The following is a 115343-nucleotide window of genomic DNA, read 5'->3' on the forward strand; positions in this document are numbered from 1 at the left end:
GCTGCTGCTCGCCATCCGAAGGATGAATCAAAGAGGCGAGGCGGAGCCGCGCAGCGGCGGAGCGCACCAGACGCCGCTCCCGGCCACACGGACAGGCACCGCCCACCGCAGCCGGCCTGACCCATCGGACACGCCCTAGGCGGGCCGACGGCCGTGGTTGGACTTGCCCTTGCGGATACGCCACTTCCGCTTGCGCGTCTTCTTCGACATACCGTCGGTGCTTAACCGAGAACCCCGGATACGTCGAGAGGTCGCGCGCGACACGTCCATGCGAGGGTACGCGGTTCAGCCACGGCCGATCGGGGCGAGTACCGCGTCCGTCAGCTTCGCCAAGTCGCCCGGGGCCAGCTCGACTTCGAGGCCGCGGCGGCCCGCCGAGACGTGGATCGTGTCGTACGCCGACGCCGAGTCGTCCAGGACCGTCGGGAGCTTCTTGCGCTGCCCGAGCGGGGAGATGCCGCCGCGCACATAGCCGGTGGTGCGCTCCGCGGCCGCGGGGTCGGCCATCGTGGCGCGCTTGCCGCCGACCGCCGCCGCGAGGGCCTTCAGGTCCAGGGTGCCCGCGACCGGGACGATGGCGACGGTGAGCGCGCCGTCCACCTCGGCGACCAGCGTCTTGAAGATGCGGTCCGGCGACACCCCCATGGCCTCGGCGGCCTCCTCGCCGTACGAGGGATGCGCGGGGTCGTGCTCGTACTGGTGGACCGTGAACGGGATGTCCGCGGCGGTGAGGGCGACGGTCGCCGGGGTGCCGCCGGACTGTTGCTGCTTCCCGGACTTCCCGGACTTCCCGGACTTCGCTGAGCTCTTCGCCTTCTTCGCCATCTGCTCGGTGCCGTGCCCTTCGGTGCTCGTCAGTTCTGGCTGGTGGGCCCGCGCGTCAGGTCGATCGCGGGCAACGACGGCAGATTACGGATGACCGCGGTCTCCGTGCGAAGGAGTTTCAGCTCGTCGCGCAGCCGGGACGCGGTGTCGGGGGCCTGAAGCAGACGCTGCTTGGTCGGGGTGTCCAGGACGGCGGCCGCGGCCACCAGGTACGACACGACGGACGGCTCGTCGGGCAGTTCGGCGCCGGTGGACAGGGAGCGCTCGCGGGCCCCGGCGAGCCGCTTCTGGTAGTCCCGGAACGCGCGCAGGACGCCCGCGGCGAGGGTGCCCGCGCCCTCGCCCGGGTCCTCCGGCAACTCTTCCAACTCGGCCGTCAGGTAAGGGCCGGAGGCGTCGACGGAGAGCAGTCGGACCCGGGTCGTACCGGTGGCCAGAACCTCGAAGCTGCCGTCCTCGCGCTCCCGTACGGTGGCCGCGTCCGCGATGCAGCCGACCTTGTGGAACGCCTTGATCGGGTCGTCCCCGAAGCCGGCCGCCGGGCCGCGCTCGGGCACCGCCGTCTGGTCGGGAAGGCCGGGCGCGGTCGGGGCGACCTCGTGGCCGTCGCGGATGGCGACGACGGCGAAGCGGCGCGGCTCCTCGGAGTCCTCGGGCACGGCCTTGACGAGGTCGTGCATCATCGCGCGGTAGCGCTCCTCGAAGACGTTCAGCGGGAGCACGAGGCCCGGGAACAGGACGGTGTTGAGCGGGAAGAGCGGAAGCCGGGTGGTCACGTCTTGAAGCTTACGGATCCGGATCCGCGCCGTCGGCCTGGGTACCGGAACTGGGGGCTGCGCCCCAGACCCCCTTCGCCCTGAACGGGCTCGTGCTCAATCGCCGGACGGGCTCTATTCAGTTCCGCGACAGCAGCCGCGACGCCCCCGCCGCCACCGTCGTGGCCAGAATCCACCCCAGCAGCGTCAGCGCCGCCGACAGCCACTGCCAGTGGTCCTCGACGCGCCAGTAGCCGTCCTGCCCCAGGTTGATCACCGGGACCAGGAGGTCGAGGGCGAAGAGCGAGGGGTTCCACTCCGGGCCCTCGCCGGGCTTGATGGCCGGGGGGTGGTAGCGCGAGAACGCCACCGCGCCAAGCGCCCAGAGCACCGCCATCCACACCGCGGCCCGGCCCGGCCGGTACCCGTAGGCGACCGTCCAGTCCTGGGCGTACCCCCAGAGCTTTCCGGCCAGCGGCAGGGTCTCGCGGCGGCGGCGCTGCTTGGCGAGGAGCACCTCGCGGGCGTCGGCGTCCTCGCCGCTGTTGCGCAGTACGGTGGCGAGTTTCTCGTACGGTTCCGGGCTGTACTCGGGGGTCGCGGCCGCCAGCCACTCCAGGCGGCGGGTGAGTGGGAAGCTGCCGCGCGGGACGAGGTTCTCGTACGTGAAGCCGCCGACCCGGAAGGCGCCCGGGCCCGGCCAACTCGTCGACTTGTCGACCAGGTTGACGATCCGGGCGCCGGACAGGACTATCACGCCGCGCTCCGGACGGTCGCCGAGGAAGCGGAGCTCGGGCGTCTGGATGCGGCGCATCGAGATCTCCTGCTCGCTCTCCAGGACTAAGCGGGCCTGCTCGAGGTCGACCGCGTCCCCGAACCGCCCGTCGTCCAGGCGGATCCCGCCGTGGCACTCGAAGCGCTGCACCCGCACGCCCCGCGCCGGGGTCGTGCCCGCCTGGTAGCCGCTGCCGCCGACCGCGGCGGGCGTCAGATACAGGGTGCGCTCCACGGTCAGCTGCGGGGCGTTGAGCGCCTTGCTGCCGTACGGGTTGGTGAGCCGGCTGCCGCGCAGGCTGAGCGACACGCCGACCTGGGCGCCGCGCAGGCTGAGCTCGCCGTGCGCCTCCACCATCTCGGCCTGGAGGTCCTGGCCGACGGAGAGGCCGTCGGCGACGATCGCGCGGCCAAGCCGGTCGCGGTGCACCACGGTCTGGTTGAGCAGCAGGTCGGTGCCGATCTGCGCGTCCGTGAGCCGGATCCCGCGGTGCACCCGGCAGCGGGCCAGATGCAGATCGCCCTCGGTGTGCAGGCGGGCCGCCTCGAACCGCGGAATGGAGCAGTCCACCAGGCGCAGAGTGGTGAAGTGGCTCTCCGGGAGCAGGATTTCCTTCTCGAAGCGGCAGTTGTGCAGTTCGACGTACGGCTCCACCTGGCCGCCCGCGACGTCGAGGGTCCCGGTGATCTGCACCCCGACGAGCTTGATCGAGGAGACCCGGCCGGGCAGCGCGGGCGGCCCGGCCAGCATCAGGAGGCTCACCAGGCGGGCCCGCACGCTGCGCTCCGGGCCCCACGGGAGGCCGCCGTGCGGGTCGTCCACCTCGGCGTCGCCGCTGGACAGGTCGTACCTGGTGCCGTTCTGGAACGCCTGCCACATGCCCATCTCGGCCGCCGTGAGGTCGTCCGGCATGTCCGTGTCCTGAGCGTCCGACACTCGCGCTCTTCCTCCCCGTAGTCCCCGTAGTCCCCGAAGCCCCCGTGGTCCCCGAAGTCCCCGTGATTCCCCAACACCCCGTACGCGCCGTGGTCCCCGTAATCCCGTACCGGCTGGTACATCTGTTCATGCCCGCTGTGTGACGGGCTGAACGCTAGTGGTGAATGGGATCTTCCGGGTCTTGTATCAGCCAGTGAGCAGCCAGTGATCAGGGGCTTGTATCAGCGATTGATACAGGCGTCCGGGGTGCGATGTCCGTCTGAGAGAATTGGTTCCGTGATCTCCCGAATCGATCTGCGCGGCGACGCCCTTCCTGAGGGCTCAGCCCTGCGCGACCTGCTGCCCCGAGCCGAGTTCGACGTTGCGGCCGCCCTGGACAAGGTGCGTCCCATCTGCGAGGACGTGCATCATCGTGGCGACGCGGCGCTGATCGAGTACGCGAAGAAGTTCGACGGTGTGGAGCTCGAGCGGGTCCGGGTGCCCGCCGAGGCGCTCGATCGCGCCCTTGCCGAGCTCGACCCGGACGTACGGGCCGCCCTCGAAGAGTCGATCAAGCGGGCCCGCGCCGTCCACCGCGAGCAGCGCCGCGCCCCGCACACCACCCAGGTCGTGCCCGGCGGCACCGTGACCGAGAAGTGGGTGCCGGTCGAGCGCGTCGGCCTGTACGCGCCGGGCGGCCGGTCCGTATACCCCTCGTCCGTGGTCATGAACGTGGTCCCCGCGCAGGAGGCCGGGGTCGGCTCGGTGGCGCTCGCCTCGCCGCCGCAGCGTGAGTTCGATGGTCTGCCGCACCCGACGATCCTCGCGGCCTGCGCCCTGCTCGGCGTCGACGAGGTGTACGCGGCCGGGGGCGCCCAGGCCGTGGCGATGTTCGCGTACGGCACCGAGTCCTGCGCCCCGGCGAACATGGTCACCGGGCCCGGGAACATCTGGGTCGCCGCCGCCAAGCGGTACTTCACCGGCAAGATCGGCATCGACACCGAGGCCGGGCCGACCGAGATCGCGGTGCTCGCCGACGACACCGCCGACGCCGCGCACGTCGCCTCCGACCTGATCAGCCAGGCCGAGCACGACCCCATGGCCGCGGCCGTCCTGGTCACCGACTCCGTGGTGCTCGCCGACGCGGTCGCCAAGGAGCTGGAGCCGCAGGTCGCCGCGACCAAGCACATCGAGGACCGGATCAAGCCCGCCCTCGCGGGCAAGCAGTCCGCGATCGTCCTGGTCGACGGCCTGGACGAGGGCCTCAGGGTCGTCGACGCGTACGGCGCCGAGCACCTGGAGATCCAGACCGCCGACGCCGCCGCGGTCGCGGAGCGGGTCAAGAACGCGGGCGCGATCTTCGTCGGCCCGTGGGCGCCGGTCTCGCTCGGGGACTACTGCGCGGGCTCCAACCACGTGCTGCCCACCGGCGGCTGCGCCTGCCACTCCTCGGGCCTGTCCGTGCAGTCCTTCCTGCGCGGCATCCACATCGTCGACTACACCCGCGACGCGCTCGCGGAGGTCGCCCACCACGTGGTGACCCTCGCCGAGGCCGAGGACCTGCCCGCGCACGGGGCGGCGATCAAGGCACGGTTCGAGTGGAAGGTGCCGCAGAGCAAGTGACCCGGATTGATGACCTTCCCGTCCGCGACGAACTGCGCGGCAAGTCCCCGTACGGCGCGCCGCAGCTCGACGTGCCCGTGCGCCTGAACACCAACGAGAACCCGTACCCGCTGCCCGAACCGCTGGTCGAGCGGATCGCGGAGCGGGTCCGCGAGGCGGCCCGCGGCCTGAACCGCTACCCGGACCGGGACGCGATCGAGCTCCGCACCGAGCTGGCCCGCTACCTCACCCGCACCGGCAAGTACGAGCTCGGCGTCGAGAACGTCTGGGCGGCCAACGGCTCCAACGAAATCCTCCAGCAGCTGCTTCAGACCTTCGGCGGACCCGGCCGCAGTGCGATCGGCTTCGAGCCCTCGTACTCGATGCACGCGCTGATCTCCCGCGGCACCGGCACCGGCTGGATCTCCGGCCCGCGGCACGAGGACTTCTCCCTCGACGTGCCCGCGGCCGAGAAGGCGATCGCCGAGCACCGCCCGGACGTCGTCTTCATCACCACGCCGAACAACCCGACCGGCACCGCCGTACCGCCCGAGACGGTGCTTGCCCTGTACGAGGCCGCGCAGGCCGCCAAGCCGTCCCTGGTGGTCGTCGACGAGGCGTACATCGAGTTCAGCCACGGCGACTCGCTGCTCCCGCTGCTCGAGGGCCGTCCGCATCTCGTCATCTCGCGCACCATGTCCAAGGCGTTCGGCGCCGCGGGCCTGCGCCTCGGCTATCTGGCCGCCGACCCGGCGGTGGTGGACGCGGTGCAGCTCGTCCGGCTTCCGTACCACCTGTCGGCCGTCACGCAGGCCACCGCACTGGCCGCGCTCGAGCACACCGACACCCTGCTCGGCTACGTTGATCAGCTCAAGCAGGAGCGGGACCGTCTGGTCACCGAGTTGCGCGCGATCGGCTACGAGGTCACCGAGTCGGACGCGAACTTCGTACAGTTCGGCCGGTTCGAGGGCGAGGGCGGCGCGCACGCCGTCTGGCAGAAGATCCTCGACCGGGGTGTCCTGGTCCGGGACAACGGCGTACCGGGCTGGCTGCGGGTGACCGCGGGCACGCCCGCCGAGAACGACGCGTTCCTCGATGCGGTACGCGAACTCAAGAAGGAAACGGAACAGGAGCAGAGCGCATGAGTCGCGTCGGCCGCGTAGAGCGCACCACCAAGGAGACCTCGGTCCTCGTCGAGATCGACCTCGACGGCACCGGCAAGGTCGACGTGTCGACGGGTGTGGGCTTCTACGACCACATGCTCGACCAGCTCGGCCGCCACGGCCTCTTCGACCTCACCGTCAAGACCGAGGGCGACCTGCACATCGACTCGCACCACACCATCGAGGACACCGCCCTCGCGCTCGGCGCCGCCTTCAAGCAGGCCCTCGGCGACAAGGTGGGCATCTACCGCTTCGGTAACTGCACGGTCCCGCTGGACGAGTCGCTGGCCCAGGTGACCGTCGACCTCTCCGGGCGCCCGTACCTCGTGCACACCGAGCCGGAGAACATGGCGCCGATGATCGGCGAGTACGACACCACCATGACCCGGCACATCTTCGAGTCGTTCGTCGCCCAGGCCCAGGTCGCCATGCACATCCACGTGCCGTACGGCCGCAACGCCCACCACATCGTGGAGTGCCAGTTCAAGGCGCTCGCCCGGGCGCTGCGCTACGCCTCCGAGCGGGACCCGCGCGCGGCCGGGATCCTCCCCTCCACGAAGGGCGCGCTGTAGCCATGACCGGCCTGTCCGCACTGCTGATCTTCGTCGGGCTCTTCCTGCTCGGCGGGGTCTACTCCTTCGTCAAACAGAAGCAGTCCAAGAGCCTGATCACCCTGCTCTCCATCGGTGCCGCAATGTGCCTCGTCGCGGGCGTTCTCCGTCTGGAGGTGTGGAATTGACCTCCGCAGCACCTAAGAAGGTCGTCGTCTTCGACTACGGCTTCGGCAACGTACGCTCCGCCGAGCGCGCCCTCGCCCGCGCGGGCGCCGACGTCGAGATCACCCGGGACTACGACAAGGCCATGAACGCCGACGGGCTGCTCGTGCCCGGCGTCGGCGCCTTCGCCGCCTGCATCAAGGGCCTGAAGGAGGCGCGCGGCGACTGGGTCGTGGAGCGCCGCCTGGCCGGTGGGCGGCCCGTGATGGGCATCTGCGTCGGCATGCAGATCCTGTTCTCGCGCGGCATCGAGCACGGCGTCGAGGCCGAGGGCCTGGACGAGTGGCCCGGCACCGTCGGGCCCCTCAAGGCCGACGTGGTGCCGCACATGGGCTGGAACACCGTCGACGCCCCGCCCGCCTCGGAGCTCTTCAAGGGCCTGGACGCGGACGCGCGCTACTACTTCGTGCACTCGTACGCCGTCCACGACTGGACCTTGCAGGCCACGAACCCGGCGATGCGCGCCCCGATCGTCACCTGGACCACGCACGGCGCCCCGTTCGTCGCCGCCGTCGAGAACGGCGCGCTGTGGGCCACCCAGTTCCACCCCGAGAAGTCGGGAGACGTCGGCGCCCAGCTCCTGACCAACTGGATCAACACCTTCTGACCACCCGCTGACCACCCTCGAGAAATGGCTGCGAACCCGCACATGCCCGCGAACAAGCTCGAACTCCTGCCCGCCGTCGACGTCCGCGACGGCCAGGCGGTCCGCCTGGTGCACGGCGAGTCCGGCACCGAGACCTCCTACGGCTCCCCCCTCGAGGCGGCCCTGGCCTGGCAGCGCTCCGGCGCCGAGTGGCTCCATCTCGTGGACCTGGACGCGGCGTTCGGCACCGGCGACAACCGTGAGCTGATCGCCGAGGTGGCGGAGCGCATGGCAGAACTGCACATCAAGGTGGAGCTCTCCGGCGGCATCCGCGACGACGCCTCGCTCGCCGCCGCCCTCGCCACCGGCTGCACCCGCGTCAACCTCGGCACCGCCGCCCTGGAGACCCCCGAGTGGGTCGCCAAGGTCATCGCCGAGCACGGCGACAAGATCGCGGTCGGCCTCGACGTCCGCGGCACGACGCTGCGCGGCCGCGGCTGGACCCGGGACGGCGGCGACCTCTACGAGACCCTGGACCGCCTCAACAAGGAGGGCTGCGCGCGGTACGTCGTCACGGACATCGCCAAGGACGGCACCCTCCAGGGCCCCAACCTGGAGCTCCTGAAGAACGTCTGCGCGGCCACCGACCGGCCCGTCGTCGCCTCCGGCGGCGTCTCGTCCCTGGACGACCTGCGGGCCATCGCCGAGCTCGTACCGCTCGGCGTCGAGGGCTCGATCGTCGGCAAGGCCCTCTACGCGAAGGCGTTCACGCTGGAAGAGGCGCTGGCGGCGGTGTCGTCATGACATCCGTACGGCGGGTGCAGAGCGGCAGCCCCTGGGAGGAGGCCTTCGGCTTCGCGCGCGCCGTCGCGGTGGGCGACCGCGTCGTGGTCGGCGGGACCACGTCGTTCCGGGACAGCGTCCTGTACGGCGAGGGAGACCCGTACCAGCAGACGCGCGTCGCCTTCACCAACGCCCTCCAAGCGATCGCGGAGTTCGGCCTCGGCGCCGACTCCGTGATCCGCACCCGCATGTACCTGACCCATGCACGGGACGTCGACGAGGCGGGCCGCGCCCACAAGGAACTCTTCGACGCGGTACGCCCCGTGACCACGCTGGCCGTCGTCAGCGGCTTCGTCGACCCGCGCATCCTGGTCGAAGTGGAACTGGAAGCACACAGAGGAGCCGTGGAGTCATGACCCTGGCAGTCCGAGTCATCCCCTGCCTGGACGTCGACAACGGCCGGGTCGTCAAGGGCGTCAACTTCCAGAACCTGCGGGACGCGGGCGACCCCGTCGAGATGGCCAAGGTGTACGACACCGAGGGCGCCGACGAGCTGACGTTCCTGGACATCACCGCCTCGTCGGGCAACCGCGAGACGACGTACGACGTGGTGCGCCGCACCGCCGAGCAGGTCTTCATCCCGCTGACGGTCGGCGGCGGCGTCCGTACCGCCGAGGACGTGGACAAGCTGCTTCGCGCGGGCGCGGACAAGGTCGGCGTGAACACGGCGGCGATCGCCCGCCCCGAGCTGATCCGCGAGATCGCCGAGCGCTTCGGGCGGCAGGTGCTCGTCCTGTCGGTGGACGCGCGCCGGACAGCGAGCGGCTCCTTCGAAGTCACCACGCACGGCGGCCGCAAGTCCGCGGGCATCGACGCGGTCGAATGGGCGCACCAGGCCGCCGAGTTGGGCGCCGGAGAGATCCTGCTCAACTCGATGGACGCCGACGGCACCAAGGACGGCTACGACATCGAGATGATCGAGGCGGTACGCAAGCACGTCACCGTCCCCGTCATCGCCTCCGGCGGCGCCGGCCGCCTGGAGCACTTCCCGTCGGCCATCGCGGCGGGCGCGGACGCGGTGCTCGCGGCCTCGGTGTTCCACTTCGGGGATCTGCGGATCGGCGAAGTCAAGAACACGCTGCGCACCGCGGGCCACCCGGTGCGCTGACGCGCAAGGTCCCACGGCACGCCCCTGTCACGCTTCGTACCGTCGGCTCGGGTGCCGCCCCTGAGAGCTGCGCCCCCAGACCCCGCTTCGTCGCGCTGAACGCGCTCGTCCTCAAACGCCGGACGGGCTGATTATTGCCCCCGGGCACGGCCCCGTGCGCTGACGACGCACGGGGCGCCGTCCGAACGGCTACGCGCCGCCCTCGACCTCCGCGACGAGCCGGGCCGTCACCGGCACCTCGATGCCGTGCCGGGCGGCCGCCCGCAGCACCGAGCCGCCGATGGCATCCGCCTCCAGGGGCCGCCCTGCCGCCCCCTTCTCGGCGGCTCGCTGCATCGAGGACTTCGTCCCGTACGGCATCCGCTCCATGAACCGGAGCAGCGCCTCGGTGTCGACGGCCGCACCGACCGCCGTGGCCACGGCGTCGAACTCCTCGATGACGGCGAGCATTTCGTCCCGCCGCTCGGTGCGCACCTGCCCCACGGTGATGCCGTACCGGGTGCTCAGGAGCGCCATCGGCAGCAGGATCGACAGCTTGCCCCAGAGCATCGCGGTCTCGTCGTCCCGGACGGTGACCTCGAGGCCCGCCCCGCCGAGGACGTCGGCGAGCGCCGCCACGCGCGCGGGCGGCGCGGTCCGGCTGCCCACCTCGACGAGGGCGAACGGTGTGGTGTGCGCGATGACGCCGGGCGCGGTCCGGGTGGACTCGGCCCGGATGGTGCCGGGCACGACCTGCTCGGCCGGGTAGCGCTTGCGCAGGACGTCGACATGCTCGAAGCCGTTGAGCAGCGGCAGCACAAGTCCCTTGCCCAGGACGGCCGGTGGCACCCGGTCGAGCGCCGCCTCCAGGTCGGTCTCCTTGGGCGAGACGAGCACGGCGTCCACGGGCTCGCGCAGCTCGGTGTCGGCGGTCACGCGCACGTCGAACTCGCCGAACTGTTCACTGCGTACGGTCAGGCCCCGCTCATTGAGCACGGCGGCGGTCTCCTCGCGCGCGAGACAGATCACCCGGTGTCCGGCGCGCGCGAGCAGCCCGCCGACGAGCCCGCCGATACCACCGGGGCCGAGCACGGCCACGGTCCAAGTCGCGGAAGCAGAAGTCGTGTTCATGGACGGAGCGTGCCAGACGGCGTCGAGCCGATCACCTCTGTGGTTGGAATGTGAGACGGCTGTCCGGGATGCGGGACAATGCCAGACTGTGGGGATGCGCGATTTCTGCTGCAAAGGCGGCGTAGGGGCCGGGCCGAAGCCGAGTGAGGTCGCGAGGTGCGCATGCACTGCTCGATGATTGTGGCCGCCTCGTGCGGACCTCGGGGTGGTTGCGGCACGAGGAGCAGGCAGCACAAGCGCTGGTGGCGCCCGTCGGCGCAGACCGTGAGCATCCGCGACGAGGACTTCAGCGGCGAACCCGGCCGGGCCGCCGCGCACACCTCCGTGACCCGGCTCTTCTTCGAGCAGCGCGCCGACCTCTACCGCCGCTACCTCGACGAGCAGCGCGCCTGGTCGGCCGAGTGGCGCACCGCCGCGATCGACTCCGAGTACCTGCCGCGGCTCACCGCCGCCGAACTGGCCGAGCTGCCCCGCGAGTTGGAAACGCTCCTGAAGAAGTACGACGCCATCGGGCGGGCCGCCGAAGAAGCGGGCGACACCGAGGGCCGGGAGAACGTGGCGGTGCACATCTACGGCTTCCCGTTCCGGTCATGAGCACCGAGGCCCGGATACCCGGGACGGGTGCGCCCGCCCCCGCCGAGCGGCCCGCCCACCGCGACGGCAACGTACTGCGCTGGCTCGGCGCCTACACCGCGACGGCCATCGGCGACGCCGTCTACTTCGTGGCCCTCGCCTGGGCCGCCACCCGGAGCGGCGACCCCGGGCAGGCCGGTCTCGTGCTCGCCGTGGGCGCGGTGCCGCGCGCGGTGCTCATGCTGGTCGGGGGAGTGGTCGCCGACCGGTTCGGACCGCGCCGGGTCGTCATCGGCTCGGACGCCGCGCGCTGCCTGGTGATCCTCGCGGTCGCCGCCGTCCTGGCCGTGGCCACACCGGGGCTGTGGCTGCTGCTGCCGCTCGCGCTCGTCTTCGGCACGGTCGACGCGCTGTTCCTGCCCGCCGTCGGCGCCCTGCCGCCCCGGCTCACCACCCCCGGCCAACTCGCCCGGGTCCAGGGCATGCGCGGCCTCGCCGCCCGCATCGCCCTGATCGGCGGCGCCCCGCTGGGTGGCGCGGCGGTCACGGTCGGGGGATCGGCGGCGGCGTTCGGCGTGGCGGGGGTGCTGTTCGCGGTGTCTCTCGGGCTGCTGCTCGCGGTACGACTGGGGCCGGTGGCGGGCGGGCCGGTGGCGAGTGGGGCTGGCGCTGCGGGGGCCTGTGATCCCGATGGGGCGGGCGCGGCGGGCGCCGGTGATCCAAAGCCTGGCCCCACAGACTCCGACGATCCCCGGCCCGGCCTGGCGGAATCCGGCGATCCCGAACCCGGCCCCCTGCGCCAACTCCTCGACGGCCTCCGCTACATCCGTCGGCACCGGCTCCTCGCGCCGCTGCTCCTGGCGACCGCCGTCGGTGAGATCGGGTTCTCCGGGCCCGCGAATATCGGGCTCGTGCTGCTCGCCGACGAGCGGGGCTGGGGCGCCTCCGGGATGTCCCTGGTCATCGCCGGGTTCGGGGTCGGCGCGGGCGGCGCGTCGCTGCTGCTCGCGGTGCGCGGTCGGCTGCCGCGCGCCGGGGCCGTGCTCTGCGTCGCGCTCGTGGCCGGGGCCGTGCTGCTCGCCGCGCTCGCCTTCGCGCCGTCCGTGCCGGTCGCGGCGCTCGCCGGGTGCGGCATCGGGCTGTTCGTCGGCCTGAACGGTGCGCTCTGTGCCGCGCTCATCCAGACCTCCGCCGCGCCCGCCCTGATCGGCCGGGTCACCTCCGTCTCGACCCTGTTCACGATGGGCGTCGCGCCGCTCTGCTACCCGGTCGTGGGCGGCGCCATCGGACTCTGGGGCAGCGGCCCGGTCTTCGTCGCCGGGGCAGCGCTCTCCGCCGGTGGCGGCGTGTTCGGGCTCTGCGTCACCGCGCTGCGGCGCGCCCAACTCCCGTAAGAAACACGCTCAACTCCCGTAAGACAAGGGCAAGTTGACGCCTGCGGGGACCTGGTGGCGTACCACTGAATGGCTCGAATGACCCTGTGGAGGAAGATCGGTCGCGGGTAGCGTCCAGAGGTATCCGCCCCATTCGCCTGGGATCGACCGTTCCACGGGGGAAACATGCCGACCGAACCCGCCGTCGACCTGCTCCACCTCAGCCCGGACTTCACTCGGAACCCGTACCCCGTCTACGCCGCCCTGCGCGAGCGCGGCCCGGTGCACCGCGCCCGCACCCCCGACGGCATGGAGCGCTGGCTCGTCGTCGGACACGAGGCCTGCCGGGCCGCCCTCACCGACCCGCGCATCACCCGCGACATCCGCAAGGCCCAGGTCGACCCCAACGACCTCGGCACGTCCCCGGACAGCCCCACCCTCACCCACATGCTGCTGCGCGAGCCACCCGACCACACCCGGCTACGCCGCCTGGTGGCCCGCGAGTTCAGCCCCCGCAGGATCGCCGCGCTCGCCCCGCGCATCCAGGAGGTCACCGACGGACTGCTCGACGCCATGCTCGCCGACGGCGGCGGCGACCGCACGGCCGACCTGATCGAGGCGCTCGCCTTCCCGCTGCCGATGACCGTCATCTGCGAGCTGCTCGGCGTGCCCGAACTCGACCGCGACTCCTTCCGTACGTGGTCGAACGCGGCCGTCTCCTCCGAGAAGGCCGCCGAGCGCGCCCCCGCCTTCAACGCCATCGGCCACTACCTCGACGAACTGATCCGCACCCGCCGCAAGACCCCCGGCGCCCACGACGACCTGCTCAGCGCCCTGATCCACACCGTGGACGAGGGCGGCGACCGGCTCACCGGGGACGAGCTGATCGGCATGTCCCTGCTGCTGCTCATCGCGGGCCACGAGACCACGGTCAACCTCATCGGCAACGGCGTACGCGCCCTGTTCGCCCACCCCGACCAGCTGGACCTGCTCCGCGCCGACCCCGACGGCCTGCTCGACGGCGCCATCGAGGAGATGCTGCGCTTCGACGGTCCGGTGGAGACCGCGACGCCGCGCTGGACCACGGAACCCGTGGAACTCGACGGCACCGTCATCCCGGAAGGCGCCGTCGTCCTGGTCGCCCTCGCCGACGCCGACCGCACCCCCGCACGCTTCCCGGACCCGGACCGCTTCGACATCCGCCGGGACGCACGCGGCCACATCGCCTTCGGCCACGGCCTGCACTACTGTCTCGGCGCACCCCTCGCCCGCCTGGAGGGCCGCATCGCCATCGGCACCCTCCTGCGGCGGTGCCCGAACCTCGCACCGGCCACGGAGGAGTCCGAACTCGCCTGGATCACGGGCATGTTGATGCGGGGGACGAGGAGCCTGCCGGTGCGGTGGTGACCGAGTAGCCCACCGGGGCCCAGGTCATAGCCCACCGGGGCCCAGGTCAGAGCCCCAACTGCTTGGCGCCGTGCAGCCGCTCGATCGCGTCCTTGTCGCCCTCCACGTCCACCCGGGCCTGGTCCTGCCGCCCGAACGCGAACATGGTCAGCTCGCCCGGCTCACCCGTGACCGTCACCACCGGCGTGCCCCGGTGCCCCACCGCCGTCTGGCCGTCCGGGCGGCGCAGGACCAGACCCACCGGCGCGCTGCGGCACAGGAGCCGGGACGCCTTCTCCAGGCGGTTCCACAGGGCGTCCGCGAAGACCGGGTCCAGGGTGCGCGGGCTCCAGCCCTCCTGCGCCCGGCGTACGTCCTCGGTGTGCACGAAGAACTCCACCGCGTTCGCCGCCTCGTCCACCGGCTTCAGGGCGTACGGCGAGAACCGCGGCGGGCCCGTACGGATCAGCTGGATCAGCTCCTCGTACGGCTTCGCGGCGAACTCGGCCTGCACCCGCTCGAGCCGGTCGGCGAGCGCCTTGATCAGGATGCCGCCCGCGGCGTCCGGTCGTCGCTCCCGCACCACCACATGGGCGGCCAGGTCGCGGGTGTTCCAGCCCTCGCACAGAGTGGGGGCGTCCGGGCCCGCGGCCTCCAACAGGTCGGCGAGGAGCAGCCGTTCACGCTTCGCATGGGTCGACATGGTGCAAGGCTAATCCCGCGGCGCGTGGTCCGCCCAGTGGACGGTCCCGGGGAGGGCTCTGCGTACCCGGCACAATGGGCCCCATGAGCAGCAGCAATCTCGATCCCGCCATCGCCCGGCGGCTCAAGCGCAGTGCCGACGGGCTCCTTCCGGCCATCGCCCAGCAGTACGACACCGGCGAGGTGCTCATGCTCGGCTGGATGGACGACGAGGCGCTGCATCGCACGCTCACCACCGGCCGCTGCACCTACTGGTCCCGCAGTCGCCAGGAGTACTGGGTCAAGGGTGACACCTCGGGCCACTTCCAGCACGTCAAGTCCGTCGCCCTCGATTGCGACGCCGACACCGTCCTCGTCAAGGTCGACCAGGTCGGCGCCGCCTGCCACACCGGAGCCCGCACCTGCTTCGACGCCGACGTGCTCCCCGTCACTCAGTAGGGTCGGCCGCATGGACCTCGAGACGTTCCGCAAGCTCGCCGCCGACCGCCGCGTCATCCCCGTCAGCCGGAAACTCCTGGCCGACGGCGACACCCCCGTGGGCCTCTACCGCAAGCTCGCCAAGGAGCGCCCCGGTACCTTCCTGCTCGAGTCGGCGGAGAACGGCCGGTCCTGGTCGCGTTACTCCTTCATCGGCGTACGCAGCGACGCCACCCTCACCGAACGCGACGGCCAGGTGCACTGGCTGGGCACCCCGCCCGTCGGCGTACCCACCGACGGCGACCCGCTGAAGGCCCTGCGCGCCACCGTCGAGGCCCTGCACACCCCGCGCGACCTGCACGACGGCATGCCGCCCTTCACCGGCGGCATGGTCGGCTACCTCGGCTACGACATCGTGCGCAGGCTCGAAAAGATCGGGCCCGGCGACCGCGACGATCTGCGGCTGCCCGAGCTGACCATGCTGCTCACCAGCGACCTGGCGGTCCTTGACCACTGGGACGGCTCGGTCCAGCTCATCGCCAACGCCATCAACCACAACGACCTCGACACCGGCGTCGACGAGGCGTACGCGGACGCGGTGGCCCGGCTCGACGCCATGGCCGCCGACCTCGCCGAGCCCGTCGCGCAGACCCCGGTCGCGCTGCCGGAATCCGCGCTGCCGGAGTTCACGGCGCTGTGGGGCGGCGCGGACTACCAGGACGCCGTCGAGGACATCAAGGAACGCATCCGGGCCGGTGAGGCCTTCCAGGTGGTGCCCTCGCAGCGGTTCGAAACCCCTTGTACGGCAAGCCCGTTGGACGTCTACCGGGTGCTTCGGGCCACCAATCCGTCGCCGTACATGTACCTGTTCCGGTTCCCCTCCGGGGACGGCGCGGCGTTCGACGTGGTCGGCTCGTCCCCCGAGGCCCTCGTCAAGGTCGAGGACGGCCGCGCCATGGTGCACCCCATCGCGGGCACCCGGCCGCGCGGCGCGACCCCGCAGGAGGACCAGGCCCTCGCCGACGAACTGCTCGCCGACCCCAAGGAGCGCGCCGAGCACCTGATGCTCGTCGACCTCGGCCGCAACGACCTGGGCCGGGTCTGCACCCCCGGCACCGTCGAGGTCGTCGACTTCATGTCGATCGAGAAGTACTCGCACGTCATGCACATCGTCTCGACCGTCACCGGACAGGTCGCCGAGGGCCGCACCGCCTTCGACGTGCTCACCGCCTGCTTCCCCGCCGGCACCCTCTCCGGCGCTCCCAAGCCGCGCGCCATGCAGATCATCGACGAGCTCGAGCCCTCCCGGCGCGGCGTCTACGGCGGCTGCGTCGGCTACCTCGACTTCGCCGGCGACTCGGACACGGCCATCGCCATCCGTACCGCCCTGCTCCGTGACGGCACCGCCTATGTCCAGGCGGGCGCGGGCGTCGTGGCCGACTCCGACCCGGTCGCCGAGGACACCGAGTGCCGGAACAAGGCGGCCGCCGTACTGCGCGCCGTACACAGCGCCAACCGCCTGCACGCGCCCGTAAGGGACGAGTCGTGAACCGCTTGAACGCACCCGCGGACCGTGAGGGATAGTGGAGGGCGTGACTTCCGCAGCCGTACCCAAGGCCCAAGCCGAAGCCGCCCGCGCGACCACGACGCAGGGCGGTAGCGGCCGCCGCAGCCTCGCGGCCGCCCTGCTGCTCGGCGCACTCGGCGCCACCGTCGCGCTGCTCGCCTCCATGCAGATCTGGTCCGAGGGCGAGGCCGCCACGGCCGGTGGCGCCCTCACCCAGGCCGCCAAGGGCAGCGACGTCACCGGCGCTCCCGCCGCCCTCGCCATAGTCGGTCTCGCCGCCCTCGTCGCGGTCTTCGCGGTACGCCGCACGGGCCGCGTCGTCGTCTCGGCCCTGCTCACCCTGAGCGGCGCGGGGATCGTGGCGGCCGCACTCCTCGGCGCCGAGGACACCGCGGCCCTCGACGAGAAGGCGGCCACGGCCACCGGCAACGCGACCGCCACCATCGACGCCGTCCACCACACCGCCTGGCCCTACGTCGCGGCCGTCGGCGGCCTGCTGCTCCTCGCGGCGGGTCTGCTCGCGCTGCGCTTCGGGGCGCGGTGGCCCGCGATGTCCGGCAAGTACGAGCGCAGCCCGCGCCGCACCGCCCGCGCCACGGCCACGTCCACCACGGACACAGCCCGTCCCGAGGACTTGTGGAAGGCCCTGGACCGGGGCGAGGACCCCACGGGTTAGGGCATCGCCCGAGGTCCGTCCGGGGGGCCTCGGGGGCATTTACGGCGGCCCCATACAATGGGCTTGAGCGTTCGATCGTCACACGAGGAGCAAGCCATGGCGCAAGGCCACGGACACACCCCGGCCGCTTGGACCGGGGTCATCATCGCCATCATCGGCTTCTGCGTCTCCGGCGCCTTCATGGTGATGAGCCAGCCGCTCGGCTTCTGGGCCGGCATGGTCATCGTCGCCCTCGGTGGCGTCGTCGGTGCCGCCATGCGGGCCGCGGGCCTCGGCCAGCCGAAGGCCTCAGCCCAGCTGGCGCCCTCGGAGAGCTGACCCGAGCGCTGCTTTCGTACCCGGCCGAGGGGCGGGACCGACATCCGGTCCCGCCCCTCGCGCATGCGCGGCGGCATTGCCCCGTACGCCCCCGCCCACGGGCGCCGCCCACGGCCGCGAGGCAGAATGCGGGGGTGACCGCTGAACCCACCGTCGACGCGCACGGGCCGCAGCCGACCGCCCCCGTCCCGTACGCCGCTGTACCCGCCGTACCGGCCGTACCCGCCGCCGTACTGCCACCCCCGGCGACCCGCGGCGGTGCCCTCAAGCGGCTGCTCGTCCCCGCCGGGGTGCTCGGCGCGGTCGTCGGCGCCTTCGCCTACGTCGGCTCGGTCGACCCGAACGAACCCGGTCACTACCCCGTCTGCCCGTTCCTCCAGCTGACCGGCGTGCTCTGCCCCGGCTGCGGCGGCCTGCGCAGCGCCCACGCCTTCGTGCACGGCGACTTTCTGACCGCGCTTCAGGCCAACGCCGTCGCCGTGGCCGGATATCTGCTCTTCGCCGTCGGCTGGGTCGTGTGGGCGTACGCGGCGGCGCGCGGTCGGCAGCTGCGGCTGCGGCTCCCCTCGGCGTACGCCTGGGGCATCGGCGGACTGCTGCTCGTCTTCACCGTCGTACGCAATCTGCCCTTCGGGGCGGCTTGGCTGAGCCCTTGACGGGCCACGCCAGGCACCGGGACCGGACGAAAAAAGTCCAGGTAGTGGGACCCGCGTCAACCGGATGCGAGGGCTTCGCTCCCGGCCGGATACCATCGCAGTGCTCAGACTGCCGTCAGGGAAGGACCCGCTCGCGTGAGTGTGCTCGACGAGATCATCGAAGGCGTGCGTGAGGACCTCGCCGAGCGGCAGGCGCGCGTCAGCCTCGACGAGCTCAAGGAGCGCGCCGCGAAGGCCCCCCAGGCCAAGGACGGCGTGGCCGCGCTGCGCGGCGAAGGCGTCAAGGTGATCTGCGAGGTCAAGCGGTCCAGCCCGTCCAAGGGCGCGCTCGCCGCGATCGCCGACCCGGCCGGACTCGCCGCCGACTACGAGGCGGGCGGCGCCGCCGTCATCTCGGTCCTGACCGAAGAGCGCCGCTTCGGCGGCTCGCTGGCCGACCTGGAGGCCGTCCGCGCCCGGGTCGACATCCCCATCCTGCGCAAGGACTTCATCGTCACCGCGTACCAGCTGTGGGAGGCCCGGGCGTACGGCGCCGACCTCGTGCTGCTCATCGTGGCCGCCCTCGACCAGGAGGCCCTCGTCTCGCTCGTGGAGCGCGCCGAGTCCATCGGGCTCACGCCGCTCGTCGAGGCGCACGACGAGGAGGAGGTCGAGCGGGCGGTGGCCGCGGGCGCGAAGATCATCGGAATCAACGCACGCGACCTGAAGACCCTGAAGGTCGACCGCACGACCTTCACCCGCGTCGCCCCGGAGGTCCCGGCCGGGATCATCAAGATCGCCGAGTCGGGGGTGCGCGGGCCGCACGACCTGATCGCGTACGCCAATGATGGTGCCGATGCCGTGCTGGTGGGCGAGTCCCTGGTGACCGGCAAGGACCCGAAGCAGGCCGTGGTCGACCTGGTGGCCGCCGGGGAGCACCCCGCGCTGCGGCACGGGCGGGGCTGAGGGGTTCTGACGTCATGCCGCTGATCGCCCGCCTCGGACCCGGTTGCCGACCACGCGGCTGCCGTGCGCCTGCGCGGCGTGTGCACGGGCGGCGGGTGCGGTATGTCATCGGCTCGGAGCCGGGTCAGGTGAACGGGATGCGATGGCGTCGGGGTGCGGTCGGCGCGTGCGGCTGAGGCCGGTTCTTTTTCTTCCCCAGCCCCGCCCCTTCCCGTAATTGAGGGCTCCGCCCCAGACCCCCGCTCCTCAAGCGCCGGAGGGGCTACTAATAGCCCGTCCGGCGTTTGAGGACGAGCGCCTTCAGCGCGATACGGGGTCCGGGGCGGAGCCCCGAAGCTCCGCAGGATTTCGGGAAGGGGCGGGGCGGGGAACAACTCGCCGTCGCACCGCACCGCCACCGCGTTACCGTGACCACCATCCAACGGACATCCGGGGCGTACGCCCCAGCACAGGAGCATGTCGCACATGTCCAGCCAGTTCTTCATCCCTGACCCGGAGGGTCAAGTCCCCAGCGCCGCGGGCTACTTCGGTGCGTTCGGCGGCAAGTTCATCCCGGAGGCCCTCGTCGCCGCCGTGGACGAGGTCGCCGTCGAGTACGACAAGGCCAAGCAGGATCCCGAGTTCGCCGCCGAGCTCGACGATCTGCTGGTCAACTACACGGGGCGGCCCAGCGCGCTCACCGAGGTGCCGCGGTTCGCCGAACACGCGGGCGGCGCGCGGGTGTTCCTCAAGCGCGAGGACCTCAACCACACCGGCTCCCACAAGATCAACAACGTGCTCGGGCAGGCCCTGCTCACCAAGCGCATGGGCAAGACCCGGGTGATCGCCGAGACCGGCGCGGGCCAGCACGGCGTCGCCACCGCCACCGCCTGCGCCCTCTTCGGCCTCGACTGCACCATCTACATGGGCGAGATCGACACCCAGCGCCAGGCGCTCAACGTCGCCCGCATGCGGATGCTCGGCGCCGAGGTCATCGCCGTGAAGTCGGGCAGCCGGACCCTGAAGGACGCCATCAACGAGGCGTTCCGCGACTGGGTCGCCAACGTCGAGCACACCCACTACCTCTTCGGCACCGTCGCCGGACCGCACCCGTTCCCCGCGATGGTGCGCGACTTCCACCGCGTCATCGGCGTCGAGGCGCGGCGGCAGCTCCTGGAGCGGGCCGGGCGGCTGCCCGACGCCGCGGTCGCCTGCGTGGGCGGCGGGTCCAACGCCATCGGCCTCTTCCACGCCTTCATCCCGGACGCGGACGTGCGTCTGATCGGCTGCGAGCCCGCGGGCCACGGCATCGAGTCCGGTGAGCACGCGGCCACCCTGACGGCCGGTGAGCCGGGCATCCTGCACGGTTCGCGGTCGTACGTCCTCCAGGACGAGGAGGGCCAGATCACCGAGCCGTACTCCATCTCGGCCGGGCTCGACTACCCGGGCATCGGGCCCGAGCACGCGTACCTGAAGGACAGCGGCCGCGGCGAGTACCGCGCCGTCACCGACGACGCGGCGATGCAGGCGCTCCGCCTGCTCTCCCGCACCGAGGGCATCATCCCGGCCATCGAGAGCGCCCACGCGCTCGCCGGGGCCCTGGAGGTCGGCAAGGAGCTCGGCAAGGACGGACTGCTCGTCGTCAACCTGTCCGGACGCGGCGACAAGGACATGGACACGGCCGCCCGGTACTTCGGCCTGTACGACACCGATGCCGACGCCGAGGTCGCGGCCGACGCCGCCGACATCGCCGAGATCGAGGGGGACGCCAAGTGAGCGGGACCGCATCCATGGGTGGCAGGGGGTCGCTCCTGAGCGACGCGCTCGCCACCGCCAAGGCCGAGGGCCGGGCCGCGCTGGTCGCGTACCTGCCCGCCGGGTTCCCGAGCGTCGACGGCGGCATCGAGGCCGTCAAGGCGGTCTTCGACTCCGGAGCCGACATCGTGGAGGTCGGGCTTCCGCACAGCGACCCGGTGCTCGACGGGCCGGTCATCCAGACCGCGGACGACATCGCCCTGCGCGGCGGCGTGAAGATCGCGGACGTACTGCGCACGGTGCGTGAGGCGCACGTCGCCACGGGCAAGCCGGTGCTCGTCATGACGTACTGGAACCCCATCGACCGCTATGGCGTGGAGCGGTTCACGGCGGAGCTCGCCGAGGCCGGTGGCGCGGGCTGCATCCTGCCGGACCTGCCCGTCGAGGAGTCCGGCCTGTGGCGGGAGCACGCCGCCAAGCACGGCCTGGCGACGGTCTTCGTGGTGGCGCCGAGCAGCAAGGACGCCCGGCTCGCCACCATCACCGAGGCCGGTACCGGATTTGTGTACGCCGCCTCGCTGATGGGCGTCACGGGCACCCGCGAGTCCGTGGGCGCCCAGGCCGAGGACCTCGTACGGCGAACCAGGGCGACCACCGAGCTCCCGGTGTGCGTGGGCCTCGGCGTCTCCAACGCCGACCAGGCCGCCGAGGTGGCCTCCTTCGCGGACGGCGTGATCGTCGGTTCGGCCTTCGTGAAGGCGATGCTCGACGCCGAGGACGAGGCGGCCGGGCTTGCGGCGGTACGGAGCCTGACGGCCGAGCTGGCGGAGGGCGTGCGGCGGGGCGCGGCGGGCAAGAAGTAGCCCGTCCGGCGCTCGCGGACGCGCTCCTGCCGGTCATCCCGCTGCCGCGTCCCTCGTACGGGTGGACCTGGGCCGGGGAGGCACGCTGGTGCCTCCCCGGTTCGTTTGGCGGGATGTGAGCGAGAACAACCGTGAGGGAAAGCGCGCCGCCCGGGACCGGCTGGCCGTCGAGCGCGAGCGGCAGAAGGCGCGGGAGCGGCGCCGCCGCACCTTGATCGTGGCCGCGGCCGTGGTCGGCGTCCTCGGCCTGGCCGCCATCGCCGGCGTGATCGCCGCCAACACCGGCGGCGACGGCAAGAAGGAGAGCGCGGGCCCGGTCGTGACGCCGAAGGGGGCGGACGGCAAGGACGGCCCGGCCATCACCGTCGGCCAGGCCGACGCCAAGTCCACCCTGGCCATCTGGGAGGACTTCCGCTGCCCGGCCTGCGCCCAGTTCGAGAAGGCGTACCGGCAGACCATCCACGAGCTGACCGACAAGGGCCAGCTCAAGGTCGAGTACCACCTCGCCACGCTGATCGACAAGAACTTCGGCGGCAGCGGCTCCCTGCGTGCCGCCAACGCCGCGGCCTGCTCCCAGGACGCCGGCAAGTTCACGCCGTACCACGACGTGCTGTTCCAGAACCAGCCGCCGGAGGCCGAAGACGCCTTCGGGGAGAACAGCAGGCTCATCGAGCTCGCCGGAAAGGTCGAGGGTCTCGACACCCCCGAGTTCAAGAAGTGCGTCGAGGACGGCACGCACGACAGCTGGGTGAGCAAGTCCAATGAGGCCTTCGAGAAGGGCGGCTTCCGGGGCACCCCGACCGTGCACCTCAACGGCAAGGACATCTTCGGCGACCAGCAGAACCCGCTGACGCCCGCGAAGCTGAAGCAGATGGTGGAGGCGGCCGCGCGGTAGCGGTGACGGGGCGGTCCGGGGTGCTGCGGTTCCTCGGTTCCCCGGGCCGGGCGGGGCCCGTTATCCAGCCGTTAGGGCGGGCGGATTGCCGTGCTTCCGGCCCGGCACGGTAGCGTCGACCTCGCCATGGAACTCCTTGCCTATATCCCCAGCCCGGCCAAGGGTGAGATCGACCCCTTCGGCATTCCTCTGCGCGGCTACGCGTTCTGCATCATCATCGGCGTCTTCGTGGCCGTCTGGCTCGGCGGGCGCCGCTGGGTCGCGCGCGGCGGCCGGGTCGGCACCGTTGCCGACATCGCCGTATGGGCGGTGCCCTTCGGCCTCGTCGGCGGGCGGCTCTACCACGTCATCACGGACAACGAGCTGTACTTCGGCGAGGGCCGCGACTGGGTCGACGCCTTCAAGATCTGGGAGGGCGGCCTCGGCATCTGGGGCGCGATCGCGCTCGGCGCGCTCGGCGCCTGGATCGGCTGCCGCCGCCGCGGCATCCCGCTGCCCGCGTACGCCGACGCGGTCGCGCCCGGCCTCGCCCTCGCGCAGGCGATCGGGCGCTGGGGCAACTGGTTCAACCAGGAGCTGTACGGGCGGGCGACGGATCTGCCGTGGGCCCTGGAGATCACGCGCTCCGACGGCGGGCGGGTGCCGGGCACGTACCACCCGACCTTCCTGTACGAGTCGCTGTGGTGCATCGGCGTCGCGGTGCTTGTGATCTGGGCCGACCGCCGCTTCAAGCTCGGGCACGGGCGGGCGTTCGCGCTGTACGTCGCCGCGTACTGCGCGGGGCGCGGCTGGATCGAGTACATGCGGGTGGACGAGGTCCAGCTGAACAACGTGCTCGGGCTGCGCTTCAACGTGTGGGTCTCGATCGCGGTGTTCCTGGTGGCTGTGGCCTACATGGTGATCTCGGGCCGGTCGCGGCCGGGGCGCGAGGGTGTCGTCGAGCCGGAACCCTCCGGGGGGTCCGGGGACGGGACCACGAAGGACTCCTCCGAGGATGACTCTTCTGAGGCTGACCGCTCCGAAGCCGATCGCTCTGAGGATGACTCCTCTGACTCGTCGTCCGACTCCTCCGAGTCTTCGGGGTCGGCCAAGAAGATCTGACGCAGGGCACGCCCGTCCTCAAACGCCGGACGGGCTATCGGTCGCACGGGTCGCCAAGGCCAAGGTGCGGTTGGCCGCTGCCACGACCGCCGGGTCGATGAAGCGGCCGTCGGGGAGGGCCTGGGCGCCCCCGGTCGTGTCCGCCGCCTTGACGATCTCCTCCGCTGCTTCGATTTCCGCCGCGCTCGGCAGATACGCGTGCTCGATCACCGGCAGTTGGCGGGGGTGGATCGCCGTTCGGCCCAGGAAGCCCAGGGCACGGCCGTGGGCGCAGGAGGCGGCCAGGCCCTCCAGGTCGGTGATGTCCGGGTAGACGGATTGGGGCGGGGGCGGCAGGCCCGCTGCCCGGGCTGCGCAGATCACGCGGGAGCGGGACCAGTCGAGGCCCGTGTCGCTCGTTACGCCCAGGTCGGCCCTCAGGTCCGCCTCGCCCAGGGCGATCCAGTGCAGCGCGGGGTGCGCGGTGGCGATGGCGTAGGCGTGCTCGATGGCAAGGGCGGATTCCAGGAGGGCGCAGAGCGGGGGCGGGGTCGGGGTGTTCGCCGCCAGGGTGGTGACCGCATCAGCGCTCGTGATCTTCGGAAGGCGTAGGCCCGCCAGGCCCGGTAGGGCTGTGAGGGCGCGGAGGTCGGCCGCCGCGGCCGCCGCGTACGGGCCGTCCAGGGCGTTGACGCGGACGTGTACCGGCACCGGCTGGTGGGCCTCGGTGAGGAGTTCGGCGGTGGCGGTGCGGGCGTACTCCTTGCGATCCGGGGCGACCGCGTCCTCCAGGTCCACGATCACCGCGTCCGCGCCCGCCCTGAGCGCCTTGGCGACCGTCTCGGGGCGGTCCCCAGGGGCGTACAGCCACGTCAGTGGGGGTGGCTGCGGCGAGGTCCGCGGGGGTGTGCCGCTCATGCCGCTCCCGCCTGTCGCAGCAATCTGATCTCCGCCTCCGTCAGGCCGAGTTCGGTCAGGACCGCCTCCGTGTCGGCGCCGTGCGGGCGGCCCGCCCAGCGGATCGCGCCAGGCGTGGCGGAGAGGCGGAAGAGGACGTTCTGCATGCGTAGGGGGCCGAGTTCGGGGTCCTCGATCGTGGTGAGCGTGTCCAGGGCCGCGTACTGCGGGTCCTTCATGACGTCGCGTACGTCGTTGATGGGGGCCACCGCCGCCTGGGCCTTTTCGAAGGCCGCGATCACCTCGTCGCGGGTGTGCTCGGCGATCCACGCGCCGACCGCCTTGTCCAGTTCGTTGGCGTGTGCCGCCCGGCCGAGGCCGGTCTCGAACCAGGGCTCGTCGATCAGGTCCGGGCGGCCCACCAGGCGCATCACGCGTTCCGCGATCGACTGGGCGGAGGTCGAGACGGCGACCCAGGTGCCGTCCGCGGTGCGGTACGTGTTGCGGGGCGCGTTGTTCGTGGAGCGGTTTCCGGTGCGCGGCTGTACGTATCCCAACTGGTCGTACCAGATGGGCTGCGGGCCGAGGACGGTGAGGATCGGCTCGATGATGGCCATGTCCACGACCTGGCCGCGGCCGCTGGTCGCGCGCGTGTGCAGCGCCGCCATCACCGCGTACGCCGTGGTCAGGCCCGCGATCGAGTCGGCGAGGCCGAACGGCGGCAGTGTCGGGGGCGCGGCCGGTTCCCCGGTGATCGCGGCGAAGCCGCTCATCGCCTCGGCGAGGGTGCCGAAGCCGGGGCGGTGCGCGTAGGGGCCGAACTGGCCGAAGCCGGTGACCCGGGCGAGCACCAGGCGCGGGTTGGCGCCGCTCAGCTCGTCCCAGCCGAGGCCCCAGCGCTCCAGGGTGCCGGGGCGGAAGTTCTCGATCACGACGTCCGCGGTGGCGGCGAGGCGCAGGAGGGTGTCGCTGCCGCCGGGGGTCGACAGGTCGAGGGTGATGGTGCGCTTGTTGCGGCCGAGCAGCTTCCACCAGAGGCCGATGCCGTCCTTGGCGGGGCCGTGGCCGCGGGACGGGTCGGGGCGGTGCGGGTGCTCCACCTTGATCACCTCGGCGCCGAAGTCGCCGAGCAGGGTGGCGGCGAGAGGGCCCGCGAAGAGGGTGGAGAGGTCGAGGACGCGGAGGCCGGAGAGGGCGGCGGGTTCCTGGGCGGTGGGCGCTTCGGTCTCTTGGGGCTCTTCCGTGGTGTCGTGTTCTTGGGGTCTTTCCGTGGTGTCGTGCATGTGGCTCCTCGTACGGCTACGCGGGGCGGGCGCCGGACACGGCAGGGTGGACGGTGAGGCGGGCGGTCAGACGGGCGAGGGCGTCGAAGGTCGTGCCGTCGAAGTCGCCCACGGACGTGGCGAGGCGGTTCTTCAGGGGCGCCGTCCAGTGCTCGCCGAGCGCGTCCGGGTGCCCGGCGAGCAGACCGGTGAGCGATCCGGCCGTCGCGCCGTTGGAGTCGGTGTCCCAACCGCCCGAGACGGCACGGCAGATCGAGCCGCCGAAGTCGCCGTCGGCGTGGGTGAGAGCGGCGGCGAGCAGGGCGGCGTTGGGGATGACGTGCACCCAGTGGTACGTCCCGTAGGTGTCGTGCAGTACGTCCACGACCGTGTCGAAGTCGCGGTGCCTGTCGGCCAGTTGGATGCCGTGGCGGACCGCGGCGGCAAGGCGGGAGCGGGGCGGTACGACGGCGAGTCCGGAGCGCAGGCAGGTGTGTACGTCGGCGCCGCCGCCCGCGGCCCGTGCGATCGCGGCGGCCGCGAACATCGCCCCGTACACGCCGTTGCCGGTGTGCGTGAGCGTGGCGTCGCGGTGGGCCTGGGCCGCGGCGGCGGCCGGGTCGCCGGGGTGGGTCCAGCCGTGTACGTCGGCGCGGATGAGGGCGCCGATCCACTCGCGGAACGGGTTGTGGCGGCGGGCGGTGTGCGGGGGTTCCACGCCGTCGAGGAGGTTGCGGTACGCGACCCGCTCGGCGGTGAAGGTGCGGCCCGCGGGGAGCTCGTCCAGCCAGAGCGCGGCGACGTCGCGGGTGGTGAAGTCGGGGCCGTACCGCTGGAGCAGGAGGAGGTTGAGCAGGGGGTAGTTGAGGTCGTCGTCCTCCGGCATGCCGTCGATGTTCTCGGCGAGTGAGGTGGCGGCGCTGCGGCGGTTCCAGGGGTACGCGGCAAGCAGCTCCCGGGGTACGCCCTTGGCGGTGAACCAGCTGGTCAGGGGCCAGTTTCCGGTGGCGCGGGCGAGCTTGCGGATGCCGGTGAGGGGGAGCTTCTCGACCGGCTTGCCGAGCAGACAGCCGATGGCGCGGCCCAGCCAGGCGGCGTGCAGGCGGGGCGTGGGGTCGGGGGCCGGGACCGGGGCTGTGGTGGGGGCCGGGGCCGGGGGCAGGGTGGCGTGGATGGCCGTGAGGTCGGTGGGTTCGAGCGCGGCCAGTGGGGACTGGGACCGGTCGAGCTGGTCGAGGAGTTGGCGGGCCAGGGTGCGTAGGGCGGTGGCTGTGTTGTCGGTGGAGTTCGGTCGCGGTGGTGCGGACGCGCCCGCGCGGGGCGGGGCCGGGTGGCCGCCCGCCGCTCGCCAGCGCCGCGCGGCCACGGCGCCGACGCCGGTCCGGCCGTCCTCGGCGGCCTGCCGCAGCTCGTGCCCGAGCAGGTCCTCGGGCTGCACCCAGGTGAGCCGGAGCGTCATCGGCGGATTTCGGCGTATACGGCCGGGAGGTCGGCGGATGCGGGGGAGTCGCCGTTGGCCGGGGTGTCGGGGGCGGAGCTGCCGTGGGGCGGGCCGAGGTGGGGCGGCTCGTCGGGTGCCGGGTGGCCGGATGCGGGGGTTCCGGACGGTCCGGGGGGTCCGGGGGTGGCCGCGGTTCCGGACCGGGGCTCCGGGTCCGTGACGTCCGTCCGGGCGGCCGTGAGAGCGGTGAACGCCGCGGCGTGGCGAGCGTGGCGTTCCGTGTCGCGGTCGAAGATCTCCCGGGCCACGGTGGCCAGTTCGGCCGCGGGGGCGCGCAGGTCGAGGCGGCTGGCCTCACCGACCTGCTCCGCCCAGGCGGCGGGCACCGTCGTCTCGCCGTGCAGCGCGCCCGCGATGGCGCCGCCCATCGTGGCGATGGAGTCGCAGTCGCGGCCGTAGTTGACGGCGCCGAGCACCGTGGTGCGGTAGTCGCCCGCGCCGACCAGCAGCATCCCGAGCGCGATCGGCAGCTCCTCGATGGCGTGCAGCCGCGAGGGCCTGCGGGCGCCGAGCGAGGGGGCGCGGTAGTCGGGACCGACCGTGTCGTACGGGGCCACCGCCGCACGCAGCGGGGCGAGCGCCGACTCGAACTCCTGGTGGCGTACGGCCACTTCGCAGACCGCCTCGATCGCCGTACGGGTGCCGTCCTTGGCCAGGGACAGGCAGGCGTCGACCACCGAGGCGGGCGTCGCGCCCGGGGTGCAGGCCGCCGCCACCGCCGCCGCGAACACCCCGGCCGCCTCCCGGCCGTACGAGGACTGGTGCGCGCCCGCGACGTCCACGGCCTCGGCGTACGCCCGGGCCGGATGGGCGGCGTTGACCAGGCCGACCGGCGCCATGTACATCGCCGCGCCGCAGTTGACGATGTTGCCGCTGCCCGCCTCGCGCGGGTCGACATGGCCGTAGTGCAGGCGGGCCACGAGCCACTTCTCGGCGAGGAAGATCCGCTGGAGGGGCAGGGCCTCGGCCTCGAGTTCCGGGATCCAGCGCGGATGTGTGATCAGGTCGGGGACCAGGTGGTCGGCGACGGCGTACGCGTCGAGGTGGTCGCGCACCTTCGCGTACACGCGGATCAGCGCATGTGTCATCAGGGTGTCGTCGGTGACGTGCCCGTCGCCCTTGTGGTACGGCGCGATGGGGCGGGCGGTGCGCCAGTCGTTGCCGTGCCAGGGGCCGACGATGCCGGTGATCCGGCCGCCGTGGCGCTCGGCGATCTGCTCCGGGGTCCAGCCCTCCACGGGCCCGCCGAGCGCGTCACCGACGGCGGCGCCGACGATGCTGCCGGTGATGCGGTCGGTGAGGGTGGGGTGCAGGGGCTGGGAGTGCGGCGGGTGTGGCGGGTGTGGCGGGTGTTGTGGGTGCTGTGGCTGGTTCGGCTGTGCGGGTGGTACGGATGCCACGTCAACTGTCCTCTCTGGGGGGTCGGTCGGGCCGGGCGGCGAGCAGGCCGGAGAGCGCGGCCGCGAGTTCCGCGGCCAGCTGCACGAGGTCGGTGCCCGCGAGGCGGGGCAGCGCACAGCCGGACAGGGCGCGGCAGGCGGAGCGCCAGGTGTCCGGCACGGCGTCGGCGCCGCCGAGCGCGCCGGTGAGGGCGCCCGCGAGCGCCGGGGCCGAGTCGGCGACCCGGGACAGGCAGGCGGCGGCCGGTACGGCGGTGGCGAGGTCACCACGGGCCGCGGTGGCGAGGGCGAGGGCGACCGGGACGGTCTCGGCGGCGGCGATGCCGTAGCTGTAGACGTGGTCGACGATCTCGTGCTCGAGCAGCGGGATCAGGCCGAAGACACCGGCGGAGGCGGGCAGGTCGGCCGGGGCGGAGGCGGCGTGCTCGCGGGCGAGGGACACGGCGTGGCGGGCGTTACGGCCGATCTCGGTGGTCTCGGGGAGCTGGGCGAGGGCAGCGTCCACGGCTCGGGTGACGGCGTCGTCGGGGTGGGTGGGTCCGGTGGATCCGCTGGGTCCGGTGGATCCGGTGGGTTGGGCGGGTCGGTCGGGTCCGTCGGGCCGATCGGGTCGGTCGGGTTGGGCGGCTCGGGTCGGCTCGGCCAGGGCCACCGCGAGGGCCGCGGCCATCGCGCGGGCGCCGTGCACGCCGTCGCCGTCCTGGGTGTAGCGGGCGTCGAACTCCGCGAGCTCCGCGGCCGATTCGGGGTCTCCGGCGTGTACGGCGGCCAGGACGCAGCCTCGTACGCAGGCGGCGTCGTCGAAGAAATGCGGGTTGTCGTGGCCGGTGGCGGGCGGGCGCAGGCCGGTGGCGAGATTGCCGAGCCCGGCGCGGACCGAGATGCGGGCGCGCAGCGGGACGACGGCGGACTCGACCTCGGGGGCGCGGGCCGCCGCCGCGGCGATCTGGGCGGCGAGGGTGGCCCAGTTGTGGTCCAGGGCGCCGCGGACGTTTCCGGGGCCGGCGAGGAGGGCGGTGGCGGTGTACGCCGCCCACTCGGCGTCGTCGGAGGGGCCCAGGCGGAGGGGTTCGGGGGGCTGGTTGAGGGCGATCGGGACGGGGAGGGTGGTGGTGGCGTTCTGCTCGGCGAAGGTGTCCAGTTCGCGGGTGAGGCGGCGGGTCCACTCGGGCATACGCGCTGCGCGGTGCCGCGCCGCGGGCCATCCTGCGGCGTCGCCTGCGGCGAGGCCCAGGAGCATGCCCTCCAGGCGGGTGCGTGTCGGAGGTGCCTCCGTCGTTGCTGTGCCCGGCACCGGGGTTCCCCCGGGCTCCCCGGGGCGAGGGCTGTCCGGGGCGTCGCCCGGCGACGGGGGCTGTGCCCACCCTTCCCCAAGCTCTCGACTTCGCTCGAGCAGGGGAGGCCCCACTCGCTCTGCAGAACGCCTGCCCACAGCGGGTGCGGAACGACTGCCCGCAGCGGCATCGGCGGCAGCGGGCACAGCAGTCACGTCGGTCGGTGCCGACATCAGGCCTCCTCGTCCGGGGTCAACAGGTCCGCGATGTCCAGGACGTGGTAACCCGCCATGGACGGGAGGCAGCTGCCTCGGACCGGGCCGATGGCCGCTGCCCAGTCCTCCGGGATGGCCGAGGCGCCGCGGACCGCGCCCGCGAGGGCGCCCGCCACGGCTGCCGTGGTGTCCGCGTCGCGGCCCATGTTGACCGCCGCAAGGACGGATGCACGGAACTCGCCGCGGGCCGCCGCGAAGGCGCCGAAGGCCAGGCCGACGGCCTCGGGGGCCAGGTCCGTCCAGGGATAGCCGCCGACCACCACCGCGGAGCGGACCGCGCGTTCGCCGCCGGGGGCCGCCACCACCGCGCGGCGCAGCGAGCGGGCCGTCCAGGAGTCCATGGGGATCACCGAGAGCGCCGCGCCGATCGTGCCCGCGGGACCCTCGCCCGCCATCGCCGCCGCTACCCCCGCCGCGACCGCCCGGCCGCCGTAGATGCCCTCGCCGTCGTGGCTGACGGAGCCGTCGATCGCCACCAGTCGGGCCGCCTCGGCGGGGCGGCCCGCGGCGTAGACGCCGAAGGGCGCGGCCCGCATCGCGAGGCCGTCGCTCCAGGCGTGCCGGTGCTGGGCGGTGACCGGAGCGGCCAGGCCGCGGCGGAGGTTCTCCAGGGTGCCGCGCTCGCTGAAGCCCGCGCCGCGGAACGGGCCCTCGTCCACGTCCGCGATCCACCGGTGCCAGGCCTTCTCGGCGTGCGCCACGGTGAGGCCCGAGCCGTGCCGGGCCAGGAGCAGTCCGGAGAAGATCGCGTACTCGGTGTCGTCCGTGCCCTCCGGGTGTTCCGACACGAAGCTCTCGATGCGGCCCCAGCGGCGGCGGATCTCCGAGGGCTTCAGATTCTCGGCCGGGGCGCCGAGCGCGTCACCGACCGCGAGGCCGAGCAGCGCCCCGCGGGCCCGATCGCGCAGCGCCCCCGCGCCGTCGGGCGCCGGGGCCGACGTGAGAGGACCCAGGCCCTCTCTTCCGGATCTTCCCGGCGTCGCGGGGCCGGCCCGCACGCCCCCACTCTCGGCTGCGCTCGAGCGGGAGGTGCCCCCGGGCGTTCGGGCCACCCGGAAGGCACCGTCGTCCGGAGCCGGGCTGACCCGGAAGAGAGGACCTGGCCACGCCATGGACTCCGGCCTTTCTGCTCGACGACAGGACCTAGGCCCTGTCGTCGAACTCCCGCCTGCCCAGCGACGCCTGGCACGCACGCTCGCCGCGTTGCCGGAGCGCCCACGTGACTCCGCCACGCGGGCGCTCCGGCGCCTTGCGATCGCCCGCACCAGACGCCGCTGGGCCGCCCTTCGGGCGACGACGCGAGTTCGACGACAGGACCTAGCCCGATGCGTTCCACCCTTTCCGGTCCGGGCGTACGCCGGTGCCGTCACGTCACTCCTTCGACACCCTCGTACGCCCTTCAGACGGCCCAAAAGCGCTGGTAAGTACGGCCTTCCTTGCTGGCGAGAGGCGTTTTTCGCGCGTACTTTCGATCGCGGGCGGGGGTGCGGAAGTCCGTACCGGAAGCCTCGTACGGGCGGCCCGTACCGCAGGAGAGGAGCACCGTCGGATATGGCGATCGTCGACAACCAGGCCACGCTGCATGAGGCGCACCGCGACAACCACACGCACCGCGATGTGAGCGGTGGCTGGCTGCGTCCCGCGGTCTTCGGTGCCATGGACGGTCTGGTCTCCAACCTCGCCCTGATGACCGGTGTCGCGGGCGGCGCCGTGTCGCAGCAGACGATCGTGATCACCGGGCTCGCCGGGCTCGCGGCCGGTGCGTTCTCCATGGCGGCCGGTGAGTACACCTCGGTGGCCTCGCAGCGTGACCTCGTCCAGGCCGAGCTCGAGGTGGAGCGGCGGGAGCTGCGCAAGCACCCCAAGGACGAGGAGTCCGAGCTCGCCGCCCTGTACGTGTCGCGCGGGGTCCAGCCCGGCCTGGCCCGTCAGGTCGCACGGCAGCTGTCCAAGGACCCCGAGCAGGCCCTGGAGATACACGCGCGTGAGGAGCTGGGGATCGACCCCGGGGAGCTGCCCTCGCCGATGGTCGCCGCCGTCTCGTCGTTCGCGTCCTTCGCCCTGGGCGCCCTGGTGCCCGTACTGCCGTATCTGCTGGGTGCTTCGGCGCTCTGGCCCGCCGTGGTGTGCGCGCTGCTCGGGCTCTTCGCCTGCGGGGCCGTCGTGGCGCGGGTGACGGCTCGATCGTGGTGGTACAGCGGGCTCAGGCAGCTCGCTCTGGGCGGTGCCGCGGCGGGTGTGACGTACGTCCTGGGCACGCTTTTCGGTATCGCAATAGGTTGACGCCCTGTCTTGCTACCGCGACTATGCAAGCGGCCGCATACATTCTCGTTACCAGGCGGTTTCGATGTGCGGGGCTCAGGGCATGAGCCGTAAGCGCTACGGGCAATGAGGCTCGGCGCAGGTCCATGGGCAATGAGGCCCTGTGTTCCGGGCCGTCGGTCACTGATCTGTCCGCACCGGTCCTCTCCTTCAGCTGTACGAGCGGTTCCCATCGCCACGAGCGGTGTCCGCATGGTGGAATGAAGTATCCGGTTTTCGAGAAACCCTCCATCATGTAACCTGCACGAAATTTCTAGCGCCATGAGGGCCAACGTCGTCCCTCGGCACCTTGCACTTTTGCCACCGACGACGACGGGAGAGCCGATGCGTTCCGACGCCTGGTCGCCCATGGATGGTCGCCCCGCCCCGCAGGGGATGTACGACCCCCGTAACGAACACGACGCCTGTGGTGTCGGGTTCGTGGCCACCTTGACCGGTGTTGCCAGCCATGAGCTGGTCGAGCAGGCGCTGACCGTACTGCGCAATCTCGAGCACCGCGGAGCCACCGGCTCCGAGCCCGACTCGGGTGACGGCGCCGGCATCCTGATGCAGGTCCCGGACGCCTTCCTGCGCGAGACCGTCGGTTTCGCGCTCCCGGAGGCCGGTGCGTACGCCGTCGGTATCGCCTTCCTGCCCGTCGAGGGCACCGATGAGACCGCGGCCCGCATCGAGGCCATCGCCGCCGAGGAGGACCTGACCGTCCTCGGCTGGCGCGAGGTCCCCGTCGCGCCCCAGCTCCTCGGCGCCAGCGCCCGCTCCACCATGCCGGTCTTCCGGCAGATCTTCGTCGCCGATGGCGAGAACAGCGGCATCGCGCTTGACCGCAAGGCGTTCGCGCTGCGCAAGCGTGCCGAGCGGGAGGCCGCGACGTACTTCCCGTCGCTCTCCGCGCGCACCCTCGTCTACAAGGGCATGCTGACCACCGGCCAGCTGGAGCCCTTCTTCCCGGACCTGTCCGACCGCCGCTTCGCGTCCGCGGTCGCGCTCGTCCACTCGCGGTTCTCCACGAACACCTTCCCGTCGTGGCCGCTCGCGCACCCGTACCGCTTCGTCGCGCACAACGGTGAGATCAACACCGTGCAGGGCAACCGGAACTGGATGCGGGCCCGCGAGTCGCAGCTCGTCTCGGACCTCTTCGGGGAGAAGCAGCTCGAGCGGATCTTCCCCGTCTGCACGCCGGACGCCTCCGACTCCGCGTCCTTCGACGAGGTGCTCGAACTCCTCCACCTGGGCGGCCGTTCGCTGCCGCACTCCGTGCTCATGATGATCCCGGAGGCGTGGGAGAACCACGGCTCCATGGACCCGGCACGGCGCGCCTTCTACCAGTTCCACTCCACGATGATGGAGCCCTGGGACGGCCCGGCCTGTGTCACCTTCACCGACGGTACGCAGGTGGGCGCGGTCCTCGACCGCAACGGCCTGCGCCCGGGGCGCTATTGGGTCACCGACGACGGCCTCGTCGTGCTCGGCTCCGAGGTCGGCGTGCTCGACATCGACCCGTCGAAGGTCGTACGCAAGGGCCGTCTCCAGCCCGGCAAGATGTTCCTCGTCGACACCGCCGAGCACCGCATCGTCGAGGACGACGAGATCAAGGCCGCCCTCGCCGCCGAGCAGCCGTACCAGGAGTGGCTGGAGGCCGGTGAGATCGAGCTCTCCGACCTGCCCGAGCGCGAGCACATCGTGCACACCCACGCCTCGGTCACCCGCCGCCAGCAGACCTTCGGCTACACCGAGGAGGAGCTGCGCGTCCTGCTCACGCCGATGGCCAAGGCCGGTGCGGAGCCGATCGGTTCGATGGGTACGGACACGCCGATCGCGGCCCTGTCCGAGCGGCCCCGGCTGATCTTCGACTACTTCACGCAGCTGTTCGCGCAGGTGACCAACCCGCCACTGGACGCCATCCGCGAAGAGCTCGTCACCTCCCTGCACTCCTCGCTCGGCCCGCAGGGCAACCTGCTCGAGCCGACCGCCGCCTCGTGCCGGTCCGTGACCCTGCCGTTCCCGGTCATCGACAACGACGAGCTGGCCAAGCTCATCCACATCAACGCCGACGGCGACATGCCCGGCATGAAGGCCGTGACCCTGTCCGGTCTTTACCGGGTCTCCGGCGGCGGCGACACCCTCGCCGCCCGCATCGAGGAGATCTGCCACGAGGCCGACGCCGCCATCGAGGCCGGGGCCCGCCTGATCGTGCTCTCCGACCGGCACTCCGACGCCGAGCACGCCCCGATCCCGTCGCTGCTGCTCACCGCGGCCGTGCACCACCACCTCATCCGTACGAAGCAGCGCACCCAGGTGGGCCTGCTCGTCGAGGCCGGTGACGTCCGCGAGGTGCACCACGTCGCGCTGCTCATCGGCTACGGCGCCGCCGCCGTGAACCCGTACCTGGCGATGGAGTCCGTCGAGGACCTGGTTCGCGCCGGTACGTTCCTCAGTGCCGACGAGGTTGGCTCGCCCGAGCAGGCCATCCGGAACCTGATCTACGCCCTCGGCAAGGGCGTTCTGAAGGTCATGTCCAAGATGGGCATCTCGACCGTCGCCTCCTACCGCGGTGCCCAGGTCTTCGAGGCCGTCGGTCTCGACGAGTCCTTCGTCGCCAAGTACTTCGTCGGCACCACCACGAAGATCGGCGGCGTCGGCCTCGACGTCATCGCCGGTGAGGTCGCCGCCCGGCACGCCAAGGCGTACCCCGCCTCCGGCATCGCCCCGGCGCACCGCGCCCTGGAGATCGGCGGCGAGTACCAGTGGCGCCGCGAGGGCGAGCCGCACCTCTTCGACCCGGAGACGGTGTTCCGCCTCCAGCACTCCACGCGGCAGCGCCGCTACGACGTGTTCAAGCAGTACACGGACCGCGTCAACGAGCAGTCCGAGCGCCTGATGACGCTGCGCGGGCTCTTCGGCTTCAAGAGCGAGGACCGCCCGTCGATCTCCATCGACGAGGTCGAGCCCGTCTCCGAGATCGTCAAGCGGTTCTCGACCGGCGCCATGTCGTACGGCTCGATCTCCCGCGAGGCGCACGAGACCCTCGCCATCGCCATGAACCAGCTGGGCGGCAAGTCCAACACCGGTGAGGGCGGCGAGGACGCGGAGCGCCTGTACGACCCGGCGCGCCGCTCCAGCATCAAGCAGGTGGCGTCCGGCCGCTTCGGCGTGACGAGCGAATACCTCGTCAACTCCGACGACATCCAGATCAAGATGGCGCAGGGCGCCAAGCCCGGCGAGGGCGGCCAGCTGCCCGGCCACAAGGTGTACCCGTGGGTGGCGAAGACCCGGCACTCCACGCCGGGCGTCGGCCTGATCTCGCCGCCGCCGCACCACGACATCTACTCCATCGAGGACCTGGCGCAGCTGATCCACGACCTCAAGAACGCCAACCCGCAGGCCCGCATCCACGTGAAGCTGGTCTCCGAGGTCGGCGTCGGCACGGTCGCGGCCGGTGTGTCCAAGGCGCACGCGGACGTCGTCCTCATCTCCGGCCACGACGGCGGTACCGGCGCCTCGCCGCTCACCTCGCTGAAGCACGCCGGTGGTCCTTGGGAGCTCGGCCTGGCCGAGACCCAGCAGACGCTGCTGCTCAACGGGCTGCGGGACCGGATCGTCGTGCAGACCGACGGCCAGCTGAAGACCGGCCGTGACGTGATCATCGCCGCGCTGCTCGGCGCCGAGGAGTTCGGCTTCGCCACCGCGCCGCTGGTCGTCTCCGGCTGCGTCATGATGCGCGTCTGCCACCTGGACACCTGCCCGGTCGGCATCGCCACGCAGAACCCGACGCTGCGCGACCGGTTCTCCGGCAAGGCCGAGTACGTGGTGAACTTCTTCGAGTTCATCGCCGAAGAGGTCCGTGAGCTCCTCGCCGAGCTCGGCTTCCGCTCCATCGACGAGGCCGTCGGCCACGCCGAACTCCTCGACACCGAGCGGGCCGTCAAGCACTGGAAGGCCCAGGGCCTCGACCTGGAGCCGCTGTTCCACGTGCCGGACCTGCCCGAGGGCGCCGTCCGCCACCAGCTGATCGAGCAGGACCACGGCCTGGAGAAGGCCCTGGACAACGAGCTCATCAAGCTGGCCGCCGACGCGCTCGCCGCGAACAGCGCCGCCGAGGCCGAGCCGGTCCGCGCCCAGGTCGCCATCCGGAACATCAACCGGACCGTCGGCACCATGCTGGGCCACGAGGTGACGAAGAAGTTCGGCGGCGCGGGCCTGCCGGACGACACCATCGACATCACCTTCACCGGCTCGGCGGGCCAGTCCTTCGGCGCCTTCGTGCCGAGCGGCATCACCCTCCGCCTCGAAGGCGACGCCAACGACTACGTCGGCAAGGGCCTGTCCGGTGGCCGCCTCGTGGTCCGCCCGGACCGGGGCGCCGACCACCTCGCCGAGTACTCGACGATCGCGGGCAACACCATCGCGTACGGTGCGACCGGCGGTGAGATCTTCCTGCGCGGCCGGGTGGGCGAGCGGTTCTGCGTCCGTAACTCCGGTGCCACGGTGGTCTCGGAGGGCGTGGGCGACCACGGCTGCGAGTACATGACCGGTGGCCACGCGGTGGTCCTCGGCGAGACCGGCCGTAACTTCGCGGCGGGCATGTCCGGCGGCATCGCGTACGTCATCGACCTGGACGCCGACAACGTCAACGCGGGCAACGCGGCGGCGGTCGAGGCCCTGGACGACTCCGACAAGCAGTGGCTGTACGAGGTGGTGCGCCGCCACCAGGAGGAGACGGGCTCGACGGTCGCGGAGAAGCTCCTCGCGGACTGGGACGCGGCCGTGACCCGCTTCAGCAAGATCATCCCCAGTACGTTCAAGTCAGTGCTCGCCGCCAAGGACGCCGCCGAGCGAGCCGGGCTCTCCGAGTCCGAGACCCACGAGAAGATGATGGAGGCGGCGCTCAATGGCTGACCCGAAGGGCTTTCTGAACCACGGCCGCGAGGTCGCCGAGACCCGTCCCGTCGCCGAGCGCGTCAAGGACTGGAACGAGGTCTACCAGCCCGGCTCCCTGCTGCCGATCATCAGCAAGCAGGCCAGCCGGTGCATGGACTGCGGCATCCCGTTCTGCCACAACGGCTGCCCGCTCGGGAACCTGATCCCCGAGTGGAACGACTACGCGTACCGCGAGGACTGGGCGGCGGCGTCGGAGCGGCTGCACGCGACGAACAACTTCCCGGAGTTCACGGGCCGTCTGTGCCCGGCCCCGTGCGAGTCGGCGTGCGTGCTCGGCATCAACCAGCCCGCCGTGACCATCAAAAACGTCGAGGTCTCGATCATCGACAAGGCGTGGGAGACCGGGGATGTCGCCCCGCAGATCCCCGAGCGCCTGTCGGGCAAGACCGTCGCGGTGATCGGCTCGGGCCCGGCGGGCCTGGCGGCGGCGCAGCAGCTGACGCGCGCCGGTCACACGGTGGCGGTGTACGAGCGCGCCGACCGCATCGGCGGTCTGCTCCGCTACGGCATCCCCGAGTTCAAGATGGAGAAGCGGCACATCAACCGCCGTATCGAGCAGATGCGCGCGGAGGGCACCCGCTTCCGTACGGACATCGAGATCGGCCGCGACATGACGGCGACGGACCTGCGCAAGCGGTACGACGCCGTGGTGATCGCCGCGGGCGCGACCACCGCCCGCGACCTGCCGGTCCCCGGCCGTGAGCTCAACGGCATCCACCAGGCGATGGAGTACCTGCCCCTGGCCAACAAGGTGCAGGAGGGCGACTACGTGCAGCCGCCCATCACCGCCGAGGGCAAGCACGTCGTCGTCATCGGCGGCGGCGACACCGGCGCGGACTGCGTGGGCACCGCCCACCGCCAGGGCGCGGCCTCGGTCACGCAGCTGGAGATCATGCCGAGGCCTGGCGAGGACCGTGCCCCGCACCAGCCCTGGCCGACCTTCCCGATGCTCTACAAGGTCACCTCGGCCCACGAGGAGGGCGGCGAGCGGATCTACTCCGTCTCGACCACCCACTTCGAGGGCGATGAGGACGGCAACGTCCAGTACCTGCACCTGATCGAGGTGGAGTTCAAGGACGGCAAGCTGGAGCAGAAGCCGGGCACGGAGCGCAAGATCCCGGCCCAGCTGGTCACCCTGGCCATGGGCTTCACCGGCATCGACCAGGAGAACGGCCTGGTGTCCCAGTTCGGCCTGGAGCTCGACGCCCGCGGCAACGTCGCCCGTGACGCCGACTTCCAGACCAACGTGCCCGGCGTGTACGTCGCCGGTGACGCGGGCCGCGGCCAGTCCCTGATCGTCTGGGCGATCGCCGAGGGCCGCTCGGCGGCGCGCGGCGTGGACCGCTTCCTGACGGGAGCGTCCGACCTGCACGCGCCGATCCGGCCGACGGACCGCTCGCTCACGGTGTAACGCCGAACGACAACTGAACTGACTGACCCACGGTCCCCACAAACGTTCCGCACAACGACGTGTGGACCTGACGCAGCGCCCGCCCCATAGTCCCCGACCGGACGTGGCGGGCGCTGCGGCGTGTGCGCGGGCTTACGGCCGTGGTGTGGGCGGGCATATGTCTTCCGGGGCTGGGCTGTTGCGGAACCCGCAATACTCATTACGGTTCGGCCGCGTATCCGAATGGGTCTAGACCGCTCGGATCCGCTGCGACCACAATCGCAGCCACCAACGGAACCTGGAGGGGGCCCGTATGAAGCCCGGTATGAAGCGCCGCGTCCTCGCGGCGGTAGCCATCTGCACGACACTCGGGCTGACCGCGACCGCGTGCGGCGGCGACGACGGTGGCGGCGGCGAGGCCGACGGCGGCGGGATCGACGGCAAGGGCAAGACCCTGACCGTCTGGATCATGGAGGGCACCAACCCCGATGCCCGGCCCTTCTTCAAGGAGGCCGCCAAGGCGTTCAAGAAGAAGACCGGGGCCGACATCAAGGTCGAGTACCAGCAGTGGGCCACCGCCCAGAAGAAGTTCACCACCGCCATCGAGGGCGGGCCCGACCAGGTGCCGGACGTCGCCGAGGTCGGTACCACCTGGGTGCCGCAGTTCGCGGAGACCGGCGGGCTCGTCGACGTCACCGACAAGGTGAAGGAGGCGGGGCTCAATGACGATCTCGTCGAGGGGCTGAAGGACGCGGGCACGCTCGAGGGCAAGCAGTACGGCATGCCGTGGTACGCGGGCGTGCGCAGCATCGTCTACCGCAAGGACCTGTTCGAGAAGCACAAGATTCAGCCGCCCACCAACTGGGACGAACTGCGGGCCGCCGCCAGGACGTTGAAGGAGAAGGAGCCCGACAAGGTCGCGTTCCCGGTGGCGGGCGGGGCCGAGATGTTCGCCACGCCGTTCATCTGGGGCGCGGGCGGCGAGCTCGCGACCGAGCAGGGCGGGAAGTGGAAGTCCGCGATCAACTCGCCGAAGGCGGTCGAGGGGCTCGAGTTCTATACCGGCCTGGCGACCAAGAACAAGGTCTCCCCGGCGAAGGTGAACACCTGGACCGAGAAGGAGGTCGGCGACGCCTGGGGCAAGGGGGAGATCTCCATGTCCGTCAACGGCAACTGGACGCCGAAGGCGATCGTCGAGGCCAACCCGGACCTCAAGGGGAAGCTCGGTGCCGTGCCGATTCCCGGCCAGGACGGCGGAATGAGCCGGTCGTTCCTCGGTGGCTCCTACCTGTCCACCTTCAAGACCGACAAGCAGGACCTCGCCTGGGAGTTCGTGAAGCTTCTGACCACCGGTAAGTTCGCCGCCGAGTGGGCCGAGCAGACCAACTACTTCCCCGGTCAGAACTCCGAGCTCAAGAAGATCGCCGACAAGAAGGACCCGCTCGTCGAGCCCTTCGCCCAGCAGATGCTCGAGGCCGGGGCGACCGTGCCGAAGACCAAGGCGTACGGCGAGATCCAGGCCTCCAAGGTCATTCCGCGCATGGTGCAGTCGATCCTCAACGGCAAGGCGAGCGTCAAGGAGGCGGCCGACAAGGCGGCCAAGGACATGGACGCGATCTTCGCCAAGGACGAGTGAGAGACCGGGTGGGGGATCGAGTGAGCGGCCGAGTAAGCGACCGAGTGAGGGACACCCTTCCGCTGTGAGCACCGTGAAAGTCGAGGAAGCAGAGAAAGAAGCGCTCGTCGGCGGTGGGCCACAGGCCGCGCAGGCCTCCGCCCGCCGCAGGCGGCACCTGACCAACCTCACCCGGCCGTGGCTGCTGCTCGCCCCGGCCCTCGCCGTCCTCGCGGGGCTGCTGCTCTGGCCGCTCGTGCAGGTCGGCAAGCTCTCGCTCCAGGACTACGAGGTCAAGTTCGGTGGCGGGATCGGTACGTTCACCGGGTTCGACCATTACGCCGATCTGCTCAGCAGCCCGCTGCTGTGGCGGACCGTGCTGCCCAACACGGTGTTCTTCGCCGTCGCGTGTGTGGGGCTCACGCTGGTCGTCGGGACGCTGGTCGCGCTCCTTCTCAACCGGCTCGGGCCCACCTGGCGGCTGATCTGCTCCGTCGCGATCCTCGCCGCCTGGGCGATGCCCGCGGTCACCGGGACGTATGTGTGGATCTGGCTGTTCCAGCCGCAGGACGGGCTGTTCAGCCAACTCGCGGGCAGCGTCGGCCTGATCGACCCGGAGACCACCAACTGGTTCACCGAACGGCTGCCGTTCTACGGCATCGCCACCCTGAACGTGGTGCACCACAGCTTCCCGTTCGTCGCCATCACCGTGCTCGCGGGCCTGCTCACCATCCCCAAGGAGCTCTACGAGGCGGGCATGCTGGACGGCGCCAACGCCTGGCAGCGGTTCTGGAAGATCACCCTGCCGACCATCCGGCCGGTCTTCCTGGTGGTGACCATCCTCTCCACCATCTGGGACTTCAAGGTGTTCACCCAGATCTTCGTGATGCCGGGCGGCGACGGCTCCAATCCGGACGTCTACAACCTCGGCGTCTTCTCGTACATCGAGGCGTTCGCGAAGAACGACTACGGCACGGGCGCCGCGGCCGCGGTGCTGCTCACGGTGCTGCTGCTCGTCATCACGATCGTCTATATCCGGACGCTGTTCCGGCAGGGGGAGGAGGACCTGTGAGCACAGTGAGCACGGTGAGCACGGTGAAAGCAGTGCGCACCCGAGCCGCCTCTCGCCGCCGTACCAGCCCGGCCGCCCGGATCGGGATTCCGGTCGCGGTCGCCGCGCTGCTCGTCTTCACGCTCTTCCCCGTCTACTGGATGATCTCCACCGCCCTCGACCCGAAGGCGGCCGTCCGCGGCTCCGACCTCGCGCCCAGCGGGTTCACCTTCGAGCACTTCCAACTGGTCTTCGAGAAGGGCAACTTCGGTACGTATCTGCTGAACTCGGCCGTCGTCGGGCTCGGCACCATCCTGGCCGCCGCGGTGCTCTCGCTGTTCGCGGCGGTGGCGGTGGCCCGGTTCAAGTTCCGGTTCCGGACCTCCGTACTGATCATGGTCCTTGTGGTGCAGATGGTGCCGCTCGAGGCCCTGGTCATCCCGCTGTTCATTCAGATGCGCGATTACGACCTGCTCAACTCGCTGCTCGGCCTGACGATCGTGTACGTCGCCCTGTCGCTGCCGTTCGCGATCTGGACGCTGCGGGGCTTTGTGCAGACCGTGCCGAAGGAGGTCGAGGAGGCGGCGTATATCGACGGGGCTTCCTGGGGGCGGATGTTCCGCTCCGTGCTGCTGCCGCTCGTGGCGCCGGGCCTGGTGGCGACCTCGATCTTCGCCTTCATCACGGCGTGGAACGAGTTCGTGTTCGCGTACACCTTCATGAAGGACGGCTCCAAGTACACCGCCGCCGTGGGCATTTACCAGTTCTTCGGCGAGAACTCCACGGCCTGGGGTCCGGTCATGGCCAGCTCGACACTGGTCACGCTGCCCGTGATGATCTTCTTCGTGGTGGTGCACCGCAGGCTGGGCTCCGGGCTCGCGGCCGGTGCCGTGAAGGGCTGATCAACTGGCCGTAGCCGTACGGGAATCCGGGCCGCCCCCGTCGTTGACTATTAGTCAAAGACGGGGGCATGCTCGTGACCTGACCCAGGAGTAATGAGCGAGCCCCGGGAGGTCCCGTGAGCACCGAAGCGCTGGGAAACGTGAGTGGGGAATTGGGGGCCGCGCCCCCGGAGAGCTTCGGGCGGCTCGAACCCGGGCAGCTCCAGCTGCTCGCCGACGCCTTGCGCGGCGAGCGCGAGAGCCGGGCCGCAGGGCTGGGCGAGGCCGCCGAGGCCGCCCTGAAGCTGGTGCCCGCCCTGGCACGCGGACCCGTCCGCAAGATCCTGTTCCGGTAAGGGGGCCGACCATGGACACGCTGCAGGGCCGCGCCGAGACCCAGAAACTCGCCCGGCTGCTCGACGCCGAGCCGGAGCGGTTCGCGTTTCTCCAGGGGCTGCCCGCCGACGACGTACGCCGGTTCCGCGAGCAGACCGTAGCGGCGCTCTTCGACCGGGCGCCCGACATGCTCGACCGGATCGCCGCCGCGACCAAGCTGGTGCCCTCCGGGGTGGCCGCCGCGATCTCCCAGAAGGCGCTCGGGCCCCGGCTCGCCGCCGCCGTCGCGGGCCGCCTCGACCCGGCGCGGGCCGCCGACATCATCGAGAAGCTGCCGGTCGCCTTCACCGCCGAGTCCTGCGCCTACCTCGACCCGCGCCGGATACCCGGGATCGTGGACCGGATCGACGAGAACCTGATCGTCCGGATCTCGGTGGCGCTCGCCGAACGCGGCGACCACCTCACCATGGGCCGCTTCGTGGGGTATCTGCGCGACTCGGCGCTCGCCCGGATCCTGCCGCAGGTCGACGACGCGACCGTGCTGCGCACCGGGTTCGCCATCGACCGGCCCGAACGGCTCGGCCAGATCGTGGCGCTGATGGGCGAGGAGCGGCTCGAACGGGTCATCGCGTCGGCCGGGGACGGCCTGTGGCCCGAGGCGCTCGCCGTCGCCGGGATGGTGACCGGCGAGCAGCGCGCCCGGATCGCCTCACTCGCCGCGGCCCAGCCGCCCGAGCAGCTGAACGGCCTGGTCGCGGTGGCCGCCGAGCAGGACCTGTGGGAGTCGCTGCTGCCCCTGGTCGCGCTGCTCGACGAGGAGGAGCGCCGGGCGGTCGCCGCCCTGCCGTCCCTGCGGGACGCGGATGTCCTCCACGGCGTCGTGCGGGCGGTCGTCGCCACCGCCCTGTGGGCCGAGTTCCTGCCCCTGGTGGAGGTCCTTCCGGACGACTCCCGCAAGACGGTCGCGGATGCGGCGGGGGCGTTGGGGGACGCGGAGCTGGACGCGCTGGCGCGTGAGGTGGACAAGCAGGATCTGTGGGAGCTGGTACTGCCGCTCGTGGAGCTCATGGACGACGCGGCGAAGACGCGGATCTTCGAGCTGCCCGCGTTTCAGGAGCAGGCGGGTTAGGGCGTGTCCGATGGGTCAGGCGGGCTGCGGTGGGTGGTGTCTGTCCGTGTGGCCGGGAGCGGCGTCTGGTGCGCTCCGCCGCTGCGCGGCTCCGCCTCGCCTCTTTGATTCATCCTTCGGATGGCGAGCAGCAGCTGCAAGGCGGAGGAGGCTGTGACATCAGCCGCTTCGCGGCGGGCGACGCGGAGCGTCGGGGACCGACGACAACGCCCGGGGGCACCTCCCGCTCGAGCGAAGCCGAGAGTGGGGGCGTGCGGGCCGGCGTCGCGACCCAGGCAGGACCCATCGGACACGCCCTAGGCGGGCCCGGGGCCTCACGCCGTCTGGCCGCCGTCCGCGGTGAACTCCGCGCCGGTGACGTACGACGAGGCCTCGGAGACCAGGAACAGCACGAGGCCGCCCACCTCCTCCGGGCGGCCCGTGCGGCCGAGCGGCACGTGGGACCAGTCCCGGCCCGCCATCACCTCGGCGATCATCGGGGTGTCGATCGCTCCCGGATGCACGGAGTTGACGCGGATCCGGTACGGCGCGAGGTCGAGCGCCGCGCACCGGGTGAGCCCGCGCAGGCCGAACTTGGATGAGCCGTACGCCGCGCTGCGCCGCAGGCCGCCCAGCCCGGCGGTCGAGGAGATGTTCACCACCGAGCCACCGCCCGCGTCCTTCAGGGCGGGCACGACCGCCTGGATACCGAGGAACGGCCCGAGCAGGTTGACCCGCAGCAGCCGCTCGAAGTTCTCGTACGTCTCCTCCTCCACGGACGCTGTGCGCCACAGGCCCGCGTTGTTGACGAGGGCGTCGAGCCTCCCGAAGCGGTCGAGCCCGGCCCGCACGGCGGCCGCCCAGCTCGCGGCATCGGTCACGTCGTGGCGTACGAACAGGGCTTGGTCACCCAGGGACTTGGCGACCTGACGGCCCTCCTCCTCAAGGAGGTCCGTGAGCACGACCCGCGCCCCGGCCTCCGCGCAAAGCCGCGCCTCCGCGGCACCCTGGCCCCGAGCCGCTCCGGTGATGAGCACGGTCTTGCCGTCGAGGGAGATCATGCGGATTCCTTTCGGAAGAGGACCTGCTCTCGGCACCACCCCGGCGCCCCCCACGCCGTGCGCAGGGCCTGGGCCTTGCGGAGCCACAGGGAGAGGTCGAGCTCTTGCGTGTAGCCGACGGCGCCGTGGAGCTGGAGGGCCGTGCGCGCTGCGCGGTACGCCGCCTCGGAGGCCGCGACCTTGGCCGCCGCGATGTCGGCCCGGGTCATCGAGAGTGCCGCTCCGAAGAGCAGTGGGCGGGCGAATTCCAGGGACATCAGCGTGTCCGCGAGCTGGTGCTTGACCGCCTGGAACGACCCGACCGCCACCCCGAATTGGGTGCGTTGCCGCACATGAGCCACGGTCCGGTCGAGCAGCGCGAGCCCGACCCCGAGGGCCTGTGCCGCCGTGGCGAGGACCGCCCAGTCGGCCGCCGCCCGCGCCGCGTCGGCCGCCCGCGGCCCGGCCGCGAGCACCGGGCCGCCCGGCACGGGCAGCGCCAGGCGGCGGGCCGGGTCGGCGGAGCGGCGCACCGGGCCGTGGCCGGGGGCGAGCCGGAGCTCCGTCGCGGCCGACCCGGCTCCGGCGGCATACCGCACCGTCCAGGAGGCCGCCTCCGGGTCCAGGGCGTACGGGCCGCCTTCCGGTAGCGCGAGGGTCGCCGTCGCCTCGCCGGAGGCGAGGTCCCCGAGCCGTTCCTTGGCCGCCCGGGATGGTGCCGCGTCGTCCCCGAGGGCCGTGAGCAGCCGGGCCGCCGCCACCGTTTCGACCAGCGGGCCGGGTACCGCGTGCCGCCCCAACTCCACGAAGGCGACGGCCAGTTCGACGGGGAGCGGCCCCATCCCTCCGTACTCCTCGGGCACCGCGAGTGCCAACACTCCGGCCTCGGCCAGGCGCCCCCACAGCGCCTGGCCGGGCCGGAAGTCCCCGGATCCCCATGCGCGTACGGCCGAAGGGGTGTCCGCCGCCGTCAGCATCGCGTCCAGCGAGTGGGCGAACGCCTGCTGTTCCGCGTCCAGGAGGAACCTCATGCCCGGCGTCCCTTCGGCAGGCCGAGCAGCCGCTCGGCGACGATGTCCCGCTGGATCTCGTTCGTACCGGCGTAGATCGGGCCCGCGAGCGCGAAGACGTACCCCTCCGCCCAGTCGGAGTCCGGGAACGCGCCGTCTCCGTCGGCGAGTTCGCCGTCCGCGCCGAGGAGGTCGAGGGCCGTCTCGTGGGTACGGATGTCGTGCTCGGACCAGAACAGCTTGTTCAGGCTGGACTCGGCGCCGATCGATTCCCCGGCCGCGAAGCGGGAGGCGTTGGCCGCCGTGAAGAGCCGGTACGCCCGTGCCTCGATCACCGCGTCCGCGACCCGGTCGCGCAGCGCCGTGTCCGCCGGGTCGCCGCGCTCCCGCCACAGCCGCACCAGGCGGTCGGCGGTCGCGAGGAAGCGGCCGGGGGAGCGGAGGGTCAGGCCGCGCTCGTTGCCGGTCGTGGACATCGCGATCCGCCAGCCCTGGCCCGGCTCGCCGAGCACGTCCTCGTCCGGTACGAAGACCCCGTCGAGGAAGAGCTCCGCGAAGGCGGGTTTGCCGTCGAGGCGCCCGATGGGCCGGACCGTGACGCCCGGCGCCCGCAGGTCGAACATCAGATACGTGAGCCCCCGGTGCGGCTTGCCCTCGGCCGCGCCCGAAGGGTCCGTACGGAAGATGCCGAAGGCCCGGTCGGCGAAGGCGGCCCGTGAGGACCAGGTCTTCTGGCCGGTCAACAGCCAGCCGCCGTCGGTGCGTTCGGCCCGGGACCTCAGGGACGCCAGGTCCGAGCCCGCCTCCGGTTCCGACCACGCCTGCGCCCAGATCACCTCGCCACGGGCCATCGCGGGCAGGATCCGGGCCTTCTGCTCGGCGGTGCCGTGGTCGAGGAGCGTGGGCGCGAGCAGGCTGATGCCGTTCTGCGAGACCCGGCCGGGCGCGCCCGCCGCGTAGTACTCCTCCTCGAAGATCAGCCACTGGAAGATGTCCACGCCACGGCCGCCGTACTCCTCGGGCCAGGAGACCACCGACCAGCGGTCCGCCGCCAACCGGCCCTCCCAGGCGCGGTGTTGGGCGAAACCCTCCTCGGTCTCCAGTGAACGCAGCGGCTCTGCGGGCACGTTGGCCCGCAGCCAGGCGCGTGCCGCGCGGCGGAATTCCTGCTCTTCGGGTGACTCGTCGAGGTCCACGGGGCGACCGACTCCTTCCCTAACAAGTGTTTGGTAGGTTAGCCTCCTGGCGTGATGGACAACAAGCCGCAGTACGTAGCCGGGCACGGACTGCTCGACGGCCGCACCGCCGTCATCACCGCCGCCGCGGGGGCGGGCATCGGCGGGGCCACCGCGCGCCGGTTCCTCGAAGAGGGCGCCTTGGTGCTCATCAGCGACGCCCACGAGCGGCGCCTCGCCGAGTCCGAGGCCGAGCTCGTCAAGGAGTTCGGGGCGGACAAGGTGGCGTCGCTGGCGTGTGACGTCACCGAAGAAGAGCAGGTGCGGGCGCTCTTCGGGTACGCCGTCGAACGCCACGGCCGACTCGACATCGTCGTCAACAACGCCGGGCTCGGCGGCACTTCGCAGCTCGTCGACATGACGGACGAGCAGTGGTCACGCGTGCTCGACGTGACGCTGAACGGCACCTTTCGGTGCGTACGGGCGGCGCTGCGGGCGTTCCGTGAGTCCGGCTCGGGTGGCGTCATCGTCAACAACTCCTCCGTCGTCGGCTGGCGCGCCCAGGCCGGGCAGGCGCACTACGCCGCCGCCAAGGCCGGGGTGATGGCCCTGACGCGCTGCGCCGCCGTCGAGGCCGCGGAGTTGGGCGTACGCGTCAACGCCGTCGCCCCGAGCCTCGCCATGCACCCGCACCTGGCCAAGGTCACCACCGACGAGCTGCTCGCCGAGCTCACCGAGCGGGAGGCCTTCGGTCGATACGCCGAGCCGTGGGAGGTCGCCAACGTGATCGTCTTCCTCGCCGGGGAGTACTCCTCGTACATGACGGGCGAGGTCGTGTCGGTCAGCAGTCAGCACGCGTAGCCGGGGGCGGACAATGGACCTGTGCCGAACCAGCCGAACACCTCGAACCAATCGAAGAAACCCCAGGTGACCGCCGCGCCCGAGCGGAGGCGTGAGCTCCTCGCCACCGCCGCCGAGGTCTTCGCCGCGCAGGGTTACAACGCCACCACCGTCCGTAAGATCGCGGACGCGGCGGGGATGCTCGCGGGCAGCCTCTACTACCACTTCGACTCGAAGGAGGGGATCCTCGACGAAATCCTCTCCACCTTCCTCGACGAGCTCTGGCAGGGCTACGACGCGGTGCTCGCCGCCGACCTCGGCCCGCGCGAGACCATCGAGGCCCTGGTCACGGAGTCGTTCCGGGAGATAGACCGGCACCGCGCCGCCGTCGCGATCTACCAGAAGGAGTCCCGGCACCTCGCGCGGCAGCCCCGCTTCGCGTATCTCGCCGAGTCGCAGCAGAAGTTCGAGAAGGCGTGGCTCGGCACCCTGGAGCGCGGCGTCGACGCCCAGGTCTTCCGCTCCGACCTGGACGTCCGGCTCACCTACCGCTTCGTGCGCGACACCGTGTGGGTCGCCGCCTCCTGGTACCGGCCGGGCGGGCAGCACAGTCCGGAGGAGATCGCGCGGCAGTACCTGTCGATGGTCCTGGACGGAATCGCCGTACGCACCTGAACCCGCTGATGCAACAGACCTGTTGGGAGTTGTCATGGCCGAGGCCTACATCGTCGAAGCGGTCCGTACGCCTGTGGGGCGGCGCAAGGGCGGACTCGCCGGGGTCCATCCGGCCGACCTCGGGGCGCATGTGCTCAAGGCCCTCGTGGAGCGCTGCGGCATCGACCCGGCCGCCGTCGAGGACGTCGTACTCGGCTGCCTGGACACGGTCGGGCCGCAGGCCGGCGACATCGCCCGCACGGCGTGGCTGGCCGCCGGGCTGCCCGAGGAGGTGCCGGGCACGACGGTCGACCGCCAGTGCGGCTCGTCCCAACAGGCCCTGCACTTCGCCGCACAGGGTGTGCTCTCCGGCACGCAGGATCTGGTGGTCGCGGGGGGCGTGCAGAACATGTCGATGATCCCGATCGCGTACGCCTCCCGGCAGGCGGGGGAGCCGCTCGGCCTGAAGGACGGGCCCTTCCACGGGTCGCAGGGGTGGCGGGCCCGGTACGGCGATCAGCCGGTCGACCAGTTCCACGGTGCCGAGCTGATCGCCGAGAAGTGGGGTATCTCGCGGCGCGCGATGGAGGAGTTCGCACTCGGCTCGCACCAGCGGGCGGTGCGGGCGATCGACGAGGGGCGGTTCGAGCGGGAGACCGTGGCGTACGGGGACGTGGCCGTGGACGAGGGGCCGCGCCGTGACACGTCCCTGGCGAAGATGGCGGCGCTCGAGCCGGTCGTGCCCGGCGGCACGATCACCGCCGCGTGTTCGTCGCAGGTCTCGGACGGTGCGGCGGCGCTCCTCCTCGCCTCCGAGCGGGCGGTACGCGACCACGGGCTGACCCCGCGGGCGCGGGTGCATCATCTGTCCGTCCGGGGCGAGGACCCGATCCGGATGCTGTCCGCGCCGATCCCGGCGACGGCGTACGCCCTGAAGAAGGCGGGGATGTCGCTCGACGAGATGGATCTGGTCGAGATCAACGAGGCGTTCGCGCCGGTGGTCCTGGCGTGGCTGAAGGAGACCGGGGCGGATCCGGAGCGGGTCAATGTGAACGGGGGCGCCATCGCGCTGGGGCATCCGCTGGGGGCGACGGGGGCTCGGCTGATGGTGTCGTTGGTGCACGAACTGGAGCGGACGGGTGGGCGGTTCGGGTTGCAGACGATGTGTGAGGGCGGGGGGCAGGCGAACGTGACGATCGTGGAGCGGGTTTGATTCCCCAGCCCCGCCCCTTCCCGTAAGCAGGGGGCGGAGCCCCCCGCGGCGTTAGCCGCATATCGACACAGCCGGGAAGGGGCGGGACCGGGGGAAAGAGCGACGGTGCTCAGGCCACCAGACGCTCCCGCAGTCCGACCAGCGTCCGCCCGTCCAACCCGAGCCCGTTCCGTACGTACCCGCCGAGCCCGCCGTAGTCCGCGTCGGCCTGGGCCAGGGCAGCGCCCAGATAGTCCGGCCGCACCTCCTGCACCGGAATCAGCAGATCCGGGTTCTGCATCAACCCCATCTGCTTCAGCGCCTCCCGGGTGCGCCGGTCCGCCTCCGCCCGGAAGGTGTTGGACAGGAGATAGTCCTGCTCGGCCACCGTGCCCGGTACCCCCACCAGGCTCAGCGTCAGGTAACTCGCCCAGCCCGTACGGTCCTTGCCCGACGTGCAGTTGAAGAGCAGCGCGCCGCCGCCCGCGCCCCCGGCCAGGTCCCGCAGCGTTGCCGCGAACCGGCCCCGGTTCGTCGCGTCCGTCACGAACGTGCGGTAGATCTTCCGCATCAGCTCCTCCGCACGGCCGCCGCCCAGCGCCTCCTCCTGCTTCACGGGGTCGCGCGAGCTGATGACCCCGAGCAGCCAGGCGTACAGGCCCATGTCGCTGACGGGCCGGGAAACCGCCGTGAGCCCGGCGGGGAGCCGGTCCGGGCCGTTCTGTTCGATCTCGAACGGGACCCGGAAGTCGACCACCCTGGTCAAGCCGAGGCCGCCGAGCACCGTCACGTCCGCGTCGGTGAGTTTGCTCAGTTCGTCGGCGCGGAACGCCCGCCCGTAGCGGACCTCGGCACCGTCGTACGTGCGATAGCCGCCCAGGTCACGGACGTTGACCGCGCGTTCGAGCGGGATGTGCCGCACCGAGCGCGGCGTGCCCGACACCCGGACCCGGGGCCGCGCCACCGCGGCGGAGGGGGTGAGGGCGGCGGCCACCACTGCCGTCGCGCTACCGGTGAGCAGCGTGCGTCTGGAGATCGACATGCCTGAACTCCCTTGCGGGATATGCCGGTGATGCCGGATACGGAGATCACCCTGGGGTTGGCAGGGTGCCGTGCGCGTGCAGCCCTTTCCGTACGTGCTCTGCCTCGGCCATGACGCGGTCGACGAGCTCCGCACACGACGGCAGGTCGTCGATGACTCCCGCGACCTGGCCGGAGGCCATGACGCCGAGGTCGGTGCGGCCCTCGACCATGGCGGCCCGGAGCAGCATCGGGGTGTTCGCGGCGAGCAGGACCTGGCTCCAGGTCAGCTCCTTGCCGTGGTTCATGCCGTGCTTCATCGCCAGGCCGTCGCGGACCAGGCGCGGCCACGAGAGCCCGGAGAGCTTGCGGAAGGCGGCGGCGTGCCGGACGGACCTGGCCAGCCTCCGCGTACGGCCCGCGCCTTCCAGGGACGTCACCAGGTCCGTACGGAGCATGCGGTGCGGCAGACCGTCCACGGCCGTCGTGACCGTCACGTCTGTGACCGACGCCGCCAGATAGTGGGCCTTGACCGGGTCCGGGACGGCCGAGTCCGAGGTCAGCAGGAAGCGCGTGCCCATGGCGATGCCCGCAGCCCCGTACGCGAGCGCCGCCACCAGGCCGCGTCCGTCATGGAATCCGCCCGCCGCGATCACCGGAAGGTCCACCGCGTCCACGACCTGCGGCAACAGCACCGTCGTCGCCACCTCGCCGGTATGGCCACCGCCCTCGCCGCCCTGCACGAGCACCGCGTCCGCGCCCCACGCCGCCACCTTCTCGGCGTGCCGCCGGGCGCCGATGGACGGGATCACGACGGTCCCCGCGTCCTTCAGCTCCGCGATCAGTTCGCGGGACGGGGCCAGGGCGAAGGACGCGACCCGCACGCCCTCCTCGGTGATCACGCGTACCCGGTCCCGTGCGTCGGCCGCGTCCGCGCGCAGATTGACCCCGAAGGGCGCGTCCGTACGAGACTTGACCTCGCGCACGGCCGCGCGCAGCTCGTCGAGCGTCATCGTCGCGGAGGCGAGGATGCCGAGGGCGCCCGCGTTCGCGGTGGCCGAGACGAGCCGGGGCCCGGCGACCCAGCCCATACCGGTCTGCACGATCGGGTGGCGGATGCCGACGAGCTGGGTGAAGGCCGTGGGGATGGTGGCGGGGCTCATCGGGCGGGCACCTCGCGTTCGCGTACGCCCTTCGGGTCGATGACCGTCCGGATCAACTCCAGCTCATCGGCGGTGGGTTCGCGGGTGTACGGCACCTCGTCGGGGACGGTGAGTTCAAAGCCCGTCGCCGCGCGCACCTGCTCGACGGTCACGCCCGGGTGCAGCGAGGCGAGCCGCATCGAGTGGTCGGGCGTGGCGAAGTCGAAGACGCCGAGGTCGCTGACGACACGCGGCAGGCGGTGGTGGCGGGCGACGGGCCCGGCCTCGGCCGCGCGGTCGTAGCCGACCCCGCTCACCATGTCGACGCGCTCCACGAAGGCCCGCCGCGAGTGCTTCGGCACCCAGTAACTCACGGGATTGTTCAGCGTGTTGACGGGCGCTCCCCGCACCCCGAGCAGCTGCCGCTTCGGGCGGTGCCAGTCGCCGATGCAGGAGATGTTCTGGTTGCCGTACCGGTCGATCTGACTGGCGCCCATCATGACGTGCCGCCGCCCGCCGGCGGCCAGCTCCAGATGACGGCGGTACGGCAGCCAGCCCTCCACCGTCCCGTCGAGCGACACCAGCATCGCCTCGCCGTCGGTCAGGAGCAGGTCGGGCGAGAAGGTCCGCTTGGCGAGCCGGGCGCCGAAGGACGGGATCGGGGCCATCGGGCTGGCGAGCACCTCGCCCACGCCGCGCCACACCTCGGCGCAGGCGATCACGCAGTACTCGGCCCGGGTGACGGTGCTCATGGCCTGGGTGTCGGTCACTGCTGCTGCTCCTCGTGCCACGTCTGGACGGCGGTCTGGTACGCGTGTTCGCTGTCCCCGGACAGGAACCGCCCGGCGAACTCGGGCCAGGGCGTGGTCGCGTACGCCTTCTGGAACGCCTCGTCGCGGCCGTAGTCGGGCGCGCAGGAGGTGAAGTGGGCGCCGTTCGGCGTCTCGACGACGCCCGTGACGTTGTGGCGGCTGACGAGCAGGGTCTGCGGGGCCGCGTCCTTGGTCAGCTCGGCGGTCTCGACGAGCTGCTCGCAGGAGACGTAGGCGGCGCTCGCGGCCTCGCAGAACAGGTCGTCGAAGTACGGGTCGGGGCCCAGGTATTGGGCGTTGCCGAGCCGGTCGGCCCGGTTGAGGTGGACGAGCGCGGCGTCCATGCGCAGGGCGGGCACGGCCACGAACTCCTCCTGCTCCCCGGTGCTCTCGTCCTCGTACGGTGAAGTGACCGTGCGCAGCTCGGGGTTGACCCTCATCACGTCGGATCCGATGCCCGCGCGGACCGGCAGGAACGGCAGCCGGTTGGCGGCCGCGCGCAGGCCCCACAGGAACATGGCCTCGTCGTACTCGGTCAGCTCGATGGCGCCGCTCTCGCGCGCCGCCCGGAAGTGCGGCTCCAGGGGAATCGAGTCGAGCGTCACGAACGGCGCGACAACCCGATGGATCCGACCGGCGGCGGCGAGCATCCCGACGTCCGGGCCGCCGCACGAGACCACCGTCAGATCGGTCAGCTCCGACCGCAGGATCGCCCGCACCAGGGCCATCGGCTTGCGGCGCGCGCCCCAGCCGCCGATGCCGAGCGTCATGCCGCTGCGCAGCCTGGAGACGACCTCGTCGGGCGTCATGCTCTTGTCGGTCACTTTCCGTCCCCCTTGCCGAAGGTGTCCCGGACCCGGTCGGCGACCCCGCTGAGGTTGGCCTCGAAGGTGAAGCCCTGCTCGAAGCGGTAGCTGCGGCGTACGTCCATGGGGTCGATGCCGTTGATCGCGGCCTTCGCGAGCCGCAGCAGCTGGCCGTCCTTGCGGGCGATCTCGCGCGCCAACTCAAGGGTTGAGTCCAGGAGTTGGTCACGCGGCACGACCTGCCACACGGAGCCGTGGGCGTGCAGCTCGGCGGCCGTCGCGGTGCGGGACGTGAAGTACAGGGCGCGCATCAGGTGTTGGGGGACCAAGCGGGCCAGGTGGGTGGCGGCGCCGAGCGCGCCCCGGTCGAGCTCGGGCAGCCCGAAGGTGGCGTCGTCGGCGGCCACGATCGCGTCCGCGTTGCCGACGAGCCCGATCCCGCCGCCCAGACAGAACCCCTGCACGGCCGCCACCACCGGCACCTCGCACTCGTACACCGCCGCGAACGCCTCGTAGCAGCCGCGGTTGGCGCCCAGGAGCGCGGCGTTCTCGGCCGTCCCTGCCTCGCCTTGCAGCTCCTTGATGTCGACGCCCGCGTTGAAGCCGCGCCCGGCCGCCTCCAGGACGACGCAGCGCACCTCGGGGTCGCGGCCCGCCGCGCGTACCGCGTCCGCGAGCTCGTACCAGCCGTGCACGGGAAGGGCGTTGACGGGCGGGAAGTCGACCGTGACCAGTGCGATGCCCTTGTCCGGGCTCGAGGTGGAGACACCCATGGGAGGATCAGCTACCTTTCCACCAAACATTTGTTAGGTGGGGAAGGTAGCAGCGAATGCAAGAGGAGGGGAGGGCCGCGGACGGCATGGATGGTGGTACGCGGGATGCGGCGGGCGGGCGCGTCGTGGTCGTCACCGGTGGCACGCGCGGCGTCGGCGCCGGGATCGCCCGCGCCTTTCTGCGGGCCGGGGCCCGGGTGGTGGTGTGCGCCCGCAGGCCGCCGGACGAGCCGGTCCAAGTGGCGGGCACCGAGGCCGAGTTCAGGCCGGTCGACCTGCGCGATCCGGACGCGGTCGAGGTCTTCTTCGACGGCGTACGCACCACCTACGGGCGCCTGGACACCCTGGTCAACAACGCGGGCGGTACGCCGTACCGGCTGCTCGGCGAGACCGGTGCCCAGCGGCACGCGCGCGTGCTCGAGCTGAATCTGACCGCGCCCCTGACGGCATCGCTCGCGGCGTACCCGCTACTGAAGGAGAGCCGCGGTTCGGTGGTGATGATCGGCAGCGTGAGCGGGACGCGGCCGTCGCCGGGGACCGCCGCGTACGGGGCGGCGAAGGCCGGGCTCGCGAACCTGGCCGCCTCGATGGCGGTGGAGTGGGCGCCCGAAGTGCGGGTCAACACGCTGGTGTTGGGCATGGTCCGCACCGAGCTGTCCGCGCTGCACTACGGCCACGACGGGGAGGACGGCGGGGTCGCGGCGGTCGGCCGCACCGTGCCGCTCGGCCGCCTCGCGGAACCCTCCGAGGTCGGCGAGGCGGCCGTGTTCCTGGCCTCGGAGCGGGCGGCGTACATCAGTGGGGCGAGCCTGCTGGTGCACGGGGGCGGGGAGCGCCCCGCGTTTCTGGCTGCGGCAACGGTCAACAAGGAGGCGTGATATGGGAGTTGGGGATACGCCCGGGCTGTGTGCGGGGCGGGTCGTGGCGGTGACGGGCGCGGGGCGCGGGCTCGGGCGCGCGCACGCGCTCGCGTACGCCGCCGAGGGCGCGCGGGTCGTGGTCAACGACCTGGGTGTGTCCCTGGACGGCTCGCCGGGATCGGGGACCCCGGGCGACGAGGTGGTGGCCGCGATCGTCGCGGCGGGCGGTGAGGCCGTCGCCCACGGCGGCGACATCGCCACGTCCGAGGGCGCCGCGTCCCTCGTACGCACCGCCCTGGAGACGTACGGCCGTCTCGACACCCTCGTCAACAACGCGGGCTTTCTGCGCGACCGCACGCTGGTCAACCTCGACGAGGACGACTGGGACGCGGTCATGCGGGTCCATCTGAAGGGCCACTTCCTGCCCCTGAAGCACGCGGCCGCGCACTGGCGCGCCGAGTCGAAGGCGGGCCGGACACCGCAGGCGCGGGTCGTCAACACCAGTTCGGGGGCCGGGCTCCTCGGCTCGGTGGGGCAGGGCAACTACAGCGCGGCCAAGGCGGGCATTCTGGCGCTTACGTCGGTGGCGGCGGCGGAGCTCGGCCGGTACGGCGTCCAGGTCAACGCCCTTGCCCCGGCCGCCCGTACCCGGATGACCGAGCAGACCTTCGCCGGACTGGAGGCCGCGCCGGAGGACGTATCGCCGCTGGTGGTGTGGCTCGGCTCGACGGCGAGCGAGGGGGTGACCGGGCGGGTCTTCGAGGCGGAGGCCGGGCGGATCACCGTGATGGAGGGGTGGCGTGCGGGGCCGACGACCGACAAGGGGGCGCGGTGGACCCCGGCGGAGGCGGGCGATGCGGCACGGAAGCTGCTCGCTTCGGCGGCGGCTCCGGGGCCGGTCTATGGGGCGGGGTGAGGTCGAAGTTGCGGCAGACCGCCCACACGATCGGGTAAGCTGCCCGCCGTGCGGAGCGAGAACCAAGCTCCGTACACGTGCTGATCGAGAACCAAGACAGCACACCCAGAGCTTTGCTCTACCAAACCGGGCAGGTTCCGTCCCGGCTGGTGTTGAGGGAGTAAGACCCTTCGAGGGGCTACCTCGGGAGGCTTCCTGAGCCAGGAATCCCCCTGCTTTAGCTGGGGGAGGGTTCAAGTATCGCAGTCGAGGACCGTGCGGCACAGCCCGCACCGTGCCCTGACCCGCCCCCGCACCGGCACCCTGATCCGCTGGCGGCAGGTGGGGCACGGGAAGGTGACGCGGGGCGGTGAGCCGCGCTCGAAGTGGTACTGGCCGCCCGCGAGGTCCCCGGGATTCGTGGACCCGGCAGGGTCCGCAGCGAGTGGCCAGTCCTCGGACAGGGCCCGGCGACGGTCCCGCGCGTAGCGGCGGCGCCCCATCCATCCCGCGGCCGCCAGCGGCGGACGCTGCCCGTCGCGGCGGGCCTCCCGCAGGCCCGTCGTATACGCGGTGTACGCCTGCGGGCTGGTGAACCACACCGCCGGGTCCTCGCCGAACGCGAGCGCCCGCTTGGCCAGGACGTAGCCGAACTCCTCCGGCGTGAGATAGCCGAGCTTCTGCGAGGAGACCTGGTCCTCCCGGTAGGCGTCCAGGAGCAGCCAGCCCGCGCCCAGATACGTGGCGGCCGTATCCGTGAGGATCTCGTTGTCGCGGGTGCCGGGGAAGTGCAGGTCGAGGCGGTGCAGATAGACGTGCGTCACCTCGTGCGCGAGGGCGGCGCCGATGTCGCGGCGGTGCTCACGGAACCGGTCGTTCAGCTCGATGAAGTACTCGGGGCCCGCGGTCAGTTCGACGTTCGCGGCCTGTTCCATCCGGCGGAAGCTGACGATGATCCGGGCGTCCGGCAGGCGCAGCTGCCGCACCATCGTGCGGGCCACCCGCTGCACCCCCAGATACAGGTCGTCCACATCGCTGAAGGCCACATCGGCCGGGACCACGCTGGTGTCGAAGGCGTGCACGGTGTCGTACGAGAGGCGCTTGTAGACGGCGTTGATCGCCGAACGCACCGTTTCCAGATGCGGGAACCCGTGCGCGACCGGGCCGCCGCCGCCACTGTCCGGGGGACTGCCGTTCGCCACGCCGTACCCCCTCGAAGGTCGGCCAAGGTCGACTGGATCACTTCCAAGTGATTTCCACTGTACGGGGGTTCGTGGGGAAACGGGCCGTGCCCATTGGCCGGAAACTCACCCTTGCCTACCGACCGTTCGGACCCCAATAATCCGTGGCACGTGGATTGGCATGCCCATGTCGCTCTGCTGCACCCCCTTGGCGTGGGCCGCCTGCACGTGCAACCCCCCACGAAAGGAAAGACAGTTGAAGAACCCCTTTGGTTCATTCAAAAGAGCGGCCGCCCTCGGCGCCGTCACCCTCGCCGCCGTCAGCCTTCAGCCGCTGAGCTCCGCGTCGGCCGCCGACGTGACCGGCGACCCGGGGACCAGGGTCGTCGGCGGCACCCCCGCCGAGCAGGGTGAATTCCCCTTCATGGTGCGGCTCTCGATGGGCTGCGGCGGCTCCATGTACGCCAAGGACATCGTCCTGACCGCCGCGCACTGCGTGGACGGCTCGGGCGAGGACACCTCCATCACCGCGACCGGCGGCGTCGTGGACCTGGAGAGCCCGGACGCGGTCACCGCCAAGTCCACCAAGGTCCTCCAGGCCCCCGGCTACGACGGCAACGGCAAGGACTGGGCGCTCATCAAGCTCGACAAGGAGCTCGACCTGCCCCTCCTGAAGACCGCCGACTCGGACGCCTTCAACGAGGGCGAGTTCACCATCGCCGGGTGGGGTGCCGACAAGGAGGGCGGCGACCAGCAGCGCTACCTCCTGAAGGCCAACGTCCCGTTCGTCGACGACGCCACCTGCAAGAAGGCGTACTCCAACCTCATCGAGGGCGAGGAGATCTGCGCCGGCCTCATCGACGAGGGCGGCGTCGACACCTGCCAGGGCGACTCCGGCGGCCCCATGTTCCGTAAGGACGACTCCGACCAGTGGATCCAGGTCGGCATCGTCAGCTGGGGCGAGGGCTGCGCGCGGCCCGGCAAGCCGGGCGTCTACACCGAGGTCTCCCACTTCGCGGCGGACATAGCCAAGGCGGCCTCCGAGCTCTGACCCGGTACGGTCGCCCAGGGCCTGTCGTTTGGATCAGGCCGGACCCGGTCGGCGGTCACGTTCCGGTCGAGTCGAGCGGGGTCTGGTGCGTGCAGCTGCAAGGCGGAGGAGGGCGTCAACGCGGAGCGTTGGCAACCGACGACAACGCCGCAGATGTGCGTGCCAGACCCCGCGACCCCGGCAAGATCCAGACGACGGGCCCTGGCCTGGCACCACGGCACGGGCTGCGATGTCGGGCCCCGTACGCCTCGTACTTCCGGATGAACGCAAGCGAACCGGATGGACGAGGTGTGCGGGGCCCCTCGCCGCGTAGCGTGACGGGAGGGCCAGCGGTTGCGGGCCCTCCCGGGCCCCGGTCCCATAGGAGAAACCGGCTCCCGTACGGGAACCGGGCAGGCAGGACCGGGCAGGCAGGGCGGCAATGACGATCACGGTGGTCATCGCGGACGACCAGGAAATGGTCCGCACCGGCTTCCGGATGATCCTGGAGAGCCAGCCCGACATCCAGGTACTCGCCGATGTCGTCGACGGCGAGGCCGCGCTCGACGCGGTCAAGCGCCTCGACCCCGATGTGCTGCTCCTCGACATCCGCATGCCGAAGCTCGACGGCCTGGAGGTCACCCGCAGGCTCGCCGCCACCACTGACGACACGGATTCCGCGCGCCCACGCATCGTCATCGTCACCACCTTCGACCTCGACGCATACGTACACACCGCGCTGCACGGCGGCGCCAGCGGCTTTCTGCTCAAGGACGCCAGCCCGAACATGCTGGTCGAGGCGGTGCGCGCCGCGGCCGTCGGCGACTCCCTCGTCTCACCCGCCATCACCGTGCGCCTCCTGCGCGAGCTCGCGCCCGTCGCCGAGCGCCGCGCCGAGGCCCGCCGCCCCGCCGAGCCGCTCACCGAACGCGAACGCGAGGTCGTGCGCTGCCTCGCCCGCGGCCTCACCAACGCCGAGATCGCCGCGGCCCTGTTCGTCTCCCTCTCCACGGTCAAGACCCACCTCGCCAACGTGCAGGCCAAGCTCGACGCCCGGAACCGCGTCGAGATCGCCGCCTGGGCCTGGGAGAGCGGCCTGGCCTCGGGCGAACGGTGAGCGCGGACCCATGAGCCGGGCCGAGCCATGATCCAGGCCGAGGCCTGGCTGGAACGACGACGGTCGCGGGTGCTCGCCGCGAAGCTGCTGCTCGCCGCCGTCCTGATCCTCCTCGTCGCCTTCGAGGGCTTCGCCCTGGCCCGCCGCCCCACCGCCCCGCACGCCCTCGTCGCCTTCTCCGGCGTCTTCGTCTGCCTGTGCGCGGTGCCCTGGAGCGGCGCACCGCTGCGCCACCGGGCCCGGGCCGCCGCCGTCGTCTCCTGGGCGGTCACGCTCTTCCTCATCATCGGCGACCGGCCCCTGGTCGTCTGGGGCATGGGCGAGGCCATCGCCCTTCTCGTCCTGCTCACCGGGGTGCTGCTTCGCTCCCCGGCCCGCACCGCCGCCGTCCTCGGCACGCTCCTCGGCCTCGCCTGCGTGGCCGCGCCGGTGCGGGACGCCGACCCCGGCCGGTTCACCATGCTGTTCGCGGTGCTCACCGCCGTCGTCACCGCGTTCTCGCTGCTGCTTCGCAACCAGGCGGTGCAGCGCGTACGCGATCTACAGGCGGTCCGCACCGCCGAGCGCATCGAACTCGCCCGCGAACTGCACGACCTGGTCGCCCACCACGTCACCGGCATCGTGGTGCAGGCCCGCGCCGCCCGCTTCACCACCGCCTCCGGCGACCGGGCCGCCGCGACCTTCGAGCGGATCGAGCACGCGGGCGACGAGGCGCTCGGCGCGATGCGCCGCCTCGTCCGGGTACTGCGCGAGGGCGAACCCGAAACCGAGCCCCTCGCGGGCCTCGACCAGGTACGGGAGCTCGCCGAGCGGTTCTCCGAGACCGGCCCGCCCGCGATCCTGTACGTCGAGCCGGGCCTCGCCGAGCGACTGCCCGGCGACCTCGCGGCCGCCGCCCACCGCATCGTCCGCGAGGCCCTGACCAACATCCGCAAACACGCCGCAGACGCGACCGCGGTACGCATCGGACTGCGCACGGTCGGCGGCGGCCTGGAAATCCGCGTCGCCGACGACGGCACGAAGGCCGCTCCGCTGGGGGAGAAGGCGCGGGGCGGGGGGTTCGGCCTCGCGGGGCTCGAGGAGCGGGTCACGGCGCTGGGCGGGCGGCTTTCGGCGGGGCCGAGCACGGAGGGCGGCTGGGAGGTACGGGCCGTGTTCCCGTACACCTCATAGCCAGCAGCTCACCTCATGGCCGGTCACCCGCTGAACCCGCCCACCCCCGCTAAGTCCAACCACTCCCGCACCTTTGTCCATGGGCCACCCCAACCCGCGTCCCCCATCGTGACGGCCACCGAAACCCGTCTCGAGAAGTCCCACGAAGGGGTGCGCGCAGTGCAGCCGTCGCAGACCACAGCACCGACCGGACCGAGGCCCGGGCCAGGGCCCAGCCGCCGCACCATCGTGGCCACCGGCGCCGCCACCGGAGCCACCCTGGGCCTCGGCCTCACCGGAACGGCCACGGCCGCCGCCCCCGGCGCCAAGACCAAGGCCAAGGCCAAGGCCGAAGCCACCCTCCGCTCCGCCGACCTGGAGGTCCGCGTAGACACGGCCTTCCCCCGCATCATCGGCTCCACGGACCGCTCCACCGGCGCCGTCCTGCACGCCCAGACCGACCCCGTCACCACCCTCCTCGTCGACGGCACCACCCACACCCCCAAGGTCACCGCCGAACAGCCCGCCGAGGACCGTATCCACTACCTCCTCGCCCTCGACGGCGGCACCGAACTCCGCGCCGAGATCACCGTCGACGGCAGACAGGTGCACTGGCGGATCACCGATATCGCCGACACCGAGCAACTCCGCGTCGGCACCCTGCAGTTCCCCGATCTCGCCTTCCTCGCCGTACGCAGCGATCAGCCCGGCGCCGCCCTGCTCGCCGCCCGGATCGAGCTCGACAAGGCCAAGAGCGGCGACACCCTCGTCAAGGTCACCCCGGACACTCCCGCGGAGAAGCCGAGCGGCTGCGCGTACGCAGTCGTCGCGCACGACACGCTCGGCGGCGCGCTCGAGACCAACACCGTGTACGACAGGCCGAGTTCGTCCTCCGGCACCACCTGGGAGAACGGCAGGCTGTGGCGTACGACCGTCAAGACCGGCTCGAACGGCGAACACACCGAGGCGCGGCTCGCCTGCGGCCAGTGGACCCACCGGGCCGCGACCGCACCGGTCGACGCCACCGAACCGCTCCCGTACGCCACCGTGATCGTCACCGGCGACCGCAACGACGACAGCGACGACGACAACGACGGCGACAGCGGCGGCCGCGACGGCAAAGTCACCTGGCAGGACGCCGCCATCGCCTTCCGCGACATCATGGTCATGCCGCTCGGCGCCGACGAGCAGCACCTCAGGGTCGTCCCGCACATCCCGTTCAACTTCGCCTCGCAGGCCACCAACCCGTTCCTCGCCACCCTCGACCAGGTCAAACGGATCAGCCTCGCCACCGACGGGCTGCGCCAGTACACCCTCCTCAAGGGCTACCAGTCCGAGGGCCACGACTCGGCGCACCCCGACTACGCGGGCAACTACAACAAGCGCGCCGGTGGCCTCGACGACCTCAACACCCTGGTCCGGGAAGGCAAGAAGTGGAACAGCGACTTCGGTGTGCACGTCAACGCCACCGAGTCGTACCCCGTCGCCCACGCGTTCTCCGAGACCCTGGTCGACAAGACGAACGAGCAGTGGGACTGGCTCGACCAGAGCTACCGCATCGACGCCCGCCGCGACCTGGTCTCCGGCGACATCATCAAGCGCTTCGCGGACCTGCGCGCCGAAACCGACGACGCCCTCAACACCCTCTACATCGACGTGTTCCGCGAATCCGGCTGGAACTCCGACCGACTCCAGCGCGCCCTGCGCGACCAGGGCTGGATCGTCACCACGGAGTGGGGCCACGGCCTGGAGCGCTCGGCCGTCTGGTCACACTGGGCCACCGAGACCGACTACGGCCCCGACAGCTCACGCGGCATCAACTCGAAGCTGATCCGCTTCATCCGCAACGACCACAAGGACGTCTTCGCCGACAAGTGGCCCACGCTCCTCGGCATCCCGCGCACCGGCAACTTCGAGGGCTGGGTGGCCAAGACCGACTGGAACGTCTTCTACGACCTGATCTGGACCGAGTCGCTCCCGGCGAAGTATCTCCAGGCGTACCCCATCAAGTCCTGGGCGGAGCACGAGATCACCTTCTTCGGCGGTACAAAGACCGTGGTGACGGACGAGGGCGGCAAACGCGTCATCACGACGGACGGCCGGGTGGTGTACGACGACGGCCGCTATCTGCTGCCGTGGGAACCGCGCGAGGCCACGGACCCGGCGAAGCTCTACCACTACTCCGCCACGTCCGGTTCGAGCACCTGGCAGCTGCCGCGCGGCTGGTCGGGCCGGTCGAAGGTATACGCGTACCGCCTCACCGACCACGGCCGCACCGACGCCACCGAAGTGCCCGTGTCCGGCGACGGCACGATCACACTGAAGGCCAAGGCCAAGCAGCCGTACGTCCTCTACCGCGAACCTGCCCCGGCCCCCGCCGACCCCGACTGGGGCCAGGCGACGCCCCTGCGCGACCCCGCCTTCAACTCCGGCTCCCTGAACGCCTGGACGGTGACGGGTCCGGCGTCGGTGGAACTGAGCAAACTGGGCGACTACGAGCTGGTGATCGCCTCGGGCGGCGCCGCGACCGTGGGCCAGCGCCTCACCCGGCTCGCTCCAGGAACGTACGCCGCGTCCGCACAGGTCGAGGTCGGTGAAAAGGCGGGCGAGCGGCGCAAGGCGGCCCTGGAGGTGCGTACGGCGGACGGCGTGACCGCCACGAACTGGACGGAGACGTCCACGGCCGGGAACTACGTCGGGGCCGACCGCAAACACGGCACCCGCTTCCAGCGGATCTTCACATACTTCACGGTGCCGGAGGGCGGCGGCGCGGTCGACCTGACGCTGCGCGCGGCGGCGGGGGCGGCGCGGGTCCGCTTCGACAACGTCCGTATCGTCGCGGCGAAGCGCACGGCGAAGCCCGGCACCCTCGTCCACGAGGACTTCGAGAACGTCCCCCAGGGCTGGGGCGTCTTCGTCAAGGGCGACGCGGCGGGGACCCCGGGCACGCCCAACGACCCGCGCACCCATATCGCCCAGCGGCACGCCCCGTACACCCAGCGCGGCTGGAACGGCAAGGCGATCGACGACGTCATCGACGACTCGGAATCCCTCAAGTCCCGTGGCGAGAACGGGGGATTGATCTACCGGACGATCCCGGCGACGGTCCGCTTCTCACCCGGCAAGACATACCGGGTCACCTTCCGCTACGAGAACGAGAAGGCCGACCAGTACGCCTGGATCACAGCCGTGGACACCCCGGCCCCCCGCGAACTCTCCCGCACACCCCTCCCCGTGGCGACGGAACCCACGGTCCACACCTACGAGTTCACGGCCCCGGACAAGGGCGAGGCGTGGGTGGGCCTGCGGAAGGTGGGCGGGGACGGGAAGGCGGAGTTCGTCCTGGACGCGTTCGAGGTGCGGGAGCTCTAGCCGGTCGAGTCTTCCCGGCCCCGCCCCTTCCCGAAGCCTTGCAGCGGCTCCGGGGGCGGGGCTGGGGAAGCACACCTAGCCCTGCCGCACCCGCAACGCCCGCTCCAAGTCGTCCAACTGATCCACCAGCTTCCGCCGCAGAGCCGCCTCAGGCTCCCCGTCCTCCAGACAAGCCCGCCCCAACGCGAGGGTCTCGGGCGAGACCACCACCCCCGGAAACGCATACCGCCCCGCCGCATCCCCAAGGGCCGAGCCCCGCCGCCCGGCCAGGGCCACCGCATCGTCGTAGAAGCGGGGCACGAACTCCCGTACCAGATGGAGCTGTTCGGGCTGCCAGAAGCCCTGGGCCGTAGCGGTGAAGAGGTAGTTCGACAGGGAGTCGTCGGAGAACATCGCCTCCCAGGCGCGCCGCTTCGCCTCCGGATCGGGCAGCGCGGCCCAGCACCGCGCCGCCCCCTGCTGCCCCATCGCACTCGGGTCCTGCACAAGCTCCGCCTCGATCACCGCGTCATCCACCGCACCGAGCACCGCGAGCCGCCCCAGGATCCGCCAGCGCAGCTCCGGATCGAGCTCCGGGCCGCCGGGCACACTGCCCGAGTCGAACCAGTCGCGGATCGTGTCCGGCTGCGCGGCCGCCGCGATGAAGTGGCGCACGGCGAGCAGCCGGAGCCCCGCGTGCGAACCGTCCTCCGTGCGCCGGATCAGATCGCGGCACAGGTCGGAGAGCGTGGCCAGGGCACCCGGCCGCTGCTCGGCGGGCAGATAGCGGTCGGCGATCTGCGTACCGGCGAAGGTGAGCACCCCCGCCACGAGCGCGAGATCGGTCTCGTACGGCAGGTGCGCGCGGGCGGCCTCCAGGTAGGCGGCGGGCGGCAGTTCACCGTCGCGCACGGCATCACGCAGCGCGTTCCACACGACGGCGCGGGTCAACGGATCGGGCAGCCCGCTCAGGCCGGTCTTCAGGACGGACCACGACGCGTCGTCGAAGCGGATCTTCGCGTAGGAGAGGTCACCGTCGTTGAGGAGCAGGAAGTCGGGCCGCCGACCCGGGCGCACCACCTCCGCCGCATCCGCTGAAGCCGTACCGCCTCGCGGCACATCCACGTCGAACCGCTCACGCAGCACAAGCCGCCCATTGTCGACGAGATCCGCGTCATACACCCCGACCCCGACCCGGTGCGGCCGCTCACCGTCCCGCTCGACCGTGAGCCGCCAGCCGCCCGCGGCCTCGTCGACCCGGGGCGTGAGCTTGTCGACGCCGGTCGTACGCAGCCAGGACTCGGCCCAGGCCGGCACGTCCCACTCGGTCGCGGAGGCAAGGTTGTCGAGGAAGTCGGCGAGCGTGGCGTTGCCGAACTTGTGCCGGGCGAAATGGGCGTTGATGCCCGCGAGGAAGTCCTTCTCACCGAGCCAGGCCACCAGCTGACGCAGCGCCGAAGCACCCTTCGCGTACGAGATGCCGTCGAAGTTGCCGCGGGCGGCCGCCGTGTCGGGCACCAGGTCCGGATCGGGCGCGACCGGGTGCGTGGAGGGCCGCTGGTCCGCGTCGTAGCCCCAACCCTTGCGGACGACGCCGAAGTCCGTCCAGGTGTCGCTGAACCGGGTGGCCTCGGCACAGGTCTGGTAGCCCATGTACTCGGCGAACGACTCGTTCAGCCAGATGTCGTCCCACCACTGGAGCGTCACCAGGTCCCCGAACCACATATGCGCCATCTCGTGCGCGATCACCATCGCGCGGGTCTGCCGCTCGGTGTCGGTGACCGCCGACCGGTAGACGAACTCGTCGCGGAAGGTCACCAGGCCCGGATTCTCCATCGCACCCGCGTTGAACTCCGGCACGAACGCCTGATCGTAGGAGTCGAACGGGTACGGCTCCGCGAACTTCTCGTGGTACCGGTCGAAGCAGCCGAGCGTCGCTGTCATGATTTCGTCGGCGTCCGCATCGAGATACGGAGCCAGGGACCGGCGGCAGTGAATGCCGAACGGCAGACCGCGGTACTCGGTGCGCACCGAGTGCCAGGGCCCGGCCGCCACGGCGACCAGATACGTGGAGATCGGCGGCGTCTCCGCCAGCTGCCACCGGGCCGTGGCGGCGCCCGTGTCCACCTTCTTCGCGATGCCGTTGCCGAGCACCGTCCAAGCGGCGGGCGCGGTCACCGTGACCGCGAAGACGGCCTTCAGGTCCGGCTGGTCGAAGCAGGGAAAGATCCGCTGCGCGTCGTCCATGCACGCCTGCGTGTAGAGATACGTCTCGCCGTCGGCCGGGTCCGTGAACCGGTGCATGCCCTCACCGGTCCGCGAATACCGCATCGACGCATCCAGCTCCAGCGTGTGCGCACCCGCGGTGAGACCGGCCAGCGGCAGCCGGTCACCGTCCAGGGCCGCCGGGTCGAGCGGGGCGCCGTCAAGAGTGGCGGAGCGCAGCGCCGCCACCTTCAGCTCGACGAACGTGTCCCCATCCGTACGGGCCGTGAAGTCGATCACCGTGTGAGAGTCGAACGTCTCCTCACCACGGGTGAGATCGAGAGCGACCTCGTACCGCTGAACATCGAGGAGCCGGGCTCGGGTCTGCGCTTCGTCGCGCCTCAGTACGGACATGGGGACATGCTGCCCGATGCCCGCGCGGCGGCACAGGGGACCCCGGGCTCAGCCCTCCGCGCACTCCTCGCCCGGCCCGTCCGCGATCTGCTCGTGGTGCCGGATCACCTCCGCGATCACGAAGTTGAGGAGCTTCTCCGCGAACGCCGGATCCAGCTTCGCGCTCTCCGCGAGCCGCCGCAGCCGCGCGATCTGCTCGGCCTCGCGGGCCGGGTCGGCCGGGGGCAACCGGTGCTCGGCCTTGAGGTGGCCGACCTGCTGCGTGCACTTGAAGCGCTCCGCGAGCATATGGACGACGGCCGCGTCGATGTTGTCGATGCTCTCCCGCAGCCGGACCAGCTCGGCGCGCACGGAGGCGTCCACCTCACCGGCCGGGGCGGCGGAACGGTCTCCCTGGGTGTTGCTTGAGGTCATGGTGGTCGAGCCTAGAACAAGCCCGCCGCCACTGATCAAGCCGTCCGTACCGAGAACAAGCCGTCCGTACCGATCAGACCGGGGACCGAACCGATCAGACCCGGGACCGATCAAATCCGCGGTGGATCGTCCGGATCCGGAATCTGCTGCGACCAGCCCCCAGGCACCGCCCGCCCCTGCTGCTCCCGGAACCGCACCGGCGCCACCCCCACCCGCCGCGTGAAAAGCCGCGAGAAATACGCCGGGTCGTCATAGCCCACCCGCCGCGCCACCGCCGCCACCGGCAGCTCCGTCGCCGCAAGCAGCTCCTTGGCCCGGCCGAGCCGGATGGCGAGCAGATAGTCCTTGGGGCTGCACCCTGCCCCGCGCCGTACCGCCGTACGCAGCTCCGCCGGAGTCATACCGTGCCGCGCCGCGTGCTCGGCCACCGACAGCGGCCGGAACGCGTCCCGCGCGAGCGCCTGAAGGACCGGGTCGCCGTCCGGCGCGATATCGGCCCGGGACCGCCGCAGCGACACGAGCAGCTCGTGCACCGCCGCCCCCGTCTCGACCTCCAGGAGCGGATTCCCGCGCCGTGCCGCCCGCGCGATCCGCCCCACCGCGGCCCGCGGCTGCGACGCGTCGGAGAGCGGCACCACCGGACGGTCCGGCTCGATATAGCCGAGTTCCGTGTACGTCGCCGTCGCGGGCCCCGTGAAGTCGACGAAGCACTCGTCCCAGCCGGACTCCGGATCCGCCCCGTAATGGTGCTCGACGCCTGGAATCAGCCAGATCAAGGCGGGCGCCGTGACCCGCACCCGCTCGCCGTCGGGCATCTCGAACCAGCCGCCGCCCGCACTGACCACAATCGCCACATGATGGTCGAGCTCACGCGGCCCGACCGTCGGCAGCGCCCCGTGCTGGAGACCCACACCGAGACACACAAGCCCGAGGCGGTGATGGGCGGCACTGGGGGTGAAGTACCGCATCCAGGTGTGATACACGCGGGTCGCCCTTCCTCTCATGCCACGTCGCCGCCGGATTCGCCGCGTCACTACGTCCAACCGCGTCCGATCTTTGTCCATGGACCGGCCCGCCGCCAGAGGTGAGAGTGGCGCCACCGCAAACGGAGAAAGGTGGGGGACCGGTGACCGAGTTCCGCGTGGGGGACACCGACTTCGAACTGGACGGCCGGCCCGTACGACTGCTCTCCGGAGCCCTGCACTACTTCCGCGTCCACGAGGAGCACTGGCACCACCGCCTGGCCATGCTCCGCGCCCTCGGCCTCAACTGCGTGGAAACATACGTCCCTTGGAACCTGCACCAGCCCGGCCGGGACCGCTTCCACGACGTCGCCGCCGTCAGCCGCTTCCTCGACGCCGTACACACGGCGGGCCTGTGGGCCATCGTCCGGCCCGGCCCCTACATCTGCGCCGAGTGGGACAACGGCGGCCTGCCCCACTGGGTCACCGGGCCGCTCGGACGCCGGGTACGCACCCGCGACCCGCAGTATCTGGCCTACGTGGACCGCTGGTTCGCCGAGCTTCTGCCACACATCACGCCCCACCAGATCGACGGCCCGGGCCCCGGCCCCGGACCGGGCGGCCCCGGCGGACCCGTCATCATGCTGCAGGTCGAGAACGAGTACGGTTCCTACGGCTCCGACCACGCCTACCTGCGCCACCTCACCGACCTGCTGCGCCGCCACGGCGTCACCGTGCCGCTGTGCACCTCGGACGGCCCCGAGGACCACATGCTGACCGGCGGCTCCGTGCCCGACGTGCCCGACGTGCCTGGTGTATCCGGTGTGCCCGATGCGCCCGGAGTCCTGGCCACCGCCAACTTCGGCTCCCGCGCCCGCGAAAGCTTCGCCGCCCTCCGCCGCCACCAGGCCAAAGGCCCCCTGATGTGCATGGAGTTCTGGTGCGGCTGGTTCGACCACTGGGGCGCCGACCCCGTCGTACGCGACCCGGCCGACGCCGCCGACGCACTACGCGACATCCTCGACTGCGGCGCCTCGGCCAACCTCTACATGGCCCACGGCGGCACCAACTTCGCGGGCTGGGCGGGCGCCAACCGCGCCGGAGAGCTGCACGACGGCCGCCTGCTCCCGGACGTCACGTCGTACGACTACGACGCCCCGATCGACGAACTCGGCCGCCCCACGGCGAAGTTCCACGCCTTCCGCGAAGTCCTCGCCGCCTACGCCGACGGACCGCTGCCCGAACTTCCCCCAGCACCAGGGGAATTGAGGCACGCGACCACGGCGGCCCCCACCGCCTGGGTACACCTGCCCACCGTCCTGGACACCCTCGGCGGCCCCGAACACACCCACGGCACCCCGCCCACCTTCGAGGACCTGGACATCGACCGCGGCCTGGTCCGCTACCGCGTCACCGTCCCCGGCCCCCGGCAGCCGTACCCCCTGACGGTCCACGGCCTGCACGACCGTGCCTACGTGACCGTCGACGGCACCCCCGCCGCGGTCCTCACCGACCCCGACGCCACGCTGCCCGAGCCCGTGCCGGGCCCCGCCGAGGTCGAGCTCTGGGTCGAGAGCCTGGGCCGGGTCAACTACGGGCCCCGCCTCGGCGAACCCAAGGGCATCACGGGCGGCCTCCGCCACGAACGCCAGTACCTGCACGGCATACGGGCCCGTGGCCTGCGGCTCGACGCGCTCGACGACACGTCCCGGGTACGGAGCCTCCCGTTCCGGCCGTGCGACAACCGCCCGGACACCGATACCCGAGGCCTGTACCGCACCACGCTCACTCTCACCACCCCCGGCGACGCCCTGCTCGAACTCCCCGGCTGGACCCGTGGCTTCGCCTGGATCAACGGCTTCAACCTCGGCCGCTACTGGAGCACCGCCGGACCCCAGACCACGCTCTACGTCCCCGGACCGGTGCTGCACACGGGCGCGAACGACGTCTGGCTCCTGGAACTGGAGGCGGCGACCCCCACCGCCCAACTCCGCCTGGCCCCACCGCCACCGCCCCACTGAGCACCGCCCCACCAAGCAAGTCACAAGTACCCCTTTCGGGTTGAGCTGGACGAGCTGACATGCACGCCACCCCTCGCCCACTCAAGGTGGAACGGAGCAAACCCCCGTACGCCCCAAACCCGTACGCCCAATACCCGTACGCCCCAAACCCGTATCCCCCCGAAAGACGCCGCCCCAAAGGAAGCCCTCTCGATGAGCGCCACGCCCCCCAGCGCCACGCCCCCCGCCTCCACCGCCCCCGCCCCCGACGCCCCCCACGACCTCGTAGGCATCGGCATCGGCCCCTTCAACCTCTCCCTCGCCGCACTCGCCCACGGCCTTACCGAGACCGAACCCCTGCGAACCGCCTTCTACGAGCAGCGGCCCGACTTCCAATGGCACCCGGGACTGCTCATCGACGGCGCGAGCCTCCAAGTGCCCTTCCTCGCCGACCTGGTGACCCTCGCGGACCCCGCCAACCCCTGGTCGTTCCTCAACTACCTCAAGACCCGCGAGCGGCTCTTCCCCTTCTACTTCGCCGAACGGTTCCACATCCAGCGCGCCGAGTACGACGCCTACTGCCGCTGGGTCAGTGAGAACCTCCCCGGCCTGCACTTCGGCCACCAGGTCGACGCCGTCCGCTGGAACCCCGAACGCGCCCTGTTCGAGGTCGACTTCACCCAGCTCGACGCCGACGGCGAGGCCGAGGCCCTCGGCCGCGGATACGCCCACAACCTGGTCCTCGGCGTCGGCACCGCCCCGCACGTCCCCGAGCCGCTCCGTCCACTCGTCGACGCCCCGACCGTCCCCGTGATCCACTCCGCGGACTACCTCAAGCACCGCGAACGACTGCTCGGCGCCGAGCACATCACGGTCATCGGCTCCGGCCAGTCCGGCGCCGAAGTCTTCCTCGACCTGCTGCGCAACCGCCCCACCGGACGCGAGAAGCTGCACTGGCTCGCCCGAACCGAGTCGTTCGCGCCCATGGAGTACTCCAAGCTCGGCCTCGAACACTTCACGCCCGACTACACCCGCTACTTCCACCAGCTCCCCGAGCCCGTACGCGACCGGCTCGTCCCCGCCCAATGGCAGCTCCACAAAGGCATCGACGCCGACACCCTCGCCGCGATCCACGACGAGCTCTACCGGCGCACCCTCGACGGCGGCTGGCCCGACACCGTCCTCACCCCCGGCGTCACCGTCCGCACTGCGGGCCGCGTCGCCACCACCAAGGTCGAACTCCACCTGGAGCACCAGCAGCAGGGCACCCGCTCCCGGCTCACCACCGAAGCCGTCGTCCTCGCCACCGGCTACCGCGAGCGCCCCCTCGGCCAGCTCCTCGCCGGCCTCGACCCGTACATCCGCCGGGACAGCTCCGAACGCCCCCGCATCGACGCCCAGTACCGCCTCGTCCTCGACCCCTCCATCACCGGCACCGGCTCACACATCTACGTGCAGAACGCCGAAACGCACACCCACGGCGTCGGCGCCCCCGACCTCGGACTCGCCGCCTGGCGCAGCGCCACCATCCTCAACTCCCTGACCGGCAGGGCCGATTACCCCCTGCCCGAGCGCACCGCATTCACGACATTCGGCCTCGAACCCGACCCCCGCACCGGCGGCCCCGGCACCCCCGGCACCCACGACGAACGGCGCGGCACCCTCGTACAACTCAAGGGATAGGGAGCAAAAGGGATAGCCGAGCGAAAGGGACAGCCGCGCCGCACACACCACCGGGCGCCGTCAGGCGTCAGAACACCGGCGTGCCGTCCCGCGTCAGCCGCCAGTCCACCGACGCGAACCGGCCCGGATCCACGGTGCCCTGCTCCTGCACCCACGTGATGATCGTGGTGCGGATCTCGTCCGAATTCGACCACAGCTGCTTCGCCGCCGCGATATGCGGGAAGTTCCCGCCGCCGCTCGCCCGGTAGTTGTTCACCGCGAGCACGAACTGCGCCGAGTCCGCCACCGGTTCGCCGTCGTACGCCAGCCTCGCGATCCGCGAACCGGCCGGCTTGGCGATATCGATCTCGTACGTCACGCCATACACCGCGTCATAGTTGTAGTCCGGGATGCCGTCCGCGTTCGTCAGCTTCGCCGGGTCCACCTCCCCGCCCGCCGGGGTCCGCACGTAGTAGCGCGCCGAAAACTCCAGATACTCCCTCAACTGCTTGCCGGTGATCAGCCGCGCCTCCAAGGTGTTCTCGAACGGATACAGGCCCGCCGCATCCTTCAACGTCACATCACCCGCCGGGATCCCCGCCGAACGGGAGAAGCACGAGGCCTGCGAGAGCACCGGCACCTGCGCGTGCGCGCCACCCGCGAGCGCCGCCTTCACCGTCTCGGCCTGCACATGGCTGATCAGATCGATGATCGGCACGTCCTTGTACGGGCCCTCGGCCGTCGACATCGCCTCCGTGCAGGTGCCAATGGTCTGGTTGACATACGCCACGACCTTCTTGTGCTCGTCCGACAGGAGCCGGGCGATCCGCCGATCCTCCTCCGCCGCATTGGAATTGAGCACCTGCGCCGCGACCCGCTCGACCGTCCAGCGGCCCCGCTCCCACACCAGCTCGAAGTCGAAGACCGTCAGCCGCTGCCCCCACTTCAGCGGCTCGGAAAGCACCACATCACGGCCCGTCTCCTCGTTCCGCACCCGGTACTCCGGGATCTCGGTGTGCGCATGACCCACCAGAATCGCGTCGATACCGGGCACCTGCTCCGCCACAAGCGCCGCCGCGTTCTCCACATACGGCAGCTGATCGCCGTACGACGAGGTCCCCGAAGACCCGCTGTGCGCCGACACCACGACCACGTCCGCGCCCATCGAACGGAGCTTCGGCACCCACACCGCGGCCTGCTCCTCCAAGCCCGGGAACGTCATCCTCCCCTGCACATGCGCCTTGTCCCAGATCGCGATACCCGGGTTCGTCAGACCGAGCACCGCAACCCGCACATCCCGGCCCTGCGGGGTACGCAGCCGATGCATGCTGTACGGCGGGAACGCCGGCCTCTGCGTCCTCGCATCCAGGGCATTGGCACCGAGCAGCGGAAAAGCGCACTGCTCCTGGAACTTACGGAGCACCGGTATGCCGTAATTGAACTCATGATTGCCGAGCGCCGCGGCGTCGTACCCGATCGCGTTCATCGCCTGCGCCATCGGGTGCACCGGGCCACCGGCCTCGGTGATCGGATCCACCTTCGCGTAGTAGTACGAGAGTTGAGTGCCCTGGATGGTGTCACCCGCATCGATCAGCAGCGTATTGCCGCGGCCCCTCTCCTCACGCAACTCGCTGACGAGCGTGGAGATCTTGGCGAGACCGACGTCGTTGTGATCCTTGTCGTCGAACTCGGCATCCGTGAAGTAGTCCCAGTTGAAGACATGGCCGTGCAGGTCCGTAGTGCCGAGGACACTGAAGGCGTACCGCTTCCCGGCGCTGCTCCCGGACGCACCGACGGCGTCCGCGCCCGTGTCGGCCGTCGCGGGCGCGACGCCGACCGTGCCGGTCGCGAGCGCGGCCCCCGCCACCGGCACGACCGCCGAAGTACCAAGGAACATCCGTCGGTTGAGCGGCATGTCATCTCCCTCGTGTTCTCTTGTCTTGTTCGCAACGCGCGTAGATGAACGCGCGTAGATTCTGTACCGGCCACCACCTCCCGCAACACCCTCCGCAGGTTTCGATCCGGTGACTGCCGCGGGCCGCTACCCGGTGCCAGAGTGGCCGTACGCCACGCGCCCACGCCCCGAAGGACCACCATGAACCCGGACCAGGACGCCCCCCACACCCCCTACGGCACCCCCGACGCCCCCCGCCTCGCCGTCCGCGGCGAAGCCCGCCTCGAAGTCGACCCCGAGATCGCCCGGATCGGCATCACCGTCAGCGCCCGCGGCACCGACCGGCGCAGCGCCCTCGACGACCTCACCCGCCGCAACACCGCCGTACTCGACCTCGTCAAGACCTACACCGAAGCCCTCGAACACCTCGAAACCGGCGCCTTCTCCCTCACCCCCGAACTCGCCAAACACACCCGCGGCGAACGCGTTCGCTCGTACCTCGGCCGCGTCCACATCACCGCCGAACTCACCGACTTCACCGCACTCGGCGAACTCACCACCCGCCTCGCCGACCACGACCTCACCCGCGTCGACGGCCCCTGGTGGCAGCTGCGCCCCGACTCGCCCCCGCACGCCGACGCGCGCCGCATGGCCGTGCAGGACGCGGTGCAGCGGGCCCGCGCGTACGCCGACGCCCTCGGCACCCGGCTCGCCGCCCTGGTCGAACTCGCCGACATCGGCGCCGAGAACGCCCCGTACGGCATGGAGGCCCAGGCCTACGGCGGCGCCCGGATGCACACCGCCGCGTTCGCCGGTTCCGCCGAGGAGGCACCACCCCTGGACCTGGAGCCGCAGCGCCAGACGGTCTACGCCCAGGTGAACGCCCGCTTCACCATGATCCCGCCGGATTTGAACACCTGACCCCCGGCTCAACCCCGGCAATTCTTCAAAAAATTCGAAAAAAGAAACCCACCGCCCTTTACGGGCGCTCATTGGAGCGAGCCCCTACTCAATTCAACACTTGTCAATAGCCCTTCACGCAAAGGTTGTTGAGTAGTCACGCCCGACCAATTCTCTACCCGCCGGTAAGGCATAGGCTCGAACCATGCGCCGAGCAAAGATCGTTTGTACCCTGGGCCCCGCCACCGACTCGTACGACCAGATCAAGGCACTGGTCGAAGCCGGAATGGACGTAGCCCGCTTCAACCTCAGCCACGGCACGTACGCCGAACACGAGGAGCGCTTCGCGCGCGTGCGCAAGGCTGCCGACGAGACCGGCCGGAACGTCGGCATCCTCGCCGACCTTCAAGGTCCGAAGATTCGCCTCGGCCGGTTCACCGAAGGTCCCGTACTCCTTGAACGCGGCGATGACTTCACCATCACCGTGGAAGAAGGCATCGAGGGCGACCGCAGCGTCTGCGGCACCACCTACGACGGCCTCGCCGCCGACGTCACCCCCGGCGAACGCATCCTCGTCGACGACGGCAAAGTGACGCTGGAAGTCACCGAGGTCGACGGCCCGCACGTGCGCACCACCGTCGTCGAGGGCGGCATGGTCTCCGACCACAAGGGCCTCAACCTCCCCGGCGTGGCCGTCTCCGTCCCCGCACTCTCCGAAAAGGACGTCGAGGACCTGCGCTGGGCTCTGCGCACCGGAGCCGACATCATCGCGCTCTCCTTCGTACGCAGCGGCCGCGACATCGAGGACGTCCACCGCATCATGCACGAGGAGGGCCGCAAGCTCCCCGTCATCGCGAAGGTGGAGAAGCCACAGGCCGTCGCGAACATCGACGACATCGTGGCCGCCTTCGACGGCCTGATGGTCGCCCGCGGCGACCTCGGCGTCGAAATGCCCCTGGAACAGGTCCCGATCGTCCAGAAGCGCGCCATCAAGCTGGCCAAGCGGAACGCCAAACCGGTCATCGTCGCCACGCAGATGCTGGACTCGATGATCGACAACTCCCGCCCCACGCGCGCGGAAGCGTCGGACGTCGCGAACGCGGTGATCGACGGCACGGACGCGGTGATGCTCTCCGGCGAGACCAGCGTCGGCAAGTACCCGGTCGAGACGGTCAAGACGATGTCCCGCATCGTGGAAGCAGCCGAGGAAGACATCCTGGCGAAGGGCCTGCCGCCCATCACGGAACGCAGCAAGCCCCGCACCCAGGGCGGCGCCGTGGCCCGCGCGGCGGCCGACATGGGCGACTTCCTGGGCGCGAAATTCCTGGTGGCCTTCACCCAATCCGGAGACACGGTCAAGCGCCTCTCCCGCTACCGCTCCCCGATCCCCCTCCTCGCCTTCACCCCGGACCCGGCGACCCGCGCCCAGCTGAACCTGACGTGGGGCGTGGAGACGTTCCTGGGCCCGCACGTCGACTCGACGGACGCGATGGTGGCCCAGGTCGACGAGGAACTGCTACGGATCGGCCGCTGCCAGAAGGGCGACATCGTGATCATCACGGCCGGTTCCCCGCCGGGCGTCCCGGGCTCTACGAACCTGGTGCGGGTGCATCACATCGGCGAGGACTGAGGCTGCTTTCAGTGCTCAGTACTTGGGGCCTATGTGGGCGTCCATGAGGGCTACTGAGGCTTTGCGGGCGATGGAGATGTTGAACGGATCGCTGCCGCGGGCCAAGGTGGTCCACCCGACACCGACCTTGTCGAGGGTGTCGGTGAACAGCTTCCGGATGTCGTCGGACTTGTTGCTGAAGAAGTACCGGGGGTACTCGTAGCGCTTCCGCTCGCCGCCGACGCGCCGGGTGGTCCAGTTGGTGATGCGGCACCCGTCGGAGTGGATCAGCCCTCGGACGAACTCCCACGGGTGGGCGTCCACGATGTCCTGCTGCCAGGGTTCGAGGGCGATGGTCCGGTTGTGCTTCTTGCCGGGGCCGTGCTGGGGGAAGAGGCTCGGCCAGAAGCGGTGATAGCTGGTCACGGCGACACAGCCGTCCTTGTGCACGAGGTAGACCTTCGACCCCGGGCGTACGGCCGTGATCGCGTCACGGCACAGCTCGATGAGTCCAGGCCATGCGTCTGCACACACGATCCTGAGATACCAGCCGCCGCGACGGTGGCGGCTCAGGCACCCATCGCCCAGGTACAGGCCCAGTAAGTACGAGTACGCCGCCTCGCTTTCAGGCGGTCCGGGATCGGTCGACGCCTGGCGCGACAGCGGCTCGATACGCGTCAGCCAGGACCGGATCGCCGCGCGCGATATCCCGGTCTCCTTGCTGACGGAGTTCAGGCTGCGCCCCTGCGCGACCAGCGCCAGAGCCTGCTTGCGTGTCCCCAGGTCGTACATACGGTCGAGCCTTGCTCGATCTCGCGAGGTGTGCGGCCGATCCTGACCTGGTTCACAAGTTCGAGGGATCTTCGCCGATTCTCATGCGACCTTGGAATCGAAGGAAAAGTGCCCCGGGTCGGACTCGAACCGACACTGTATGGGTTTTGAATCCATTGCCTCATGCCAATTGGGCTACCGGGGCCCAGCGAATCGAAGGTTCACTGCGACCCGCTGCCCGTCCACCATACCGCAGCTAGGTAGGCTCAGGGGAAGCAGTAACCTGCCCCGCACCAAGGAGCCCCCGTGACCGCCCCCGAGTCGCCCCAGACCGACGACGACAAGTCGCACGTGCCTCCGCAGACGACCCGAGTCGTCATCGCCGAGGACGAGGCGCTCATCCGCCTGGACCTCAAAGAGATGCTCGAGGAGGAGGGTTACTCCGTGGTCGGCGAGGCGGGTGATGGTGAGCAGGCCATCGCGCTCGCCCGTGAGCACCAGCCGGACCTCGTCATCCTGGACGTGAAGATGCCCGTCCTCGACGGCATCTCGGCCGCGGAGAAGATCACCGAGGAGTCGATCGCTCCGGTTCTGATGCTGACCGCGTTCTCGCAGCGCGACCTCGTGGAGCGGGCCCGGGACGCCGGTGCGATGGCGTATCTCGTCAAGCCGTTCAGCAAGGGTGACGTCGTTCCGGCGATCGAGATGGCAGTGTCCCGGTACGCGGAGCTGAAGACGCTTGAGCAGGAGGTCGCGGACCTCTCGCAGCGCCTGGAGACGCGGAAGTTGGTGGACCGGGCGAAGTCGATTCTGCAGACGCAGTACGGCCTGACCGAGCCTGCCGCGTTCCGGTGGATTCAGAAGACCTCCATGGACCGGCGGATGTCGATGCAGCAGGTCGCGGAGGCTGTGATCGAGGACGCCGAGGAGAAGAAGGGGAAGGAGAAGGGCAAGTAGTTCGCCCTTCTCGGTCCGTCCTTCTCGGTTCCTTTCTCAGTCCTCGCCCAGGTACGCCTTCCGTACCGACTCGTCGTGCAGCAGGTCCTGGCCCGTGCCCGAGAGGACGATCTTTCCGATCTCCATGACGTGGCCGTGGTCCGCGAGGGAGAGCGCGGCCTGGGCGTTCTGTTCGACGAGCAGGATGGTGGTGCCCTGGGACTTCAGCTCGGCGATGGTCTCCATGATCTTCTGCATCATGATCGGGGAGAGGCCCATCGACGGCTCGTCGAGCATCAGCAGTTTCGGGCGGGACATCAGGGCGCGGCCCATGGCGAGCATCTGTTGTTCGCCGCCGGAGAGGGTGCCTGCGGCTTGTTTGCGGCGTTCGCCGAGGATGGGGAAGAGGTCGTAGGCGCGTTGGATGTCCTTTTCGACTGCTTCCTTGTCGTCCCGTAGGTACGCGCCGAGCTGGAGGTTCTCCGTGATGGTCAGGCGCGGGAAGATGTGTCTGCCTTCGGGGGAGTGGGCCAGGCCCATGGCGACGATCTTGTGGGCGGGGACGCCTGCCAGGGGTCGGCCGTCGAAGGCGATCTTTCCGGCGAGGGGTTTCAGGAGGCCGGACAGGGTGCGCAGGGTGGTTGTTTTTCCGGCGCCGTTGGTGCCGATGAGTGTGACGACCTGGCCTGCTTCGACGGAGAAGCTGATGCCCTTGACGGCCTCGATCTTGCCGTAGGCGACCTTGAGGTCTTCGACCTCGAGCAGTGCGGTCACTGGTCGTCCTCCGTGCGCGATTCGGCGTGGGCCTCTGCGTGGGCCTCTGCGTGGGCTTCTGCCGCTTCGACCTCGGCGAGTTCTTCGGTGCCGGGGGCGCCTTCGAAGGGCGTGCCGAGGTAGGCGGCGATGACGCGTTCGTCGGCCTGGACTTCTTCGGAGGTGCCTTCGACGAGCTTTTCGCCTTGGACGAGGACGGCGACGCGGTCGCAGAGGTTGAAGATGAAGCGCATGTCGTGCTCGATGACGAGGACGGCGATGCCTTGTTCGCGGATGGCGAGGACGAGTTCTTCGGTGGCGCGGGTCTCCTGCGGGTTCATTCCGGCGGTGGGTTCGTCGAGGAGGAGGAGTCCGGGTTCGCTGGCGAGGGCGCGGGCGATCTCCAGTTTGCGTTGTTCGCCGTATGGCAGGTTGCGGGAGAGGTGGTCGGCCTTGTGGTCGAGGCCGATGAACTCGAGGAGTTCCATGGCGCGTTGGTGTGAGTCGGCTTCGGCTTTGCGGAAGCCGGGGCCGCGTAGGAGTGCTGACCAGAGTCCTTCTTTGGTCCTGGTGTGGCGGCCGACGAGGACGTTTTCCAGGACGGTCATGTTGGCGAAGAGTCGGATGTTCTGGAAGGTGCGGGCGAGGCCGGCGTTGGTGACGAGGTGGGGTTTGGGGGGCAGGACGGTGCCCTTGTAGGAGACGGTGCCTTCGGTGGGGACGTATAGGCCGGTGAGGCAGTTGAAGAAGGTGGTTTTTCCGGCGCCGTTGGGGCCGATGAGGCCGACGATTTCGCCGCTGTTGACGGCGAGGTCGACGGAGCGTACGGCGGTGAGGCCGCCGAAGCGCATGGTGACGTTGTGGGCTTCGAGGACGGTTGTTGTGGTGGCGTTCTCGGGGGTGTTGTCGGTGGGGTTCTTGGTGGTGGTCATGGTGGTCACGTCCCCGCCTTGGCGGTGCCGGCTTGGGTGGTGTCGGGTGTGCGGGGTTCCGGTAGGTCGGGTTGGCCGTCTTGGCCGGTGTCGTGGAATTCGAGCCGGGCGCGTTTGTTGGCGACGAGTCCTTCGGGGCGGAACCGCATCAGGATGATGAGGGCGAGGCCGAAGAGGATGAGCTGGAAGTCCTCGAGGAACTGGAGCTTGGTGGGGATGAGGTAGAGCAGTGCGGCGCCGAGTAGCGGTCCGCTGATGGTGCCCATGCCGCCGAGGATGACGGCGGCGAGGAGGAAGGCGCTGTTCGGTGGCACGGTGTTGGCGAAGAGGTATTGCTCGGGTGTGATGCTGTAGGAGACGTGGGCCTGCACGCTGCCGGCGAAGCCGGCGAGGGTGGCGCCGAGGGCGAAGGCGACGAGTTTGACGCGGAAGCCGTTGATGCCCATGGCGGTGGCGGCGGTTTCGTCTTCGCGTACGGCGACCCAGGCGCGGCCGATGCGGGATTCTCCGGAGCGGCGGAAGACCAGGACGACGACGGCGGTGAACAGCAGCATCAGGAGGTAGTAGTTGCCGGATCTGCCGAGGGTGAAGCCGCCGATGTCGTGGGGGGTGCCGAGGTTGAAGCCGAGGATTTGCAGGTCGGGGATGTTGGGGATGCCTTGGGAGCCGTTGGTGATGTCGGGTCCGGCGCTTCCGTTGAGGTTGTTCATGGTGATGCGGAAGATTTCGCCGAAGCCGAGGGTGACGATGGCGAGGTAGTCGCCGCGGAGTCGCAGGGTGGGTGCGCCGATGACGACGCCGAAGATGAGTGAGGCGGCGGCTCCGGCCAGGACGGCGGCCCAGAAGGGGAGTTGGATGCCGATGGTGGACTGTGGGGAGCCGGAGAAGAGGGCGGCGGTGTAGGCGCCGACGCCGAGGAATGCGACGTATCCGAGGTCGAGGAGTCCGGCGAGGCCGACGACTACGTTCAGGCCGAGGGCGACGGTGGCGAAGATCAGGATGTTGGCGCCGACGAGGGCGTAGGACTCGTCGGTTTGGGTGAAGGGGAAGCAGAGGGCGGCGGTGAAGGCCGCGGCGAGGGTGACGTTGCGGTGTTTGGCGGTGAGTGCGTTGAGGCGGGTGATGAGTCCGGCGCGGAAGACGGCGAGGGTGCCGATGGTGGCGAGGATGAGGAAGCCGACGAAGAGTTCGGCGTCGGCGCTGATGCCGTAGGCGAAGAGGTAGAGGCCGACGCCGAATGAGGCGGCGATGATGAGGATTTCGGCCGAGTCGGGTAGTGCTTTGGCTTTGGTGCGGGGGCCGGGGGCGCGTAGTGCGGCGAGGAGGCGCTGTCGGGTGCCGGGTGGCGTGTCGGGTTCGGGTGGGAGGTCGGTGGGGAGGCCGAGGGCGGCGAGGGTGGCGGTGAGGGCGCCGATGCCGCTGATCCAGGCGCCGGGTTCGAGGTTGATGATGCCGCCGAGTTGTACGGAGATGGCGGCGAGGGTGTAGCCGGTGGCGGCGAGGGTGCCGAGGGTGAGGAGGAGGACGGGGCTGTGGGTGCCGCCGGGCGTGAGCCAGCGCAGTCCGCGTATGTTCTGGGCGGAGAGGGTGAACAGGATGGTGAGGGCGGCTCCGGTGAGGGTGATGAGTTGGAGGCCGCCGGGGTAGCCGGTGACGGTGAGGTTGCCGGGGAATTCTTTGGTCCAGGTCCAGGCGAGGAAGGTTCCGGCGAGGGCGAGGGTGGCTCCGGCGAGGACGCCGGTGCGGGCTACCGGGGTGGGGAGGCGGAGCGGTGAGGTGCTCGGGCTCTGTGGTGTCTCGGTGGTCTGGTCTGTGGTTTGTGTGGTGGTCATGGGTATCACGCCCGATCCGCGACGCGTTCGCCGAGTAGCCCTTGGGGCCTGAAGAGCAGGACGAGGATGAGCAGGCTGAAGGCCCAGACGTCCTTCCAGGCGCCGCCGCCGAAGAGGTCCATGGCGGGGATTTCGCCGATGTAGCCGGTGGCGAGGGCTTCGGCGACGCCGAGGGTGAGGCCGCCGAGCATGGCGCCGTAGATGTTGCCGATGCCGCCGAGTACGGCTGCGGTGAAGGCTTTGAGGCCGAGGATGAAGCCCATTTTGAAGCCGACTTGGCCGTTGTGGAGGCCGTATCCGACGGCGGCGATGGCGGCGAAGGCGGCGCCGATGGCGAAGGCCATGACGATGATGCGGTCTGTGTTGATGCCCATGAGTTTGGCGGTGTCGGGGTCCTGGGCGGTGGCCTGCATGCCGCGTCCGGCGCGGGTTTTGTTGACGAAGAGGCCGAGGGCGAGCATGCACAGGGGTGCGGCGATGATGAGGAAGAGGTCGCCGCGCTGGATGTGGGCGCCGAGGAACGGGATGGGTTCGCCCGCGAATTGTGGGAAGGAACGGTCCTTCTTGGCGTCGGGGTACCACTTCCAGACGGCTTGTTGGAGGACGATGGAGAGGCCGATGGCGGTGATGAGGGGGGCGAGTCGGGGTGCTCCGCGCAGGGGGCGGTAGGCGAAGCGTTCGGCGGCGGTGCCGACGGCGACCGAGACGATGATGCCGCCGAGGATCATGAGTGGGATGGCGGCCAGGAGGGAGAAGCCTTCTGGTAGCCAGAGGTAGACGGTCAGCGCGCCGAAGCCGCCGACCATGAATATCTCGCCGTGGGCGAAGTTGATGAGCTGGATGATGCCGTAGACCATCGTGTAGCCGATCGCGATGAGTCCGTACATCGCGCCGAGGATGAGTCCATTGGCCAGCTGTTGCGGCAGTTCGTTCACCGCAGGGCCTCCGTCGGGGTGGTTCGGATATGGCACCGCGCGGGGCGCTGGTGGCGGCCCCGCGCGGTCATGTCAGTGCCTGCCGTGAGGGAGGTCCGGGCTCATTCGGGTTTGACGGCCTCGCTGTACTTCGATTCCCACTTCTTTGCGTTGACCTCGTATGCGGTCATCATGGTGTTGGTGGTGTCACCGAACTCGTCGAAGGAGACGGTGCCGGTCACGCCGTCGAACTTGACCTTGCTCATGGCGTCGAGTACGGCTTTGCGGGGTTCGTCGGGGAGTGTTCCGTCGTTGCCTTCGACGGCCATTTTGACGGCCTCGATGATGGACCAGGTGGCGTCGTAGGTGCCGCCGCCGTAGGCCTCGTAGGCGTCCTTGTATCCGGCTTTCTCGTAGTCCTCGATGAACTTCTTGGCGGAGTCGAGTTCTTCGACCGGTTTGCCGACGGAGGTGGCGAGGTCGCCGTTGGCCTTCTTGTTGAGTTTGATGAAGTCGGCGCTGTAGATGCCGTCGCCGCCCATGAGCGGGATTTTCGCGCCGCCGTCCTTGAGTTGCTGGCTCAGTGGGGCGGCTGCGGGGTATTCGCCGCCGTAGTAGAGGGCCTTGGCGCCGGAGTTCTTGACCTTGGCGACCACGGCGTTGAAGTCGCGGTCCTCGGGGTTGATGTGGTCGGTGCCGACGATCTTTCCGCCGAGTTTGGTGAAGGTGTCCTTGAAGGAGGCGGCGAGGCCTGCGCCGTAGGTCTTCTGGTCGTCTATCAGATAGACCTTGTCGATCTTTGCCTTGTTGTAGAGGTAGTTGGCGGCGAAGGCGCCTTGTACCTCGTCGGTGGTGGCGGTGCGGAAGAACGTCTGGAACGGGCGCTTGCGCTCGCCCTTCTTCCAGTCGTCGCCTTGGGTGAGTTCGACGCCGGTGTTGGCGGGGGAGACCTGTACCAGGCCGGCGTCGTTGAAGGGTTTCTGCATCGACTGGGACACGTTGGAGTTGAGCGGTCCGACGACGCCGAGGACTTCCTTCTCGCTGATGAACTGCTGTGCGTTGCGCTGCCCGACGGAGGGTTGTGCCTGGTCGTCGGTGGCTTCGATCTTGAACTCGACGCCCTTCACGTACTCTTGCTTGTTGGCGTTCTTGACGGCGAGGTCGGCGGAATTTCTGATGCCGAGGCCGAGGGCGGAGAGATCTCCGGTCAAAGGAGCGTCGACGCCGATGACGACTGTGGTTTTGTCCCCGTCGCCGCCCTTGCCTTCGTCGCGCGATCCGCAGGCAGTGAGAGAGAGCGCCCCGGTGGTGAGCACCGTGGTGAGAATGATCAAGGAACGGTTTCGCACGATGGGTCCTTTCCCTGGCGCGGCTTCCTGGGCGAGGTGCCGTGTGATCGCCGAGAGCCGTACTGGAGTGGTACAGGGACTGCGATGAGCTGACGTGCAACTTGATCCGGCGCCTGTCGGCGCCCGTGACTGGCCGTGACTCTAAGCGCAGGTGAACGGCGGCGGGAGCGGGGCGGCACAGGATGTGACTGTCTTGTTATGCGGGCCGAAATCCCGACGGCGCAGTGCGGGCAGACCGGGGCTTTTCGGTTTGGCTGGGATCGCCCACATGTTGAGAATTTGCAGTTCCGCAGGTGGTGTTATGGCGATCTTGCTGTTACGGGGAATGAGCGCGGCCTGTGTGCGTGCGGGAGCGCCGACGCGGGAAAAGCGTAAACGGATTGTGTTCGCCGTATGGCAGCCGTGTTACTCACTGTGACGGTGCCTGGGAAAGAAAACTCCCGCCGCCCCCCGGTCTCCGGGCGACGACGGGAGTTCGGCGGCAGGACCTAGTCCGCGTCCCGCAGCAGACAGGTCAGGCGGGCACTGCACACCCGCCGTCCCTCCTCGTCGCTGATCACGATCTCGTACGTGGTCATGGACCGGCCTCGGTGGAGCGGCGTCGCGACGCCCGTGACCAGGCCGGAGCGGGCGCCCCGGTGGTGCGTGCAGTTCAGGTCCACGCCGACGGCGATCTTGTTGACGCCGCCGTGCAGCATGGAGCCGACCGAGCCGAGGGTCTCGGCGAGCACCGCCGAGGCGCCGCCGTGCAGCAGGCCGTAGGGCTGGGTGTTGCCTTCGACGGGCATGGTGCCGACCACCCGGTCCGCGGCCGCCTCCAGGATCTCGATGCCCATCCGGGTGCCGAGGTGTCCGGCGGAGAACAGGGCGGGCAGGTCGACACCGAGCGCGGCGTACTCGTCGATGACTTCCTGCGGGAACTTGACGGTGTGCTTCTCGCCCATGGCCTCGGCTCCAGTTCGTCGTCATGGCGGTGGCCGCCCCGGTCGCGTGTCGCGCCGGGCGGCCACCTGAGCAAACGCTTAGACGAGCGCCGATTGTTCCAGACGTACGACAACGGACTTGCTGGTGGGCGTATTGCTGGTGTCCGCGGTGGCATCGAGGGGCACGAGCACATTGGTCTCCGGGTAGTACGCGGCCGCGCAGCCCCGCGCCGTCGGGTAGTGCACGACACGGAACCCGGGCGCCCGCCGCTCCACGCCGTCCGCCCATTCGCTGACCAGATCCACATAAGAACCGTCGGCCAGGCCGCCGAGCGCGGCCGCGTCGTCCGGGTGCACCAGGACGACCCGGCGGCCGTTCTTGATGCCCCGGTAGCGGTCGTCCAGGCCGTAGATCGTGGTGTTGTACTGGTCGTGCGAGCGCAGCGTCTGGAGGAGCAGTCGGCCCTCGGGCAGTTCGGGGTACTCGACCGGCGCCGCCGTGAAGTTGGCCTTGCCGGTGGCGGTGGGGAAGCGGCGCTCGTCACGCGGGGCGTGCGGCAGCGTGAAGCCTCCGGGGCGCGCCACGCGGGCGTTGAAGTCCTCGAAACCGGGCACCACGCGTGCGATGCGGTCGCGCACGGTGGCGTAGTCCTTCTCGAACTCCTCCCACGGAGTGGCGCTGTTCTCGCCGAGGACGCGGCGGGCCAGGCGGCACACGATCGCCGGCTCGGAGAGCAGCTGCGGGCTCGCGGGCTCCAGGCGGCCGCGGGAGGCGTGCACCATGCCCATGGAGTCCTCGACGGTCACGAACTGCTCGCCACTGCCTTGGAGGTCGCGTTCGGTACGGCCGAGGGTCGGCAGGATCAGGGCGCGGGCGCCGGTGATCGCGTGCGAGCGGTTCAGCTTCGTCGACACGTGCACCGTGAGGCGGGCACGGCGCATCGCCGCTTCCGTCACCTCCGTATCGGGCGAGGCCGCCACGAAGTTGCCGCCCATCGCGAAGAACACCTTCGCTTCGCCGTCGCGCAGCGCCCGGATGGCCCGTACGACATCGAGGCCGTGGTGGCGCGGTGGGTCGAAGCCGAACTCCTTCTGTAGAGCGTCCAGGAAGGCGGGCTCGGGCCGCTCGAAGATGCCCATCGTGCGGTCGCCCTGCACATTGGAGTGGCCGCGCACCGGGCACACACCGGCGCCGGGGCGGCCGATGTTTCCGCGCAACAGAAGGAAGTTCACGACCTCGCGGATGGTCGGCACCGCGTGCTTGTGCTGTGTGAGGCCCATCGCCCAGCACACCACCGTGCGCTTGGAGGCGAGCACCATCGCCAGGGCCTCCTCGATGCGGGTGCGGTCGAGGCCGGTGGCGGCGAGCGTCTCGTCCCAGCCGGCGGCGCGGGCGGCGGCCGCGAACTCGTCGAACCCGTGGGTGTGCGCGGCGATGAACTCCTCGTCCACGGCGCCGTCCGTGTCGAGGAGCAGCTTGTTCAGGAGCCGGAAGAGGGCCTGGTCGCCGCCGAGCCGGATCTGTAGGAACAGGTCGGTGAGGGCGGTGCCCTTGAGCATGCCCTGCGGCGTCTGCGGGTTCTTGAACCGTTCCAGGCCCGCCTCGGGCAGCGGATTGACCGTGATGATCTTCGCGCCGCCCGACTTCGCCTTCTCCAGGGCGGAGAGCATCCGGGGGTGGTTCGTGCCCGGGTTCTGCCCGGCGACGATGATCAGGTCCGCCTTGTAGAGATCTTCCAGAAGCACACTGCCCTTGCCGACGCCGAGGGTCTCGGAGAGCGCCGAGCCGGAGGACTCGTGGCACATGTTGGAGCAGTCCGGCAGGTTGTTGGTGCCGAATTCGCGGGCGAACAGCTGGTACAGGAACGCCGCTTCATTACTGGTGCGGCCCGACGTATAGAAGAGCGCCTCGTCCGGGGAGCCGAGCGCGTCCAGTTCCTCGGCGACGATGTCGAAGGCCCGCTCCCACGTCACCGCCTCGTACCGGTCCGCGCCTTCGGCCAGATACATCGGCTGCGTGATCCGCCCCTGCTGCCCCAGCCAGTACCCGCTGCGCCGGGCCAGGTCGGCCACCGGGTGGGCGGCGAAGAAGTCGGGCGTGACCCGGCGCAGGGTGGCCTCCTCGGCGACCGCCTTCGCGCCGTTCTCACAGAACTCCGCCTTGTGCCGGTGGTCCGGCTCCGGCCAGGCGCACCCCGGGCAGTCGAAGCCGTCCTTCTGATTGACGCGCAGCAGGGTCAGGGCAGTACGGCGCACGCCCATCTGTCCGGTGGCCATGCGCAGCGAATGCCCGATCGCGGGCAGCCCGGCCGCCGCGTGCTGTGGCGCCTCGACCTGCGGTGCGTCCTGGACGGGGTCGCTTGCGGGGGGCTTTCCAGCCATGACCGGTCTCCTTCGAACAGCCACCGTGTGCGTATGTGCCGATCCTCCCACGAGCAGGTGACAGCGGGCCGGGGCGATCGAGACCTCCCGCCCCGGACCGGATTGTCAGTGGGGCGTGGCAGGATCGGGGGCGTGGCAGAGACAGCATCGAAGAAGACCCCCGCCCCGAAGAAGGCGCCCGCGAAGACCGGCAGCGACCTGGCGGCGCAGCCCGCGGGCACGTCCGCGGCGCCCGCCGCCGGGAAGCAGCGCCCGCGCCTGATGCTCATGGACGGGCACTCTTTGGCGTACCGGGCGTTCTTCGCGCTGCCCGCGGAGAACTTCACGACCGCGACGGGCCAGCCGACGAACGCGATCTACGGCTTCGCGTCGATGCTGGCGAACACGCTGCGCGACGAGGAGCCCACCCACTTCGCGGTGGCCTTCGACGTCTCCCGCAAGACCTGGCGCTCGCAGGAGTTCGCGGAGTACAAGGCGAACCGTTCCAAGACCCCGGACGAGTTCAAGGGCCAGGTCGAGCTGATCGGCGAGCTGCTCGACGCCATGCATGTGCCGCGGTTCGCGGTGGACGGCTTCGAGGCGGACGACGTCATCGCCACGCTCGCCACCCAGGCCGAGGCCGAGGGGTACGAGGTCCTCGTCGTCACCGGCGACCGGGACTCGTTCCAGCTGGTCAGCGGCCATGTGACGGTTCTGTACCCGACCAAGGGCGTCTCCGAGCTGACCCGTTTCACGCCGGAGAAGGTCCAGGAGAAGTACGGCCTCACGCCCGCCCAGTACCCGGACTTCGCGGCGCTGCGCGGCGACCCGTCGGACAACCTGCCGGGCATTCCCGGCGTCGGTGAGAAGACCGCCGCGAAGTGGATCAACCAGTTCGGTTCGTTCGCGGAGCTCGTGGAGCGCGCCGAGGAGGTCAAGGGCAAGGCGGGGCAGAACTTCCGGGACCACATCGAGGCGGTCAAGATGAACCGCCGCCTCACCGAGATGGTCCGGGACGTCGAGCTGCCGAAGACGGTCGCCGACCTCACGCGCGAGGCGTACGACCGCAAGGGCGTCGCGATGGTCCTGGACACGCTGGAGATCCGTAACCCGTCGCTGCGCGAGCGCCTCCTCGCCGTCGACCCGGGCGCGGCCGAGGCCGAGCCGACCCCGGCCACCCCGGGTGTCGAGCTGGACGGCACGATCCTGGAGACCGGCGAGCTCGCCGGGTGGCTGAAGGAGCACGGCAAGCAGACCCTCGGTATCGCGACCGTCGGCACCTGGAAGCTCGGCACCGGCGCGGTCGCCGAGGTCGCCCTCGCCACAGAAGAAGGTCCGGCCGCCTGGTTCGACCCGACCCGCCTGGACGAGGCCGACGAGAGGGCTTTCGCCCAGTGGCTGGCCGACGCCGAGCGCCCCAAGGTGGTGCATGACGCGAAGTCCGCCCAGCGCGTCCTCGCCGAGCACGGCTGGACGGTCGAGGGCATCACGATGGACACGGCACTCGGCGCGTACCTGGTGAAGCCGGGCCGCCGCAGCTTCGCCCTGGACGCGCTCTCCCTGGAGTACCTGGGCCGTGAGCTGACCCCGACCGCCGAGGCCGACGGACAGCTCGCCTTCGGTGCCGACGAGGGCGCGGAGGCCGACGCCCTGATGCATCAGGCCCGCACCGTCCTCGACCTGGGCACCGCCCTCACCGCGCGGCTGCCGGAGGTTGGCGCGGCCGAGCTCCTCACCGACATCGAGCTGCCCACCTCGGCGCTGCTCGCCCGCATGGAGCGCTCCGGCATCGCCGCCGACCGGGCCCATCTGGAGTCCATGGAGCAGCAGTTCGCGGGCGCCGTGCAGCAGGCCGTGAAGGAGGCGCACGCGGCCGCGGGCCACGAGTTCAACCTCGGCTCGCCCAAGCAGCTCCAGGAGGTCCTCTTCGGCGAGCTGGGCCTGCCCAAGACGAAGAAGACGAAGACCGGTTACACCACGGACGCCGACGCGTTGGCCTGGCTGGCCACGCAGACGGACAACGAACTGCCGGTCATCATGCTCCGCCACCGCGAACAGGCGAAGCTGCGCGCCACGGTCGAGGGCCTGATCAAGACGATCGCCGAGGACGGCCGGATCCACACGACGTTCAGCCAGACCGTCGCGGCGACGGGCCGCCTCTCGTCCACGGAGCCGAACCTTCAGAACGTTCCGGTCCGCACCGACGAGGGCCGCGCCATCCGCCGCGGCTTCGTCGTCGGCGAGGGCTTCGAGTCCCTGATGACCGCGGACTACAGCCAGATCGAGCTGCGTGTCATGGCTCACCTGTCCGAGGACGAGGGTCTCATCGAGGCGTTCACCTCCGGCGAGGACCTGCACACCACGGCCGCCTCGCAGGTCTTCGGGGTCGCCAAGTCCGCGGTCGACGCCGAGATGCGCCGCAAGATCAAGGCGATGTCGTACGGCCTGGCGTACGGCCTGTCGGCCTTCGGCCTCTCGCAGCAGCTCAACATCGAGGCGGCCGAGGCCCGTTCGCTGATGGACGCCTACTTCGAGCGTTTCGGTGGCGTACGCGACTATCTGCACCGCGCCGTCGAGGAGGCCCGCGCGACGGGGTACACGGCGACCATGCTCGGCCGCCGCCGCTACCTGCCGGACCTGAACAGCGACAACCGCCAACGCCGCGAGGCCGCCGAGCGGATGGCCCTGAACGCACCGATCCAGGGCACCGCCGCAGACATCGTCAAGATCGCGATGCTCAACGTCGACCGCGCCCTCACGGAGGCCGACCTCGACTCCCGGCTGCTGCTCCAGGTCCACGACGAAATCGTCCTGGAGATCGCCCCGGGCGAGCGGAAGCGGGTCGAGGAACTGGTCCGCCGCGAGATGGCGGGTGCGGTGAGCCTGCGCGCGCCGCTTGATGTATCGGTGGGCGTGGGGGCGGACTGGGAGTCGGCGGCGCACTAGTTGTTCAGCCACTCCGGCGTTTGAGGAGCGGGGGTCTGGGGGCAGGGCCCCACGCGGCGTCAGCCGCATATCGACACAGCCGGGAAGGGGCGGGACTGGGGACAAAACCCTCCCACCCCGCCCGCCCTCACTCACCGAACCCCCGCCCCAGAACCCCTGTTTGCGGGACGGAAGTTGCCGTAGGGTCGGCGGAGCCGACGCGCTGGGGTGTGCGCGCGGTCATGATCCGGAGGGGAAGACCCATGTCAGCGCGCTACGGCCGGCGGCTTCGAAAAGGCGTGGTCACCGCGGCACTTGCCGCGGCCACCGTTGCGGCACTGTCCGCATCCCAGGCCCCCGGCATCACCGACACCCCGCAGGGCAGGCAGTCCACCCGCCCGACCCCGACCCCGCCGTCCGGCGACTCCGCGACCGGTGATGACTCGTACTACACGGACCTCCCCCCGCTCAACAGCCCCCACCCGCCCGGCGATGACGACGGCGACAGCCCCCTCGATCCCGATGCGGCCGAGGCCGGAATTCCGGCGACCGTCCTGGACGCGTACAAGAAGGCCGAGGCGGCGCTCCGCGAGACCAAGCCCGGCTGCCATCTGCCGTGGGAACTCCTCGCCGCGATAGGCAAGGTGGAGTCCGGCCAGGCACGCGGCGGCCGCGTCGACAAGAACGGCACCACCTTCTCCCCGATCCTCGGCCCGCAGCTCAACGGCAATGGCTTCGCCCGCATCCTCGACACCGACGGCGGCGCGTACGACGGCGACACCACCCATGATCGCGCCGTCGGCCCCATGCAGTTCATCCCGTCCACCTGGGCCACCTGGGCGCAGGACGGCAACGGTGACGGTGCGAAGGACCCCAACAACATCTACGACGCCGCCCTCGCCGCCGGCCGTTACCTCTGCGCGGGCGACCGCGACCTCGCCACCACGACCGGCCTGCACCAGGCGATCCTCAGCTACAACAACTCGCGGCACTACCTGCGTACGGTCCTGTCGTGGCTGGAGTTCTACCGCGAGGGCACCCACGAGATCCCGGACGGCACCGGCACCCCGCCCCGCAACCGTAGCGACGAGCGCGGCGGCACGGATGCCGCGCAGGCGGGCCGGGACGGCGACGACAAGCCCAGCGGATCGGGCTCGGGCTCGGACCGGGACCCGTCCGACGCCTCCACGTCGGGGTCCGAGTCCGGTACTTCCGGTGGCAGTTCACCCGACGGATCCGACGGATCCGACGCGTCGGACTCTTCGGACCCGTCCAGCCCAACGAGTCCGTCAAATCCGTCAAGTCCGTCGAGTCCACCCGGCACCCCGCCCCCCACTGACCCCAACAAGCCCCCGTCGGGCGGCGGCGACTCCGAGAGCCCGAGCCCCACGCCCACCCCCTCGCCTGCCGAGCGGGTCGACCGCCTCGCCAACGCGAGCGGCGGCGACCTCACCGCCACCGAGGGCACCGCCTTCGCCACCCGCCCTGCGGTCAGCGCACGGGACGGCAACGGCGCGGGTGTCGCCGGGGTCGAGGTCGAGTTCGAGATCGTCGGGGACACGGACAGTCGCTTCGACGGCGGTGCCACCAAGGTCACGGCCACCACCGGAAGCACCGGCAAGGCCGTCGCGCCCGCCCTCCAAGCGGGCGAGCAGACCGGCGAGTTCACGGTCCGCGCCCGCGTCATCGGCCGCAGCCTGCCCGCCCTCGACCTGCCCGCGAAGGTCACCGCGCGCCAGGCCGACACCCTCACCCGCGTCGGCGACGGGGAACTGAACAGCGCCACGGACTCCGAGTTCGCCGACCGGGTCGAGGTCAAGGCCACCTTCAAGGGTGCCGCCGCATCCGGCGTCGCGGTCGACGCCACCATGGTCAAGTCCGCCGACGCCGACGCCGACGCCGACGCCGACGCCGACGCCTCCGGCGACAATGTCAACGACAAGGGTCCCTACTTCGAGGACGCCGACGGCAAGCCGGTCCGCGTCCTCAAGGACCTGAAGACCGGCGCCGACGGCACCCTCACACTCCCGCCGATCCATGCCGACAGCGAAAAGGGGACGTACCTCCTCCGCCTGGACGCGGTAGGCGGCGGCACCCTGACCCTGGAGCTCAAGGTCTCCTGACGGAGCCCCTCGCTCCCGCACCGGCCGCTCCGGCCGCTCCGACCTCCCCGTCCGCAGCCCGTACGCGGCCCCTCCGCAGCCCGTACGCAGCCTCTCCGCAACCCGTCCGGACGCCGTTCGCCCTCGGTGTTCTCATCTCGCCTCCCCATTGCTACGGTGCCCAGCCCTGACGCACTGTCAGTTCCGCGCGGCCGCAGACGCCGTGGCGCGCGCCGGACCGCCGCTATCACGGGAGGCCGAGCATGCGTGCCCTGATCTCCGCCGCCATCGGCCTCGCGGCCGCACTCGCCCTGGTGTTCACGATTACGGCCATCGGGGCGCCGCCGGGCGAGACCTCGCCGAAGCCGCTGCTCACCACCGTCCCCGAGCACCCGTAGGGAGGGCCAGCGATGCGCCGCAGGGCCAGCCTCGTCCTTCTCGCCTTCGCCGTGTTCTTCACGGCCCTGTCCCCGCTGTTCCGCTTCTACGCCTTTCCGCGCCTGGCGAAGATCCCGCCGAGCCAGTACCAGACGATGGTCCTCGAGGCGAAGCCCGCGACCCTCATCGACTACGGCACCATGCAGCCCAAGAAGGTCGAGAAGCTCACCATCGTGCAGACCCTCAAGGGCAACGTGGAGGAGTCGGAGAAGATCGAGAAGACCGCGGGACGCGACGTCGTCGTCTGGGACGCGCTCGCGTACGCCCAGGGGCCCGACGGCAAGATGGTCTCCAAGATCCCCGAGCGCTATATCTTCGACGCGCACTCCCAGGACCCCGTCCACGCCAAGGGCGAGATGGCCGACGGCCACCCCGTCAAGCGCGAGGGCATCGAGTTCAAGTGGCCCTTCCTGACCGAGAAGCGCGACTACAACTACTTCGACATGCGGGTACGCAAGTCGGCGCCCATCCACTACAAGGGCACCCAGAACTTCCGCGGCGTGGAGGTCTACTACTTCGAGCAGACCATCCCCTGGACCAAGGTCGACTACCCGTCCATCCTGCCGGTGAAGGGCATCACCCCGGAGTCCGCCGCCAAGAGCGGCACCGAGATGTGGTACACGACGGTCCGCAAGTTCTGGGTCGAGCCGACCACCGGCGCCCCCGTGTACGGCGAGGAGATCCACAAGGAGGAGATGCGCGGCGGCGCCCTGGTCGGCGACAAGGGCAAGGTCACCGCGTTCTCCGGACACGTGAAGATGCGCGAGGACTACATCCGCTCGACGGTCGACCTGGTCAAATCGATGCGCGTCCTTGTTCAGCTGCTCACCAGCTATCTGCCGTGGGGCTTCCTCGGGCTCGGCGCCGCGCTGCTCACCCTGTCCCTGGTCCTTGAGGCGCGCAGCCGCCGCCCGGGCGAGCCGGAGACCGAGCCCGCTCCGGCCCCGGTCCCGGAGCCGGTCTGATCCGGAGACCGTCCGCAGGTCCGGGGGACAGGGCTCAGCGCTTGATAGCCCACGAACCGTGGCAGCCGCTCGGCGAGCCGTTCCTCGAACGAGGCGAGCGTGTCCGCCGACTCGGACAGCGTCCCGAGGATCGCCGACAGGCCGACGGGCTCCTCTGTTGTCAACAACTCGTTGTCAACGGGTCGTTGACATGTGCGTACCCGGCCGCTCCGGCCGCTCCGCCCGAGTCAGCCGCGCAGCCGCGCGTTGGTGTGCCGGGTCGGCGTGGCGGTGGCAGGCTCCTCCGGCCAGGGATGTTTCGGGTACCGCCCGCGCAGCTCCGCGCGCACCGACCGGTACCCGTCCCGCCAGAACGAGGCCAGATCCGCGGTGACGGCGGCCGGCCGCCCCGCGGGCGAAAGCAGATGCACAAGCACCGGCACCCCGGCGACCCGCGGCGTTTCGGCAAGCCCGAACATCTCCTGGAGCTTGACGGCAAGGACAGGTTGCTCCGGGTTCGCGTAGTCGACCCGGATACGCGAACCGCTCGGCACCGCAAGCCGCTCCGGCGCCAGCTCGTCCAGACGCGCGGCCTCGCCGGACGCCCACGGCAGCAGTCGGCGCAGCGCCTCACCCGCGTCGACCCGGGCCAGATCCGCCCGGCGCCGCGCCGCGGACAGCTCCGGTTCCAACCACTCCGCCACGCGCGCGTGCAGCGCGTTTTCCGATACGTCGGGCCAGGGCGCCCCGAGCCGCTCATGCAGAAACGCCAGCCGCTGCCGCAACTCCCGGGCCTCCCGGGACCAGTTGAGCAGCCCGTCCGTACCTTCCTGCCGCAATCCGGCGAGCAGCGCTTCTCGTACGGCATCGGGGTCCGGGTCCTTGAGGGACCGCTCGGCCAGCTCGATCGCGCCCAGCCGTGTCACCCGCCGAGCGACCACGTCCCCGTCGACCCAGCCGACCTCCGCGCCCTCGGCATACAGAGGCTCCGCCGCCCGCAGCGCCGTAGCCTCGTCCACAACGGCCCCGAGCCGCACGCGCGCGTGCGCCGACCCAACGGGCCGATCAGCCACCGCGACCGCAATCCAGGACGCCTCATGCAGCGGCGACCCCGCACCGAGCTCGGCCGCGGTCCCGGACGCCATGAGATAACTCCCCTGCCCGCGCACCCGCGCCACCCGCTCCGGAAACGCAAGCGAGGCCACGAGCCCAGCCACGCGATCATCGGTCAGCGACCCGGTCCCAGCCTCAGCACCGCCGACCTCCCCGGACCCGGCCCCGGGAGCCCCCACTGCCGAAGCCAACCTCCGTACCTCCGCGTGCCACCGCGCCCCGTACGCGTCGTTACGTCGCCGGGCGGCGCGCCAGGCCGCGGTCAGGTCGTCGCCGTACTCCCGCGGGGGCTCCTCGCTGAGCAGCGCCACCACTTCCGCGGCGCGGCGCGCGCCCACCTCCGCGGCGCCGTCGAGCAGGGCCCGGGCGAGCCGGGGGTGCAGGCCCAACCGGGCCATCCGGGCGCCTCGTTCGGTGACCCGGCCCCGGCCCGGGCCCGTCCCGGGCTCCAGGGCGCCGATCGCCGTCAGGGTCTCGCGGGCCGCTGTCATCGCCCCGGCGGGTGGCGGGTCGAGCAGGGCGAGGCCGGTGGCGTCCGGGTCGCCCCAGCACGCGGCCTGGAGCGCGAAGGCCGTCAGGTCGGCCACGCGGATCTCCGGGGCCGGGAAGCGGGGGAGTCGGCCGTCCGTCGCCTCGTCCCAGCACCGGTACACCGCGCCGGGTGCCTCGCGTCCCGCACGCCCGGCCCGCTGCCGCCCGGCCGCCTGCGAGGCCCGTACCGTCGTCAGGGCGCTCAGGCCCCGCGCGTGGTCGGTGCGTGGCTCACGGGCGAGCCCCGAGTCGACCACCACCCGTACCCCGGGCACCGTCAGGGACGACTCGGCGACCGCGGTGGCAAGCACGACCCGCCGCCGCTCCCCGGGCGCGAGCACCGCGTCCTGCACCGCCGCGGGCGCCCGCCCGTGCACCTGCAGTACGTCAACACCGGGCAGCTCCCCCAACTGTCCGGACACACGGGCGATTTCGCCGACCCCGGGCAGGAAACACAGCACATCACCGTCCCGCTCGGCGAGCGCCCGCCGCACCACGGCCGCCACATGCGTCAGGAGCGCCGGGTCGACCCGCATCCCGTGCGGCGGCCGCACCGGACGCCCGGGCGGCGCCCACACCACGTCCACCGGGTGCGCCACGCCCTCGGCCTCGATCACGGGCGCGTCCCCGAGCAGCCGCGCCCACCCCTCGGCGTCGGTGGTGGCGGAGGCGGCCACCAGGCGCAGCTCCGGCCGGAGCGCGGCCCGTACGTCCAAGAGAAAGGCGGCCACCGTATCCGCGTCGAGATGCCGCTCATGGCACTCGTCGAGCACGACCACGTCGACCCCGGCCAGCTCCGGGTCGCGCTGCAGACGTTGCAGCAGTACGCCGGTCGTGACCACCTCCACGCGCGCGTGCCGCCCGACGACGCGCTCGCCGCGCACCGTGAAGCCCACCCGCCCGCCGACCTTCTCGCCGAGCAACCACGCCATCCGCCGGGCCGCCGCCCGCGCCGCGATCCGCCGCGGCTCGGCGACGAGCACCCGCCGCGCCGGGGCGCCGTCCCCGAGCAGCCCCGCGAGCGCGAGCGGCACAAGCGTCGTCTTGCCGGTGCCGGGCGGCGCGCACAGCACGGCGGTGCCGGAACCGTCGAGGGCGGTGCGCAGGGCGGGTACGGCGGTACGGACGGGCAGCCGGGCGAGGTCGTCAGTACGGATGGCGTCACCGGGGATGGCGTCATTACGGGGCACGCCCCAAGTCTCCCGGACGCCGCGCACACGCCCGCGCCGCGGGGCCGCCGCTGTCAGGTTCTCCCTGGTCGTCCTGCTGGTCGCCCCCGCTAGTCGTCCCGCTCGCAGACGAAGATCGCCGTCCCCGGAATCAAGCTCCCCCGAAGGGGAGACCAGCCGCCCCACTCCTGGGTGTTCCAGGCCGGCCACTCCGGCTCCACCAGGTCGACCAGGCGGAAGCCGCCCGCGACCACGTCACGGACCCGGTCGCCGAGCGTCCGATGGTGCTCTACATAGACAGCGCGGCCCTGCTCGTCCTGCTCTACATAAGGAGTGCGGTCGAAGTACGAGGCCGCCACCGTCAGGCCCTCGGGCCCCGGCTCGTCCGGAAAGGCCCAGCGCATCGGATGCGTGGCCGAGAAGACGAAGCGCCCGCCGGGCCGCAGCACCCGGCGCACCTCCCGCAGCACAAGCACCGGGTCCGCGACGAACGGCAGCGCCCCGTACGCCGAGCAGGCCAGGTCGAAGGCGCCGTCCGCGAACGGCAGCGCCCCCGCGTCCGCCTGCACAAGGGGCACCCGCGGCAGCGACGTCGACGGGTGGTGCTCGTCGATCCGCCGGGCGTGCTGCAGCTGCCGGAACGACAGGTCGAGGGCCACCGGACGCGCGCCCTGCGCGGCCAGCCAGCGCGAGCACTGCGCCGCCCCCGCGCCGATCTCCAGGACCGCCCGGCCCTTCAGGTCCTCGGCCGGACCGAGCAGCTCCGCCTCGACCTCGTCGAGCCCCTCCGGGCCCCAGACGAAGCGGTCGTCGCCGAGGAACGTGCCGTGCTCGCCCTGGTACTCGTCCGCGTTCCGGTCCCACCAGCCACGGTTCGCGCGGCTGCTCTCGGTGACGCCCGCGGTACGCCGGGTGGCCTCCGGCTCGGGCGATTCGTGCTGTGCGGCGTGCTCTTGGATGATGCGCTCCGGCGTCTTAGGCTGCGTACTCGATCGGCCTCGGTCGGTCCCGGTCGGTCTCGGTGGGACTTCGTCTGGACTTCGTTCGGACTCGGACGGAGTACGCGGTCGGATTTCGGTGTGCTCGGTCGGGCTCGGGCGGGCACTGCGGTGCCGGGTTGGACCCCGTTGGCCTCGTGCGACGTTTCTTGTGCCGGGATTGCGGCGATCCGCCCCGGGTGTGCAGCTTCGCGCATTGACCCTGCCCGGCGGCCCCCGTATGCTACAAGTTGCGCTGGCGGCCTGCGCTCCTCAGACAGAGCAGGGTGCGCTCGCATCTGTTGTATGTCCCCTCGGTTGTCGAGGCGATTCCGTTTTTCCCGGAGATTCTCTCCAAAGGAAAGCGACGGAAGACGCGCCTCTTGGCTGTCCGGCTTCTGCAGAGCGAAAAGGGCTCTCGGCGTAGCAGTACCTACGACTTCAATGTCCGTACCGGAGCCCTTTCCCACATGACGAGCAGCACCGAGACCACCGCCACCACCCCGCAGGTTGCGGTCAACGACATCGGTAACGAGGAAGCCTTCCTCGCCGCGATCGACGAGACGATCAAGTACTTCAACGACGGCGACATCGTCGACGGCGTCATCGTGAAGGTCGACCGGGACGAGGTCCTGCTCGACATCGGTTACAAGACCGAAGGTGTTATCCCGAGCCGCGAGCTCTCGATCAAGCACGACGTCGACCCGAACGAGGTCGTCGCCGTCGGCGACGAGATCGAGGCCCTTGTTCTCCAGAAGGAGGACAAGGAAGGCCGCCTGATCCTCTCGAAGAAGCGCGCCCAGTACGAGCGTGCCTGGGGCACCATCGAGAAGATCAAGGAAGAGGACGGCATCGTCACCGGTACCGTCATCGAGGTCGTCAAGGGTGGTCTCATCCTCGACATCGGCCTCCGTGGCTTCCTCCCGGCCTCCCTGGTCGAGATGCGCCGCGTTCGCGACCTCCAGCCCTACGTGGGCAAGGAGCTCGAGGCCAAGATCATCGAGCTGGACAAGAACCGCAACAACGTGGTCCTGTCCCGCCGTGCCTGGCTGGAGCAGACCCAGTCCGAGGTCCGCCAGACCTTCCTCACCACCCTCCAGAAGGGCCAGGTGCGGTCCGGCGTCGTCTCCTCGATCGTCAACTTCGGTGCCTTCGTGGACCTGGGTGGCGTCGACGGTCTGGTCCACGTCTCCGAGCTGTCCTGGAAGCACATCGACCACCCGTCCGAGGTTGTCGAGGTCGGCCAGGAGGTCACCGTCGAGGTTCTCGACGTCGACATGGACCGCGAGCGCGTCTCCCTGTCGCTGAAGGCGACCCAGGAAGACCCGTGGCAGCAGTTCGCCCGCACCCACCAGATCGGCCAGGTCGTGCCCGGCAAGGTCACGAAGCTGGTTCCGTTCGGTGCGTTCGTCCGCGTGGACGAGGGCATCGAGGGTCTGGTCCACATCTCCGAGCTGGCCGAGCGCCACGTGGAGATCCCGGAGCAGGTCGTCCAGGTCAACGACGAGATCTTCGTCAAGGTCATCGACATCGACCTCGAGCGTCGCCGCATCAGCCTCTCGCTGAAGCAGGCCAACGAGGCGTTCGGCGCCGACCCGACGGCCGTCGAGTTCGACCCGACGCTGTACGGCATGGCCGCGTCGTACGACGACCAGGGCAACTACATCTACCCCGAGGGCTTCGACCCGGAGACCAACGACTGGCTGGAGGGCTACGAGGCCCAGCGCGAGGCCTGGGAGACCCAGTACGCCGAGGCCCAGCAGCGCTTCGAGCAGCACCAGGCGCAGGTCATCAAGTCCCGCGAGGCCGACGCCCAGGCCGAGGCCGAGGGCGCTGCCGCCCCGGCGGCTCCGGCCGCCTCGGGTGGTGCCGGCCAGGGTGGCGGTTCGTACTCCTCGGAGAGCGAGGACAACTCCGGTGCTCTCGCTTCGGACGAGGCGCTTGCCGCGCTGCGCGAGAAGCTGGCCGGTGGCCAGAGCTGAAGCGCTCCGCTAGGTAGTAGCTGAACACTTGTGGGCCCGCACCGTTTGGTGCGGGCCCACAGTGCGTTGTTCTGGAGCGCTGCGCCGGGGTGGGAGTTGTGCGTAGCGGTGCCCTGAGCCGGGGGCTGTGCCTACCCGTTCCGCCCTGCGGAACGACTGCCCACAGTGGGACGGTCGTAGTTACGGCGTGACCTCTATGTTCGTCAGGCCCTTGCCGCCCTTGACCGTGTTGCTGGCGTACACCGTGGTCGGGCAGGTGTCGCTGTAGTTGGCGACGTTGATGGCGAGCTGCTTGTCGCCGCTCGCGCCCGTCAGGTCCGAGGTGTTGTTACGGAAGGCCGCGCCGCAGCCCCAGCCGTCCTGCTGGGTGTGGGTTTCGTAGCCGTTGTTCGTGGTGTTCCTGCCCTTGTTGTCCGCTACGAGGACGTCGTTGCCCTTCACATCGACCCAGGAGTCGTCGTAGTTGGCGCCGGTCAGGCCGCTGCCGTCGAAGGTGTTGCCGGTGATCTTCGCGCCGGTGGTGCCCTCCTTGATGTCGATGTTCTCGCCGCCGACGTCGGGTCCGATGGTGTTGCCGGTGATCTCGATGCGGTCGCTCTTGTCGCTGAGCGTGTTCGCCGAGCCCACATAGACGCCCTCGCCCATGCCCCGGCCGTCGTTCCCGGTGTCGTAGATCCTGGAGTTCTTGATGACGCCGTCGGTCGACGACTTGCGGAAGTGGACGCCCTCCATGTCCAGGCCGTGCACCGTCACCGAGTCGACGACCACGCCGCGCGCCGAGTCGATCATGATGCCCTTCTGGCCGCCCGTCACCGTGAGGCCGTGCACGGTCCAGTACGAGGCGCCGTTCAGGTGCAGCCCGTAGCCGCCGCCCGCGGTCAGGACCGCCTTCTCGGAGCCGGTGAGCGTGATCGGGGCGTCCGCGGTCGCCGCCGTGGACGTCTTGAAGTTCCCTTCGTACGTCCCGTCGGCGAGGCGGATGGTGTCGCCCGCGCGGGCCGCGGACAGGGCCGACTTGAGCTCTTCGGCGGTCGATACGTCGATGACATCGGTGACGTCCTTGATGCCGCCCGGTCCGGACGCCCCGGCCTGGTCCGGGGCCGGGGTGGCGAGCGCCGGGGTCCCGGCGGCGGCGAGCAGGGCGAGCAGGGCGAGCAGGGGCAGTGCCAGGGTGCGGGCGCGGGGGAGGTGGCGCATGAGGATGCCTCCGGCTGGATTTGTGTATGTGAACGTCGAGCGTGTTTCTGAATCGCGTTCTGCCGGGGAAGGTAGGGGCTTGGCATGGGTGCGTCAAGGTCTGGACCAAGCGGTGGGTGGGGTGTACCCGGGGTGGGCGGCCCGGCGCGAACTGGGCGCGGCGGGACCGCCGTTCAGTGACACGGACGTCAAGGGGGCTGCTCAGCGCGGGGCGTGGACGTCGGCGAAGTCGGCGCTCCAGGCATACCTGCCCGCCGCTTAAGCGAGTCCTGAGAGTGTGCCGGGAAACGGCGTGGGCGGGAATGCCCGCGTGCCACCGCGCGTTCTGGGATAGGAACACGAGGAGGAACGGTCACAGTGCTTGATCCCGAGAGTCTGTACACATGGGAGCCCAAGGGGCTCGCGGTCGTCGACATGGCACTCGCCCAGGAGTCGGCCGGACTCGTCATGCTCTACCACTTCGACGGGTACATCGACGCGGGTGAGACCGGCGGCCAGATCGTGGAGAGCCTGCTTGACACGCTCCCCGGACAGGTCGTCGCGCGCTTCGACCACGACCGCCTCGTCGACTACCGGGCGCGCCGCCCGCTGCTCACCTTCCAGCGCGACCGCTGGACCGAGTACGAGGACCCGGTCCTGGAGGTACGCCTCGTCCAGGACGCCACCGGGGCGCCGTTCCTGCTGTTCTCCGGCCCCGAGCCGGACGTCGAGTGGGAGCGGTTCGCGGCCGCCGTCGAGCAGATCGTGCGGCGCCTGAAGGTGCGGCTCGCGGTGAACTTCCACGGCATCCCCATGGGCGTCCCGCACACCCGCCCGGTGGGCCTGACCCCGCACGGCAACCGCACCGAGCTGGTGCCCGGGCACCGCAGCCCCTTCGACGAGGCGCAGGTACCGGGCAGCGCCGCGGCCCTGATCGAGTACCGCCTGATGCAGGCCGGGCACGACGTACTCGGCGTCGCCGCGCACGTCCCGCACTACATCGCGCGCTCCGCCTACCCCGACGCGGCGCTCACCGCCCTCGAGGCGGTCACCGCCGCCACCGGCCTGGTGCTGCCCGGCGTCGCGCACGCCCTGCGCACCGAGGCGTACCGCACCCAGACCGAGATCGAGCGCCAGCTCCAGGAGGGCGACGAGGACCTGGTCGCCATGGTGCAGGGCCTTGAGCACCAGTACGACGCGGCGGCGGGCGCCGAGACCCGCGGCAATATGCTCGCCGAACCGGTCGAGATCCCGTCCGCGGACGAGATCGGGCGGGAGCTGGAGCGGTTCCTCGCGGAGCGCGAGGGCGACGCCTAGGGCGCGCGCGGTCGCGGGTTCGGCGGAACCCGACGGATCGTGGGCCGGGCGTGAACCGAGGGCCTAAGCTTCCGCTCATGCTGAAGGTGGGACTGACAGGCGGAATCGGCGCGGGCAAGAGCGAGGTGTCCCGGCTGCTCGGCTCGTACGGTGCGGTCGTGGTGGACGCCGACCGCATCGCGCGGGAGGTCGTGGAGCCGGGAACTCCGGGTCTGGCGGCGGTCGTTGAAGCATTCGGCGAGGACGTCCTCGCCCCGGACGGCACGCTCGACCGGCCCAAGCTCGGCGCCCTCGTCTTCGCCGACCAGGACAAGCTGGCCACCCTGAACGCGATCGTGCACCCCCTCGTCGGCACCCGCTCCGCCGAGCTGGAGGCGGCCGCCGGGGACGACGCGGTCGTGGTGCACGACGTACCGCTGCTCGCCGAGAACGGCCTCGCGCCGCTCTACGACCTCGTGATCGTCGTGGACGCCTCGCCCGAGACCCAGCTCGACCGCCTGGTGCGGCTGCGCGGCATGTCCGCCGAGGACGCCAAGGCGCGCATGGCGGCACAGGCCACCCGGGAGAAGCGCCTGCAGATCGCCGACATCGTGATCGACAACGACGGCCCCCTCGAGGTTCTGGAGCCACAGGTGCGCGCCGTATGGGAGGACCTCGCGCGGCGCGCGGCGACCGGCACTGCCTGAGGGGCGCCGCATGGTGATACTCGCGGCCCTCACCGCACTCGGCGGCCTGATAGCGCTGCTCGCCGGTGCCTACGGACTGCACCGCACCCGGCGCACGATCACCTCGGGCCACGTGGCCGACGCCCTGGTCAAGCCGCCGCAGCCGGGGTCGCGGCGGCCACTCCTGCAGTTCGAGGCGGTCGACGGGCGGGTGGTCGAGATCGTCTCGCCGGTGCCCGCGAGCCGACGCGCGCCGCTGGCCGCGGGCAGCTCGGTCATGGTGGCGTACGACGCCTTGGACCCGCGCGAGACCGTGGTGCTCGGGCGCGAGCGGACCCGGCTCGACCTCGGCTTCGTGACCGCCGGGGCGGCGCTCGTGGCGCTCGGCGCGCTGCTCGCGGTGCGGTACGGGTGAGGGTTCCCGGGGTACGTGGGTGGTGGCGGCCGGGCGCGGACCCTGGAATAGAGGGGCGGCCGGGCGCCGTTGTAACGCGCAGAGAGGAAGGATGCGCCGTGCCGCACACGCCTGGACGTACCCCCGAGACCAACATCATCGACTTCCGCGCGGCCGAGCAGCTGCTCGCCGCCAATGACCCCCGGGGCGCGGTGGAACTGCTCGACGAGGTGATCGCGGCCCACCCGGAGACCACCGCGCCGCGCCTGCTGCGCGCCCGCGCGTTCTTCGCCCGGGCTCAACTGCGCGCGGCCGAGCTGGAGTTCACCATCGTCCTGGAGCGCGAGCCGGACAACGCCTTCGCGCACTTCGGGCTCGCCCGCACCTATGAGCGCGCGGGGCGGCCGGACCAGGCCCGGCGCCACTTCCGGCTTGCCGCGGCGCTTGATCCGCAGCCGGAGTATGTGGCGGCGGCGAAGTTCGACTCGGACTGACCAAGAAGTTGCCCTCGCCCTGAAGGCTCGTCCTCGAACGACGGACGGGCCTTTCAGTGGGCCCGTCCGTTTCAGTGGGCCCGTCCGTCGTCATCGGACGGGCCCTTATTGATGCCGTGGTCCGGTTCGTACGGGGGAATGTCGGGGCCGGGTTGGTAGTGCGGGCCCTGGCGGATGCGGCGCACGATCATCGCCAGGTCCACGTTGATGATCACCCACAGGACGGCGCAGGCCGCCGTCCAGCCCGGGCGTCCGGCGATGGAGAACGCGACGGTGCCCGCCGCCGCCCAGAGCCAGCCCCATACGGCGAGCCAGAACCGCATGCGGAGGGCACTGCGCGCGGTCACCGGTTCACTGCCTGTACGCATCGGCCTCGCCTCCTGGCCGGGTGTTCTCTTCCAGGATCCACCTCGGCGCAGGTGGCCGGAAATGAGCGCTCGGGGCACGGGGCTTTCGTGCCGCTTTCGTTCCGATTTCGTGCGCTTCCGTAGCGCCGTTCCGGTGTTCGAGCTGCGGTTGTGTCGCGGGTGACCAGTGGGGTTTAAGGGATCTTCGTGAAGGCCGGTGAGGATGCTGCACCGCTGATTACTGGCTGGTTGTCGCGCTCCTGACACCGTGTTCAATTCGTGGCACGCTGCCCATGCGTGCCCTGCTACCTCGGGTACGCGTTCCCATTTCCCCGAACCCCCCATGATTGCCGCGCGAGTTGAGCGCGGCCGTCGCAGAAGGAGTTCTCAGCGTGAGACGCAGCCTTCGAATACCCCACCGGGCCGCGGGTGCCCTGGCCGCGGCCGGCACCCTGGTGGCCGGCACGCTGCTGTCGTCGGGCACCGCCGCGGCGGAACCCAAGCCGGTCTCCCCGGCCGACTACTGGACCGCGGAGCGGATGCGGTCCGCAGAGCCGCTCGACGTCCTGCCCGTGGAGTCGGGCGACCTCCTCGACGAGGTCCGCAAGGGCTCCGAGCTCCTGGTCCCGCCGACCGAGTCGGCCCCGGACGGTGCCAAGTCGTTCCCGCAGAAGGGCGGTACGTGGACTGGTGGCGGCGATGTCGTCACCACCTCCGGACGCGTCTTCTTCACCTACCAGGGACGTCAGGCCTCCTGCTCCGGTAACGCCGTGACCAGCGCCAACAAGTCCACCGTCCTCACGGCCGGGCACTGCGTGAAGCTGGAGGGCAACTGGCACACCAACTGGACGTTCGTGCCCGGTTACCACGACGGCCAGGCGCCGTACGGCAAGTGGCCCGCCGCCAAGACCCTGTCCACGCCGCAGTGGACCGCCAGCGAGGACCTCAACTACGACGTCGGCGCCGCGGTCGTCGAGCCCGTGGGCGGCAAGAAGCTCACGGACGTCGTGGGCGCCCAGGGTGTGGCCTTCAACACCGGCTACAACAAGGCCATGTACGCCTTCGGCTTCCCGGCCCAGGACCCGTACGACGGCGAGAAGTTCACCTACTGCAGCGGGAACTCCTTCAAGGACTTCCTCACCTCCACCGACCACGGTCTGTCCTGCGACATGACCGGCGGTTCCAGCGGTGGCCCCTGGTTCCAGGACTTCAATGAGGAGTCCGGCACCGGCCTGCAGACCTCGGTGAACAGCTTCGGCTACACCTTCCTGCCGGGCTACATGTTCGGGCCGTACTTCGGTGACGACGCGAAGAACCTCTACCAGAAGGCTCAGGCCGAATAAGTTCGGTCAACTCGCGCCTGGGGCGGCCCCGTTGGAACTGACGGGGCCGCCCCTTCGTTGTGCGGTCATGGGAGATGTGATCCGCGAGGGGTATTCGGGGACGGGACCGGGGGCCATCACGCCGGACGGCTGCGCGGTCGACTTCTACGCACGCCTCAAGGCCGGTGACGAGCCGGACATCATCGCGGCCGCGATACCGGCCGGTTCGAGCCTGCTCGAACTGGGCTGCGGGACGGGCCGGGTGACCCGCCCGCTGGCCGAGCGCGGCTTCGCCGTCACCGCGGTCGACGAGTCCGCGGAGATGCTGGCGCACACGGCGGGCATACCGGGCGTGCGGACGGTACGCGGCCCCATCGAGACGCTCGAGCTCGACGAGACGTACGACGCCGTCATGCTCGCCTCCTTCCTGGTGCACAACGCCGACCCCCGGGTCGTCGAGGGAATGCTGCGCACCTGCCGCCGCCATGTGCGGGACGACGGTTACGTCCTCATCCAACGCGAGGGCGCGGACTACCACACCAACGTGCCGCGCGAGCGCGTCGACCCATCCGGCTATACGGTCCGCATCGCCTCGGTCACCCCGGTCGAGGGTGCCGAGGACGGCGTGGACGCGGTGCATGTGGAGTACCTATGGCCGGACGCCACCTGGACCCAGACCTTCCGCTCGCGGGAGCTCAGCAAGGAGCAGTTCGAGGCGTACCTGAAGCGGGCCGGTCTCGCGGTCGACCGCTATCTGACCGAGGACGGGACATGGGTCCTGGCCCGGCCCAGTGTGGGGTAGACAGCCGAGTGTGGGGTGGACAGTCGCCCGGACCTGGCCCCTCGGATTATGGGGTGCGCTTTATGGGGTGCGCTCAGTCGCGTGGGGTGCCGGGGCCCGCGAGGCCGCGTAGGCGCTCCAGTTCGCGGCGGTCGCGCTTGGTCGGGCGGCCCGCGCCGCGGTCGCGGATGCCCGCCGGGGCGACGGCCTCGCGGGGCGGGGGCGGCGGGCTGTTGTCGACGTAGCACTCGACGGCCACGGGCGCGCCGACCCGCTTGCGGATGATCTGCTTCACCACGACGATCCGCTCGCGGCCCGCGTACCGCAGCCGCACCTCGTCGCCCACCTTCACGGCGTGCGCGGGCTTGACCCGGTCGCCGTTGATCCGCACGTGCCCGGCGCGGCAGGCGGTGGCCGCGGCGGACCGGGTCTTGATCAGGCGTACCGACCAGATCCAGACGTCCACCCGGACGCTTCCCGACTGTCCGGGCTGCGAAGGCTGCGTGGGCTGCTCCGAGGAGTCCGAGGTCATGCCCCGACTCTAATGCGCGGGCGCGCCACACAGAACCGGATATCCCGGGCGCGGTCCGCGGGTACGTCCGGCCCTCGGCTGTACGTACCGTGGATCTATGAGCGACGAACCGAGCGGCGACGCGCACAACCTCCTTGCCCTGGTCACCGGCGGCAACCGCGGCCTCGGCCGCGAGGTCTGCCGACAGCTCGCCGGGCTCGGCCACACCGTGCTGCTCGGGGCGCGCTCGGCCGAGGCCGCCGAGCAGGCCGCGGAGGACCTGGGCCCCGGAGTGCTGCCCGTGCGACTCGACGTCACCTCCGCGCAGGACATCGAGCGGATCGCAGCCGAGATCGGGGAGCGGTTCGGACGGCTGGACGTCCTGGTGAACAACGCCGCCATCGCGTACGACACCTGGCAGCACGCCACCACCGCCGACCTGGACGTCGTACGCGAGGCCGCCGAGACCAACCTCTACGGTCCCTGGCGCCTCACCCAGGCCCTGCTCCCGCTCCTTCGGGCCGGACAGCGCGGCCGGATCGTCAATGTCTCCAGCGGCGCCGCGTCCCTGGCCGACATGGGCGCCGGCACGCCCGCATACGCCACCACCAAGGTCGCCCTGAACGCCCTGACCCGCATGTTCGCCGCCGAACTACACGCCGACGGAATCCTGGTCAACTCGGTCTGCCCCGGCTGGGTAGCCACCGACATGGGCGGTCTCGGCGGCCGCCCGGTCGCCGAGGGCGCGGCGGGAATCGTCTGGGCGGCGACCCTGCCCGGCTCCGGGCCGACCGGTGGGTTCTTCCGGGACGGGGTGCGGGTGGCGTGGTGAGCGACGGGCCTGCGGCTGCGCCGGGTCGGGGTGAGCCTGGCCCTGGGGCCGAGCCGCGCCGCCGGGGCGCCCTCGCGTCCGAGTCATCCCGAGGCGCCTCCGCGTCCGAGCCGCCCCGAGGCGTCCCCGCGTCCGAGCCACTCCGAGGCGCCCTCGCGCCCGAGTCATCCCGAAGTGGCCCTGCGCCCGAGTCGCCCCGAGGCGTCCCCGCTCCCGAGCCACTCCGAGGCGCCCTCGCGCCCGAGTCATCCCGAAGTGGCCCTGCGCCCGAGTCATCCCGGGGCGCCCTCGCGTCCGAGCCATCCCGAGGCGTCCCCGCGTCCGAGTCATCCCGAGGTGGCCCTGCGCCCGAGTCATCCCGGGACGCCCTCGCGTCCGAGTCATCCCGAGGCGCCCCCGCGCCCGAGCCATCCCGAAGTGGCCCCGCACCCGAGCCACCCCGGCCTGACCGCCCCGCCGAGGAGGGCATCGCCGCGCTGGACGAATTGATCGGGCACTGTCGGGCTTGCCCGCGCCTCGTCGCCTGGCGGGAAGAGGTCGCGCGGACCAAGCGGGCCGCGTTCGCCGAGGAGACGTACTGGGGGCGGCCCGTGCCCGGATTCGGGCCGCCGGACGCGCGGTTGCTCGTGGTGGGGCTTGCGCCGGCCGCGCATGGGGCCAATCGGACCGGGCGGATGTTCACGGGAGACCGGTCCGGCGACGTGCTCTACGCGGCGCTGCACGCGCTCGGGCTCGCCTCGCGGGCCACGGCCACCGGGCGGGACGACGGGCTCACGCTCTACGGTGTGCGGGTCACCGCTCCCGTGCACTGCGCCCCGCCCGCCAACCGGCCGACCCCGGCCGAGCGGGACACCTGCCGCACCTGGCTGGTACGGGAACTCGCCTTGCTGAGGCCGCAGTTGAGTGCCGTCGTGGCGCTCGGTGCGTTCGGGTGGCAGGCCGTGCTTCCGGCACTCGGTGCGGCCGGGTGGACGGTGCCGCGGCCGCGGCCCGTCTTCGGGCACGGGGCGCGGGTGACCCTGGAAGCAACGGACCCGGACGGCGGCCCGGGCCCGCTCGAACTCTTCGGGTGCTTCCATGTCTCGCAGCGCAATACGTTCACGGGGCGGCTGACGCCCGCGATGCTGCGGGAGGTGCTGGGGACGGCCGCGGCGGCTGCCGGGCTGCCGGTGTCAGGACGCGTGACCTAGGGCCTCTCTTACGGAGTTTCCTCTCTTACGGCGTTTCCTCGCCGAAGAGCTGGCGCACCGTCGTCCGGTAGTTCGCGCGGACGTGGTCCAAGGCGCTGCGGCGGGCCCGCTCGGCGTCGCCGGACGCGACGGCCTCGTACAACTCGCGGTGCTCGGTGAGGAGTCGGCCCCAGTCCTCGTTCTGCCGGGTGAGCCAGCGCAGCCGTCCGTCGACCGGCTCCATCACCGAGGCGAGCAGGCTGTTGCCCGCCATGGCCAGGATGCGGTCGTGGAAGCGCGTGTTCACGTCCGTGATCCGCTCCGCGTCGCCGCCGTCGGTCGCCTCGGCCGCCGTCTCCAGGAGCCCCGCGAGCTCCGCCAGGTCGTCCGGGGTGCCGCGCTCGGCGGCGAGCCCGGCGGCGTACACCTCGAGGGCCTCGCGCAGCCCGAAGAGCTCGGCGACATCGGTGCGGCTCAGACGGCGTACCACCGCGCGCCGTGCGGACTCGAAGGTCACGAAGCCCTCGGTGACCAAGGCCCGTACCGCCTCGCGCACCGGGACCCGCGACACCCCGAAGCGTTCCGCAAGCTCGCGCTCGACGAGGCGGTCACCGGGGCGCAGCCGACCGCTGATGATGTCCTGACGCAGCTCGGCGAGCACGCGCTGGCGCACGGCGCCCAGAGGCTGATCCGCGGCCCGATCCCCAGCCCGGTCCCCGGCCCGATCCGCGGCCCGGTCCCCAGCCCGGCCCCCGGCCTGATCCCCGGCCCGTCCCTCGGCCTGATCCACGGCCCGATCCATGGTGGTCATGGGCTCCATCATCGCTGAAGCGGCGGGCCGTTGGGGCGCTGGTTCCGGTGCGGGCCCGTGGACGACGGCCTCAGGCGCAGGGGTTGCAGTCGGTGGCCAGGCGGAGACTCCTTGTGGTTTTACCCACGCGTTACGTCGAGGACATTGCCGGTTGTCGTTGAAAGCGGGACGGTGTCCCTGCTTTTGGCATACCAAACGCACCCGAAAAATCCGGCAGAATCACAGAACACCTCCATCCCTCCCCCGTCCCCATGGAGGCCGACCCGTGTCCGTCACCCACCGCTCCCAACAGGCCTCGGCCGAAGCCGCCGCCTTCACCCCGGACCCACGGCTCGTCAACGAGGACCTCGCGCCGTCCCGCGAGCGCAAGTGGAAGGTCTTCGACCTGTTCGCCCTGTGGATGTCCGACGTCCACAACCTCGGCAACTACACCTTCGCCGCAGGGCTGTTGGTGCTCGGCATGAACGTCTGGCAGATCTTCACGTCGCTGCTCGTCGGCTTCGTGCTCATCTACCTCGGCATGAACCTGATGGGCCGGATCGGGCAGCGCCACGGCGTGCCGTTCCCGGTCGTCAGCCGGATCAGTTTCGGCGTTTGGGGCGCCAATGTGCCCGCTCTGATCCGCGCTGTCATCGCCATCATGTGGTACGGCATCCAGACCTATCTCGCGTCGGTCGCCGTGAACGTCCTGCTGCTCACCGCCTGGCCGGGCCTGGAGTCCTGGACGCACGGCGACTTCCTCGGGCTCGACGGGCTCGGCTGGTTCTCCTTCCTCGTGCTCTGGGCGGTGCAGGGGCTGATTTGCAGCCGGGGCATGGAGTCGGTCCGTAAGTTCCAGGACTTCTGCGGCCCGGCGATCTGGCTGGTGATGATCGCGCTCGCGGTGTGGATCCTCTCCGAGGCCGACTGGACCATCTCGCTCACGGACACGATCCGGCCGGTCTCCACGGGGGAGCAGGTGCAGATGTGGTTCGGCGCGATCGGTCTGATCCTGGCGATCTACGGCACCCTGATGCTCAACTTCTGCGACTTCTCCCGCTTCGCGCCCGACTACCGCACCGTCAAGCGCGGCAACTTCTGGGGCCTGCCGATCAATTCGACCGCCTTCGTGATCCTCTCGGTGATCGTCACGGCCGGGTCCCTCGAGGTGTTCGGCGAGGCCATCTCGGACCCCGCGCTGCTCGTCGCCAAGGTCGGCAACACCTGGGTGCTGGCCCTGGGCGCGCTTACCTTCGCCATCGCCACGATGGGCGTCAACATCGTCGCCAACTTCGTCTCGCCCGCGTACGACCTGGCCAATGTCTGGCCGCGGAAGATCACGTTCAAGGTGGGCGGGATGATCAGCACGGTCGCGGCGCTGTTGGTCACGCCGTGGAACCTCTACTCCAACCCCACCGTCGTGAACTACTTCCTCGGCGGGCTCGGCGCCTTCCTCGGCCCGCTGTTCGGGATCATGATGGTCGACTACTTCTGGGTGAAGCGCGGCCGGATCAAGGCCGACGACCTGTTCAAGGCGGAGCCGGGATCGGCCTACTACTACCGCAAGGGCGTCAACCCCAAGGCGATGGCGGCGTTCCTGCCGACCGCCGTGGTCGCCGCCGTGGTGGCGCTCGTCCCGGCCTTCAGCGATCTCGCCGCGTACTCCTGGTTCCTGGGTACGGCCCTCGCGGCGCTCCTCTACGCGGCGATCTGCCGCACCGAGCGCACCGCCGCGGCGGCCGTGGCGGACGAGTCCGCCACCGAGTCCGCCACCGAGTCCGCCACGGAGCCCGCCACCACCGCCGACGCGCACCCGGAGGCGTGAGCGGCGTGCGCATCCTCGTCACCAACTGCAATACCACCGCGGCCATGACCGACGACATCGTCCGCGGCGCCCGCGCGGCCGCGAGCCCCGGCACCACGGTCCTCGGGCTCACCCCGTCCTGGGGCCCCGAGTCCGCGGAGGGCTGGCTCGACAGCTATCTGTCGGCGGCCGCGGTGCTCGACGCCCTGCGTACGTACGATGGGCCGGACTACGACGCCGTCGTGATGGCCGGATTCGGCGAGCACGGCCGGGAGGGCGCCCGGGAGCTCCTGGACGTGCCGGTCGTCGACATCACGGAGGCGGCCGCCCATCTCGCCTGCCTGCTCGGCCGCCGCTACGGCGTGGTCACGACGCTCGACCGCACCCGCGACCAGATCGAGGACAGCCTGCACACCGCGGGCGTCGGCAGCCATCTCGCCGCCGTCATCGGCACCGGCCTCGGCGTCCTGGAGCTGGACACCGCCGACAACGCCGCCGACAACGCCGTAGACAATGCCGCCGACGCAGGGCGCACGACGGCGGCCTTCGTCACGGCCGCCGAACGCGCCCGCGACGCCGGTGCCGACGTCCTTGTCCTGGGCTGCGCCGGGATGACCGGCCTGCAGCGCGCCGTCGAGGAGAAGCTGGGCCTCCCGGTGGTGGACGGCGTGGCCGCCGCGGTCCAGCTCGCGGAGTCCCTCGTCCGCCTCGGCCTGACCACGAGCCGGGCCGGGGGCTTCGCCAAACCCCGGGAAAAACACCGTAGTTGGGGCCGTCCCTCACGAATCGTATCGACGGAATCGCATGGCGCGATGTAACCCGATTGGAGTAACACATCTCGCAGGAGTGGCGGGCGACGGTGATCGTTTAACTGTCGGTGCAATCTGCTCTTGGAGGCGCAATGCGTATCCGTACCGGGATTGCCGCAACTGTGGCGGCGACAGCGATGGTCTTCGGCGCCAGCTCTGTTTCCGTGGCAGCCGAAGCACCTCAGAATGTCGTTCAGCAGCAGCCGACGTCGGTCGCCGCCGGCGGCGGCGACGGCGACGGCGCGACGGGCATCGGGCTCAACCTGCTCTGTGGCATTGGCCTTCTGGGCCAGGGAGCGTGCAGCAACTGAGGTCCGTCCTGATTGCGGGAAGGCCCCGCTCCCTTCGGGGAGCGGGGCCTTTCCGTCGTGCGTCGTGCGGGAGGCCGCGGATCACTCCTTGGCGGGGCTCACTCCTTGGCGGGCTTGGGAAGTTCGCAGCCCGTGGCCTCGAGGTCGAGCTTGCTGCCGGGGCCGATACAGGGAACGATCTTGTAGGTCTGCTGGGCGTAGCCGATGCCCTGGTGGACGGTCACGCCCCCGTTCTCGTCCACCTCACACGGGTTGTTGAGGGTGCACTCCTGGCCGTCCTCGTTGAGGGTGTTGTTGACCGCGACGACCTTGCCTGAGGCGTCGTCCACCACCGGGGAGCCCGAGGTGCCGCCTATGGTCTTGCAGGCGGAGGTGTAGCGGACCGAGTCCTTCATGACCCAGTCGGCCTCGTGGAGTTCATGCGCGAAGCCGTCGATGCCGCACTGGTAGATCTTCTTCCAGTAGCCGGAGACCACGCTGATCGCGGTGCCCTCGCTGGGCCGGTCCGCGGAGAGTTCGAGCGCTTTGATTCCGGTGTCGCTCTCGATCTGCTCGTACGTGCTGGTGAGTTCGTAGAGCGAGACGTCGGTGTCGGTCATCGTGCCGTACGACACCTTGCTCGCCTTCAGCGTCGCGACCTCGCCCGCGGAGCCGTCGAGCAGCGTGAAGGTACGGCTCGACGGCTTGTCGACCACGACCTCGCCGGGACCGGGCATCCCGCTCTCCAGGCAGTGGCCGTTGGACAGGACGAGCGCCGGGTCGGTGGGCTCCGAGTCGGGCATGCGGATGACGGAGCCGGAGCAGTTGCTCAGCGCCACGGCACCGGCGAAGTCGACGGCCTTGGGCTTGCCCTTGCCCTTCCCGTTGCCCGTGACGTTGTCCAGTGCCTCGGCGATGGCCGTCGCCGCGTCCGCGGACGCGGACGCGCGCGCGGACGCCGACTCGACCGCGGACTTCTGCTTCGCGGGCGCCGTGTCGAGGCTGTCCGCCACGGCGGGCGTGGCGCCCGCGCCGAGGAGCAGCAGACCCGAGGCGAGTGCGCCGACGAGAGGTTTCTTCATGTGGGGGTCCTCTCTGCCGCCGGGGGTGCTTGGTTCCCCGGCTTTGTCATGCGCATTCTTAATGGGTTCCGCGTCCACGGACAACCATGCACGCTCAGCGGACAGTTGGCGGGCTGGGCGGGTCGGGCCGATTCAATCGGAGTACGACAGCGGCACGTTGACGATCGAGGCCCGCCCGGGTCAGAGTCCGGCGATGGAGATACCCGAGCTGACGCCCGCCGAGGAGCGCGTGTGGCAGGCCTTCCCGCGCGGCGAGGCGGTCAACTTCCGGCCCGACCGCGAGGAGGACGCCGCGCTCGGCGCCACCTGGGGGCCCGAACGGACCGTGCGCGCCGAGGTGTTGCGCGCCCTGCTGCTCGACGGCCCGCGCGAGGGCGGCGAGACCGCGGTGCTCAAGCTGACCGGCGCCCGGATCGTCGGCCGGCTCGACCTGGAGTACGCCGTGATCGACTGCGGCGTCCACCTGTGGGCCTGCCACTTCGAGGACACCCTCGATCTGTACGGCGCCCAGATCCGTCAACTCGCCCTCGGATACTCGTACATACCGCTGCTGCACGCCGTCGCCCTGCGCGTCGACGGCTCGCTGCGGATGACGCGCTGTCAGATCCCGGGGCCGGTGCGGCTCGGGGCGGCCCGGGTCGGTGGGGCGCTGTTCCTCGACGGGGCGCGGATCGGGCCGCGGCCGCCGGAGCCCGATGACCCCCATGGCGACCGGCGTCGGCCCGCGCCGGTGCTCCAGCTCGTCCGGGCCGTCGTGGACGACAACCTCTCGGCCCGCGGTATGACGGTCCACGGCGAGGTGGAACTCCGGGGCGCCGCCGTCGCGGGCAGCCTCCACCTGGACGACGCGGAGCTGAACAATCCGGGTGGGACCGCCCTGGACGGCCGTACGTTGAGCGTCGGGTCCGATCTGCACGGCAAGGGCCTACGCGCCTCCGGCTGGGTCAACCTGCGCGGCACCCACATTCCCGGCCAGCTCAACCTCGCCTACTCCACGCTCTCCCACCCCGGCGACCGGATCCTGCGCCTGAGCAGCGCCACCATCGGCGAGTTGTGGCTGCGCGGGGCCGCGCCCATCGAGGGCGAGATGACGCTGCGCCGCTCCCAGATCGGCGTGATCCACCTCGCTCCCGAGTCGTACCCGGACCAGATCTGGCTCGACGGCTGTACGTACACCACCCTCGCCCCGCGCGAGCCCGCCGAACGCCGCCTGGCCCTACTCGAGCGGGACAAGGACGGCTACGTCCCGTACGCGTACGAACAGCTCGCCACCGCGTACCGCCGCATCGGCGACGACGCCGCGGCCCGCACGGTCCAACTCGCCCGGCAGCGCCGCCACCGCGCCACGTTGCCCGGATACGCCCGCGCCTGGGGCCTGCTCCAGGACGTCACGGTCGGCTACGGCTTCCGGCCGGTGCGGGCGGCGGGCTGGCTCGCGTCGCTGCTGCTCGTCGGCGCGGTGACGTACGGCGTGGTGGAGCCGCGGCCGCTCAAGGCGGACGAGGACCCGGGGTTCAACGCGTTCTTCTATACGCTCGACCTGCTGCTGCCGATCGTCGACTTCGGCCAGGAGCGGGCGTACGACCCGAGCGGCTGGACCCAGTGGCTCGCGTACGCCCTGATCATCACCGGGTGGGTACTCGCCACCACGATCGCGGCGGGCATCACGCGGACGATCAGCCGTCAGTAGCTCGGCTGCCGCTCAGCTGCCAGTGGCTCAGCGGTCCCCGTCGAGCAGTCCCTGATCGACCGCGCGGAAGGTCCACCGCCCCGCCCCGGATCCGAAGTTGCGGCGCAGCACCCACACCAGGTCGAAGCGGTCCGACGGCCATGCGTCCGGTGGGGGAGTGGGCCAGGCCGCGTCGGCGCCGAGGGCGCGGACGATCTTCGGGATACGGCTGTGCTGCCAGCAGATCAGCACCGGTGACGTGGCGTCCGTGAGAACGGCTTCGGCGAGTTCGCGCTCCTGCTTCTTGCCGTAGTCCGTGCGCACCTTGAGGCCGAGCTGTTCCGCGAGCGGGGTCACCGTCTGGGCGTGCCGCCGCGCGGCGCCGACCGGGCCGCCGGGGGCCGAGGCGAAGACCGTCGCGGGGAGCGGAAGCGCGGGGGCCGCGGTGCCGCCGCCGTTCGCCGGGCCCGAGGGGCCGAACAGGCTCGGCAGCTTGAGTGCCCGGTCCCAGCCGCGTGCCGTCAACGACTCCGGGTCGAGGCGCAACTGCTCGTCCAGGCCCGGGTGGTCGTCATCCGGCTTCTCGCCGTGCCGGATCACGAGCACCGTGAGGTCGTGGACGGGGCTCTGCGGGGAGTCGCTGGCCGGGGGAGGCGTAAACGGGTCTTGGTGCACGAAGCCGGATGCTAGGTCATCGCGTCGGTGACGTCGGCCATACGCGCCGATACCTGCCGCTCGCGTCCGCTCGTTCCCGTTCACCTCTTGACCGTGGCCGGACAACCGCTAGGGTCGAGACCAAGGTCTAGACCAAGACGGGAGTGAACTCCCCGATGGTTCAAGGCAGTTGGCCGCTGCTCTCCTCTCCCTCCCCCCACCGAGCGGAGCCACCGGATCCGCCCCACGCGACCGGCGGCGTACCGCAGTGAAGGAGTTGCC

99 protein-coding genes, 1 tRNA gene and 2 pseudogenes are annotated in these 115343 nt (G+C 70.9%); 61 read left to right on the forward strand and 41 right to left on the reverse strand.

What is annotated here, in order from left to right:
• Positions 1–285: 285 nt before the first annotated feature.
• The 3 genes from ybaK to ACWD10_RS19160 all read right to left on the reverse strand — a co-directional run bounded on the left by ybaK (position 286) and on the right by ACWD10_RS19160 (position 3267).
• Positions 286–825: a Cys-tRNA(Pro) deacylase gene (gene ybaK, locus ACWD10_RS19150; protein ID WP_451092397.1), complete on the reverse strand. Its 540-nt coding sequence runs from the start codon at positions 823–825 to the stop codon at positions 286–288.
• Between the two features lie 29 nt (positions 826–854).
• Positions 855–1601: an LON peptidase substrate-binding domain-containing protein gene (locus tag ACWD10_RS19155; protein WP_451092399.1), complete on the reverse strand. Its 747-nt coding sequence runs from the start codon at positions 1599–1601 to the stop codon at positions 855–857.
• A gap of 118 nt (positions 1602–1719) precedes the next feature.
• A complete protein-coding gene (locus tag ACWD10_RS19160; protein WP_451092673.1) occupies positions 1720–3267 on the reverse strand; it encodes an oxidoreductase in 1548 nt (515 codons plus the stop codon).
• Between the two features lie 300 nt (positions 3268–3567).
• Between ACWD10_RS19160 and hisD the strand changes: the two genes are divergently transcribed.
• Genes hisD through hisF form a run of 8 tightly spaced genes read left to right on the forward strand, consistent with a single transcriptional unit; the run spans position 3568 to position 9348 of the window.
• Positions 3568–4893: a histidinol dehydrogenase gene (gene hisD, locus ACWD10_RS19165; RefSeq protein ID WP_451092401.1), complete on the forward strand. Its 1326-nt coding sequence runs from the start codon at positions 3568–3570 to the stop codon at positions 4891–4893.
• Entirely contained in the window at positions 4890–6017 is a 1128-nt protein-coding gene (locus tag ACWD10_RS19170; RefSeq protein WP_451092403.1) for a histidinol-phosphate transaminase, read from the forward strand. The genes hisD and ACWD10_RS19170 overlap by 4 nt, the downstream gene beginning before the upstream one ends.
• Positions 6014–6607: an imidazoleglycerol-phosphate dehydratase HisB gene (gene hisB, locus ACWD10_RS19175; RefSeq protein WP_451092405.1), complete on the forward strand. Its 594-nt coding sequence runs from the start codon at positions 6014–6016 to the stop codon at positions 6605–6607. Before ACWD10_RS19170 ends, hisB begins: the two co-directional genes overlap by 4 nt.
• 2 nt (positions 6608–6609) lie before the next feature.
• On the forward strand, positions 6610–6774 hold the full coding sequence (locus tag ACWD10_RS19180; protein WP_451092407.1) for a hypothetical protein: 165 nt from the start codon (positions 6610–6612) through the stop codon (positions 6772–6774).
• Positions 6765–7418 carry an imidazole glycerol phosphate synthase subunit HisH gene (hisH, locus tag ACWD10_RS19185; protein WP_451092409.1) on the forward strand — a complete coding sequence of 218 codons (654 nt, stop codon included), beginning with the start codon at positions 6765–6767 and terminating at the stop codon, positions 7416–7418. Before ACWD10_RS19180 ends, hisH begins: the two co-directional genes overlap by 10 nt.
• A 24-nt stretch (positions 7419–7442) precedes the next feature.
• Positions 7443–8201: a bifunctional 1-(5-phosphoribosyl)-5-((5-phosphoribosylamino)methylideneamino)imidazole-4-carboxamide isomerase/phosphoribosylanthranilate isomerase PriA gene (priA, locus tag ACWD10_RS19190; RefSeq protein WP_451092411.1), complete on the forward strand. Its 759-nt coding sequence runs from the start codon at positions 7443–7445 to the stop codon at positions 8199–8201.
• A complete protein-coding gene (locus ACWD10_RS19195; RefSeq protein ID WP_451092413.1) occupies positions 8198–8596 on the forward strand; it encodes a RidA family protein in 399 nt (132 codons plus the stop codon). Before priA ends, ACWD10_RS19195 begins: the two co-directional genes overlap by 4 nt.
• The gene (gene hisF, locus ACWD10_RS19200) at positions 8593–9348 is read left to right on the forward strand and encodes an imidazole glycerol phosphate synthase subunit HisF (protein WP_451092415.1); all 756 of its coding nucleotides are present in this window, start codon (positions 8593–8595) and stop codon (positions 9346–9348) included. The genes ACWD10_RS19195 and hisF overlap by 4 nt, the downstream gene beginning before the upstream one ends.
• Positions 9349–9537: 189 nt before the next feature.
• Here the strand turns inward: hisF and ACWD10_RS19205 are convergent, their stop codons facing one another.
• Positions 9538–10458: a ketopantoate reductase family protein gene (locus tag ACWD10_RS19205; protein WP_451092417.1), complete on the reverse strand. Its 921-nt coding sequence runs from the start codon at positions 10456–10458 to the stop codon at positions 9538–9540.
• Between the two features lie 234 nt (positions 10459–10692).
• Here ACWD10_RS19205 and ACWD10_RS19210 point away from each other — a divergent pair.
• The 3 genes and pseudogenes from ACWD10_RS19210 to ACWD10_RS19220 all read left to right on the forward strand — a co-directional run.
• Positions 10693–11052, forward strand: a pseudogene (locus tag ACWD10_RS19210) (transcriptional regulator); the annotation flags it as partial.
• Positions 11049–12425, forward strand: coding sequence for an MFS transporter (locus tag ACWD10_RS19215; RefSeq protein ID WP_451092419.1), 1377 nt, complete (start codon positions 11049–11051; stop codon positions 12423–12425). The pseudogene ACWD10_RS19210 and the gene ACWD10_RS19215, both read left to right, overlap by 4 nt.
• A gap of 165 nt (positions 12426–12590) precedes the next feature.
• Positions 12591–13811 carry a cytochrome P450 family protein gene (locus ACWD10_RS19220; protein ID WP_451092421.1) on the forward strand — a complete coding sequence of 407 codons (1221 nt, stop codon included), beginning with the start codon at positions 12591–12593 and terminating at the stop codon, positions 13809–13811.
• A gap of 46 nt (positions 13812–13857) precedes the next feature.
• Here ACWD10_RS19220 and ACWD10_RS19225 read toward each other — a convergent pair whose 3' ends face one another.
• Positions 13858–14493 (reverse strand): TIGR03085 family metal-binding protein, encoded by a 636-nt coding sequence (locus ACWD10_RS19225; protein ID WP_451092423.1) that lies wholly within the window; start codon positions 14491–14493, stop codon positions 13858–13860.
• A gap of 74 nt (positions 14494–14567) precedes the next feature.
• Here ACWD10_RS19225 and hisI point away from each other — a divergent pair, with 74 nt between their 5' ends.
• The 11 genes from hisI (at position 14568) to lgt (ending at position 23664) form a co-directional block, all read left to right on the forward strand.
• Entirely contained in the window at positions 14568–14930 is a 363-nt protein-coding gene (gene hisI, locus ACWD10_RS19230) for a phosphoribosyl-AMP cyclohydrolase (protein ID WP_451092425.1), read from the forward strand.
• A 10-nt stretch (positions 14931–14940) separates the two neighbouring features.
• A complete protein-coding gene (locus ACWD10_RS19235; protein WP_451092427.1) occupies positions 14941–16458 on the forward strand; it encodes an anthranilate synthase component I in 1518 nt (505 codons plus the stop codon).
• A gap of 34 nt (positions 16459–16492) precedes the next feature.
• Positions 16493–17152 carry a TIGR02234 family membrane protein gene (locus ACWD10_RS19240; protein ID WP_451092429.1) on the forward strand — a complete coding sequence of 220 codons (660 nt, stop codon included), beginning with the start codon at positions 16493–16495 and terminating at the stop codon, positions 17150–17152.
• A gap of 96 nt (positions 17153–17248) precedes the next feature.
• On the forward strand, positions 17249–17470 hold the full coding sequence (locus tag ACWD10_RS19245; RefSeq protein ID WP_451092431.1) for an HGxxPAAW family protein: 222 nt from the start codon (positions 17249–17251) through the stop codon (positions 17468–17470).
• Positions 17471–17604: 134 nt separating this feature from the next.
• Complete coding sequence (locus ACWD10_RS19250) at positions 17605–18126, forward strand: DUF2752 domain-containing protein (protein WP_451092433.1); 522 nt, start codon at positions 17605–17607, stop codon at positions 18124–18126.
• Between the two features lie 135 nt (positions 18127–18261).
• Positions 18262–19071, forward strand: a complete 810-nt coding sequence (gene trpC, locus ACWD10_RS19255; RefSeq protein WP_451092435.1) for an indole-3-glycerol phosphate synthase TrpC — start codon at positions 18262–18264, stop codon at positions 19069–19071.
• A 14-nt stretch (positions 19072–19085) separates the two neighbouring features.
• Positions 19086–19247, forward strand: a complete 162-nt coding sequence (trpM, locus tag ACWD10_RS19260) for a tryptophan biosynthesis modulator TrpM (RefSeq protein WP_451092437.1) — start codon at positions 19086–19088, stop codon at positions 19245–19247.
• Between the two features lie 289 nt (positions 19248–19536).
• Positions 19537–20826, forward strand: a complete 1290-nt coding sequence (trpB, locus tag ACWD10_RS19265) for a tryptophan synthase subunit beta (RefSeq protein ID WP_451092439.1) — start codon at positions 19537–19539, stop codon at positions 20824–20826.
• A gap of 14 nt (positions 20827–20840) precedes the next feature.
• Positions 20841–21668, forward strand: a complete 828-nt coding sequence (gene trpA / locus ACWD10_RS19270) for a tryptophan synthase subunit alpha (protein ID WP_451092675.1) — start codon at positions 20841–20843, stop codon at positions 21666–21668.
• 115 nt (positions 21669–21783) lie between these two features.
• On the forward strand, positions 21784–22563 hold the full coding sequence (locus tag ACWD10_RS19275; RefSeq protein ID WP_451092441.1) for a DsbA family protein: 780 nt from the start codon (positions 21784–21786) through the stop codon (positions 22561–22563).
• A gap of 126 nt (positions 22564–22689) precedes the next feature.
• Entirely contained in the window at positions 22690–23664 is a 975-nt protein-coding gene (gene lgt, locus ACWD10_RS19280; RefSeq protein ID WP_451092443.1) for a prolipoprotein diacylglyceryl transferase, read from the forward strand.
• An 18-nt stretch (positions 23665–23682) separates the two neighbouring features.
• Here lgt and ACWD10_RS19285 read toward each other — a convergent pair whose 3' ends face one another.
• The 6 genes and pseudogenes from ACWD10_RS19285 to ACWD10_RS19310 form a co-directional block, all read right to left on the reverse strand.
• Positions 23683–24561, reverse strand: coding sequence for an HpcH/HpaI aldolase/citrate lyase family protein (locus ACWD10_RS19285; protein ID WP_451092445.1), 879 nt, complete (start codon positions 24559–24561; stop codon positions 23683–23685).
• Positions 24558–25823, reverse strand: coding sequence for a CaiB/BaiF CoA transferase family protein (locus ACWD10_RS19290; RefSeq protein ID WP_451092447.1), 1266 nt, complete (start codon positions 25821–25823; stop codon positions 24558–24560). The genes ACWD10_RS19285 and ACWD10_RS19290 overlap by 4 nt, the downstream gene beginning before the upstream one ends.
• 16 nt (positions 25824–25839) lie before the next feature.
• Positions 25840–27261: an ADP-ribosylglycohydrolase family protein gene (locus tag ACWD10_RS19295; RefSeq protein WP_451092449.1), complete on the reverse strand. Its 1422-nt coding sequence runs from the start codon at positions 27259–27261 to the stop codon at positions 25840–25842.
• Positions 27262–27482: 221 nt separating this feature from the next.
• A pseudogene (locus ACWD10_RS19300) lies at positions 27483–28698 on the reverse strand (ADP-ribosylglycohydrolase family protein); the annotation flags it as partial.
• Between the two features lie 6 nt (positions 28699–28704).
• Positions 28705–30210: an ADP-ribosylglycohydrolase family protein gene (locus tag ACWD10_RS19305; RefSeq protein WP_451092451.1), complete on the reverse strand. Its 1506-nt coding sequence runs from the start codon at positions 30208–30210 to the stop codon at positions 28705–28707.
• Complete coding sequence (locus ACWD10_RS19310; protein ID WP_451092677.1) at positions 30210–31205, reverse strand: ADP-ribosylglycohydrolase family protein; 996 nt, start codon at positions 31203–31205, stop codon at positions 30210–30212. Before ACWD10_RS19310 ends, ACWD10_RS19305 begins: the two co-directional genes overlap by 1 nt.
• Before the next feature lie 598 nt (positions 31206–31803).
• On the opposite strand from ACWD10_RS19310, the gene ACWD10_RS19315 reads away from it, so the two are divergent.
• The 8 genes from ACWD10_RS19315 (at position 31804) to ACWD10_RS19350 (ending at position 43914) form a co-directional block, all read left to right on the forward strand.
• Positions 31804–32535, forward strand: coding sequence for a VIT1/CCC1 transporter family protein (locus ACWD10_RS19315; RefSeq protein ID WP_451092453.1), 732 nt, complete (start codon positions 31804–31806; stop codon positions 32533–32535).
• Between the two features lie 363 nt (positions 32536–32898).
• Positions 32899–37470, forward strand: coding sequence for a glutamate synthase large subunit (gene gltB / locus ACWD10_RS19320; RefSeq protein ID WP_451092455.1), 4572 nt, complete (start codon positions 32899–32901; stop codon positions 37468–37470).
• On the forward strand, positions 37463–38923 hold the full coding sequence (locus ACWD10_RS19325; protein WP_451092457.1) for a glutamate synthase subunit beta: 1461 nt from the start codon (positions 37463–37465) through the stop codon (positions 38921–38923). Before gltB ends, ACWD10_RS19325 begins: the two co-directional genes overlap by 8 nt.
• A 292-nt stretch (positions 38924–39215) precedes the next feature.
• The gene (locus ACWD10_RS19330; protein ID WP_451092459.1) at positions 39216–40538 is read left to right on the forward strand and encodes a sugar ABC transporter substrate-binding protein; all 1323 of its coding nucleotides are present in this window, start codon (positions 39216–39218) and stop codon (positions 40536–40538) included.
• A gap of 73 nt (positions 40539–40611) precedes the next feature.
• Positions 40612–41589, forward strand: a complete 978-nt coding sequence (locus ACWD10_RS19335; protein ID WP_451092679.1) for a carbohydrate ABC transporter permease — start codon at positions 40612–40614, stop codon at positions 41587–41589.
• A complete protein-coding gene (locus tag ACWD10_RS19340; RefSeq protein ID WP_451092461.1) occupies positions 41586–42470 on the forward strand; it encodes a carbohydrate ABC transporter permease in 885 nt (294 codons plus the stop codon). The genes ACWD10_RS19335 and ACWD10_RS19340 overlap by 4 nt, the downstream gene beginning before the upstream one ends.
• Before the next feature lie 116 nt (positions 42471–42586).
• Positions 42587–42805: a hypothetical protein gene (locus tag ACWD10_RS19345; RefSeq protein ID WP_451092463.1), complete on the forward strand. Its 219-nt coding sequence runs from the start codon at positions 42587–42589 to the stop codon at positions 42803–42805.
• An 11-nt stretch (positions 42806–42816) separates the two neighbouring features.
• Positions 42817–43914: a hypothetical protein gene (locus ACWD10_RS19350; protein WP_451092465.1), complete on the forward strand. Its 1098-nt coding sequence runs from the start codon at positions 42817–42819 to the stop codon at positions 43912–43914.
• Positions 43915–44228: 314 nt separating this feature from the next.
• Here the strand turns inward: ACWD10_RS19350 and ACWD10_RS19355 are convergent, their stop codons facing one another.
• From ACWD10_RS19355 to ACWD10_RS19365, 3 genes are read right to left on the reverse strand one after another with little or no spacing between them, the layout of a single operon-like run.
• Positions 44229–44954, reverse strand: a complete 726-nt coding sequence (locus ACWD10_RS19355) for a glucose 1-dehydrogenase (protein ID WP_451092467.1) — start codon at positions 44952–44954, stop codon at positions 44229–44231.
• A complete protein-coding gene (locus ACWD10_RS19360) occupies positions 44951–45964 on the reverse strand; it encodes an acyl-CoA dehydrogenase family protein (RefSeq protein ID WP_451092469.1) in 1014 nt (337 codons plus the stop codon). The genes ACWD10_RS19355 and ACWD10_RS19360 overlap by 4 nt, the downstream gene beginning before the upstream one ends.
• On the reverse strand, positions 45961–47139 hold the full coding sequence (locus tag ACWD10_RS19365) for an acyl-CoA dehydrogenase family protein (RefSeq protein WP_451092471.1): 1179 nt from the start codon (positions 47137–47139) through the stop codon (positions 45961–45963). Before ACWD10_RS19365 ends, ACWD10_RS19360 begins: the two co-directional genes overlap by 4 nt.
• Before the next feature lie 54 nt (positions 47140–47193).
• Here ACWD10_RS19365 and ACWD10_RS19370 point away from each other — a divergent pair, with 54 nt between their 5' ends.
• Genes ACWD10_RS19370 through ACWD10_RS19380 form a run of 3 tightly spaced genes read left to right on the forward strand, consistent with a single transcriptional unit; the run spans position 47194 to position 49825 of the window.
• On the forward strand, positions 47194–47979 hold the full coding sequence (locus ACWD10_RS19370; protein WP_451092681.1) for an SDR family oxidoreductase: 786 nt from the start codon (positions 47194–47196) through the stop codon (positions 47977–47979).
• A gap of 21 nt (positions 47980–48000) precedes the next feature.
• Positions 48001–48633: a TetR/AcrR family transcriptional regulator gene (locus ACWD10_RS19375; protein WP_451092473.1), complete on the forward strand. Its 633-nt coding sequence runs from the start codon at positions 48001–48003 to the stop codon at positions 48631–48633.
• 34 nt (positions 48634–48667) lie between these two features.
• Positions 48668–49825 (forward strand): acetyl-CoA C-acetyltransferase, encoded by a 1158-nt coding sequence (locus tag ACWD10_RS19380; protein ID WP_451092475.1) that lies wholly within the window; start codon positions 48668–48670, stop codon positions 49823–49825.
• Between the two features lie 109 nt (positions 49826–49934).
• On the opposite strand, the gene ACWD10_RS19385 is transcribed toward ACWD10_RS19380, so the two are convergent.
• From ACWD10_RS19385 to ACWD10_RS19405, 5 genes are read right to left on the reverse strand one after another with little or no spacing between them, the layout of a single operon-like run.
• A complete protein-coding gene (locus ACWD10_RS19385) occupies positions 49935–50846 on the reverse strand; it encodes a tyrosine-protein phosphatase (RefSeq protein ID WP_451092477.1) in 912 nt (303 codons plus the stop codon).
• A gap of 46 nt (positions 50847–50892) precedes the next feature.
• Complete coding sequence (locus ACWD10_RS19390; protein ID WP_451092683.1) at positions 50893–51972, reverse strand: NAD(P)H-dependent flavin oxidoreductase; 1080 nt, start codon at positions 51970–51972, stop codon at positions 50893–50895.
• An 11-nt stretch (positions 51973–51983) separates the two neighbouring features.
• Positions 51984–52718: a CoA-transferase subunit beta gene (locus ACWD10_RS19395; protein WP_451092686.1), complete on the reverse strand. Its 735-nt coding sequence runs from the start codon at positions 52716–52718 to the stop codon at positions 51984–51986.
• A gap of 14 nt (positions 52719–52732) precedes the next feature.
• Positions 52733–53602, reverse strand: coding sequence for a CoA transferase subunit A (locus tag ACWD10_RS19400; RefSeq protein ID WP_451092479.1), 870 nt, complete (start codon positions 53600–53602; stop codon positions 52733–52735).
• A complete protein-coding gene (locus tag ACWD10_RS19405; protein WP_451092481.1) occupies positions 53599–54357 on the reverse strand; it encodes an enoyl-CoA hydratase family protein in 759 nt (252 codons plus the stop codon). Before ACWD10_RS19405 ends, ACWD10_RS19400 begins: the two co-directional genes overlap by 4 nt.
• A gap of 56 nt (positions 54358–54413) precedes the next feature.
• Between ACWD10_RS19405 and ACWD10_RS19410 the strand changes: the two genes are divergently transcribed.
• Both ACWD10_RS19410 and ACWD10_RS19415 read left to right on the forward strand, forming a co-directional pair.
• Positions 54414–55235, forward strand: a complete 822-nt coding sequence (locus ACWD10_RS19410) for an SDR family oxidoreductase (RefSeq protein ID WP_451092483.1) — start codon at positions 54414–54416, stop codon at positions 55233–55235.
• Between the two features lies 1 nt (position 55236).
• On the forward strand, positions 55237–56133 hold the full coding sequence (locus ACWD10_RS19415; RefSeq protein ID WP_451092485.1) for an SDR family oxidoreductase: 897 nt from the start codon (positions 55237–55239) through the stop codon (positions 56131–56133).
• Between the two features lie 233 nt (positions 56134–56366).
• Here the strand turns inward: ACWD10_RS19415 and ACWD10_RS19420 are convergent, their stop codons facing one another.
• The gene (locus ACWD10_RS19420) at positions 56367–57314 is read right to left on the reverse strand and encodes a hypothetical protein (protein ID WP_451092487.1); all 948 of its coding nucleotides are present in this window, start codon (positions 57312–57314) and stop codon (positions 56367–56369) included.
• Positions 57315–57549: 235 nt separating this feature from the next.
• Here ACWD10_RS19420 and ACWD10_RS19425 point away from each other — a divergent pair, with 235 nt between their 5' ends.
• The 4 genes from ACWD10_RS19425 to ACWD10_RS19440 all read left to right on the forward strand — a co-directional run bounded on the left by ACWD10_RS19425 (position 57550) and on the right by ACWD10_RS19440 (position 63964).
• Positions 57550–58344, forward strand: coding sequence for a S1 family peptidase (locus ACWD10_RS19425; RefSeq protein ID WP_451092489.1), 795 nt, complete (start codon positions 57550–57552; stop codon positions 58342–58344).
• 421 nt (positions 58345–58765) lie between these two features.
• A complete protein-coding gene (locus ACWD10_RS19430; RefSeq protein ID WP_451092491.1) occupies positions 58766–59440 on the forward strand; it encodes a response regulator in 675 nt (224 codons plus the stop codon).
• Between the two features lie 27 nt (positions 59441–59467).
• The gene (locus ACWD10_RS19435) at positions 59468–60613 is read left to right on the forward strand and encodes a sensor histidine kinase (protein ID WP_451092493.1); all 1146 of its coding nucleotides are present in this window, start codon (positions 59468–59470) and stop codon (positions 60611–60613) included.
• 159 nt (positions 60614–60772) lie between these two features.
• Complete coding sequence (locus ACWD10_RS19440; protein ID WP_451092495.1) at positions 60773–63964, forward strand: endo-alpha-N-acetylgalactosaminidase family protein; 3192 nt, start codon at positions 60773–60775, stop codon at positions 63962–63964.
• A 75-nt stretch (positions 63965–64039) separates the two neighbouring features.
• On the opposite strand, the gene pepN is transcribed toward ACWD10_RS19440, so the two are convergent.
• From pepN to ACWD10_RS19455, 3 genes are all read right to left on the reverse strand, one after another.
• A complete protein-coding gene (gene pepN / locus ACWD10_RS19445; protein WP_451092497.1) occupies positions 64040–66562 on the reverse strand; it encodes an aminopeptidase N in 2523 nt (840 codons plus the stop codon).
• A 48-nt stretch (positions 66563–66610) separates the two neighbouring features.
• Positions 66611–66976 carry a chorismate mutase gene (locus tag ACWD10_RS19450; RefSeq protein ID WP_451092499.1) on the reverse strand — a complete coding sequence of 122 codons (366 nt, stop codon included), beginning with the start codon at positions 66974–66976 and terminating at the stop codon, positions 66611–66613.
• A 110-nt stretch (positions 66977–67086) separates the two neighbouring features.
• Positions 67087–67959 carry a helix-turn-helix domain-containing protein gene (locus ACWD10_RS19455; RefSeq protein ID WP_451092501.1) on the reverse strand — a complete coding sequence of 291 codons (873 nt, stop codon included), beginning with the start codon at positions 67957–67959 and terminating at the stop codon, positions 67087–67089.
• 143 nt (positions 67960–68102) lie between these two features.
• On the opposite strand from ACWD10_RS19455, the gene ACWD10_RS19460 reads away from it, so the two are divergent.
• Both ACWD10_RS19460 and ACWD10_RS19465 read left to right on the forward strand, forming a co-directional pair.
• Positions 68103–69959: a beta-galactosidase gene (locus tag ACWD10_RS19460; protein WP_451092503.1), complete on the forward strand. Its 1857-nt coding sequence runs from the start codon at positions 68103–68105 to the stop codon at positions 69957–69959.
• 192 nt (positions 69960–70151) lie between these two features.
• Positions 70152–71621, forward strand: coding sequence for a lysine N(6)-hydroxylase/L-ornithine N(5)-oxygenase family protein (locus ACWD10_RS19465; protein ID WP_451092505.1), 1470 nt, complete (start codon positions 70152–70154; stop codon positions 71619–71621).
• A gap of 67 nt (positions 71622–71688) precedes the next feature.
• Here ACWD10_RS19465 and ACWD10_RS19470 read toward each other — a convergent pair whose 3' ends face one another.
• A complete protein-coding gene (locus ACWD10_RS19470; RefSeq protein WP_451092507.1) occupies positions 71689–73515 on the reverse strand; it encodes a 5'-nucleotidase C-terminal domain-containing protein in 1827 nt (608 codons plus the stop codon).
• A 180-nt stretch (positions 73516–73695) separates the two neighbouring features.
• Here ACWD10_RS19470 and ACWD10_RS19475 point away from each other — a divergent pair, with 180 nt between their 5' ends.
• Positions 73696–74415, forward strand: a complete 720-nt coding sequence (locus tag ACWD10_RS19475) for an SIMPL domain-containing protein (protein WP_451092509.1) — start codon at positions 73696–73698, stop codon at positions 74413–74415.
• Positions 74416–74599: 184 nt separating this feature from the next.
• A complete protein-coding gene (pyk, locus tag ACWD10_RS19480; RefSeq protein ID WP_451092511.1) occupies positions 74600–76024 on the forward strand; it encodes a pyruvate kinase in 1425 nt (474 codons plus the stop codon).
• 15 nt (positions 76025–76039) lie between these two features.
• On the opposite strand, the gene ACWD10_RS19485 is transcribed toward pyk, so the two are convergent.
• Positions 76040–76795: a helix-turn-helix domain-containing protein gene (locus tag ACWD10_RS19485; protein WP_451092513.1), complete on the reverse strand. Its 756-nt coding sequence runs from the start codon at positions 76793–76795 to the stop codon at positions 76040–76042.
• A 109-nt stretch (positions 76796–76904) separates the two neighbouring features.
• Positions 76905–76979, reverse strand: a tRNA-Leu gene (locus tag ACWD10_RS19490).
• Between the two features lie 101 nt (positions 76980–77080).
• On the opposite strand from ACWD10_RS19490, the gene ACWD10_RS19495 reads away from it, so the two are divergent.
• Positions 77081–77731 carry an ANTAR domain-containing response regulator gene (locus ACWD10_RS19495; RefSeq protein ID WP_451092515.1) on the forward strand — a complete coding sequence of 217 codons (651 nt, stop codon included), beginning with the start codon at positions 77081–77083 and terminating at the stop codon, positions 77729–77731.
• 36 nt (positions 77732–77767) lie between these two features.
• Here ACWD10_RS19495 and ACWD10_RS19500 read toward each other — a convergent pair whose 3' ends face one another.
• The 7 genes from ACWD10_RS19500 to ACWD10_RS19530 form a co-directional block, all read right to left on the reverse strand.
• Positions 77768–78484: an ABC transporter ATP-binding protein gene (locus tag ACWD10_RS19500; protein ID WP_451092517.1), complete on the reverse strand. Its 717-nt coding sequence runs from the start codon at positions 78482–78484 to the stop codon at positions 77768–77770.
• Positions 78481–79395, reverse strand: a complete 915-nt coding sequence (locus tag ACWD10_RS19505; protein ID WP_451092688.1) for an ABC transporter ATP-binding protein — start codon at positions 79393–79395, stop codon at positions 78481–78483. The genes ACWD10_RS19500 and ACWD10_RS19505 overlap by 4 nt, the downstream gene beginning before the upstream one ends.
• A 5-nt stretch (positions 79396–79400) precedes the next feature.
• Positions 79401–81227, reverse strand: a complete 1827-nt coding sequence (locus ACWD10_RS19510) for an ABC transporter permease subunit (RefSeq protein ID WP_451092519.1) — start codon at positions 81225–81227, stop codon at positions 79401–79403.
• A 5-nt stretch (positions 81228–81232) separates the two neighbouring features.
• Positions 81233–82162, reverse strand: coding sequence for a branched-chain amino acid ABC transporter permease (locus ACWD10_RS19515; protein ID WP_451092521.1), 930 nt, complete (start codon positions 82160–82162; stop codon positions 81233–81235).
• A 101-nt stretch (positions 82163–82263) separates the two neighbouring features.
• Positions 82264–83475 carry a branched-chain amino acid ABC transporter substrate-binding protein gene (locus ACWD10_RS19520; protein ID WP_451092690.1) on the reverse strand — a complete coding sequence of 404 codons (1212 nt, stop codon included), beginning with the start codon at positions 83473–83475 and terminating at the stop codon, positions 82264–82266.
• Positions 83476–83978: 503 nt separating this feature from the next.
• A complete protein-coding gene (locus tag ACWD10_RS19525) occupies positions 83979–84434 on the reverse strand; it encodes a hotdog fold thioesterase (protein ID WP_451092523.1) in 456 nt (151 codons plus the stop codon).
• A gap of 78 nt (positions 84435–84512) precedes the next feature.
• Positions 84513–86795 (reverse strand): FdhF/YdeP family oxidoreductase, encoded by a 2283-nt coding sequence (locus tag ACWD10_RS19530; RefSeq protein WP_451092525.1) that lies wholly within the window; start codon positions 86793–86795, stop codon positions 84513–84515.
• A gap of 261 nt (positions 86796–87056) precedes the next feature.
• On the opposite strand from ACWD10_RS19530, the gene polA reads away from it, so the two are divergent.
• The 4 genes from polA (at position 87057) to ACWD10_RS19550 (ending at position 93204) form a co-directional block, all read left to right on the forward strand.
• Positions 87057–89720 (forward strand): DNA polymerase I, encoded by a 2664-nt coding sequence (polA, locus tag ACWD10_RS19535; RefSeq protein ID WP_451092694.1) that lies wholly within the window; start codon positions 87057–87059, stop codon positions 89718–89720.
• 242 nt (positions 89721–89962) lie between these two features.
• Positions 89963–91822 carry a lytic transglycosylase domain-containing protein gene (locus ACWD10_RS19540; RefSeq protein WP_451092527.1) on the forward strand — a complete coding sequence of 620 codons (1860 nt, stop codon included), beginning with the start codon at positions 89963–89965 and terminating at the stop codon, positions 91820–91822.
• Between the two features lie 242 nt (positions 91823–92064).
• On the forward strand, positions 92065–92199 hold the full coding sequence (locus ACWD10_RS19545; RefSeq protein WP_451092529.1) for an SPW_0924 family protein: 135 nt from the start codon (positions 92065–92067) through the stop codon (positions 92197–92199).
• A 12-nt stretch (positions 92200–92211) separates the two neighbouring features.
• Complete coding sequence (locus ACWD10_RS19550; RefSeq protein WP_451092531.1) at positions 92212–93204, forward strand: DUF3068 domain-containing protein; 993 nt, start codon at positions 92212–92214, stop codon at positions 93202–93204.
• Between the two features lie 227 nt (positions 93205–93431).
• Here the strand turns inward: ACWD10_RS19550 and hrpB are convergent, their stop codons facing one another.
• Both hrpB and ACWD10_RS19560 read right to left on the reverse strand, forming a co-directional pair.
• Entirely contained in the window at positions 93432–96017 is a 2586-nt protein-coding gene (gene hrpB, locus ACWD10_RS19555) for an ATP-dependent helicase HrpB (protein ID WP_451092533.1), read from the reverse strand.
• A gap of 89 nt (positions 96018–96106) precedes the next feature.
• On the reverse strand, positions 96107–96958 hold the full coding sequence (locus ACWD10_RS19560; protein ID WP_451092696.1) for a class I SAM-dependent methyltransferase: 852 nt from the start codon (positions 96956–96958) through the stop codon (positions 96107–96109).
• Between the two features lie 485 nt (positions 96959–97443).
• On the opposite strand from ACWD10_RS19560, the gene rpsA reads away from it, so the two are divergent.
• Positions 97444–98955 carry a 30S ribosomal protein S1 gene (gene rpsA, locus ACWD10_RS19565; RefSeq protein WP_451092535.1) on the forward strand — a complete coding sequence of 504 codons (1512 nt, stop codon included), beginning with the start codon at positions 97444–97446 and terminating at the stop codon, positions 98953–98955.
• A 180-nt stretch (positions 98956–99135) separates the two neighbouring features.
• Here the strand turns inward: rpsA and ACWD10_RS19570 are convergent, their stop codons facing one another.
• Positions 99136–100152 carry a right-handed parallel beta-helix repeat-containing protein gene (locus tag ACWD10_RS19570; RefSeq protein ID WP_451092537.1) on the reverse strand — a complete coding sequence of 339 codons (1017 nt, stop codon included), beginning with the start codon at positions 100150–100152 and terminating at the stop codon, positions 99136–99138.
• A gap of 357 nt (positions 100153–100509) precedes the next feature.
• On the opposite strand from ACWD10_RS19570, the gene ACWD10_RS19575 reads away from it, so the two are divergent.
• From ACWD10_RS19575 to ACWD10_RS19590, 4 genes are all read left to right on the forward strand, one after another.
• Positions 100510–101448, forward strand: coding sequence for a PAC2 family protein (locus ACWD10_RS19575; RefSeq protein ID WP_451092539.1), 939 nt, complete (start codon positions 100510–100512; stop codon positions 101446–101448).
• Positions 101449–101525: 77 nt separating this feature from the next.
• Positions 101526–102134 carry a dephospho-CoA kinase gene (gene coaE, locus ACWD10_RS19580; RefSeq protein WP_451092540.1) on the forward strand — a complete coding sequence of 203 codons (609 nt, stop codon included), beginning with the start codon at positions 101526–101528 and terminating at the stop codon, positions 102132–102134.
• Positions 102135–102144: 10 nt separating this feature from the next.
• A complete protein-coding gene (locus ACWD10_RS19585) occupies positions 102145–102528 on the forward strand; it encodes a hypothetical protein (protein WP_451092542.1) in 384 nt (127 codons plus the stop codon).
• 98 nt (positions 102529–102626) lie between these two features.
• Positions 102627–103001, forward strand: a complete 375-nt coding sequence (locus ACWD10_RS19590; RefSeq protein WP_451092544.1) for a tetratricopeptide repeat protein — start codon at positions 102627–102629, stop codon at positions 102999–103001.
• A gap of 71 nt (positions 103002–103072) precedes the next feature.
• On the opposite strand, the gene ACWD10_RS19595 is transcribed toward ACWD10_RS19590, so the two are convergent.
• Complete coding sequence (locus ACWD10_RS19595) at positions 103073–103369, reverse strand: DUF6343 family protein (protein WP_451092546.1); 297 nt, start codon at positions 103367–103369, stop codon at positions 103073–103075.
• A gap of 371 nt (positions 103370–103740) precedes the next feature.
• Between ACWD10_RS19595 and ACWD10_RS19600 the strand changes: the two genes are divergently transcribed.
• Entirely contained in the window at positions 103741–104691 is a 951-nt protein-coding gene (locus tag ACWD10_RS19600; protein ID WP_451092548.1) for a trypsin-like serine peptidase, read from the forward strand.
• A 67-nt stretch (positions 104692–104758) separates the two neighbouring features.
• Positions 104759–105472: a class I SAM-dependent methyltransferase gene (locus tag ACWD10_RS19605; RefSeq protein ID WP_451092550.1), complete on the forward strand. Its 714-nt coding sequence runs from the start codon at positions 104759–104761 to the stop codon at positions 105470–105472.
• Between the two features lie 73 nt (positions 105473–105545).
• Here the strand turns inward: ACWD10_RS19605 and ACWD10_RS19610 are convergent, their stop codons facing one another.
• Positions 105546–105983 carry an RNA-binding S4 domain-containing protein gene (locus ACWD10_RS19610; RefSeq protein ID WP_451092552.1) on the reverse strand — a complete coding sequence of 146 codons (438 nt, stop codon included), beginning with the start codon at positions 105981–105983 and terminating at the stop codon, positions 105546–105548.
• 97 nt (positions 105984–106080) lie between these two features.
• Between ACWD10_RS19610 and ACWD10_RS19615 the strand changes: the two genes are divergently transcribed.
• A complete protein-coding gene (locus ACWD10_RS19615; protein ID WP_451092554.1) occupies positions 106081–106794 on the forward strand; it encodes an SDR family NAD(P)-dependent oxidoreductase in 714 nt (237 codons plus the stop codon).
• Positions 106795–107261: 467 nt separating this feature from the next.
• A complete protein-coding gene (locus tag ACWD10_RS19620) occupies positions 107262–107984 on the forward strand; it encodes a uracil-DNA glycosylase (RefSeq protein ID WP_451092698.1) in 723 nt (240 codons plus the stop codon).
• A 25-nt stretch (positions 107985–108009) separates the two neighbouring features.
• On the opposite strand, the gene ACWD10_RS19625 is transcribed toward ACWD10_RS19620, so the two are convergent.
• The gene (locus tag ACWD10_RS19625; protein WP_451092556.1) at positions 108010–108774 is read right to left on the reverse strand and encodes a GntR family transcriptional regulator; all 765 of its coding nucleotides are present in this window, start codon (positions 108772–108774) and stop codon (positions 108010–108012) included.
• Between the two features lie 265 nt (positions 108775–109039).
• Between ACWD10_RS19625 and ACWD10_RS19630 the strand changes: the two genes are divergently transcribed.
• From ACWD10_RS19630 to ACWD10_RS19640, 3 genes are all read left to right on the forward strand, one after another.
• Entirely contained in the window at positions 109040–110578 is a 1539-nt protein-coding gene (locus tag ACWD10_RS19630) for an NCS1 family nucleobase:cation symporter-1 (RefSeq protein ID WP_451092558.1), read from the forward strand.
• Positions 110579–110583: 5 nt separating this feature from the next.
• The gene (locus tag ACWD10_RS19635) at positions 110584–111375 is read left to right on the forward strand and encodes an aspartate/glutamate racemase family protein (protein ID WP_451092700.1); all 792 of its coding nucleotides are present in this window, start codon (positions 110584–110586) and stop codon (positions 111373–111375) included.
• Positions 111376–111458: 83 nt separating this feature from the next.
• Positions 111459–111677 (forward strand): hypothetical protein, encoded by a 219-nt coding sequence (locus ACWD10_RS19640; protein WP_451092560.1) that lies wholly within the window; start codon positions 111459–111461, stop codon positions 111675–111677.
• Between the two features lie 98 nt (positions 111678–111775).
• Here the strand turns inward: ACWD10_RS19640 and ACWD10_RS19645 are convergent, their stop codons facing one another.
• On the reverse strand, positions 111776–112738 hold the full coding sequence (locus ACWD10_RS19645; RefSeq protein ID WP_451092562.1) for a S1 family peptidase: 963 nt from the start codon (positions 112736–112738) through the stop codon (positions 111776–111778).
• Between the two features lie 193 nt (positions 112739–112931).
• Here ACWD10_RS19645 and ACWD10_RS19650 point away from each other — a divergent pair, with 193 nt between their 5' ends.
• Positions 112932–114428, forward strand: coding sequence for a membrane-associated oxidoreductase (locus ACWD10_RS19650; RefSeq protein ID WP_451092564.1), 1497 nt, complete (start codon positions 112932–112934; stop codon positions 114426–114428).
• Between the two features lie 27 nt (positions 114429–114455).
• Here ACWD10_RS19650 and ACWD10_RS19655 read toward each other — a convergent pair whose 3' ends face one another.
• On the reverse strand, positions 114456–115082 hold the full coding sequence (locus ACWD10_RS19655) for a hypothetical protein (RefSeq protein WP_451092566.1): 627 nt from the start codon (positions 115080–115082) through the stop codon (positions 114456–114458).
• Between the last annotated feature and the right edge of the window lie 261 nt (positions 115083–115343).

The sequence above is a fragment of the Streptomyces sp. NPDC002851 genome, from assembly GCF_053591935.1.

Bases quoted from the DNA above. Each gene is read 5' to 3' on its own strand.
- ybaK (WP_451092397.1), bottom strand. From the start codon at position 825: ATGGCGAAGAAGGCGAAGAGCTCAGCGAAGTCCGGGAAGTCCGGGAAG.
- ACWD10_RS19160 (WP_451092673.1), bottom strand. From the start codon at position 3,267: ATGCCGGACGACCTCACGGCGGCCGAGATGGGCATGTGGCAGGCGTTC.
- hisB (WP_451092405.1), top strand. From the start codon at position 6,014: ATGAGTCGCGTCGGCCGCGTAGAGCGCACCACCAAGGAGACCTCGGTC.
- ACWD10_RS19180 (WP_451092407.1), top strand. From the start codon at position 6,610: ATGACCGGCCTGTCCGCACTGCTGATCTTCGTCGGGCTCTTCCTGCTC.
- priA (WP_451092411.1), top strand. From the start codon at position 7,443: ATGGCTGCGAACCCGCACATGCCCGCGAACAAGCTCGAACTCCTGCCC.
- ACWD10_RS19195 (WP_451092413.1), top strand. From the start codon at position 8,198: ATGACATCCGTACGGCGGGTGCAGAGCGGCAGCCCCTGGGAGGAGGCC.
- hisF (WP_451092415.1), top strand. From the start codon at position 8,593: ATGACCCTGGCAGTCCGAGTCATCCCCTGCCTGGACGTCGACAACGGC.
- ACWD10_RS19205 (WP_451092417.1), bottom strand. From the start codon at position 10,458: ATGAACACGACTTCTGCTTCCGCGACTTGGACCGTGGCCGTGCTCGGC.
- ACWD10_RS19215 (WP_451092419.1), top strand. From the start codon at position 11,049: ATGAGCACCGAGGCCCGGATACCCGGGACGGGTGCGCCCGCCCCCGCC.
- ACWD10_RS19220 (WP_451092421.1), top strand. From the start codon at position 12,591: ATGCCGACCGAACCCGCCGTCGACCTGCTCCACCTCAGCCCGGACTTC.
- ACWD10_RS19225 (WP_451092423.1), bottom strand. From the start codon at position 14,493: ATGTCGACCCATGCGAAGCGTGAACGGCTGCTCCTCGCCGACCTGTTG.
- hisI (WP_451092425.1), top strand. From the start codon at position 14,568: ATGGGCCCCATGAGCAGCAGCAATCTCGATCCCGCCATCGCCCGGCGG.
- ACWD10_RS19235 (WP_451092427.1), top strand. From the start codon at position 14,941: ATGGACCTCGAGACGTTCCGCAAGCTCGCCGCCGACCGCCGCGTCATC.
- ACWD10_RS19245 (WP_451092431.1), top strand. From the start codon at position 17,249: ATGGCGCAAGGCCACGGACACACCCCGGCCGCTTGGACCGGGGTCATC.
- trpM (WP_451092437.1), top strand. From the start codon at position 19,086: ATGCCGCTGATCGCCCGCCTCGGACCCGGTTGCCGACCACGCGGCTGC.
- trpB (WP_451092439.1), top strand. From the start codon at position 19,537: ATGTCCAGCCAGTTCTTCATCCCTGACCCGGAGGGTCAAGTCCCCAGC.
- trpA (WP_451092675.1), top strand. From the start codon at position 20,841: ATGGGTGGCAGGGGGTCGCTCCTGAGCGACGCGCTCGCCACCGCCAAG.
- lgt (WP_451092443.1), top strand. From the start codon at position 22,690: ATGGAACTCCTTGCCTATATCCCCAGCCCGGCCAAGGGTGAGATCGAC.
- ACWD10_RS19285 (WP_451092445.1), bottom strand. From the start codon at position 24,561: ATGAGCGGCACACCCCCGCGGACCTCGCCGCAGCCACCCCCACTGACG.
- ACWD10_RS19290 (WP_451092447.1), bottom strand. From the start codon at position 25,823: ATGCACGACACCACGGAAAGACCCCAAGAACACGACACCACGGAAGAG.
- ACWD10_RS19295 (WP_451092449.1), bottom strand. From the start codon at position 27,261: ATGACGCTCCGGCTCACCTGGGTGCAGCCCGAGGACCTGCTCGGGCAC.
- ACWD10_RS19305 (WP_451092451.1), bottom strand. From the start codon at position 30,210: ATGTCGGCACCGACCGACGTGACTGCTGTGCCCGCTGCCGCCGATGCC.
- ACWD10_RS19315 (WP_451092453.1), top strand. From the start codon at position 31,804: ATGGCGATCGTCGACAACCAGGCCACGCTGCATGAGGCGCACCGCGAC.
- gltB (WP_451092455.1), top strand. From the start codon at position 32,899: ATGCGTTCCGACGCCTGGTCGCCCATGGATGGTCGCCCCGCCCCGCAG.
- ACWD10_RS19325 (WP_451092457.1), top strand. From the start codon at position 37,463: ATGGCTGACCCGAAGGGCTTTCTGAACCACGGCCGCGAGGTCGCCGAG.
- ACWD10_RS19330 (WP_451092459.1), top strand. From the start codon at position 39,216: ATGAAGCCCGGTATGAAGCGCCGCGTCCTCGCGGCGGTAGCCATCTGC.
- ACWD10_RS19350 (WP_451092465.1), top strand. From the start codon at position 42,817: ATGGACACGCTGCAGGGCCGCGCCGAGACCCAGAAACTCGCCCGGCTG.
- ACWD10_RS19355 (WP_451092467.1), bottom strand. From the start codon at position 44,954: ATGATCTCCCTCGACGGCAAGACCGTGCTCATCACCGGAGCGGCTCGG.
- ACWD10_RS19360 (WP_451092469.1), bottom strand. From the start codon at position 45,964: ATGAGGTTCCTCCTGGACGCGGAACAGCAGGCGTTCGCCCACTCGCTG.
- ACWD10_RS19370 (WP_451092681.1), top strand. From the start codon at position 47,194: ATGGACAACAAGCCGCAGTACGTAGCCGGGCACGGACTGCTCGACGGC.
- ACWD10_RS19380 (WP_451092475.1), top strand. From the start codon at position 48,668: ATGGCCGAGGCCTACATCGTCGAAGCGGTCCGTACGCCTGTGGGGCGG.
- ACWD10_RS19385 (WP_451092477.1), bottom strand. From the start codon at position 50,846: ATGTCGATCTCCAGACGCACGCTGCTCACCGGTAGCGCGACGGCAGTG.
- ACWD10_RS19395 (WP_451092686.1), bottom strand. From the start codon at position 52,718: ATGAGCACCGTCACCCGGGCCGAGTACTGCGTGATCGCCTGCGCCGAG.
- ACWD10_RS19405 (WP_451092481.1), bottom strand. From the start codon at position 54,357: ATGGGTGTCTCCACCTCGAGCCCGGACAAGGGCATCGCACTGGTCACG.
- ACWD10_RS19410 (WP_451092483.1), top strand. From the start codon at position 54,414: ATGCAAGAGGAGGGGAGGGCCGCGGACGGCATGGATGGTGGTACGCGG.
- ACWD10_RS19415 (WP_451092485.1), top strand. From the start codon at position 55,237: ATGGGAGTTGGGGATACGCCCGGGCTGTGTGCGGGGCGGGTCGTGGCG.
- ACWD10_RS19430 (WP_451092491.1), top strand. From the start codon at position 58,766: ATGACGATCACGGTGGTCATCGCGGACGACCAGGAAATGGTCCGCACC.
- ACWD10_RS19435 (WP_451092493.1), top strand. From the start codon at position 59,468: ATGATCCAGGCCGAGGCCTGGCTGGAACGACGACGGTCGCGGGTGCTC.
- pepN (WP_451092497.1), bottom strand. From the start codon at position 66,562: ATGTCCGTACTGAGGCGCGACGAAGCGCAGACCCGAGCCCGGCTCCTC.
- ACWD10_RS19450 (WP_451092499.1), bottom strand. From the start codon at position 66,976: ATGACCTCAAGCAACACCCAGGGAGACCGTTCCGCCGCCCCGGCCGGT.
- ACWD10_RS19465 (WP_451092505.1), top strand. From the start codon at position 70,152: ATGAGCGCCACGCCCCCCAGCGCCACGCCCCCCGCCTCCACCGCCCCC.
- ACWD10_RS19470 (WP_451092507.1), bottom strand. From the start codon at position 73,515: ATGCCGCTCAACCGACGGATGTTCCTTGGTACTTCGGCGGTCGTGCCG.
- ACWD10_RS19475 (WP_451092509.1), top strand. From the start codon at position 73,696: ATGAACCCGGACCAGGACGCCCCCCACACCCCCTACGGCACCCCCGAC.
- pyk (WP_451092511.1), top strand. From the start codon at position 74,600: ATGCGCCGAGCAAAGATCGTTTGTACCCTGGGCCCCGCCACCGACTCG.
- ACWD10_RS19485 (WP_451092513.1), bottom strand. From the start codon at position 76,795: ATGTACGACCTGGGGACACGCAAGCAGGCTCTGGCGCTGGTCGCGCAG.
- ACWD10_RS19505 (WP_451092688.1), bottom strand. From the start codon at position 79,395: ATGACCACCACCAAGAACCCCACCGACAACACCCCCGAGAACGCCACC.
- ACWD10_RS19510 (WP_451092519.1), bottom strand. From the start codon at position 81,227: ATGACCACCACACAAACCACAGACCAGACCACCGAGACACCACAGAGC.
- ACWD10_RS19525 (WP_451092523.1), bottom strand. From the start codon at position 84,434: ATGGGCGAGAAGCACACCGTCAAGTTCCCGCAGGAAGTCATCGACGAG.
- ACWD10_RS19530 (WP_451092525.1), bottom strand. From the start codon at position 86,795: ATGGCTGGAAAGCCCCCCGCAAGCGACCCCGTCCAGGACGCACCGCAG.
- polA (WP_451092694.1), top strand. From the start codon at position 87,057: ATGCTCATGGACGGGCACTCTTTGGCGTACCGGGCGTTCTTCGCGCTG.
- ACWD10_RS19540 (WP_451092527.1), top strand. From the start codon at position 89,963: ATGTCAGCGCGCTACGGCCGGCGGCTTCGAAAAGGCGTGGTCACCGCG.
- ACWD10_RS19545 (WP_451092529.1), top strand. From the start codon at position 92,065: ATGCGTGCCCTGATCTCCGCCGCCATCGGCCTCGCGGCCGCACTCGCC.
- ACWD10_RS19550 (WP_451092531.1), top strand. From the start codon at position 92,212: ATGCGCCGCAGGGCCAGCCTCGTCCTTCTCGCCTTCGCCGTGTTCTTC.
- rpsA (WP_451092535.1), top strand. From the start codon at position 97,444: ATGACGAGCAGCACCGAGACCACCGCCACCACCCCGCAGGTTGCGGTC.
- ACWD10_RS19570 (WP_451092537.1), bottom strand. From the start codon at position 100,152: ATGCGCCACCTCCCCCGCGCCCGCACCCTGGCACTGCCCCTGCTCGCC.
- coaE (WP_451092540.1), top strand. From the start codon at position 101,526: ATGCTGAAGGTGGGACTGACAGGCGGAATCGGCGCGGGCAAGAGCGAG.
- ACWD10_RS19585 (WP_451092542.1), top strand. From the start codon at position 102,145: ATGGTGATACTCGCGGCCCTCACCGCACTCGGCGGCCTGATAGCGCTG.
- ACWD10_RS19595 (WP_451092546.1), bottom strand. From the start codon at position 103,369: ATGCGTACAGGCAGTGAACCGGTGACCGCGCGCAGTGCCCTCCGCATG.
- ACWD10_RS19605 (WP_451092550.1), top strand. From the start codon at position 104,759: ATGGGAGATGTGATCCGCGAGGGGTATTCGGGGACGGGACCGGGGGCC.
- ACWD10_RS19610 (WP_451092552.1), bottom strand. From the start codon at position 105,983: ATGACCTCGGACTCCTCGGAGCAGCCCACGCAGCCTTCGCAGCCCGGA.
- ACWD10_RS19615 (WP_451092554.1), top strand. From the start codon at position 106,081: ATGAGCGACGAACCGAGCGGCGACGCGCACAACCTCCTTGCCCTGGTC.
- ACWD10_RS19625 (WP_451092556.1), bottom strand. From the start codon at position 108,774: ATGACCACCATGGATCGGGCCGTGGATCAGGCCGAGGGACGGGCCGGG.
- ACWD10_RS19640 (WP_451092560.1), top strand. From the start codon at position 111,459: ATGCGTATCCGTACCGGGATTGCCGCAACTGTGGCGGCGACAGCGATG.
- ACWD10_RS19645 (WP_451092562.1), bottom strand. From the start codon at position 112,738: ATGAAGAAACCTCTCGTCGGCGCACTCGCCTCGGGTCTGCTGCTCCTC.
- ACWD10_RS19650 (WP_451092564.1), top strand. From the start codon at position 112,932: ATGGAGATACCCGAGCTGACGCCCGCCGAGGAGCGCGTGTGGCAGGCC.